The organism is Enterobacter cloacae complex sp. HYC080_NIDB, from assembly GCF_056673325.1.
This window is the reverse complement of the sequence record NZ_CP114212.1, coordinates 3,445,778-3,559,223: the sequence shown is the minus strand read 5'-3', so window position 1 is coordinate 3,559,223 and position 113,446 is coordinate 3,445,778. Positions and strand designations below refer to the sequence as shown.

Here is a 113,446-nt window from a genome sequence, read left to right as displayed (position 1 = left end):
TCGGACGTGAAACTTCTCCCGCCGGGAAGAAGATCAGTACGCCCGCATTTTGCAGATGTTGTTCCATCTGCACCAGGGAGGATTTCGCCGTCCTGCCCCCCATATTGTCCACCGGGATAAAGAGTGAACTGAGAGGCTCAAGGTGGGTCAGCATCCGGTTGGTCACGACTTTTACGTCACGGCGTACGCGGGAGACGGCGTACAACAGCGCCAGCCCGTCCAGTGTGCCTGTCGGGTGGTTGGCAATAATGACCAGCGGGCCATGTTCGGGGATTTGTTCGAGATCGCGGGCGGAAACGGTGCAGAGAATATCAAGGTGCTCCAGAACTTGCTCCACCATGTCCAGTCCTTTGAGGTGGCGGTGTGCGGCGGCAAACTGCTGGAATTCATCTTCGTAAAACAGTCTTTTTAACAGACTTTTTTGCCAGGGTGCAGGCCTCGCCTGAGGCCAAAGATCGTCGAGAACGCTATCGAGGCTAAACATGGTTACTCCTCCTGCCGTCTTGCGAAGACAGTAGAAGGAGCAGATGTCGGTTGTATTGCAGTTTGGTGAAGATTAGCGGAGGATTTTTTTCTCAGCCAGATCCAGCGCGAAGTAGCTGAAGATCAGGTCCGCGCCCGCACGTTTGATCGCACCCAGGCTTTCGAGGATCACTTTCTCTTCGTCAATCGCTCCCGCCTGCGCGGCGAATTTGATCATCGCGTACTCGCCGCTCACCTGGTAAGCGCCCAGCGGCAGTTCAGTGCGTTCGCGGATGTCGCGCAGAATATCAAGATACGCGCCAGCCGGTTTGACCATCAGGCAGTCTGCGCCCTGAGCTTCATCCAGCAGGGATTCGCGAATCGCTTCCCGGCGGTTCAGCGGGTTCATCTGATAGGTTTTACGGTCGCCCTTCAGCGCCGTGCCAGCCGCTTCACGGAACGGGCCGTAGAAGGAGGAGGCAAATTTGGTGGAGTAGGACATGATGGCGGTGTCGGTGAAGCCTGCCGCATCCAGCGCCTGACGAATCGCCTGAACCTGTCCATCCATCGCGGCAGAGGGGGCGATGAAATCTGCACCCGCAGCGGCCGCGACCACGGCCTGCTTGCCGAGATTCAGCAGGGTGGCATCGTTATCCACGCCATGATCGCACAGCACGCCGCAGTGGCCGTGAGAGGTGTATTCGCAGAAGCAGGTGTCGGACATGACGACCATTTCCGGCACGGTCTCTTTGCAGATGCGGGACATACGGGCGACAAGGCCATCTTCTTTCCACGCATCGCTGCCGGTGGCGTCGGTATGATGGGAGATGCCAAAGGTCATCACCGAGCGGATCCCCGCGTTGGCGATGCGCTCGATCTCGCGCGCCAGATATTTTTCCGGAATGCGCATCACGCCCGGCATGGCTTCGATGGCTTTGTAGTCATCGATCTCTTCTTCAACAAAAATCGGCAACACCAGATCGTTTAAGGTCAGGGTTGTCTCTTCAAACATAGCGCGCAGTGCAGGTGACTTGCGCAGACGGCGGGGACGTGCAATTAAATCGGTCATGGGATGCCTGATGTTTGTGGAACAAAGAAGGTTAGTGTAACCGAAAGCGACATGAGGTGTTTATTAAAGTGGGCGGTTTAGGGGAGATTGCTGCAGGGCAGCGACGATGCTCAGAACCGGGGGCAATCGGTTTAACATCAACCGCTTGCCCACGGAATATTAAGATCAGTTAGACGCGGTCAGCACCTGGGCTTTATTGGCACTCAGTTCAGCCACCAGGTTATTAATGCCATCACTCATATTAACGAAGCGCGTATGCGGGGAGCGGGTGACCACCACAAATGCGCCCACGTTGGACTGCGGGATCATCGCCATATAGGTAATGAACCCGCCACCGCCGCCGGTTTTCTGAATAATACCCGGACGGCCATTTTTGGGTGCCATATAGACCCAGCCCAGGCCGAGCGCATCGGCTTTACCCGGTACGTCCATTCCGACCACACGGTGCAGCTGAGTTCGCTGATAAATCAGGGTCTGCATACGGTCGGCCTGGCTGCTGCGCGAGTAGAAATCCGATGAGAGGAACTGCTGCATCCAGCGCATCATGTCGCCTGGGGTGGAATAGACCCCGCCGCTCCCCACTGCCGCCAGCGTGTTGTTACACGGGCTTGCACCTTTCTCCGCCACCATCAGGCGACGGCACTGGTCCGGAGAAGGGGTAAAGGTGGTGTCTTTCATCCCCAGCGGACGGGTTATCTGCTCTTCAAACAGCTGCGTGTAGGGTTTGCCCGCAGCCGCTGAGAGGGCATCCGCCAGCAGGTCGAACGCCAGATTGGAGTAAGAGGCCTGCGAACCCGGGGCCGCCTTCAGCGTGGCGGTGCTCAGGTAGTTCCAGCGCTGCTCGCGGGTGGGCCAGACAAACACGTCGCGGTGCGCCGCTCCGCCAGGCTGCTCACGCGGTAGCGAGCTGGTGTGCGTCGCGAGGTTCACAAGGCGAATGGGCGTTCCCTGATACGTTGGCACACGTGCTCCCGGTGGGGCGTATTTGCTGAGCGGATCGTCGAGCTTCACCACGCCCTGGTCGAGCAGTTTCACCAGCATTTCGCTGGTCATAAGCTTGGTTAAGGACGCGATGCGAACGACGGAATCCAGCTGCGGGTGAATGTTATTGCCTGGGCGCGTTTCACCGAAGCTGCGGAATACGCGCTGGTTGCCATCAATAACCACCATTGCCATCCCGGTTGCGCCGCTGCCGTAATAGATCAGGTTCGCGTAGCGATCGGCAATGTCTGAAGCCAAAACGGGCGCCGTCAGCGGTTGGGCCGCCTGGGCGGTGGAGAAGCTCACCGCACACAGCGCGGCAAAAGAGAGCAGACAACGTTTCAACGAAAAGCATCCATGAAGTGAATGAAGAAAGTAATGGGTATTTATACTACTAATCTCTACCGTGCAATGCCCGGAATAGCATAACGATAGCCAGAAAAACGTAACCATGGGTAAATATGAATAATTTACTTGCGAGCGCTCTCCCATTTTCTGGCATCAGGCTTATGATAGGCACCAGTATTACTCAATCTTACGGAGAACGGTATGTCTGAAAAGCGTGTGGTCATGGTGGTTGATATGCAAAACGGGGTATTTGAAACCCCTCGTCATCAGCGCGAAAAGTGTGTCTCTCTGATCAACCAGCTTACGCAGGCGGCCGACACCGTCATTTTTATTCAGCATACCGAGGCCGGGGGGCTGGAAGAAGGAAGTGAAGGGTTTGCGCTGCTGCCTGAACTCCATCAACCGGCTGATGCGCTTTACGTTACCAAGACCGCCTGTGATTCTTTTTACAACACATCGCTTGAAGCGCTGTTACGTGAACACGGAATTCGTGAGTTTGTCATCTGCGGCTGCGCCACGGATTACTGCGTGGACGCGACAATTAAAAACGGCGTCAGTCGGGGCTACCACATTACCGTGGCTGAGGATGCCCATACCACCGCGAATCGTCCGGCGGCTGAAGCACAGATTCTGATTAACCACCATAATGACGTCTGGCGTAACTTCATTGCACCGATGAACCCTCCCGCGGTGAAACGCACCGAAACAATTCTCGAAAACTGGAAAGCGAACTAATAATCAACCCTCGGGTCTGACCTTTTTGCCCGAGCCGGTCTTCCGGCCCGGGCAGGGTATTCGTTTGGTCATGTGTTGAGCACAGCAACAACCATAACAACAAGAAGGAAGCATCATGTTTAAGTCTTTTTTCCCAAAGCCGGGGCCATTTTTCCTGTCGGCATTTATTTGGGCACTGATCGCGGTCGTTTTCTGGCAGGCGGGCGGCGGTGCATGGCTGGCACGCATAGTTGGGGCGACAGGTGACGTGCCGATTAGCGCAGCGCGCTTCTGGTCACTGAGCTATCTGCTGTTTTACGCCTACTACATGCTGTGCGTAGGGCTGTTTGCGCTGTTCTGGTTTGTCTATTCTCCGCACCGCTGGCAGTACTGGTCGATTCTCGGTACCTCGCTGATCATCTTTGTGACGTGGTTCCTGGTGGAAGTGGGGGTGGCGGTAAACGCCTGGTATGCACCGTTCTACGATCTGATTCAGACCGCACTGAGTTCGCCGCACAAGGTCACCATTAACCAGTTCTACCATGAAGTCGGCGTCTTCCTCGGTATCGCGCTTATTGCGGTGATCATTGGTGTTATGAACAATTTCTTCGTCAGCCACTATGTTTTCCGCTGGCGTACCGCGATGAACGAACATTACATGGCGCACTGGCAGCATCTGCGTCATATCGAAGGTGCCGCGCAGCGTGTGCAGGAAGACACCATGCGTTTTGCCTCCACCCTTGAAGATATGGGCGTCAGTTTCATCAACGCCATCATGACGCTGATTGCTTTCCTGCCGGTACTGGTGACGCTCTCTGCGCATGTGCCGGATCTGCCGATTGTCGGCCATCTGCCGTATGGTCTGGTGATTGCCGCGATTGTCTGGTCGCTGATGGGCACGGGCCTGCTGGCGGTGGTGGGGATCAAGCTGCCGGGTCTGGAGTTTAAAAATCAGCGCGTCGAAGCGGCGTATCGTAAAGAGCTGGTTTACGGGGAAGATGATGCCAGCCGCGCGTCGCCGCCGACCGTGCGTGAGCTGTTTGGTGCCGTGCGTCGTAACTACTTCCGCCTTTACTTCCACTATATGTATTTCAACATTGCGCGCATTTTGTATCTGCAGGTGGATAACGTTTTCGGCTTGTTCCTGCTGTTTCCGTCGATCGTTGCGGGTACGATTACGCTCGGTCTGATGACGCAGATCACCAATGTTTTCGGTCAGGTGCGCGGGTCGTTCCAGTATCTGATCAGCTCCTGGACCACGCTGGTGGAGTTGATGTCCATCTACAAACGTCTGCGCAGCTTTGAGCGTGAGCTGGACGATCGTGACCTGCAGGAAGTGACCAATACCTTTAGCTAATACAGGGAGTTGCTATGTCTTTTGCCGTACCGCGCGCGTTATCGCTGTCCTTACTGGCCGCTCTGGTGCTGGCGGGCTGTGCCGAAAAAGGGGCAGCCCCGCTCAAAAAGGGTGAAAAGCCCGTGGATGTGGCAAGCGTTGTGCGGCAAAAAATGCCCGCCAGCGTGAAGGATCGCAATGCGTGGGCAGATGCGCTGGCTAAAACCTTTGAAAGCCAGAAGATTGCCCCGACCGAGGAAAATATCTGCTCGGTGCTGGCGGTGGCGCAGCAGGAGTCCATGTACCAGTCAGACCCGGTGGTGCCGGGTCTGAATAAAATTGCCTGGAAAGAGATCGACCGCCGCGCGGAATCGATGCATATCCCGGTGTTCCTCGTGCATACCGCACTGAAAATCACCTCGCCGAACGGTAAAAGCTACAGCGACCGGCTGGACACGGTGAAAACCGAAAAACAGCTCAGCGCCATTTTTGATGATTTCATCAACATGGTGCCAATGGGGCAGAAACTGTTTGGCTCGCTCAACCCGGTTCACACCGGCGGACCAATGCAGGTGAGCATCGCGTTTGCCGAGAAGCATACCGACGGCTATCCATGGAAAATTGACGGTACGGTGCGCCAGGAGGTCTTCTCACTGCGCGGCGGACTGTGGTTCGGTACTTATCATCTGCTGAACTATCCGGCGAATTACAACGCGCCGCTGTACCGCTTCGCAGACTTTAACGCGGGCTGGTATGCCAGCCGTAACGCGGCGTTTCAAAGTGCGCTTAGCCGCGCAAGCGGCGTCAAGCTGGCGCGGGACGGCGATCTCATCGCCTACGGCAGCAGCGAGGCGGGAGGCACCGAGCGCGCGGTACGGACATTATCGACAGCGCTTGATATGAGCAACAGCGATATCCGCCGTCAGCTTGAAAAAGGCGATAGCCTGGCATTCGAGAAAACGGATCTCTACAAGAAGGTGTTTGCCCTTGCGGAGCAGAAGAGTGGGAAAACGTTACCGAGGGCTATCCTGCCGGGTATTCAGCTGGAAAGCCCGAAGATCACACGTAACCTGACCACCGCCTGGTTTGCGAAGCGCGTGGACGATCGCCGGGCTCGCTGTATGGGGCTTTAATGGCGACGACGAAAGCGCAGGACTAACGCGACTACGCCTAAAATCATACACCCAGCGAGGAAAGGAACGAGACCGAACAGCGTGCTCACGCCAAATCCAATCTCCACTCGCGGACGCCCGTTATCCTGCACCTGCATCAGGTGTTCATAAACACCTGGCGCATGAACCAGCATATTGAGCAGCTGGGAGCCTGCCCAGAAGCAGAAAAGGACAAACAAGGCATACGCGATATTACCCGCCGTAGAGGTTTTTGGTTTGCCGCCAAAAATCGGTTTCGACAATGTAAAGTCAGCCATGTTGACCTCCCGAGGTATAACTCTGTTTTAATACGCGTCTTACGGGGTGAGTTTGACAGGTGATTGCATTTGTCAATATCAGAATCGTGTTAATTTACGCTCAGGAATTCTCCTGGATTATTGATTTCTGCAGCGCGTCACAATTTTTAAACTTAAGTGAAATTGCGTCGCGTTTCAGAATTTCCGCATCTGCCACAGACCTCGTGCTTAAACTGTGAGAGGATGTCTTTTTTTCCTGCCGGAGTTGTTATGAAGCTCACGTCCAAACTTCGCCGTGACTGGCACTACTATGCCTTTGCTATTGGGCTGATTTTTATTCTTAACGGCGTCGTGGGGCTGTTAGGATTTGAAGCAAAAGGGTGGCAAACCTATGCCGTCGGGCTGGTGACCTGGGTGATCAGTTTCTGGCTGGCGGGGTTGATTATCCGCCGTCGCCCGGAAGAGACGACGACGGAAGAGACGGCGAAGGGTGCCGATTAACCGTTAACGGAACTTTTCAGCGCGCTGTCGGCGGCGTGACGCTCCAGCGCCAGTTCGATCAGGCGGGTGATCAGCTCAGAGTAGCCAAGCCCGCTGGCCTGCCACAGTTTTGGATACATGCTGATGTTGGTGAAGCCCGGCAGCGTGTTGATTTCATTGATGACCACGTCGTTCTCCGGCGTCAGGAAGACATCCACGCGCGCCATGCCGCTGCAGCCGAGAGTCTGGTAGGCGCTGATGGCGATCGCCCGGATCTTGTCGTTGATCGCCGGATCGATATCCGCAGGGACAACGACCTGTGCGCCTTTATCATCAATGTATTTGGTGTCGTAGGAGTAGAAGTCGCTGTTTAAGACCACTTCACCGCAGGTGCTCGCCTGTGGAAAATCATTGCCCAGCACGGCGCACTCAATTTCGCGACCTTTGATCCCTTGCTCAATAACCACTTTATGGTCAAATTCAAACGCCAGACGGACGGCTTGCGTGAACTCTGCTTCGCTGGCGACTTTGCTAACGCCCACGGATGACCCCTGGTTGGCAGGCTTCACAAACAGCGGCAGCCCCAGTTGACCGCTAACCTGCGCGAAGCTGTACTTGTCTCGGTTGGCGCGGGTGAGCGTGACGAATGGCGCGATATTCAGTCCGGCATCGCGCAGCAGGCGTTTGGTGACGTCTTTGTCCATGCACGCGGCGGATCCCAGTACGTCTGATCCGACGAACGGCAGGTTGGCCATGCGCAACATCCCCTGCAGGGAACCATCTTCCCCGAGCGTGCCGTGTACGATAGGGAAGACCACGTCGATCTGAGTGAGAGCCTGCGCATTGCCGGCGTCGATGAGCTGTCCCTTCATGACGCCAGGAACGGTCGCGACGCTGATGTCCGAAGGATTGAGGGCGATGTGCGCCGGATCGTGGGCATTCAGCAAATACTGGCTGGCGTCGTTAACATGCCACTGGCCCTGTTTATCAATGCCCAGCAGGACCACGTCAAACCGGCTTTTATCGATCGCATCAACGATATTTTTGGCCGATTGCAATGACACCTCGTGTTCCGCTGATTTTCCCCCAAAGACAATACCTACGCGCTGCTTTGCCATCTCACTCTCTTCCAGTCTGACGAAAAGCCAATAACATACCACGATGCCCTGCGGGTTTCGCGGCCTTCTGCCATAATGTTTTGGGGAAGAGTGAGGGGGGAACGTGAAAGGAAAAACTCTGCTGACCGTTTTCATCCTGGGGGCAGTTGCAACGGCGGGCTATCGCTGGTTGCCGTCTTACTACAATCCATTTAAACCGCTGGCCCTGGACGATCCCCCTGGCCGTATTACCCAGTATAAACTGCGACGTTTAACCCCCGAAGCCTGCGCGAGCCTGTTAACGCAGGCCAATCAACGAAACCTTATCCGCACCCAACCGGTCGCTGACGGCGGCGGGACATGTCCGCTGCGCAACGTCGTGCGCGTGCGTGACTTCGGCCCGGTGAGTCTGAACGGCAGTTTTCTTGCCAGCTGTCCGCTGGCGCTCAGCTCTGCACTGTTTGTCAGCCAGCAGGCCCGGCCATTGACGCAGCGCTTCACGGGACATGAGCTGACGCGCATTGAGCACCTTGGCAGCTTTGCCTGTCGCAATATCTACCACCGGCCCGATGCGCGGCGCAGTGAGCATGCCACCGCAGACGCGCTGGATATCGCCGCTTTTCGGCTGGCGAACGGGGAGCGCGTCACGGTGCTGAACGGCTGGAAATCGGCAAAAACGCAGCCATGGCTGAAAGCCCTGCTGGCGGCCAGCTGCGGCTACTACGGTAACGGTTTGGGGCCGGAGTATAACGCGGCGCATGCCAACCATTTTCATCTGGGGATGCGCGGTTTCGGACTCTGTCGCTGAAGCATAATCTTCCGCCAGAAAGTGGATGATTTGTGACTTATTTCACAAATATGATGACTGGGAAGATAAAACACCAAAGTCAGCAAGGCCGCATCTCTGGTGCGACGCCGGCGTGCGTAACTTGCTAATCTGACGGCGAATTCGCCTAAAAATGAAGACTATTTCTTTATGGAATCCTGGAAAGTTAATCTCATCTCGGTCTGGTTCGGCTGCTTTTTTACCGGGCTGGCCATTAGCCAGATCCTGCCGTTCCTGCCGCTGTACGTGTCGCAGTTGGGGGTTACCTCCCACGAAGCGCTCTCCATGTGGTCCGGTCTGACGTTCAGCGTCACGTTTCTGGTCTCCGCCATTGTGTCTCCGATGTGGGGCAGCCTGGCGGATCGGAAAGGCCGTAAGCTGATGCTGCTGCGCGCCTCGCTCGGGATGGCGATTGCGATTCTGCTCCAGGCCTTCGCCACGAACGTCTGGCAGCTGTTTTTCCTGCGGGCGGTGATGGGGCTGACGTCCGGGTACATTCCGAATGCCATGGCGCTGGTGGCCTCTCAGGTGCCACGCGAACGAAGCGGCTGGGCGCTGAGCACCCTCTCAACGGCGCAGATAAGCGGCGTCATCGGTGGCCCGCTGCTGGGCGGCTTTCTGGCAGACCACGTTGGGCTGCGCGCGGTATTTATCATCACTGCGATCCTGCTGGTGGTTAGCTTTCTGGTCACGCTCTTTCTGATCAAAGAGGGAGGGCGCCCCGTTGTCAGCAAGTCTGAACGCCTGAGCGGTAAGGCCGTCTTCGCCTCGCTGCCTTACCCAGGGCTAATGATCAGCCTGTTTGTCACCACCATGGTGATCCAGCTCTGTAACGGCTCGGTGGGGCCCATTCTGGCGCTGTTTATTAAATCAATGGAGCCAGACAGCAATAATATTGCTTTTCTCAGCGGGATGATTGCCGCCGTGCCGGGCGTTTCCGCGCTGATCTCTGCGCCACGTCTGGGGAAGCTGGGGGACAGGATCGGCACGGCGCTTATCCTGATGGCGACGCTGATTTTTGCGGTGGTGCTCTTTTTCGCGATGTCGTTTGTTACCTCTCCGCTTCAGCTGGGCGTGCTGCGATTTTTACTCGGTTTCGCCGATGGGGCTATGTTGCCTGCCGTACAGACCTTGCTGGTCAAATATTCCAGCGACCAGGTCACCGGACGTATTTTTGGTTATAACCAGTCGTTTATGTATTTAGGCAACGTTGCCGGTCCGCTTATTGGCGCATCCGTTTCTGCGATGGCAGGTTTTCGTTGGGTATTTGCTGCTACGGCAATTGTCGTTTTAATCAATATTATCCAGCTGGCGATTGCCCTGCGCCGTCGAACACGAATGGCGGAGGCGAAATCAGCGAAATAGTCCTTTCGCGGGTGTATTATATATTCTTATGGTAGCCGTATTTTTATATAACTAAATGCGGCGTTTTTTTATAGAAAAACGTTTCGCTAATAAGGGTGGCACCCTAATTTGGCGGTAATGTCACTTTTACATAAGATAATACTTTTCTCCGCTTTGCATATTTCATTCCTGGTGTTAATTTCAGAGGAAACCCCATAAGGAAATAGCACGATGAAGAATCTCATTGCTGAGTTGCTGGTTAAGCTTGCACAAAAGGAAGAAGAGTCTAAAGAACTGGTTGCCCAGGTCGAAGCGCTGGAAATTGTCGTCACCGCGCTATTGCGGCGGATGGATACATCCGATCAGCAGGCGTTAATCAATAGCATCGAAGGGGCGCTGGATAAGGCTCGACCCGACACTCAGGTTCCACCAGAGGATGCCGAATTGCTGCAGCAATACGTAAAGAAGCTGTTGAGGCATCCGCGCAGTTAAGCCGTCACGAACGGTTCTGACGTTTCACAAAATTGTCATGCAGGATGCCTGGCGCTGCTCTGTATTTATTTTTTATCTGTTTGTACCGGGAGAAAATAAAAGTGAAACAGAGCACGCGTGTTATCGCGTTACTTCCCCTATCCTTTATGTCGATACCGCCAATACCGGTACGTTGGGTCTGAAATGAGAAATTCCCGGCAAATCACCGCTGCCGGGTGGTTTTTTCCTGTTACGAACCAGACTTACAGGGAATATTCACAAAAGGATGGTGCAATGAAAACAACATTACTGGTTACTCTGCTCTCCGGCCTGTTCCTGATCTCATCGGCGAATGCGGAAGAAAAAACGCTAACGCCTCAGCAGCAACGGATGACGACCTGTAATCAACAGGCGACGTCCCAGAGTCTGAAAGGCGATGCCCGTAAGACCTATATGAGCGACTGCCTTAAAAACGGTGCCGCGAAGCCTGGCGAAAAAAGTCTGACGCCGCAGCAGCAAAAAATGCGCGAGTGTAATGCGAAAGCGACCGAACAGTCCCTGAAGGGAGACGATCGCAGCAAGTTCATGAGTGCCTGTCTGAAGAAACAAGTGTAGTTCTAACGGGTGAGTGGCGTCGGCTGCTCACCCGAAATTTCATACTTTCCCCGCAGTCCCCCTCTCTATAATTTGGGAAAATGTTTCAGAATATTCCCAAAAATGATGAATGATGAAACGTGTTACAACAAAAAGCGCATTCGGGAAGAGTGGAGTTTAACCCTTTCTCAGGATGACCCTTACCACGCCGGCATCCAGTTTGCCCGGCGGGTTCGGCTGGCGCGCGCTGTTGGTTTGGCAGCCATGTTTTTCCCCGTGGCGGGAATGCTGGTCATCCATTTTTTACCCGGCGGCTGGTGGTTGATCCTGGTAGGGTGGTCGTTCGTCTGGCCCCATTTTGCCTGGCAGTTATCCTGCCGCGCCGCATCACCTCACCAGCAGGAGATTTTCAACCTTAAGATGGATGCCATTATCGCCGGGCTCTGGATTGGCGTGATGGGGCTGTATGCATTACCCACGGCAGCGCTGGTAATGATGGTGGGAATGAACATGATGGGCTCCGGTGGCTGCCGCCTGTTTCTTGTGGGGATAACGCTAACCCTCCTGACCGCGCTGGTGACGCTGCCCCTCGTCGGGAAAGTAACTGTCTTCAACCCCGACCCCTTGGAGTGGGGCTTAACGCTTCCGGTGCTCATGCTTTATCCCATGCTGTTTGCCTGGCTCAGCCACCGGACGGCCATCAGGCTTGCGGAACATAAGCGGCGGCTGGAAATGATGAGTACCCGCGACGGCATGACCGGGGTCTTTAACCGACGACACTGGGAAATGCTGCTGCGTAATGAGTTTGAGCACTGCCGTCGGAGCCACTGCAACGCCACCATTTTGCTGATTGATATCGACCATTTTAAAAACATCAATGATACCTGGGGGCATGACGTGGGCGATAAGGCGATTGTTGCTCTTACCCGTCAGCTTCAGATGTCAGTCAGGTCAGGCGATGCGATAGGCCGTTTTGGCGGAGATGAGTTTGCCGTGATTATGTCGCAGACAGCGGCTGAAAGCGCCATCGCCGTCATGTCTCGGGTGCACGAGCGTCTGGAAACGTTGTCCTTACCGTGCGCACCGAAAGAGCCTCTGCGCATCAGCGTAGGTGTTGCCCCCTGGGGGCCGCAGTTTCGACATTACCGGGAATGGCTGAAGGCGGCAGATGTGGCGCTGTATAAGGCGAAAAATGCCGGGCGCGGCCGCACCGAAGTGGCCGCCTGACGCCCGGTCAGAAATCAGGATTTACTCAGCTTCTCTGATTTTTCCATGCATTTTGCCATCGCCTCGATGACGGCAGAGCGGAATCCACGTTCTTCCAGCACTCGTACCGCTTCGATGGTCGTGCCGCCAGGCGAGCAGACCATGTCCTTCAGTTCGCCCGGATGTTTACCGGTCTCCAGCACCATTTTGGCGGAACCCATCACCGCCTGCGCGGCGAATTTATACGCCTGCGCACGCGGCATGCCGCCAAGCACGGCGGCGTCGGCCATGGCTTCTAAAAACATGAACACGTATGCAGGTGCAGAGCCGCTGACGCCGACAACAGGATGGATCATGGATTCCGCAATCACTTCCGCCTCACCGAAGCAGCGGAAAATGTTCAGCACATCAGCCACCTCTTCTGAGGTCACCAGCGCGTTAGGGGTGACGGAGGTCATACCGGCATTAACCAGTGAGGGAGTATTGGGCATCGCGCGGACGATTTTACGGTCATGACCGAGCGCGCGGGCCAGTTGATCGAGCGTCACGCCCGCGGCAATCGACACGACCAGCGTCTCTTTATTCAGACTGGAGGTGATGTCGCTCAACACTTTGATCATGATGTTCGGCTTAACGGCGCCAAAGACGATATCGGCGACCTGGGCGACTTCCTGCGCGCTTTCGGCGGCGTTGATCCCGTATTGATCGCGCAATGCGGCGACGTTGTCCGGTGACGGGGTATAGACCCAAATCTGACCGGGCAGAACCTGCCCGCTGGCGATCAGGCCGCCCAGGATGGCTTTGCCCATGTTACCGCAGCCGATAAACCCGATTTTCTTATCCATCACGATTCTCCGTCATTATGCGTTGTTTTCTCTGATTGATAGCTTAACAACGAAATGCAGGCGACAATAGTCGGCAGAGACATTATGGGGAGACAATATGGCGATTTGGGTTGATGCGGACGCGTGTCCGAATGTGATTAAAGAGATTTTATTCCGCGCCGCCGAGCGCGTTCAGATGCCACTGACGCTGGTGGCGAACCAGAATATCCGCGTTCCGCCTTCGCGCTTTATCCGTTCCTTGCGCGTCCCGGCCGGGTTCGACGTGGCGGATAATGAAATTGTTCGTCTGTGCAGCCCGGAGGATCTGGTCATTACCGCTGATATTCCACTGGCGGCGGAAGTGCTGGAGAAAGGCGCAGCGGCGCTCAACCCGCGCGGTGAACGTTATTCGCCTTCAACCATCCGGGAAAAACTCACTATGCGTGATTTTATGGATACCATGCGGGCCAGCGGCGTGCAGACCGGAGGGCCGGACAGTCTGTCCCAGCGCGATCGCCAGCAGTTTGCTGCCGAACTGGATAAATGGCTGCTGGAAGTGAAGCGTCGCACAGCGTAATGATAATTATTGTCACTTTGTGGTACAGTGTGGCTTCCGCAGGGTTGTCATCCCGTACCGCTTTGCAGTAAAGTATTCTACACATCTTCTGCAATGATTTCTTTACACTCTTCAGCCATCCGGCATCAAGGGGAACACCTGGCTATGACCCAACCCATCTTTTTAGTTGGCCCCCGCGGCTGTGGGAAAACCACCGTTGGCCTGGAACTGGCACGCGCATGTCATCGTCAGTTTGTTGATACCGACCACTGGCTGCAAACCGAGGCCGGCAGAACCATCGCGGACATTGTTGAGCAAGAGGGATGGGAGAGCTTTCGCGCACGCGAAACGGCCGCGCTGAAAGCGGTCACCACGCCGTCAGCCGTGATTGCGACAGGAGGGGGGATTGTTCTCGCCGAGTGTAACCGGCATTTTATGCGTGAAAAGGGCATTGTGATCTATCTCTGCGCGCCGGTTTCGGCTCTCGTGGGGCGCCTTGAGGCCTTTCCGGAGGAGGGACAACGTCCGGCGCTGACCTCCAGACCGCTCAGCGAAGAGGTGAGCGAAGTCCTGGCCGAGCGTGATGCCCTGTACCGTGAAGCGGCGCACCACGTTGTGGATGCTTCTGCGGCACCGGAAGAGGTGGTGATTCAGATTATTACCGCCCTGCGTTTGGCTTGTGCCAGCTAACCGCCGTCTATACTGATAGCTCAGACATAAAAAAAGGATGAGCTATGCCAACCAGACCTCCCTATCCGCGCGAAGCACGTATCGTTACCGTTGAAAAAGGCACAGGCGATCAAACCGTGACCTGGTATCAGCTGCGTGCCGATCACCCCAAACCGGACTCGCTGATCAGTGAACATGAGACTGAACAGGAAGCCCTGGATGCCAAACGGCGCTACGAAGATCCCGAAAAGTCATAGATGTTTTCCTAAACGCTCCAATACCGTGCCTGAATCACACTTTTTACTCATCGCCAATGTTAAGCAGGAGTTAATATTTAGTTATTACAGGTGACTCCGTTACCCGCAGGTGATCTTTACATTTCGCGATGCAGATCACCTGCTACGCTTGGTGCTGTTTTGTTGAAAAAACGAACTGTGCAGCGTAGTGAGCCTGTACCTGTGTAATAAGATTTTGTAGTAATGGAAGGCGAAGACGATGAAGGCAACGTTGGCGATCCTCACTATTGGTGTGGTCCCTGTAAGCGAAGTGTTACCGCTTTTAACCGAGCATGTCTCTGAACAGCAGATCACGCATCTCAGCCTGCTTGGTAAGATGAGCCGGGAAGAGGTCATGGAGGACTACGCTGTTGAGGCGGGGGAGGAGCCCCTGGCGACGTTATTAAGCGACGGTAAACTGGCGCATGTTTCACGACAGAAAATTGAGCGTTCGCTGCAGGCAGTGATAGAAGTGCTCGATAATCAAGATTATGACGTTATTTTGCTGATGAGTACCGCCCCCATTAAGGGACTGGTGGCGCGCAATGCGATTTTGCTTGAGCCAATGCGCATCATTCCGCCGCTGGTGGCCTCTATTGTTGACGGGCATCAGGTGGGGGTGATTGTGCCGATGGAAGAGCTCATGAACAACCAGGAAGCAAAATGGCACGTGCTTGAAAAAACGCCTCTGTATGCCCTGGCAAATCCCTTCTGGGACAGCGAGGCCAAACTGATCGCTGCCGGGAAGGCACTACTGGAGAAAGGGGCGGATGTGTTGATACTGGACTGCCTCGGTTTCCATCAGCATCACCGTGATTTATTGCAAAAGGCGCTGGACGTGCCGGTGCTGTTATCAAATGTTCTGATGGCGCGCCTGGCTTCCGAACTCCTGATGTAATGATTTTGCGTGACAGGCAATGAGCATGGCCCCTATAGTGAATTTTTATCTCTGAATATAAGGGCCAGTTCATGCTTCAAAGTAACGAATACTTTTCCGGTAAAGTGAAATCCATTGGTTTTACCAGCAGCAGCACGGGCCGCGCCAGTGTGGGCGTCATGGCTGAAGGGGAATACACCTTTGGCACGGCCGAAGCGGAAGAGATGACGGTAGTCAGCGGCGCGCTGAACGTCTTACTGCCGGGTGAAACGGAATGGAAAGTTTACGCTGCCGGGGAAGCCTTCAACGTTCCTGGCCACAGCGAATTTCATTTGCAGGTTGCTGAACCGACCTCTTATCTGTGCCGCTATTTGAAATAAAAAAAAGCCGGGTGACGCTAACGCTTACCCGGCCTGTGTTTTGCCTGTTATCTCTGCGCTTCGCCGCCGAGACCTTCCACCAGATTCTGAATTAACGCCGCCAGCTCACCGGTCATCAGGATAAAGTCCGCATCAAAACGCTGGGCGTAATCTTCCCGGTCAATATCTTCGTTTTGATCGCGCAGCTCATCGCAGAACTTCAGACGCTTCACGGAGCCGTCATCACACATCACGAACTGAATGCGCTGCTGCCAGTCGAGCGCCAGTTTGGTAACGACTTTCCCGGCTTCGATGTGTACCGCGATTTCGTCACTCACCAGATCCTGCTTTTTGGCGCGGATCACGCCGCCATCTTCCAGCAGGGCTTTCAGCTCGGCTTCATCCAGAATTTGGAAACCTTGCGCCGCAGTACCACTGCGAACCCATTCTGTCAGGGTCAGCTCAATCGGCGTTTCCAGTGCCAGCGGAACGACCGGTAAAGAACCGATACTTTTACGCAGCAGGGCCAGGGTATCTTCTGCTTTTTTGGCGCTGGCGCAGTCGACCATGATCAGCCCGTTAACGGTATCGATCCACATCATCGTCTGGCTAAAGCGGCTAAAAGCGCGCGGCAGCAGAGAGTGCAGGACTTCATCTTTCAGCGAATCTTTTTCGGTTTTTTTCAGCTTGCGGCCCTGCTCGGCTTCCAGCTTGAAGATTTTTGCTTCAAGCGCTTGCTTCACCACCGGCGTGGGCAGAATTTTCTCTTCTTTGCGAGCGCAAACGATGATTTGTCCCGTGCTGCTGGCGTGGGTCAGGGCATCGCTTTGTGAACCCATTGGCGGAACCCAACCGGTTTTTGCCATATCCTGGCTACCGCAAGGGGAAAAGCTATAAGCGGCTAACTGTTTTTCCATCTCTTCTGCACGCAGCGAAACGTCGCGGCTGAGACGGTAAACCATCAAATTTTTGAACCACAGCATGATAATTTCCACGGCCTTGTCGTTAAATCAGCGGGCATGATAACGAATTGTCGCATCGCTTGCATTGCTAATCGGGAAGCGTGCTTCTACTCTGTTGATAATCAAAAGAATGAGGAGAGTCTTGTGCGTATTGGGATTGATTTGGGCGGCACCAAAACAGAAGTCATTGCACTGAGCGAGCAGGGGGAACAGCTGTTCCGCCACCGTCTGCCTACGCCGCGCGATGATTACCACCAGACCATCGAGACGATTGCCCGGCTGGTCGATATGGCCGAGCAGGCGACAGGGCAAAGCGGTACCGTCGGGATGGGTATCCCGGGGTCAATCTCCCCTTATACCGGCGTGGTTAAAAATGCTAACTCCACCTGGCTGAACGGTCAGCCATTTGATAAAGATTTAAGCGCGCGTCTGAACCGGGAAGTGCGTCTGGCCAATGACGCCAACTGCCTGGCGGTCTCCGAAGCCGTTGATGGCGCCGCCGCAGGGGCGCAGACCGTTTTTGCGGTGATTATCGGGACCGGCTGCGGTGCGGGCGTGGCGTTTGGGGGGCGTTCGCACATCGGTGGCAACGGCACGGCGGGCGAGTGGGGGCACAATCCGCTGCCGTGGATGGATGAAGATGAACTCAAATACCGCGCCGACGTGCCGTGTTACTGCGGCAAGCAGGGCTGTATTGAGACGTTTATCTCCGGCACCGGTTTTGCGACCGATTACCACCGCCTGAGCGGTCGACCGCTCAAGGGTAATGAAATCATGCGTCTGGTTGAAGAACAGGATCCGGTGGCTGAACTGGCCCTGAGCCGTTACGAAATGCGTCTGGCAAAATCGCTGGCGCACGTCGTGAATATTCTCGATCCGGACGTGATTGTGCTGGGGGGCGGGATGAGCAACGTTGACCGCTTGTACGCCACGGTGCCAAATCTTGTGAAGCAGTGGGTTTTCGGCGGCGAGTGTGAAACCCCGATCCGTAAAGCTGTCCACGGCGACTCCAGCGGCGTGCGCGGCGCGGCGTGGCTGTGGCCGGAATAAAAGCAAAACAGCAACGCAAGTTGCTGTTTTTGATGTTTGTACCCTCTCCCTGTGGGAGAGGGCCAGGGTGAGGGCACCAGACCGCAGCGACCCTTTATTCACCCCACAGCAAACTCCCTGTCCAGCCTGCTATACCCCAGCCCATTAATCTTCTTCACCTTAATCTGCACCGGTATGCGCTCTTTCATCGCCTCGACGTGGCTAATGACGCCGATGGTTTTCCCGGTAGCGTTCAGCGCGTCGAGCGCATCCAGTGCGGTATCCAGCGTTTCACTGTCGAGGGTGCCGAATCCTTCATCCAGGAACAGCGAATCGATTCGCGTTTTGTGGCTCACCAGATCGGAAAGCGCCAGCGCCAGCGCCAGGCTGACCAGGAAGCTCTCGCCGCCAGAGAGCGTGCGTGTATCGCGTACGGCATCCGCCTGCCAGGTGTCGACTACTTCCAGCTCCAGCGCATCGCTGGCTTTGCGCTGGAGCAGATAACGCCCGTGCAGGCGATTTAGCTGCTGGTTAGCAAGCCAGACGAGATTATCCAGCGTCAGCCCCTGAGCGAACTTACGGAACTTATCGCCGGTACTGGAGCCGATCAGCGCGTTCAGATAGCCCCAGTCGTCGGCCTGACGCGCGGCCTCTTCAATTTGCTGCATCAACGTCAGCTGATGCTGACGGTTGTCGCTGTCCTGCTTGAGCTGCTGGCGGATCTCGCCCTGATGCGTGGTGTTCTCGCGAAGCTGTTGCGCCAGCTGCTGCAGCTGGATTTGCAAAGTGGATGCATCGGCCTCGAGACCTTCCGGGCGCAGCGCAACATGCGCCTGTAGCTGCTGGTTCGCCTGGCCGGATAGCGCCGTGGCCTGCTGTATCTGGTTTTCCAACGACTGCTTCAGCTGTTCGAGGCCACGGAGGGTGTCATCATCCAGCAGGGCGGCAATGAACGCCTCCCTGTCGGCAAAACAGCTGGCAGAGAGCGCCGCGGAGAATTGGGTCTGCGACTGTTGCAGGCGCTCTTGCTCCAGCGCCTCCTGTTGCTGCTGGGCGGTAAGCTGGCTTTGCAGCGATACGCATTCATCGTGAATGGCGCGCCAGCCATCAGGAATGGCCGGTTCGGTCTCTTCGGTGTGGGTTGCCGGAAGTGTGTCGAGCAACGGCTTCAGAGCGTTGCTGCGTTCCACAAGCACGCCGTGCTGCGTTTGTTTTTCCTGCCACTGCGCGAATTCTCCTTCGCGGGCGTGCAGCCAGGCGGCTTCGTTCCCCTCTTCGGGAACGCTAAGCGACAGCGTGAGCAGGGTATGTTCCAGCGTCTGGCGTGTCGCCGTCAGCTGCTGCTGATACTGGCGCGCCTGCGCTTCCTGTTCGTTCAGCTGGTTTTGCAGGGTAAGACGCTGGCTGAGCTGATAAAGCTGGCGCTCATAGTGTTCCTGCTCGTTTATCCATGGCGCGATATCTTCCTGAATATTCAATGTGATATTCAGGGACGCGCAGATCTCAAGCCACTCTTTAGTGAGTGCTTGCTCTTCCTCAGACAGGGTCTGCACGTCGCCCGTCTCGCGCTGAATCTGCTGAGCCAGGGCATTAACCTGCCCCAGCACCAGCAGGCCTTCTTCTTTTAGCGCGGCCACCTCTTTTTCCAGCGCATCACGGCGGCGCTGGTTATCCGTCAGCTCAAGCGATTGATATTGCTCAATGGCGGGATGCTCGCAGGAACCGCACAGGGGACAAGGTTTGCCTGCCTCAAGCTGTGAACGATAGCTTTCCAGATCTTTAATTGTCGCTTCACGCTCGCACAGGGCCTTCAGATCCAGATAGTGCTGGTGTTTCTCTTTGTACTGCTGGCGGCGCAGCGTCAACGTTTCATTAAGTTTGCTCTGCTCCGCCTGGGCTTTCTGTACGTTTTCATTGCTCTGGCGCAGGCGCTTTTGCAGCGGCTGATAGCGAGCGTGTAGCGACGTCAGCCGCTGGCGCTGCGTGCGTGACCGGGACTGCTGCTCCATTGCCACGTTGACCTCATCCGCCGTCAGCGTGAGCGTATTTTCCGGCATGTCAGTCAGCTTGTTACGTAACTCAGTCATCCGCGCAGCGTGCGTGGCCAACTGGTTTTTATCGCGGTTAAGCTGTGAGAAGAGCGCGCGCCATCCGGCAATCTCCTGACCCAGCAGGCGATAACGCTCGTGCTCCGCCAGCCACTGCGCCAGCGCCGTCAGTTCAGTATGAAGCTCGGCGTGGGTACGCAGGGCAGTATTACGGATCCGCGCGCGCAGCGCGGTTTTGGCTTGTAAGCGAGTATTTACTTCAATAATTCGCTGCTGGGTTTGCGTCAGACGCGCGGTTTGCTCCTGCTGGTGCGCCCAGAGCGGACGAAGCTGGGCGGCGGGCTGCGCAAGCTGGAGCTTTGCCAGCTCAGGCGCAGCGTCCGTCAGAGCCTGTTGTGCCTGCTGCTGCAATGCGGTGATGCGTTGTTGCTCGCGCACAAGCTCATCATGACGGGTAAGCCACTGAAAATGTTTCTGCTGGTTTTGCTGCTGTGCCAGCAACGTTTTCTCTTCGTCAGTAAGTGCCTGCAAACTTTGCTGTAATTGCTGCTGCTGTTCTTCACTCAGCAGCACGACGCCCGCTGCCTGCGCCTCGCACTTTTCCAGCAGGCTGCGGGCGGCTTTGTGTTTTTCAAACACCATGGCGGAAATCTGGCCGTAGATTTCGGTGCCTGTCAGCTCTTCCAGCAGCTCTGCGCGATCGCTCGGTTTGGCATTCAGGAAGGCGGCAAATTGCCCCTGTGAGAGCAACATTGAACGGGTAAAGCGGCCATAGTCCAGACCGGTGAGCGCGGCGGTTTGCTCCAGCTTGTCCGTGACTTTATCGGCGAGGATTTTGCCATCTTCGCAGCGGGCCAGCTCCACGCGCGGCGCCTGCAGGTTGCCGTCCGGCTGGTTGCGTGCCCGGTTCTGGCTCCAGAAGGCGCGGTAGGCGATGCCTTTTACCTCAAACTCCACTTCCGCCAGACACTCGGCGGTATCTCGCGTCATCAGGTCGTTTTGTGCCTGGGAAACCTTACTCAGGCGCGGCGTTTCGTGATAAAGCGCCAGACAGATGGCGTCGAGCAGGGTGGTTTTACCTGCGCCTGTGGCGCCGGTAATGGCAAACAGCCCGTTGCTGGCAAAGGGTTCAGCGGTAAAGTCAATTTTCCACTCGCCCTTGAGGGAGTTGAGATTTTTCAGACGCAGGCTCAAAATTTTCATGCGTTTTCTTCCTCGTCATTGAGGGCATGCAGGGTATGGGTGAACAGTTCGCTGAGTCTTTCGCGCTTCGCGTCGTCAATATCCTCCTGCAAGAGCCTGCGCTCAAACACCTCTTCTACCCGCAACTCGCTGAGCGTTTCCCGCTGGGCGCTTAACAGAATTTTCTCGCGCTGCTCGCGGCTGCGGCGCACCAGTAAGACCTCTACCGGCAAGTCTTCCGTCAGCGCCTGGATTTTTCGCTGCATATCATGCAGGTAGTCATCCGTAGTGATTTCGATATCCAGCCAGACGGGGGGATTAAGCGCGGTGCCGCGCCACTGTTCAAGCTGAGCGGTGATGGCCTCCAGATCGCCTTTCAGCACCGCCAGCGGCTGGGTGACCGGCACCTCCAGCGTCTCGACGGCACTGAGTTTGCCCTCGCTGAAGCTCACCAGATGCACGGATTTGGCTTTGCCGGTTTCATCGAAACTGAGCGAAATAGGGGATCCGCAGTAGCGAATATGTTCGCAGCCGCCGATAACCTGGGCGCGGTGAATATGCCCGAGCGCAATGTAGTCCGCAGGCGGGAAGTTCTGCGCCGGAAAGGCGTCCAGCGTGCCGATATAGATGTCACGCACGGCGTCACTTTTACTGGCCCCAACGGTGGTGAGATGCCCGGTCGCAATCACCGGTATCGGCTGTTCGCCACGCAGGTTGCAGGCATCCGCGTGCTGCTGGTGATAATAGTCGGTGATGGCCTGTAATAAATGTTGCTGCTTTTCCGTGCCCGACAGTCCCGCCTGACTTTGTACGATATCGCGCGGGCGTAAAAAGGGGATCGGGCACAGCACCGCCCCCGGCGTACCGTCGCGTTTTTTCAGGATCTGCGGGGCATGCCCGGCGCTGGCGACGACGGTAGTATTGAGAAACGCCAGAATGTCGCGGGATTCATTGAGCGTTGCCACGGAGTCATGGTTACCGGCGACTATCACCAGATGACAGCCGGTCTGCTGCAAATTCACCACGAAGCGGTTATACAGCTCGCGCGCATAGCTGGGGGGCGACCCCGTATCAAAGATGTCACCCGCGACAATAATCGCATCGACCTCGTGGGCCTGCGCCGTCTCCAGCAGCCAGTTCAGGAACGCTTCATGTTCAGCCGCACGGCTTTTGCTGTAAAAATTTTGACCGAGATGCCAGTCCGAGGTGTGAAGTATGCGCATAGCGGTTCCGTGGCAAAAATGAGAAAGCAGGATTATAAACGTTCAGAGAAGGGAAAATAACCGCTGTAATAAAACAACGGTTTGCCCGCTACCGTGGTAATGTTTTTCATAAATCTGTCATAAATCTGACGCATAATGGCGCCGAATTACAAACGTGTAACTTAATAAGATAAGACAGGGCAAAGTATGGCGAGACGTATTCTGGTCGTAGAAGATGAAGCTCCAATTCGTGAAATGGTGTGCTTCGTGCTCGAGCAAAATGGCTTCCAGCCGGTTGAAGCGGAAGATTATGACAGCGCAGTGAACCAGCTGAATGAACCCTGGCCCGATCTGATTCTGCTGGACTGGATGTTGCCTGGCGGCTCCGGACTGCAGTTTATCAAACACCTGAAGCGTGAGGCACTGACCCGCGACATCCCGGTTGTCATGCTCACGGCGCGCGGAGAGGAAGAGGATCGCGTGCGCGGACTAGAAACCGGCGCGGACGATTACATCACTAAACCGTTCTCCCCAAAAGAGCTGGTCGCCCGCATTAAAGCCGTGATGCGCCGTATTTCACCGATGGCGGTGGAAGAGGTGATAGAGATGCAGGGACTCAGCCTTGACCCTACCTCGCACCGCGTGATGACCGGCGAAAACCCCCTCGATATGGGCCCTACCGAATTTAAACTCCTGCACTTCTTTATGACTCACCCGGAACGCGTATACAGCCGCGAGCAGTTGCTGAATAACGTCTGGGGAACTAACGTGTATGTCGAAGACCGGACGGTTGACGTACATATTCGCCGCCTGCGAAAAGCGCTGGAACTGAGCGGCCACGATCGCATGGTACAGACGGTCCGCGGCACGGGTTATCGTTTTTCGACCCGTTTCTGAACAATGACAGGAGTGTGACGCGTGCTGGAACGTCTGTCATGGAAAAGGCTCGTCTTTGAACTGATCTTATGCTGTATTCCGGCCTTCCTTCTTGGGGCCTTTCTCGGACATCTGCCGTGGTTTCTGCTGGCGTCGGTCACCGGGCTGCTGATCTGGCATTTCTGGAACCTGCTGCGCCTCTCCTGGTGGCTGTGGGTTGACCGCAGTATGACCCCACCGCCGGGCAGCGGCAGCTGGGAGCCCCTGCTGTACGGCCTGCACCAGATGCAGATGCGTAATAAAAAGCGCCGTCGCGAGCTGGGAAGCCTGATTAAGCGTTTTCGCAGCGGGGCGGAGTCGTTGCCGGATGCGGTCATCCTGACCACTGAAGAAGGCACCATCTTCTGGTGTAACGGCCTGGCGCAACAGCTGCTGGGCCTTCGCTGGCCGGACGATAACGGTCAGAACATCCTTAACCTTTTACGCTATCCCGAATTCACGCTGTATCTGAAAAAGCGTGATTTTACCCGCCCGCACAATCTGAAGCTCAATAATGGTCGCCATCTGGAAATCCGCGTGATGCCTTACAGCGATAAGCAGTGGCTGATGGTGGCGCGCGATGTCACCCAAATGCACCAGCTTGAGGGCGCGCGCCGTAATTTCTTTGCGAACGTCAGCCACGAACTGCGTACTCCGTTGACCGTGCTTCAGGGCTATCTGGAGATGATGCAGGAGCAAACGCTGGAAGGTGCGCCGCGTGAAAAAGCGCTGCATACCATGCGCGAGCAAACGCATCGCATGGAAGGGCTGGTGAAGCAGCTGCTGACGCTCTCGAAGATTGAAGCGGCGCCTACGCTTGCGCTGAATGACACGATAGATGTGCCGATGATGCTGCGGGTCGTGGAGCGTGAAGCGCAGACGTTAAGCCACAAAAAGCATCACCTGACCTTCGAGGTCGACAGCACGCTAAAGGTGCTGGGCAGTGAGGATGAGCTTCGTAGCGCCATATCTAACCTGGTGTACAACGCAGTGAACCATACGCCGGAAGGAACGGATATTATGGTGCGCTGGAACCGTACCCCTACGGGCGCCGAGTTTAGCGTGGAAGATAACGGGCCGGGGATCGCACCGGAGCATATCCCGCGTCTGACCGAACGCTTCTACCGCGTGGATAAAGCGCGGTCGCGGCAAACAGGGGGGAGCGGCCTGGGGCTGGCGATTGTGAAGCACGCGGTAAATCACCACGAAAGCCGACTTGATATTCAGAGTACGCTGGGGAAAGGAACCCGCTTCAGTTTCGTTATTCCGGAACGATTAATTGCCAAAAAGACCGCCTGAGGGCAGGTGTGTCATTTTCCCTTTCCACGGGTCAGCATCTGCTGGCCCGTTTGCTTTGCAGTCAAGCGAAACGCGGATGAATAATATACGGCTGGGTGTTTTTTGTTCGCATGATTAGCCATGAGTTTTTCCTGTAAATAGCGTATTGTGCTGGCGTGTATTTTCATGCTGGCATATTGTTCTGGTTTTGAGATCCCACCTTGCCTTTAAACGTTATAAGCGTTTAAATTGCCCCCCAGATACTGTCAGACCGACTGTATTTGCGTGGTAAATCGAAAAACTATTCTTCTCCACGCCAGGACGGGAGCATTTCCCGCTGAAATTGAGCAATTTTTCGGCTGTATCGTCCCGTCAGGGAAAACGAAAATCTCAATGTTTTCAACACCACATCCACAGGCAGTAAGGTTTTATGACCCATCACTTAAAATCGCGTGACATCATCGCGCTGGGCTTTATGACATTTGCGCTGTTCGTTGGCGCAGGCAACATTATTTTCCCTCCAATGGTTGGCTTACAGGCGGGTGAACACGTCTGGACCGCTGCGTTTGGTTTCCTGATTACTGCCGTGGGTCTACCGGTACTGACCGTCGTCGCGCTGGCGAAAGTCGGTGGCGGCGTGGACAGCCTCAGCACGCCGATTGGCAAAGTCGCAGGTGTTCTGCTGGCCACCGTCTGCTATCTGGCCGTGGGCCCGCTGTTTGCCACCCCGCGCACGGCGACCGTTTCCTTTGAAGTGGGGATTGCTCCGCTGACCGGCGACGGCCCGATGCCGCTGTTTATCTACAGCCTGGTCTACTTCGCGATTGTCATTCTGGTCTCCCTCTATCCGGGCAAACTGCTGGATACCGTGGGTAACTTCCTGGCGCCGCTGAAAATCATCGCCCTGATCGTTCTCGCTGTGGCCGCTATCATCTGGCCAGCAGGCCCGATCAGCGACGCAATGGACGCCTATAAAAACGCCGCGTTCTCTAACGGTTTTGTGAACGGCTACCTGACGATGGATACGCTGGGCGCAATGGTGTTTGGTATTGTTATCGTTAACGCCGCGCGTTCCCGCGGTGTGACCGAAGCGCGTCTGCTGACCCGCTATACCATCTGGGCTGGCCTGATGGCTGGTGTGGGTCTGACGCTGCTGTATCTGGCGCTGTTCCGCCTGGGCTCTGATAGCGCCATGCTGGTTGATCAGAACGCGAACGGTGCGGCTATTCTGCACGCTTACGTCCAGCACACCTTCGGTGGTGCGGGCAGTATGCTGCTGGCGGCGCTGATTTTCCTGGCGTGTCTGGTGACCGCAGTGGGCCTGACCTGCGCCTGTGCTGAGTTCTTTGCGCAGTATCTGCCGCTCTCTTACCGCACCCTGGTGTTTATCCTCGGTATCTTCTCCATGGCGGTGTCCAACCTCGGTCTGAGCCACCTGATTCAGGTCTCTATTCCGGTGCTGACGGCCATCTATCCGCCGTGCATCGTGCTGGTGGTGCTGAGCTTCACCCGTCCGTGGTGGAATAACTCCTCACGAATTATTGCGCCAGCCATGTTTATCAGCCTGATTTTTGGTATCCTTGACGGGATTAAAGCATCAGCGTTCGCCGCGATTCTGCCCGCCTGGACACAGCGTCTGCCGCTGTCCGAGCAGGGCCTGGCCTGGCTGATGCCTACCGTTGTTGCACTGGTTCTGGCGATTATCTGGGACCGTGCTGCAGGGCGCCAGGTTGCATCTAACGCCCATTAATCAACGGCAACAAACTGTTTAACCACGGGGCTTAAGGCCCCGTGGTTTTTTGTTTTTTCGTGTTGAATGGCAAGATTTTAATGGAAAGCACTAACAAACTTAAACGTGGTCTCAGCACACGCCACATCCGCTTTATGGCGCTGGGCTCTGCGATTGGTACCGGTCTTTTTTATGGCTCGGCAGATGCCATCAAAATGGCCGGTCCAAGCGTTCTGCTGGCCTACATCATTGGCGGCGTGGCGGCGTATATCATCATGCGCGCCCTCGGAGAGATGTCGGTTCACAATCCTTCTGCCAGTTCGTTCTCGCGCTATGCGCAGGAAAACCTCGGACCGCTGGCCGGGTTTATCACTGGCTGGACCTACTGCTTTGAAATTTTGATTGTGGCCATTGCCGATGTGACGGCGTTTGGTATCTATATGGGCGTCTGGTTCCCGACGGTGCCGCACTGGATCTGGGTGCTGAGCGTGGTGCTGCTCATCTGCGCCGTCAACCTGATGAGCGTGAAGGTGTTCGGCGAACTTGAGTTCTGGTTCTCCTTCTTCAAGGTCGCCACCATTATCATCATGATTGTGGCCGGTTTTGGCATCATCCTCTGGGGGATTGGCAACGGCGGTCAGCCGACCGGGATCCATAACCTCTGGAGCAACGGGGGCTTCTTCAGCAACGGCTGGCTCGGGATGGTGATGTCGCTGCAGATGGTGATGTTCGCCTACGGCGGTATTGAAATTATTGGTATCACCGCCGGGGAAGCGAAAGACCCTGAGAAATCCATTCCACGTGCCATCAACTCCGTGCCGATGCGTATTCTGGTGTTCTATGTGGGCACGCTGTTCGTGATTATGTCCATCTACCCATGGAACCAGGTCGGTACCAACGGTAGCCCGTTTGTGCTGACCTTCCAGCATATGGGCATTGCGTTTGCTGCCAGCATTCTGAACTTCGTGGTGCTGACCGCGTCGCTTTCCGCGATCAACAGTGACGTCTTTGGCGTAGGCCGTATGCTACACGGCATGGCGGAGCAGGGCAGTGCGCCGAAGGTGTTCGCTAAAACCTCCCGCCGCGGCACGCCGTGGGTGACGGTGGTGGTCATGACCGTTGCGCTGCTGTTCTCGGTTTACCTGAACTACATCATGCCGGAGAACGTCTTCCTGGTGATTGCGTCGCTGGCGACCTTCGCGACCGTGTGGGTGTGGATCATGATCCTGCTGTCGCAGATTGCGTTCCGCCGTCGACTGTCGCCGGAAGAGGCGAAAGCGCTGAAGTTTAAAGTCCCGGGTGGCGTTGCAACAACCGTCGTCGGGCTGATCTTCCTGGTGTTTATCATTGGCCTGATTGGCTACCATCCGGATACCCGTATTTCCCTCTACGTGGGCTGTGCGTGGATCGTCCTGCTGCTGGTTGGCTGGGTGTTTAAATGCCGCCGCGATCGCCAACTGGCAGAAGCGCAGTAATTTTTTTATTCCCTCTCCCTGTGGGAGAGGGTTAGGGTGAGGGCATCAGGCCGCACTGATCCCTCCTCCCCCGTCCTCCTCCCCCAATAAATCACGTCATGGTGAGCTATCCTTAACCACCCTGTGGCAAGGTGACGTCAATTTCATCAAAGGGGATTCGTGATGTTAAATGCCTGGCACCTTCCGGTTGCCCCATTTGTTAAGCAAAACAAAGACAACCTTGTGATTACGCTCTGGCTGGCGGGGGAAAATCAGCCTGAACGCGTGACGCTCCGCGCCGAAATTGATAATGAAGAGACCGGGCTGAAAATGCACAAGCTGCGCAGCCAGCCGCAGCCGGGGATCACCGCCTGGCGGGCGAATATCGATTTGCGTAGCGGGCAGCCGCGCCGCCGTTATAGCTTCAAGCTGCTGTGGAACCATCGTCAGCTGTGGTTTACCCCGCAGGGGTTTAGCCGGTTCCCGCCCGCACGGCTGGAACAGTTTGCCGTTGATTATCCGGATAGCGGACCGCAGTGGGTTAACGATCAGGTCTTTTACCAGATTTTCCCGGACCGCTTTGCGCGTAGCGAAAAACGCACTGCCGACCAGGATAAGGTCTATCACCACCACGCGGCGGGCCACGACATTATCCTGAAAAAATGGGATGAGCCGGTGACGGCGCAGGCGGGCGGCTCGACGTTTTACGGCGGCGATCTCGACGGCATCAGCGAAAAGCTGCCGTACCTGAAAAAACTGGGCGTGACGGCGCTGTACCTCAACCCGGTGTTTAAAGCCCCGAGCGTACATAAATACGATACACAGGATTATCGCCACGTTGACGCGCAGTTTGGCGGGGACGAGGCACTGCTGCGCCTGCGAGAGAACACCCTTAAGGAAGGCATGCGCCTGATTCTGGACGGCGTGTTTAACCACAGCGGAGATTCGCACGCCTGGTTTGACCGTCATAACCAGTCGATGGGCGGAGCATGTCATAACCCGGACTCGCCGCAGCGTGACTGGTACATCTTTAATGAGGAGGGGCGTGCCCTGGACTGGCTGGGCTACCCCAGTCTGCCGAAGCTGGATTTCCAGTCATCAACGCTGGTTAATGAGATTTACGGCGGCGAAGACAGCATCGTCCGCCACTGGCTGAACGCCCCGTGGAATATGGACGGCTGGCGTCTGGACGTCGTACATATGCTGGGTGAAGCGGGTGGGGCGCGAAATAACCTGCAGCACGTCGGCGGGATCACGCGCTCGGCAAAAGCGGCCCGGCCTGAAGCGTTCGTGTTTGGCGAACACTTTGGCGACGCGCGCCAGTGGCTGCAAAACGATGCCGAAGATGCGGCGATGAACTATCGCGGTTTTACCTTCCCGCTATGGGGTTTCCTGGCGAATACCGATATCTCCTACGATCCAAACCACATTGACGCCGAAACCTGCGCAGCGTGGATGGATAACTACCGCGCCGGGCTGTCTCATCAGCAGCAGCTGAGGATGTTTAACCAGCTTGATAGTCACGATACCGCACGCTTTAAATCCCTGCTCGGCAAGGATGTGGCACGTCTCCCGCTGGCGGTCACCTGGCTCTTCACCTGGCCGGGCGTACCGTGTATCTACTACGGAGACGAAGTGGGACTGGACGGCAACAACGATCCGTTCTGTCGCAAAACCTTCCCGTGGGCGCCAGAAAAACAGGACAAGGTGCTGTTCAGCCTCTATCAGCGGCTGGCGAAGCTGCGTAAACAGAGTCTAGCCCTGCGCTACGGCGGCTGCCAGGTGGTGTACGCCCACGATAACGTGGTGGTCTTTGTCCGCGTCTATAACCAGCAGCGCGTGCTGGTGACTATCAACCGGGGCGAGGCTTGTGAAGTGGTGCTGGATGATTCCCCGCTGTTGAAGGTGGCTGCGTGGAAGAATAAAGAGGGCAAGGCGACGATTCAGGACGGCGTGCTGGCGCTGCCGGCGATATCCGCGACGATCTGGGTCGGCAGCTAACGCGACGGTAAATGTTTCCACCTTTAAGATGGCACAAATGCAACGATTTGTGTCAATCTTAACGAATAGTTTACGGTGAAGGTGGAAACATGGACGAGCTCTACATCCTTGGCTGTTTGTTACTGGTTTTTGCGCTGGTGGTTGCGCCCGTGCTTGCGGTTATTGGCTTTAATCGGAGCACGGCGGCGCGGCAGGAGATCGCCAGGCTTCGCCAGCGCATTGAAGCGCTTGAGCAGCGTGGTGCCGCTGAGATAGCGCCGGAGACGGCGCAGACCGCCGCGCCGGTGGTTGTGACCGCGCCAGTGGTGGAGCACACTCCCGCACCTGTCGACCCCTGGCGTCCGGACGCCAGCGTGCCCAGGGCTGAACCCGCTCCCGTTTCCGCTCCTGCCCCTGCGGCAAAACAGCCATCCGCCTTTGGCGGCATACTGACGTCGCTGGTGCGCTGGTTTATGCAGGGAAATCCGCTGGCGAAGCTGGGGATCCTGCTGCTTTTCCTCGGTCTCTCTTTCCTGCTGCGCTATACCGTCGAACATTCCCTGTTCCCGCTTGAGCTGCGCCTGGTGGCGACGGCGCTGTTTGCCATCATTCTGCTGGCGATTGGCTGGCGACTGCGGCATAAGCAGCCGGTTTATGCGCTTATCTTACAGGGTGGGGCGACGGGCATTCTTTACCTGACGGTCTTTGGTGCCTTCCGGCTCTGGCAAATGTTGCCGATGACGCTGGCTTTTGCGCTGCTGGTAGCGATTTGCGCCGCGAGCGTCGGGCTGGCCGTGCTGCAAAAGGCCTTGAGCCTGGCCATGCTGGCGAGCCTCGGCGGGTATCTGGCACCGCTGCTCCTGTCTACCGGAGGCGGCAACTTTGTGGCGTTGTTCTCTTTTTATCTCCTGCTTTCCATCGGTATTCTCGCCATCAGCATCTGGCAGCACTGGCGCGAGCTCAATCTGCTCGGTCTGCTTTTTACGTTTGGCGTGGGCGGCCTCTGGGGGCTGAACGACTATCAACCTGAACACTATTGGGTGTGCCAGCTGTTCCTGATTGCCAATACGCTGATATTCGGCGTGCTGTGCGTGGCGCTGTCGCTGCGGGCGCAGGAAAAAGGGAAACAGATTATTGACGGCGTACTGCTGTTTGCTCCGCCGCTGATTGGCTTCGGGATGCAGTACGGCATGACCCGGCACTGGGAATATGGCCCGGCGCTGAGCGCGCTCGGATATGGGGCATTTTATCTTTCCCTTGCGTTCCTCGCGCTGCGGCGCTATCCGTCCATCAGACGACGACTGGTCATGGCGGCGCTGGCCATCGGCGGCGGGTTCGCTACGCTCGCCATTCCGCTGGCACTCTCGGCGCGCTGGACGGCGATGGCCTGGGCGCTGGAGGGGCTGGGTATCCTCTGGCTGGGCATGCAGCAGAACCAGCGTCGTATGAGCTATAGCGGGACGGCGCTGCTGGTGCTGGCACTCGGCAGCGCGCTGTGGGCGCAAATGGACGGCGTGACGTCGCTGAGCCTTCTCCTTATCTTCGCCATCCTCAGCCTTTGCTGGCTGGCTGCGGCGTGGCTATGGCGCAAAAGTGTTCTGCCGGTCAGTTGGGCGTTGTCGGCAGGCGGCCTGTTGTTCTGGATCGTGGCGCTATTGGGGGCCTCGCAACGGGTACTGAAACAAGAATTACCTGTTCTGGCAGGCGTGCTGGCGCTCTCGGCCGTCTCGGTCTGGGGCTGGCGCCAGGCTGCCGCTCGTCTGGCGTGGCGGGAGCTGGATGCCAGCAAATGGCTTCTGTGGCCACTGATGCTGGTGATGGTGGTTTACCAGCTTTCACATCAGCAGATCGTTGCCGCTGGCTGGTCAAATCTGGCCTGGTGCATTGCACTTCCTGCCGCATTGATGCTGCTGCGACGTGACGGTGAAAGACTGCTGCCGCGCGTCGCGATGGGGCTGCACCTGACGCTTTGCTGGATGATTTTACTGGCGCTGGCGGCTGAGCTTTACTGGTTTGCTCGCGCGCTACCGTGGGGCATGGCGGCGTGGGGCAGTGGACTGGCGATGGCGGCTGGGGGCGGCGTGATTCTGGCGCTTTCCGCGGCGGTGCGTCGCCGCGCGTGGCCGTTCGGGGAGTGGCCTGCGCTCTATACCTGCCTGGCGCCGATCCCTGTCGTCGTGGCGCTGCTTGTGCTGCTGGTCGTGACCAATTTCCAGGACGGCGTCGTTTACCGGCAAACCTGGCTGCCGCTGGTGAACCCGCTTGAGGAAGGCGCGGCATTCGCGCTGCTGGGGCTGGTGGTCTTTTATCGGGCAGTGGATCGCTACTATCCCGCGTTGCTTGCTCAGGCCCGCCCGTGGCCTGCCGTTGCTATCATGGCGTTTGGCTTCTGGTGGCTTAACGGGGCGCTGATGCGCGCTCTGGCCTGGTATGGGGATGTGGCCTGGAATATGGCGTCGCTGTGGGATTCGCGGCTTATCCAGACCACGTTTGCCCTGTTCTGGATGCTGATCGCGCTGGTGGCCATGGTCCATGCTACCCGCCGGGCCTCCCGCCAGGAGTGGCTCTGCGGGGCCGCCTTGCTGGGGGTCGTGATGGTTAAACTGATGCTGGTGGACAGCGCAGGCGGAGGCGGCATGTCCCGTGCCGTGGCGTTTATCGGCGTGGCGATACTGGTCCTGATCGTGGGGTATTTCTCGCCACTACCGCCTAAAACTGGAGATGAAAAATGAAATGGATGAAAGCGGTAGTCTGTACCACGCTGCTGGCGCTATCGGGCATGGCGTTCTGCGACGAGATACAAACGGAATCGCCGCGGGATTATGCCTTTGGTCGTTCACTGGAAACGTCGGTTCCTTCCCAGTGGTATCGGGTGTTGCTGCCGCTCGCCGTCTATGAACAGAGCACCTCCCCGAATCTGGACGATGTCCGCGTCTTTAATCAGTCGGGTGAGCCGGTTCCCTTCAGCCTGGTCACCGCGACGCGCCCGCAGGTGGTGGCGCAATCCACGGTGCTGCGTCTTTTTCCTCTGGACGCCTCACCGCTTGCCGCGGCGCCAGATGCCGGTGATAGCAATAAGATCCTGCTCCGTTCCGGAAATGGCGTTGAGATTGTGCTCGAAGGGCAGAAAGCTGCCGTGGCCGGGCAACATTATCTGCTGACCTTGCCAGAGCAGGCGACGGGTGAGATGGCTATATCCCAGCTGCAGCTGCTCTGGAATCCCCCTCAGACGTCGTGGCAGGGAACGGCGTCGGTCTATTACAGCGAGGATTTGAAGCGCTGGTATACCCTACGCGAGGATATGCCCTTGCTGGACGTCGTCAGTGGCCAGGATCGCCTTAAGCTCGATCGGATCGATACCGATACGGTTTTATCTCCTGATGCGAATCGCTATCTCATGGTGGTGCTGAATACGCAGAGCCAGGGCATGACCTTGACCGGCGTAAACGCGATTAGCGCCCCTGCGCAGATGGCTCCGGAAGCGATCGACCTGGAGGGGGAAGGGGAACAGCTATCGACAAGCGAAGCGCAGTGGCACTGGGCGCACCCGCAGCCATTGAGCGCGGTCAGCTTCTTGCTGAATGGCGACGGCGTTCTGCCCGTGGAGATCGCGTGGCGAAGTACGGAAAAAGACACATGGCACCCCCTGAAAAAAGAGGTTCTTTACCGCCTGGAGGGCAAAACGTATGCGCCGGTTTCGCTTAACGGAGAGCGGGTCCAGGCGGTAAAAATCACGACGCTGAATGCGCGTCTGCCTGAATACCTTCCGAACGTCATAGGGCATCGCGACCGCGTTGATCTGGTGTTTAACGCGCAGGGGAAAGCACCGTACGTGCTCGCCTGGGGAAACGGGGCGGCAAAACCAGCAAACCTGGAGCCAGACATGCTGATCCCCGCCGACCTGCGCAAAACCTATGATATGGCGAATCTGCCGCAGGCCGATATTGTGGATGATGTCGCGTTGGGCGGTGAGGCGCGTTTAACCGCCACTTCTGCGGGCGAGCGGGAGAGCCGGATGAACGCGCTGCTGGTGTGGAGCGTGCTGATTGTGGGCGTGATCCTGCTGGCGCTCATGGCCTGGCGTATCTGGCGAGAGACGCAGCGTAAAGCATAAAAAAAGGCCCGCATGTGCGGGCCTTCTTCGTAAACCGTGCCGATTACAGGCTGGATACGTTCTCAGACAGGTATTTTGCTACGCCGTCTGGGGAAGCAGCCATACCTTCTTTACCTTTTTCCCACTGAGCCGGGCACACTTCGCCGTGCTCTTCGTGGAACTGCAGCGCGTCAACCATGCGCAGCATTTCGTCGATGTTACGACCCAGCGGCAGATCGTTCACTACCTGGTGACGAACGATGCCGTTTGCGTCGATCAGGAAAGAACCGCGCAGTGCAACGCCAGCGTCCGGATGTTCGATACCGTAAGCCTGCTGGATTTCGCGTTTGATGTCCGCAACCATTGCGTATTTCACCGCACCGATGCCGCCTTTGTCGACAGGGGTGTTACGCCATGCGTTGTGTACAAATTCAGAGTCGAAGGAGACGCCAACCACTTCCACGCCACGCTTCTGGAATTCTTCATAACGTTTGTCGAAGGCGATCAGCTCAGACGGGCAAACGAAGGTGAAGTCCATTGGCCAGAAGAACAGAACGGTCGCTTTACCGTTGGTGTGCTGTTTGAAGTTGAAGTTTTCAACGATTTCACCGTTGCCCAGAACTGCTGCAGCTGTAAAATCCGGAGCCGGACGAGTTACCAGAACCATATGATTCTCCTGTAGATACTAAGGTTATTTGGAACGCAACGCGAGCCAGTATAGAGAGTGTTCATGGATAAGACAAAGAGGTGGTGACAATCGTTCCGCCAGCTTTTACCTATCAATGTAAATCTGTCACAGCTGTTTGTTTTTCGCTTGCGCCATCATGCGCGGATAGAACTGCCAGAATTGCGTCTCCAGCGCGTCATAGTGTGCATCCAGGTCATACCAGGAGTCACGCAGCGCATCCAGACGCGGCCGGCGGCTGGCCATGCCATTCAGGACGTTCTGGATAAAAGCCATCTCACCATAGCGCTCCAGCCAGCGTTCTGACCACAAATAGTTGTTCAGATTGACAAAGCGCGGCGGTGAGTCGGGCAAAATGACCGACACCTGTGCATGGGCGTAGCGCACAAACTCTGGCAACGGTAGCGACGGGGAGAGCTGTTCCCAGTGGCGAGACAGGAAATGGTCCCACATCACATCCAGCGTGATCGGCGCAACGCGGCGCGTCTCAGGGCGGAACCACGCTTTGGCTTCCGTGACCTCGGGCAGGTTATCGGTGATGACATCAATGCGGCGGTGCATAAAGATGCCGTCGACAACCTCAGGGGAATAGTCTTCTGCAGGGTTGCCGCGCACGAAATCGGCCAGCAAATTGCCGGAAAGGGAGCTGTCAGCGAGGTGAGCGAGATGCAGGTGAGCGAGAAAATTCATGCGTTTTATTTGTCCGGGGGCGGCTAGTTGTTGCAGCAAAAGGGTGTGAGCACTAGACTATGCCGCCTGTTTTTAAGTCACGAGTATACGTCATGCGCGTCGCCGATTTCTCCTTTGAACTACCTGAATCCCTGATTGCTCACTATCCCATGCCTGAGCGCAGCAGCTGTCGCTTACTGTCGCTGGATGGGCCAACGGGCGAGCTGACGCACGGTACTTTCACCGATTTGCTCGACAAGCTCAACCCTGGCGATCTGCTGGTCTTTAACAACACCCGTGTGATCCCGGCGCGTCTGTTTGGCCGTAAGGCCAGCGGCGGCAAGATTGAAGTGCTGGTCGAACGTATGCTCGATGATAAACGTATTCTGGCACATATTCGCGCCTCTAAAGCGCCGAAGCCGGGCGCAGAACTGCTGCTGGGCGATGACGAGAGCATTAAAGCGACCATGACCGCGCGTCACGACGCGCTGTTTGAGGTGGAATTCCAGGACGAGCGCACGGTCCTCGATATCCTTAACGCCATCGGCCATATGCCGCTGCCGCCGTATATTGAACGCCCGGACGAAGAGGCCGATCGCGAGCTGTACCAGACCGTCTACAGCCAGAAACCTGGCGCGGTCGCGGCGCCGACGGCGGGCCTGCACTTTGATGAACCGCTGCTGGAAAAACTGCGCGCGAAGGGCGTTGAGATGGCGTTCGTGACGCTGCACGTCGGCGCGGGTACGTTCCAGCCGGTACGCGTAGACAGCATTGAAGACCACATCATGCACTCTGAGTATGCCGAAGTGCCTCAGGAGGTGGTGGACGCGGTGCTGGCGGCGAAAGCGCGCGGAAACCGCGTGGTTGCGGTAGGCACGACTTCAGTCCGTTCGCTGGAGAGCGCTGCACAGGCCGCGAAAACGGGTCTCATCGAGCCGTTCTTTGGCGATACGCAGATCTTTATCTACCCGGGCTACCAGTACAAAGTCATTGATGCGCTGGTGACCAACTTCCATCTGCCTGAATCGACGCTGATTATGCTGGTTTCCGCGTTTGCGGGTTATCAGCATACGATGAATGCTTACAAGTCTGCGGTAGAACAAAAATATCGCTTTTTTAGCTACGGGGACGCGATGTTTATCACGTACAATCCGCAGGCTTTGAATGAGCGTGTCGGGGAATAAGTCCGCGGCACCGTATGACAACGTTGGACTGTTTTTCTGACGTCGGAGAAAAAATGAAATTTGAACTCGATACCACCGATGGCCGCGCGCGTCGCGGTCGTCTGGTGTTTGATCGCGGCGTGGTGGAAACCCCCGCATTTATGCCTGTGGGTACGTACGGCACCGTAAAAGGGATGACGCCGGAAGAAGTTGAAGCCACTGGCGCACAGATTATCCTCGGTAACACCTTCCACCTGTGGCTGCGCCCGGGTCAGGAGATCATGAAGCTGCACGGTGACCTGCACGACTTCATGCAGTGGAAAGGCCCAATCCTGACCGATTCCGGCGGTTTCCAGGTCTTCAGCCTGGGGGATATCCGCAAGATCACCGAGCAGGGCGTTCACTTCCGTAACCCGATCAACGGCGATCCGATTTTCCTCGATCCAGAAAAGTCGATGGAGATTCAGTACGATCTCGGTTCTGACATCGTGATGATCTTCGACGAATGTACGCCATACCCGGCTGACTGGGACTACGCGAAACGCTCTATGGAGATGTCTCTGCGTTGGGCGAAGCGTAGCCGCGACCGTTTTGACTCCCTGCAGAACAAAAATGCGCTGTTCGGCATTATCCAGGGCAGCGTTTACGAAGATTTACGCGATATCTCCGTTAAAGGTCTGGTAGAGATAGGTTTTGATGGCTACGCTGTCGGCGGTTTGGCTGTGGGTGAGCCGAAGGAAGATATGCACCGCATTCTGGAGCATGTCTGCCCGCAAATCCCGGCGGATAAACCACGATACCTGATGGGTGTGGGTAAACCAGAAGATCTGGTGGAAGGCGTACGTCGCGGCATCGATATGTTCGACTGCGTCATGCCAACCCGTAACGCACGTAACGGTCATCTGTTCGTGACTGACGGCGTGGTGAAAATCCGTAACGCGAAGCATAAGAGTGACACCAGCCCGCTCGATTCCGAGTGCGATTGCTATACCTGTCGCAATTATTCCCGCGCGTATCTGCATCATCTCGATCGTTGCAACGAGATTTTGGGCGCGCGTCTCAATACCATTCATAATCTTCGTTATTATCAGCGCTTAATGGCTGGTTTACGTAAGGCTATCGAAGAGGGTAAATTAGAGAGCTTCGTGACCGATTTCTACCAACGTCAGGGGCGGGATGTTCCACCGTTGAACGTTGATTAATTTTAATAATGAGGGAATTTGAATGAGCTTTTTTATTTCTGATGCGGTAGCGGCAACAGGTGCTCCGGCGCAGGGCAGCCCTATGTCTCTGATCCTGATGCTGGTTGTGTTCGGTCTGATCTTCTACTTCATGATCCTCCGCCCACAGCAGAAGCGTACCAAAGAGCACAAAAAGCTGATGGACTCCATCGCGAAAGGCGATGAAGTGCTGACCAACGGTGGTCTGGTCGGTCGCGTAACCAAAGTGGCTGAAAGTGGCTACATTGCAATCGCCCTGAACGACACCACTGAAGTGGTTATCAAACGTGACTTCGTAGCTGCCGTTCTGCCGAAAGGCACCATGAAGGCGCTGTAATCCCAACTTTTCCCAAAGGGAACTGCCGTGTTAAACCGTTATCCTTTGTGGAAGTACATCATGCTGGTCGTCGTGATTCTCGTCGGCCTGCTGTACGCGCTTCCCAACCTGTATGGTGAGGATCCGGCCGTTCAAATCACTGGCGCGCGCGGTGTCGCCGCCAGTGAGCAAACGCTGATCCAGGTCCAGAAAACGTTACAAGAAGAAAAAATTACCGCTAAGTCTGTGGCTCTGGAAGAGGGTGCAATTCTTGCTCGCTTCGACACCACCGACACGCAGCTCCGCGCTCGCGAAGCGCTGATGGGCGTGCTGGGTGACAAATATGTCGTGGCGCTTAACCTTGCTCCTGCAACCCCGCGTTGGCTGGCTGCTCTGAACGCAGAGCCGATGAAACTGGGTCTTGACCTGCGTGGTGGTGTTCACTTCCTGATGGAAGTGGACATGGATACCGCGCTCGGCAAGCTGCAGGAACAGAATATCGACAGCCTGCGCAGCGATCTGCGCGACAAAGGCATCCCTTACACTACCGTGCGTAAAGAAGATAACTACGGCATGAGCATCACGTTCCGCGACAGTGCGGCGCGCGATCAGGCTGTAGATTACCTGACCCAACGTCACCGTGACCTGGTGATCACCTCTCAGGGCAGCAACCAGCTGCGCGCGGTGATGACCGATGCGCGTCTGAAAGAAGCGCGTGAATATGCCGTTCAGCAGAACATCAACATTCTGCGTAACCGTGTAAACCAACTGGGCGTGGCTGAGCCGCTGGTACAGCGTCAGGGTGCGGACCGTATCGTGGTTGAACTGCCGGGTATTCAGGACACTGCACGTGCGAAAGAGATTCTGGGTGCGACCGCAACGCTGGAATTCCGTCTGGTTAACTCTTACGTCGATCAGTCCGCTGCCGCAGCAGGCCGTATTCCGGGTGACTCCGAAGTGAAACAGACCCGCGAAGGTCAGCCCGTTGTGCTGTACAAACGCGTCATTCTGACCGGTGACCATATTACCGACTCCACTTCCAGCCAGGACGAATACAACCAGCCGCAGGTTAACATCTCGCTGGATAGCGCGGGTGGTAACATCATGTCTAACTTCACCAAGGATAACATCGGTAAACCGATGGCCACCCTGTTCGTGGAGTACAAAGACAGCGGTAAGAAAGATGCCAACGGTCGTGCAGTGCTGGTGAAAGAGGAAGAGGTGATTAACATCGCCAATATCCAGTCTCGTCTGGGTAACAGCTTCCGTATTACCGGTATTAGCAACCCGAACGAAGCGCGTCAGCTCTCTCTGCTGCTGCGTGCCGGTGCGCTGATTGCGCCAATTCAGATTGTTGAAGAACGTACCATTGGTCCAACGCTGGGGATGCAGAACATCCAACAGGGTCTGGAAGCGTGTCTGGCCGGTCTGGCGGTCTCTATCCTCTTCATGATCTTCTTCTATAAGAAGTTTGGTCTGATTGCGACGTCCGCGCTGATCGCGAACCTGGTGCTGATCATCGGCATTATGTCCCTGCTGCCAGGGGCGACGCTGACCATGCCGGGGATTGCGGGTATCGTTCTGACCCTTGCGGTGGCGGTCGACGCCAACGTACTGATTAACGAACGTATCAAAGAAGAGTTGAGCAACGGTCGCTCTGTTCAGCAGGCGATTGACGAAGGTTATAAAGGCGCGTTCAGCTCTATTTTCGATGCGAACGTAACAACACTGATCAAGGTTCTTATCCTGTATGCAGTGGGTACTGGCGCGATCAAAGGCTTTGCGATTACTACCGGTATCGGTGTCGCAACGTCAATGTTTACCGCTATTGTCGGCACCCGTGCCATCGTGAACCTGCTGTACGGCGGCAAGCGCGTCAAAAAGCTGTCTATCTGAGGAGTGCGTTGTGGCACAGGAATATACTGTTGAACAATTGAACCATGGCCGTAAAGTCTGGGACTTTATGCGCTGGGACTACTGGGCCTTCGGCATTTCAGGTTTACTGCTGATTCTGTCCATCGTCGTTATGGGCGTGAAAGGCTTTAACTGGGGTCTGGATTTCACCGGTGGTACGGTTATCGAGATCTCCCTGGAAAAACCGGTCGATATGGACCAGATGCGTCTGTCTCTGCAGAAAGCGGGCTTTGAAGAGCCGCTGCTGCAGAACTTCGGCAGCAGCCGTGACATCATGGTGCGTATGCCGCCGGTACACGATGCTAACGGCAGCCAGGAGCTGGGCAGTAAGGTTGTTAACGTGATTAACGAAACAACCAGCCAGAACGCGGCGGTCAAGCGTATTGAGTTTGTCGGCCCGAGCGTGGGTGCGGACCTGGCTCAGACCGGTGCAATGGCGCTGCTGGTGGCGCTGATCTCCATCCTGGTGTACGTCGGTTTCCGCTTCGAGTGGCGACTGGCGGCCGGGGTGGTTATCGCCCTGGCGCACGACGTGGTGATCACCATGGGGGTTCTGTCGCTGTTCCACATTGAGGTTGACCTGACCATCGTGGCATCTCTGATGTCCGTTATCGGTTACTCACTGAACGACAGTATCGTGGTATCTGACCGTATCCGTGAAAACTTCCGTAAGATCCGTCGCGGTACGCCGTACGAAATCTTTAACGTGTCGTTGACCCAGACGCTGCACCGTACCCTGATCACCTCCGGTACCACTTTGATGGTGATCCTGATGCTGTTCCTGTTCGGTGGCCCGGTACTGGAAGGCTTCTCGCTGACCATGCTGATTGGTGTCTCCATCGGTACGGCGTCGTCTATCTACGTCGCATCCGCACTGGCACTGAAACTCGGCATGAAGCGCGAGCACCTGCTCCAGCAGAAGGTTGAGAAAGAAGGGGCGGATCAGCCGTCCATTCTGCCGTAAGGCGTCGAATAGCGTGTTATCGAAATCCCGGTCGGTTGACCGGGATTTTTTTTATCTGCTCCTGACAAACACTCCTGACAGTATGCTGTCAGGAGCCCTGTCGTAGACTCTTTTCGAACCCAAACAACAGTCAGGAGGATGTATGAAAAGTGTGATTAACTGGTTTGAAATTCCCGTGGTAGATATGGATCGCGCCATCAAATTTTATGAGCCAGTCATGCAGGTCCAGCTGAGACGTGAGAAAATGGACATGGCAGAGCTCGCGGTATTCCCGCATGACGATCCGGCCACCGGCGGCGCGCTGGCAAAATTTGAGGGCGTTTCGCCGTCGCAGCAGGGCGCTATTATCTATCTGCATACGGATAACCTGACGGCTACGCTCGATCGCATTGCCTCCGCGGGCGGCGAGTGTGTGTTTGGCCCGCTGGAACTGCCGGATGGTATTGGCACCATTGCTTTGTTTATCGACAGCGAAGGTAACCGCGTCGGCCTCCATCAACCTGCCTGAGAGCGTAATAAGATATGACCCGACGTGCTGACCGTTTGTTTCAGATTGTGCAGATCCTGCGGGGCAGGCGTCTGACGACGGCAGCGCATCTGGCGGACAGGCTTGGCGTCTCCGAGCGCACGGTCTACCGCGATATCCGCGATCTGTCGCTCTCCGGCGTGCCGGTGGAAGGCGAAGCGGGAAGCGGATACCGGCTGATGTCGGGTTTTGATCTGCCGCCTCTGATGCTGACAAATAAGGAGTCTGAGGCGCTGATCGTCGCAATTCGCCTGCTCAAGACCTGGGGAGGAGAATCGCTGTCGCGCGAGCTGGAGTCGGCCCAGGAGAAAGTGCTGGCGATCCTGCCTGAGGAGAGTCGTCGAAAGGCGGAGCAGACGCGGATTTATGCCCCGGATTTCTGCATGCAAAGCCACTCCCGCAGCGATTTTGACATGATTCATCAGGCAATTTCCGCCCAGCACGTGCTGGCGTTGCATTACCGTGATGAAGCCGGGCAGCTTTCAAAGCGTGAGGTTCAGCCGCTGGGCTTGTTCTTCTGGGGAGAGCGCTGGCTGCTGGCGGCGTGGTGTGAACGGCGCGATGACTATCGCTGTTTCCGGCTCGACAGATGTCTCAATATCGTGCAGACGGAGAGACGGTTTAGCGAAAGTGCGGACAGGTCTCTGGCGGATTTTTTGCGCAAGGTTAAGCAATAAAAAGCCAGCTCTTGAGCTGGCTTTTTTGCCCGGCGGCGAGGTAAAAGCAAAACGGCAACGTATGTTGCCGTTTTTAGTATTTGTTCCCTCTCCCTGTGGGAGAGGGGCAGGGTGAGGGCATCAGCCCGCACAGTCCCGCACGGGTTAGAAGTTGTAACCCACGACCAGGTAACCACCCCAACCGGTAGAACGAACGCTGAAATCGCCGTTGCCGAAGTTCAGGCTGGCATCGTCGTTCCACTGACCACCGTTGTGCCAGTAACGCGCAACCACGGAATAGTGCCAGTGATCGTAGTTCAGCGCCAGGATGTGGCTGGACGCGATAGAATCATTGGTACGTGCTTTCTTACCGTTCAGATCGCGGAAGTCGTTATCGCCCAGGTCTGAGCCCCAGTCAAAGTTGGTGAAGCCGATATAGCTCAGGTTGCCGCCCCACAGCTGAGTGATTGGCACAAAGTATTTCACTTTGAAACGGTAGCCGTCCCACTCGTTTTCGTTTGCCGCACCGTAGTTCTGCCACTGGTACTTAGCATATACGTTCAGGGACAGGCTCATTGGCAGGCCAGTATCGATGTCCGTACCCAGACCCATGTACCAGGTGCTCTGACGACCGGACTTGTTGCGGCCCATATCGTAGATGTAGTTGTTTGCGAAGTACCACTCTTTGAACGGACCAAAGCTCAGATCGGTACCGGTCAGCTTATCGATGGAGAAGCGTGGTTCGATTTCCATAAACAGCGGAGAACCGTGGTTCCAGATACCTTTTGCATCGGTGTTACCGCCGAAGAAGACCGGAGCATCCATGTAGCCGTAGAAATCAAACCAGTCTTTCTTGGCAAATGCTTCGTATTCCAGGTAGGTATCGTTGCGGATCTGTGGTCCGAAACGGGTGTGATAGCTACCAACCACGTTAACGCTCTGGTGCCACCAGTCGGAGAGATATTGTGGTTTGTCGTTTTCCGCTGCGTTAACAGTGAAAGAGGAGGACAGTGCCAGCACGGCGCCAGCTGCGAGTAATGTTTTTTTCATAATCATGCCACTGATTGAAATTCCCTTCCGGGAGTGAAAAATGCGCGAATTGCGTTTCTAAATATTTCGTGTTTCTGCGGAGCCTATTATAGGAATCCTTGCTCACAAAAATATGTGTTGTTTCACATATCTCTCACACGCGTAATCGATTGCGTTCACGTTTGCGTACTTTAAACGGCCGGGATTGTAGCGGCAATCATTTATGTTGCCAATCCATACGAAATGTAAATGTTAGCGGAGTGACATTTCACTCCGCTCAGAAGGAAGGGTTTACTGCGCGGCGGGTTGGATGTCGTGAATGCGGATAAAGCCTAACTGTTCTGGCGTAAGGCCGCTTAACTGCAGCGGAATATCCACATCACTGGGCGCTAAAACGCTGGCCGGGGCGGTGAAGAGCTGGTTCTTCACGTTCACTTCCTGGTAATTCTCCGTCGTGCCCTGGATCTGTCCCCACTCAACGGTGCTGCTAAAAGCGGGCAGCGGATCGTTGGATTCTCCCTGAATGCGCAATGTTGCGCGCGTACCATCTGCATTCGCTGCCACATTGACCAGCGACATTTTCAGCGTGCCAATCTGGCTATTCAGCCGCGCAGGTGTGTTCGCGCCAGGCAGCAGGTATACCCCGCTGCTGGATTTGGCGTTCAGCGCGTTTTGCTGGGTGATCTTCACCGTTTCTTTGTTCAGTTTGTCCATCGCCGTATTAAGTGTATTCACACTCTGTTTCATCTGACGGACTTCGGTTTGCTGTGCACAGGCACTGAGGGTGAAGAGGCTCCCCACCAGTAAAATTCTCAGGTAACGTCTTGTCATAGCGTTTATTTCCTTGAAATAACGGATCTCCCTAATGGTAGCCAGCAACGTGCCGTCAGACATAGATCCTTTGTCTCAAAAAGCTCTTCCTTTGTTGTCAGGCCAGATCAGGGTAAAATGAAACTCAGTTAACCGGATAACAGGGATACCGTATGCATTGCCCATTCTGCTCCGCTGTGGATACCAAAGTCATCGACTCGCGTCTTGTAGGCGAAGGGTCATCCGTACGCCGTCGTCGGCAGTGTCTGGTGTGCAACGAGCGTTTTACGACCTTTGAGGTTGCTGAGCTGGTAATGCCGCGCGTGGTAAAAAGTAACGATGTGCGCGAGCCGTTTAACGAAGAGAAGCTGCGTAGCGGGATGCTGAAGGCCCTGGAAAAACGTCCCGTCAGCGCGGATGACGTCGAAATGGCGTTAAACCACATAAAATCTTATCTTCGTGGTCTGGGCGAGCGCGAGGTGCCAAGCAAGATGATCGGTAACCTGGTGATGGAGCAGCTGAAAAAGCTCGATAAGGTCGCCTATATCCGCTTCGCCTCTGTCTACCGCAGTTTCGAAGATATCAAAGAGTTTGGCGAAGAGATCGCCCGCTTACAGGATTAAGCTCATGCAGGATGAGATTTACATGGCGCGAGCCATGAAGCTGGCGCAGCGCGGGCGTTTTACTACCCATCCCAATCCGAACGTCGGGTGCGTGATCGTTAAAGATGGCGAGATCGTGGGGGAGGGGTTCCACTATCGTGCCGGCGAGCCGCACGCCGAGGTCCATGCGTTGCGGATGGCAGGCGAGAAGGCACGCGGTGCCACCGCCTACGTGACGCTGGAGCCCTGCAGCCACCACGGGCGTACCCCACCGTGCTGCGACGCGCTGATTGCTGCGGGGGTTTCCCGCGTGGTGGCATCGATGCAGGATCCGAATCCGCAGGTTGCCGGACGCGGTCTGTATCGCCTGCAGCAGGAAGGCATTGACGTCAGTCATGGGCTGATGATGCAGGACGCCGAAGCGATCAACAAAGGCTTTCTGAAGCGCATGCGCACCGGGTTCCCGTATATCCAGCTTAAGCTGGGCGCTTCGCTGGACGGTCGTACGGCGATGGCAAACGGTGAAAGCCAGTGGATCACCTCGCCCCAGGCAAGGCGCGATGTGCAACGTCTTCGCGCGCAAAGCCATGCTATCCTCACCAGCAGTGAAACCGTTCTGGCTGACGATCCGGCTATGACCGTGCGCTGGGACGAACTGAATGCCGATACTCAGGCGCTTTACCCGCAGGAGAACCTGCGTCAGCCGCTGCGTATTGTCATTGATAGCCAGAACCGCATAACGGCGGAACATCGCATCGTGCAGCAGCCGGGTGAAACCTGGATTGCCCGTACCAAAGAAGATACGCGCGAATGGCCAGAGGGCGTGCGTAGCATTATGGTACCTGAGCACAACGGTCGCCTCGACTTAGTGGTGCTGATGATGCTGCTCGGCAAGCAGCAGGTGAACAGCATCTGGGTAGAAGCGGGACCCACGCTCGCGGGTGCGCTGTTGCAGGCCGGGCTGGTGGATGAACTGATTGTATACGTTGCGCCTAAACTGTTAGGCCACGACGCGCGCGGCCTGTTTGTGCTGCCTGGCCTTGAAAAACTGGCCGACGCACCGCAACTCACATTCAGCGAGATTCGTTCGGTAGGCCCGGATGTCTGCCTCCATTTAACGACAGCGTAATTGCTCCTGAAATAGGGAAGCAGTGCGCAAAGTATTATGATAAAATCCGCCCCCCTGCGGGGCCAAATGAACCCGTAAAGGAAGAGTATGAACATTATTGAAGCTGCTGTAGCTACCCCGGACGCTCGCGTCGCCATCACCATTGCGCGTTTCAACAACTTCATCAACGACAGCCTGCTGGAAGGTGCGATTGACGCCCTGAAACGTATCGGTCAGGTGAAAGATGAGAACATTACCGTTGTTTGGGTTCCAGGCGCTTACGAGCTGCCACTGGCAGCGGGCGCGCTGGCGAAAACCGGTAAATACGACGCGGTGATCGCGCTGGGTACTGTTATTCGTGGCGGCACTGCGCACTTCGAATACGTTGCGGGCGGTGCAAGCAATGGTCTGGCACACGTTGCGCAGGATGCTGAAATTCCTGTCGCGTTCGGCGTGCTGACCACCGAAAGTATTGAACAAGCCATCGAACGTGCTGGCACCAAAGCCGGTAACAAAGGTGCAGAAGCTGCACTGACCGCGCTTGAAATGATCAATGTATTGAAAGCCATCAAGGCCTGATTTTTTTGTAAGGGGAATTCCGTGAAACCTGCTGCTCGTCGCCGCGCCCGTGAATGTGCCGTTCAGGCACTTTACTCCTGGCAGTTGTCCCACAACGACATCGCCGATGTTGAGTACCAGTTCCTGTCAGAACAGGACGTGAAAGACGTCGATGTTCTGTACTTCCGTGAACTGCTGTCGGGAGTGGCGACTAATAGCGCGTATCTCGATGGTCTGATGAAGCCATACCTGTCCCGTCTGCTCGAAGAGCTGGGTCAGGTGGAAAAAGCAGTGTTGCGTATCGCGCTGTTTGAGCTGTCTAAACGTGATGATGTGCCGTACAAAGTGGCCATCAACGAAGCGATCGAACTGGCAAAAACCTTCGGCGCTGAAGACAGCCACAAATTTGTTAACGGCGTTCTTGATAAAGCTGCACCTGCGATCCGTCCCCACAAAAAGTGATCCGCAAACCGGAGTCCTGCATTGCCTGACGGGCAGTGCGGCTCCGGTTTTTTCTTTTATTTGCTGAGGCATAACGTATGGCATGCGGCGAATTCTCCCTGATTGCCCGTTATTTCGACCGTGTCAGAACCTCTCGTCTTGATGTTGAAACCGGCATTGGCGATGACTGTGCACTTCTCAATATTCCCGAAAAACAGACGCTGGCAATCAGCACCGACACCTTAGTGTGCGGACGTCATTTTTTACCCGATATCGATCCTGCCGATCTGGCGTATAAAGCGCTGGCGGTCAACGTCAGCGATCTGGCCGCGATGGGTGCCGATCCGGCATGGCTAACGCTGGCCCTGACGCTGCCCGAGGTCGATGAAACCTGGCTTGAAGCCTTTAGCGATGCGCTGTTTGAACAGCTGAACTACTACGATATGCAGCTGATTGGCGGTGATACCACTGCCGGGCCGCTGTCGATGACGCTGGCGATCCATGGCTATGTGCCCCTCGGTCGGGCGCTCAAACGCTCGGGCGCAAAACCAGGTGACTGGATCTACGTGACCGGTACACCGGGAGACAGCGCTGCGGGGCTGGCTATTCTTCAGGATCGCTTGACCGTGAAGGATGCTGACGACGCGGCGTATCTGGTGAAACGCCATCTGCGACCCACCCCGCGTATTCTGCATGGGCAGGCGCTACGGGAACGGGCAAGCTCGGCTATCGATCTCTCCGACGGGCTGATCTCCGATCTTGGCCATATTCTGAAGGCCAGCGGCGTGGGCGCGCGCATCGACCTGGATCTGTTCCCGCTATCAGAGCAACTGCTTCGCCACGTGGAGCCTGAGCAGGCCCTGCGCTGGGCGCTTTCCGGTGGTGAGGATTACGAACTGTGCTTCACGGTACCTGAGCTGAACCGTGGCACGCTGGATGTGGCGTTAGCGCATCTCGGCGCGAAATTTACCTGCATCGGGCAGATCATGCCGGAGAGCGAAGGGCTGAAGTTTGTGCAGGACGGTGCCCCGGTCACGCTCGACTGGAAAGGGTACGATCACTTCGGTTAATTTTGTGCGCTCTGTATTGCCGGGTGGCGGCTCCGCCTTACCCGGCCTACAAAAGAGGGTGCTTATTTAAACCCCACCACCGGATGCTGCTGATACGGCGTTTCGAGCTCGGCAATCTGCTCCGGCGTCAGGGATAAATCCACTGCACTCAGCAGTTCATCCAGCTGTTCTTCCCTGGACGTCCCAATAATTGGTGCCGCGACCCCGCGCTTACTCAGCAGCCACGCCAGCGCCACCTGTGCGCGGGTGGCTCCCGTATCGTCGGCAATCCCGGCTAAGCGTTCGGCAATTAACGCATCGCTGGCTTCTGTACCGTAATAGAGATTTTTTCCGACTTCATCTGAGACCAGACGAGCCGTGGTTTCTCCCCATGGACGGGTTAAACGTCCGCGCGCCAGCGGGCTCCACGGGATCACCGCCACGCCCTCCTGATAGCACAGTGGCAGCATTTCGCGCTCTTCTTCACGGTAGATCAGGTTGTAGTGATCCTGCATGGTGACAAAACGCGCCCAGCCGTGCTGTGCCTGGAGATCCAGCGCCTGTGCAAACTGCGACGCATGCATAGACGACGCGCCGATATAGCGCGCTTTACCGGCTTTCACCACCTCGTTGAGCGCTTCAAGCGTCTCCTCGATCGGCGTGTTGTAATCCCAGCGGTGAATTTGCAGCAGGTCGACGTAATCCATGTTCAGGCGTCTAAGGCTGTCATCAATAGAGCGCAGGATCTGCGCGCGAGAAAGGCCCTGAGTCAGGTCACCTGACGGGTAGTACACCTTGGTGGCGACCACAATGTCATCCCGACGCGCAAAGTCACGCAGGGCACGACCGACAATCTCCTCGCTGCTGCCGTCGGAGTAGCTGTTGGCGGTGTCGAAGAAGTTAATGCCGCCCTCGATAGCGCGTTTAATAATCGGACGGCTACTCTCTTCCGGCAACGTCCAGGCGTGGTTCCCTCGTTCGGGCTCGCCAAAAGTCATACAGCCCAGGCAAAGCCGGGAAACCTTAAGGTCGGTTTTTCCTAATGTGGTGTATTGCATGGTTCCGCTCCTGCTGTTTAAACAATACGTTTAAGCATAGCAGGAGCGAAAAAGGGGAGGGATTAGTCCAGCCAGGCGCGGATTTTGGCTTCAATACCGGCGGCGTCCAGACCAATAGCCGCACGGGCTTCATCCTGGGTACCCTGAGGAATGAAATGATCCGGCAGGCCGAGGTTCAACACCGGCACGACGTTGCGGTTTGCCATCAGCACCTCGTTCACGCCGCTTCCCGCACCGCCCATGATGGCGTTTTCTTCCAGAGTGACCAGCACGTCATGCGTCTCGGCCAAATTCAAAATCAGAGATTCGTCGAGCGGCTTCACGAAGCGCATATCCACCAGGGTAGCGTTTAGCGTTTCAGCGACCTTCGCAGCTTCTGGCATCAGCGTACCGAAGTTCAGGATCGCCACTTTCTCACCGCGACGTTTCACCAGACCTTTACCGATCGCCAGTTTTTCCAGGGGTTGCAGCTCAACGCCCACCGCATTGCCGCGTGGGTAGCGCACCGCACTAGGGCCATCCTGATAGTGATAGCCGGTAAACAGCATCTGACGACATTCGTTTTCGTCGCTTGGCGTCATGATGACCATATCCGGAATACAGCGCAGGAACGACAGATCGAATGCGCCCTGGTGCGTCTGACCGTCAGCGCCGACGATGCCCGCACGGTCTATCGCAAACAGTACCGGCAGCTTCTGGATGGCCACGTCATGGATCACCTGATCGTAGGCGCGCTGCAGGAAGGTAGAATAGATAGCGACCACCGGCTTGTAGCCGCCAATGGCCAGGCCCGCTGCGAACGTCACCGCATGCTGCTCGGCAATCGCCACGTCAAAATACTGGTCAGGGTATTTTCTGGAGAACTCCACCATGCCGGAGCCTTCACGCATGGCCGGGGTGATCGCCATCAGCTTGTTGTCTTTCGCGGCGGTTTCACACAGCCAGTCGCCGAAGATTTTGGAATAGCTAGGCATACCGCCGCTGCTTTTTGGCAGACAGCCGCTGGACGGGTCGAATTTTGGTACCGCGTGGAAGGTGATCGGATCTTTTTCCGCCGGTTCGTAGCCACGCCCTTTTTTGGTCATGATGTGCAGGAACTGCGGGCCTTTCAGGTCACGCATGTTCTTGAGGGTGGTGACCAGGCCCAGCACGTCATGGCCGTCAACCGGGCCAATATAGTTAAAGCCCAGCTCTTCAAACAGCGTACCCGGCACGACCATGCCTTTGATGTGTTCTTCGGTGCGCTTGAGCAGCTCTTTAATCGGCGGTACGCCGGAAAAGACTTTTTTACCGCCTTCACGCAGCGAGGAGTAAAGCTTGCCGGAAAGCAGCTGCGCCAGATGGTTGTTCAGCGCACCGACGTTCTCGGAAATCGACATTTCGTTATCGTTGAGGATAACCAGCATGTCCGGTTTGATATCACCCGCATGGTTCATGGCCTCAAAGGCCATCCCGGCGGTGATAGCACCGTCACCAATCACGCAGACGGTGCGGCGCTGTTTATTCTCTTTTTCGGCGGCAACGGCAATACCGATGCCCGCAGAAATGGAGGTGGAGGAGTGGCCGACGCTCAGCACGTCATACTCGCTCTCACCGCGCCACGGGAACGGATGCAGGCCACCTTTCTGACGAATGGTGCCAATTTTATCGCGACGTCCGGTCAGAATTTTGTGCGGATAGGCCTGGTGGCCCACGTCCCAGATAAGCTGATCGAACGGCGTGTTATAGACATAGTGCAGCGCCACGGTCAGTTCTACCGTGCCAAGCCCGGAGGCGAAATGGCCGCTTGAGCGGCTTACGCTGTCGAGCAGGTAGCGACGCAGCTCGTCGCACAGCTTCGGCAGGCTCTCTTTCGGCAACAGACGCAACTCCTGGGTGGAGTCAACTAACGCCAGTGTCGGGTATTTGGCAATATCAAAACTCATCAAAGGCTCATCGAGATATATAGTTTATTTATCACGCTGGATTATATAGTCCGCTAGCGCTTCCAGTGCCGAGGTATCCAGCGATTGTGCGGCCAGTACATTTAGCGACTGGCGGGCATCGTCAATCAGATCCCGGGCTTTACGTTGGGCTTGCTCAAGACCCAGCAGGGCGGGGTAGGTACTTTTGCCAAGCTGCTGGTCCGCACCCTGACGTTTACCCAATGTTGCAGTATCGCCCACCACATCCAGAATGTCATCCTGAACCTGGAATGCCAGACCGATACTTTCTGCGTATCTGTCCAGCGTCGGCAAGGCTTTGCGCCCTTGTTCACCCGCGCTCAGCGCGCCCAGGCGAACGGCAGAACGAATCAATGCCCCGGTTTTGTGGCGATGAATACGCTCCAGCTGTTCCAGATTAACCTGACGTCCTTCCGCTTCAAGATCCAGCGCTTGTCCGCCGCACATGCCGGCCACGCCGCTGGCCATCGCCAGTTCGGAAATCATTGCCAGGCGGTCACGGTCAGCCACTTCCGCCATCGGCGCATCGCTCAAAATAGAGAACGCCAGCGTTTGCAGGGCATCGCCCGCCAGAATGGCATTCGCTTCGCCAAACTTGATATGGCAGGTAGGTTGACCGCGACGCAGGTCGTCGTCGTCCATCGCCGGTAAATCATCGTGGATCAGCGAATAGGCATGGATGCACTCAACGGCGGCAGCCGGGGCGTCCAGCGTGTTATCGCTGATACCAAACATATTGCCTGTGGCGTACACCAGGAACGGGCGCAGGCGCTTTCCACCCAAGAGTGCGCCATAGTGCATGGCCTCAACCAGAGGAGTGTTCTGAAAAGGCTGTGGTGCAATAAAACGGCGCAGGGCGTCGTTGGCGCGAACTACACGCGCCTGAAGCTCGTTGGCAAAATCCATTTACTCGGCGTCCGGTGTGAAAGGCGTAGTTTTCGCGTCTTCGCTGTCGGAAAGCAGGATCTGCACGCGCTGCTCGGCCTGCTGCAGTTTGACCTGCCCCTGTCGCGCCAGCTGCACGCCACGTTCGAATTCGTTGAGCGCCTCTTCCAGCGGGAGATCGCCGCTCTCAAGACGGGTAACGATTTGCTCCAGTTCACTCAGCGCAGTTTCGAAACTGGCCGGTGCGTCGTTCTTCTTCGGCATAGTGAATTGACTCTTATATTCTTCGCCCCGACATGGTAACGGACTCGGGCGGATAAGCAAATAACGCGCAATGTGCACAGGAGCGGCGCGATGGTGGTATACTTGCGCGCCTGGATGCAGCCACGGGTGTGGGCTGCTGTACTCTTTTCCATTACAAGCCTTAATACGCTTGCCTAAGAAACATTGCCGCCATGAAGTTTATCATTAAATTGTTCCCTGAAATCACCATCAAAAGCCAATCTGTGCGTTTGCGCTTTATTAAAATTCTCACCGGGAACATTCGTAACGTATTAAAGCACTACGACGAAACGCTCGCCGTGGTGCGCCACTGGGACCACGTTGAAGTCCGTGCGAAAGACGAAAACAAACGTCAGGATATTCGCGACGCGCTGACCCGTATTCCGGGGATCCACCATATTCTGGAGGTGGAAGACGTCCCGTTCAGCGATATGCACGATATCTTCGAGAAAGCGCTGGTTCAGTACCGCGATCAGATCGAAGGCAAAACCTTCTGCGTACGCGTGAAACGTCGCGGCAAGCACGAATTCAGCTCCATTGAAGTGGAACGTTACGTTGGCGGCGGTTTGAACCAGCACGTCGAGTCTGCGCGCGTGCGTCTGACGCACCCGGACGTGACGGTTAACCTGGAGATCGAAAACGATCGCCTGCTGCTGGTGAAAGGGCGTTATGAAGGTATCGGCGGTTTCCCGATCGGCACCCAGGAAGATGTCTTGTCTCTGATCTCCGGCGGCTTCGACTCCGGCGTTTCCAGCTATATGCTGATGCGCCGCGGCTGTCGCGTCCATTACTGCTTCTTTAACCTGGGCGGTGCGGCGCATGAAATCGGCGTTCGCCAGGTCGCGCATTACCTGTGGAACCGCTTCGGCAGCTCCCACCGCGTGCGTTTTGTGGCGATCAACTTCGAGCCGGTAGTGGGCGAAATTCTTGAGAAAGTGGACGACGGCCAGATGGGCGTTATCCTGAAGCGCATGATGGTGCGTGCGGCATCCAAAGTGGCTGAGCGCTACGGCGTGCAGGCGCTGGTCACCGGCGAAGCGCTGGGGCAGGTCTCCAGCCAGACGCTGACCAACCTGCGTCTGATCGACAAAGTCTCTGATACGCTGATCCTGCGTCCGCTGATCTCCCACGATAAAGAGCACATCATCGATCTGGCACGTGAAATCGGCACCGAAGATTTTGCCCGTACCATGCCGGAATACTGCGGTGTGATCTCCAAAAGCCCGACCGTCAAAGCGGTGAAGGCGAAGATCGAGGCCGAAGAAGAGCACTTCGATTTCAGCATCCTGGATAAAGTGGTGGCGGAAGCGTCCAATATTGATATCCGCGAAATCGCCCAGCAGACCGAGCAGGACGTCGTCGAAGTGGAAACCGTGAGCGGTTTCGGCGCTAACGATGCGATTCTGGATATCCGCTCTATTGATGAGCAGGACGACAAGCCGCTGCAGGTGGAAGGCGTTGAAGTGGTGTCGCTGCCGTTCTACAAGCTGAGCACCAAATTTGGCGATCTCGACCAGAGCAAAACGTATCTGCTATGGTGTGAGCGTGGGGTGATGAGCCGCCTGCAGGCACTGTATCTGCGCGAGCAGGGCTTTGCGAATGTGAAGGTGTATCGCCCGTAGTTTTTTGCCCGGGAATGCGGCCTGATGCCCTCACCCCGGCCCTCTCCCACGGGGAGAGGGAGAAAACATAAAAAACGGCAACCTTTGGTTGCCGTTTTGCTTTAACCTGGCGCCACCCGGCTTTTTTACGCACTACTCTTCATAGTAGTTATAAATTCCCGCCGGCATCACCAGCGATGACGCCACCTCGTACGCTTTTTCGCGCCCGACCAGCAGGTCAATAATCTTCAAACCAAAATCAATCGCGGTGCCGGGGCCCTGGCTTGTCAGCAGGTTGACGCGTGGATCCCACACGACGCGTTTGTCCACCCACTGGTCTTCCGGGATGGTCTGCTTCAGACCGGGGTAGCCGGTCATATTGCCGATAGGGAAAATATCGTGCGGAACCAGCACTGTTCCGGCGGCGGCACAGATGGCGGCGACGATACGACCCGATAAATGGAACTGACGCACGGTCTCGACCAGCAGCGGGCTGTCGCGAAAATATTCCGCACCCTTCAGGCCACCGGGCAGGACGATGATGTCGTAATCCCCGTCGGCCACCTGCACAAGCGGCGCATCCGCAAGCAGTTTCACGCCGCGCGAGCAGGTCACCGCCAGACTGCCATCGCTGGCAACGCTGGCGACCGTCACCTCAATACCGCCGCGCACCATCAAATCAATGGTGGTGACCGCTTCTGTCTCTTCGCTACCAGGGGCGAGGCAGATCAGTGCCGACGCGCTCATATTCACTCTCCTTACGTTTAACCAGGTCATACAAACGGGCGTTTTCCGGCACGGCGATGCCATGTGCTCGGGCACGTTTTAGCAGATAGCCGGTAATGTAGTCGATTTCTGTGTGGCGCAATGCCCGGACATCCTGCAACATTGAGGAGATATTTTCTGCCGTACTCTCAATAACCTGCTCGACATAACCGCGCAAATCCTCTGCCGAGGTATGCAGGCCTTCCCGCTCAATGACCGACGCGACTTCAGCACACAGTGATGCAACCTCCTGCGGATGGTTTTTCAGCTCCCCATTCGGGCAGTTCCACAGTGCCGTCAGCGGATTGATCACGCAGTTCACGGCCAGCTTGCGCCAGAGTTGAGGGCGAATAGTGTTATGCCAGGCGACGTCCGGCAACACCTTCTGCAGCACATCGGCAAGATAACTGTAGTCTCCATCCTGTGTTCTGGCCGGTCCCATATGGGTCACGCCGCTGGCGACGTGCACGATGATGTTGCCGTCGCGACGGGCTGCGTGCGTGGTTGTCGCCATCAGCAGGGGCTGCGGGATGCCTTTCAGCTCATCAATGGTCCCCATGCCGTTATGCAGCAGCAGTATAGGGGAAGTGGAGGGGAGTTGCGCAGCCAGCGTCTTCACCGCGTCTGAGACCTGCCACGCTTTAAGCGTCACCAGTAACAGGTCACTTTGCGCCAGGAAATCGGGATCGTTCGCGGTGAGGGATTCGTTAAAGATGCTTCCGTCTTCACCAATCAGGTTTACACTGCAATAGGGCTGGGGCACGCGCAGCCAGCCCTGAACCTCATGTCCGTGCTTGCACAGCGCGGTCAGCCATAGCTGACCAAGCGCTCCGCATCCGAGCACTGTAATTTTCATTGTTCCTCCTCACCTGCAACTGCGCCAGGTGTTACAGCTTAATTATACAGCTAAGCTTCTGTTGAGTTATGCCTCGTAGCGGGTATTATGCAACGCAACAAAAGTGAAGGGAGAAGAAAAGATGCCATCTTTCGATATTGTTTCCGAAGTTGATATCCAGGAAGTTCGCAACGGCGTTGAGAACGCAACCCGCGAAGTTGAGTCACGTTTCGATTTTCGTGGCGTTGAGGCGTCGTTTGAGCTGAACGACGCAAATAAGACCATTAAGGTGCTGAGCGAGTCTGATTTCCAGGTGAATCAGCTGCTCGACATTTTGCGCGCCAAGCTGTTAAAACGCGGCATTGAAGGGACCTCTCTGGATGTGCCGGAAGAGTTTGTGCACAGCGGTAAAACCTGGTTCGTTGAAGCTAAACTGAAGCAGGGCATTGAGGGCGCGGTGCAGAAGAAGATCGTGAAGCTCATTAAAGACAGCAAGCTGAAGGTGCAGGCGCAGATCCAGGGTGAAGAGATTCGCGTCACCGGCAAGTCCCGCGATGACCTGCAGTCCGTGATGGCGCTGGTGCGAGGCGGCGATCTGGGACAACCGTTCCAGTTTAAAAACTTCCGCGATTAATAGCAAAAAGCCCGGTTCAACCGGGCTTTTTCATGCTTTCAGGGCCTGCTCCACTTCGAAGCGGTTGGTCATTTTGCTGTCTATCTTGACGTAAGCGCTGCGCTCTTCCGGGACAATCAGGACCTCCGTCACACCCTCTTTTGCTTCCAGACGCTGTTTCAGCGCGTCGCTAATCTGAACATCATCCGGGATTTCTACCCGCAGGCTGCTCACGTAGCGCGGCTCTTTCATGGTACTGGCGACCAGCAGCCAGACTGTCGCCAGCAGTGCGCCCGCGAGAAACACGGTTTGAGAGTCAAACAGACCGTCCACCCAGCCGCCAAGCGAGCCGCCAATGGCCACGCCGAGGAACTGGCTGGTGGAGTAGATGCCCATCGCCGTGCCTTTGTAACCGGCAGGGGACTCTTTGCTGATCAGCGACGGCAGCAGGGCTTCCATCAGGTTAAACGCCAGGAAGAACAGCTGCACGCCGGCAATCAGCTCCCAGAAGTGCGGGCCGGCACCCCAGAGCACAATCTCAGCTATCAGCAACAGTGCTACGCAGCCAATAAAGACGCGCTTCATCTTGCGCTTCACTTCAGCGTAGATAATGAATGGCACGACGGAGACAAAGGAAATCAGCATCGTGACCAGATAGATTTTCCAGTGCTCGGCTGCCGGGAAGCCCGCAGCGGCCAGCTGGCCGGGAAGGGCGACAAAGGTCGACATCAGGAGGATGTGCAGACACATAATGCCGAAGTTAAGCTTCAGCAGGCGTGGCTCAACCAGCACTTTGCTGAAGCAGCCCTTTACCATTCCCGATTCACGGTTGAGGACGTGGTTTTTGCTGTCCGGGACGACCCACAGGGTTAAGCCAATACCGAGGGTTGCCAGCACGGCAATCATCCAGAACAGCGCGTGCAGGCCAAGCGCATGGGTGATTATCGGGCCCAATACCATCGCAATGGCGAAGGTGACGCCAAAGCTAACGCCGATGAACGCCATCGCTTTAGTCCGGTTCTGTTCGCGGGTGAGATCGGACAACAGCGCCATCACGGCGGCGGCAATCGCGCCGGAGCCCTGAAGGGCGCGGCCAAGAATAATCCCCCAGATGGAGTGGGAGAGGGCGGCAATCACACTGCCCAGAACAAAAATAAGCAGGCCACCGACAATCAGTGGCTTTCGGCCAACCCGGTCAGAGAGCAGGCCAAACGGGATCTGGAAGACCGCCTGGGCCAGACCGTAAATGCCAATGGCCAGGCCAATCAATGCCTCGCTCGCCCCCTGCAGCGCCATGCCGTAGGTGGTCAGAACAGGCAGGACCATAAACATGCCGAGCATCCGTAGCGAGAAGACAGTCCCTAAGCCCCAGGTCGCGCGTAGCTCGCCTGGCGTCATTTTATAATCGTTCATTACCACCTCAGTTCAAAAGCAGGCCATAGTGTAGTGCGGGGAAGGGGCGGGGTAAATAAGGGCTTATTTAACAAATATTACATGCGTTATTAATTGATTTTGTGAATAAAAAAGGGTGCCGAAGCACCCTTTTATTGACCTGTTGTCGCTTACCAGACGTAAGTCAGCAGGTTGTGCGAATCTGGCACCATGAAATCCACGGACATCATCACGGACAGAGAAGTGATGGCGACAATGGAGAACACAAACAGCTTACGTGCCCAGACTTTGTCATCTTCCACTTTGTATCCGCGCAGCGCCATGCCAAGCCACCAGACGCTCACTGCAGCCGCTACCGCCAGATATTTATACCCGGCGTAACCACCCAGAGAGAGCATCAGCGTTGCTACGGCAAAGGCGATGATGTAAAGCGTGATGTGGTTCTTGGCAACCGAAATGCCCTTCACGACCGGCAGAACCGGGATGTTCGCTGCCTGATAATCCTTAAAGCGGAAAATCGCGATGGCATAGGAGTGCGGCATCTGCCACAGGCTAAAGATAGCCAGCAGGATCAGCGCACCGCTGTCGAACTCGTTCGTGACGGCGCAGTAGCCAATCACCGGCGGCGCAGCGCCGGAGAGAGAACCAATCAGCGTGCCGTAGACGGAGTGACGTTTCATATACAGGCTGTAGACGCCCACATAGACCACGAACCCCATCACCCCCAGCCAGCAGGCAAGTGGGTTAGCACCAAACCACAGCAGCATAAAGCCAGCAATACCCAGCAAGGTGGCGTACACCAGCGAGACGGAAGGGGCGATCAGGCCTTTCACCAGCACCCGATTTTTGGTCCTTTCCATCTTCTTGTCGATATCCATGTCGATGTAGTTGTTAAATACACAACCGGACGCAACAACCAGTGACACACCGACCAGCGTGTAAATAAAGAGGGCGTAATCAATGCTGCCTTTAGAGGCCAGCAGGAACCCTCCGATCACGGAGATCAGGTTGCCAAAGATGATGCCTGGTTTCGTTACTTGCAGGTATTGCTTAAACATACTCGCCGCTCTTAGTGAACCATCATGTTGTAGTTGAGGTTCCACATAATCCAGATGGAACCGACTACCAGGATAGCGATGATAATCACGGTAAAGATAAAGGCCGTCATGTTCCAGCCTTCATCGGACTTGGTGTTCATGTGCAGGAAGCAAACCAGATGCACCAGAATCTGAATCACCGCGGTCACCAGGATTGCTCCCAGGATAACCGGTTTAGACGCAGAACCGCTCATCACCATCCAGAACGGGATCACCGTCAGGATGATCGACAGGATGAAACCTGTCATGTAGGTTTTTACGCTGCCATGGGAAGCGCCATGATCGTTAGAATGACTCATTACATCGCCCCCATCAGATAGACAACAGAGAACACACAGATCCACACCACGTCCAGGAAGTGCCAGAACAGGCTCAGGCACAGGATACGGGTACGGTTAGTGCTGGTCAGGCCGCGACGGGAGATCTGGAACATCAGTACTGCCATCCAGATCAGACCCGAGGTCACGTGCAGACCGTGGGTACCGACCAGCGCGAAGAACGCGGACAGGAAGCCACTGCGATCCGGACCAAAGCCTTCCATAATCAGGTGATGGAATTCATAGATTTCCATCCCGATAAATCCAGCACCAAACAGCCAGGTCAACGCCAGCCAGGAGACAACCTGGCTCTTGTTGTTTTTGTACATGGCGATAGCCGCCATGCCGTAGGTGATAGAGCTGAATAACAGCAGTGCGGTTTCAACCAGAACGAACGGCAGTTCAAAGATGTCCTTGCCGGTCGGGCCGCCCGCTGTGCCGTTCACCAGAACGGCATAGGTCGCGAACAGACAGCAGAACAGAATGCAGTCGCTCATCAGGTAGATCCAGAAACCGAAGACTTTGGTCGGTCCTGTATCGTGGTGCGCATGTTCATGCGCGTGGGCAGTTGAGTGCGCCAGAGTATCAGTTGCCATTTTTCAGCCCCGCTTTAGAAATCTCGTCGAAATGCTGATTTTCCAGCTTTTCAACTTCACGGACTGGTACGTAGTAGTCCACGTCCTCGTCAAAGCTCTTCACAATCCAGCTGATTACGATGCCAGCGAAGCCAACAATCGCCATCCACCAGATGTGCCAGATCATTGCGAAACCAAATACCGTAGCGAAGGCGGCAATGACAATGCCCGCACCGCTGTTTTTCGGCATATGGATCTCTTCGTAATGAGCAGGTTGCTTGTACGCTTCACCTTTTTCTTTCATTTCCCAGAATGCGTCGCGTTCATGAACCTGCGGCACGATGGCAAAGTTATAGAAAGGCGGTGGAGAAGAGGTCGCCCACTCCAGCGTACGGCCACCCCATGGGTCACCGGTCAGGTCACGGTTCTGATCGCGGTCGCGAATAGACACGTAGAACTGAATCAGCTGAGACGCGATACCGCAGGCAATCAGCACCGCACCGCCCGCTGCAACCATCAGCATTGGGTGGAACTGCGGATCGATCTGCTGGCTCAGACGACGGGTCATACCCATGAAGCCCAGCACGTACAGCGGCATAAATGCCACGAAGAAGCCGATGATCCAGAACCAGAACGCGCGTTTACCCCATTTCTCGTTCAGCGTGAAGCCGAACGCTTTTGGCCACCAGTAGGTTACGCCCGCGAAGCAGCCGAAGACCACGCCACCGATGATAACGTTATGGAAGTGCGCAATCAGGAACAGACTGTTGTGCAGAACGAAGTCAGCACCTGGTACCGCCAGCAGTACACCGGTCATCCCACCTACGGAGAAGGTCACGATGAAGCCGATGGTCCACAGCATCGCTGAGTGGAACACGATACGGCCCTGGTACATGGTGAACAGCCAGTTGAAGATCTTCACCCCGGTCGGGATGGCGATAATCATAGTAGTGATACCGAAGAAGGCGTTTACGTTCGCGCCCGCACCCATGGTGAAGAAGTGGTGCAGCCAAACGATGAACGACAGAACGGTAATACACACGGTTGCCCACACCAGAGAGGTGTAACCAAACAGACGTTTACGCGAGAAGGTTGCCGCGATTTCGGAGAACACACCGAAGACAGGCAGAACCAGGATGTACACTTCCGGGTGACCCCAGGCCCAAATCAGGTTGATGTACATCATCATGTTGCCACCCATATCATTCGTGAAGAAATGGGTGCCCAGGTAGCGGTCCAGGGTCAGCAGCGCGATGGTGACGGTCAGAATTGGGAAAGAGGCAATAATCAGGATGTTGGCGCACAGAGATGCCCAGGTAAATACCGGCATCTTGAACATGGTCATGCCAGGGGCACGCATCTTGATAATGGTCACGAAGAAGTTGATACCGGTCAGGGTGGTACCGACACCGGAGAGCTGAAGCGCCCAGATCCAGTAGTCAACGCCAACGCCCGGACTGTACTCAATTCCTGATAGCGGCGGGTATGCCAGCCAGCCGGTCTGCGCGAATTCGCCCACACCCAGTGACAGGTTAACCAGGATAACGCCGACAACCGTGAACCAGAAGCTCAGGTTGTTCAGGAACGGGAACGCCACGTCGCGCGCGCCGATTTGCAGCGGAACGACCACGTTCATCAGACCGATAACCAGCGGCATCGCTACGAAGAAGATCATGATAACGCCGTGAGCGGTAAAGATCTGATCGTAGTGGTGCGGCGGCAGGAAGCCGGCTTCACCCGCAGAAGCGAGTGCTTGCTGGCTACGCATCATGATCGCATCCGCAAAGCCACGAATTAACATGACGATACCGACGATGCAGTACATGATACCGAGTTTTTTGTGGTCAACCGAAGTCAGCCACTCGTTCCACAGGTAGCTCCACTTACCGAAGTAAGTGATCAGGGCCAGTAAGGCCGCGCCACCAATGATAATTGCAGCCACCGTAACCACGATAATCGGTTCATGGTAGGGCACTGCATCCAGTGTCAATTTTCCGAACATTTTCTTCCTCGGCCCCTTAGTGAGCGGTTTCCGCGTGGCTCATGTCCATGCCTTCCATACCTTCATGCGCGCTGTGCTCGCCTTCAGGCTGGGTCATGTCCATGCTCTTGCCGTGATCCATAAATTTGCCAATGACATCTTTGAACAAATCAGGTTTCACATTAGAGAAGTACTCCACCTTGTTGTATTCGCTAGGTGCAGCCACTTTTTCGAACGCCGCCATGTCAGACATGGTGTTTGGAGACTGCTTCGCTTTTTCAACCCACTGGTCGAAAGCGGCACGGTCTGGCGTTGCAATAGCTTTGAACTTCATACCTGAGAAGCCCGGGCCGCTATAGCTGGCGGAGATACCATCATAGGTGCCTGCTTCATTCGCGATCAGATGCAGGTTAGTCTGCATACCGGCCATCGCGTAGATCTGGCTACCCAGACGTGGGATGAAGAAGGAGTTCATTACGGAGTTGGAGGTCACTTTGAACTGAACCGGAGTGTTCGCCGGGAAGGCGATTTCATTCACGGTAGCAATACCCTGCTCTGGATAGATGAAGAACCATTTCCAGTCCATGGAGACCACTTCAATGGTAATAGGTTTCTCATCGTGAACCAGTGGTTTGCTTGGCTCAAGTGCGTGAGTGGTTTTCCAGGTCAGTACGGCAAGGAACAGGATGATCAGAATAGGTACCGTCCAGACCACAGCTTCCACTTTATTGGAGTGTGACCAGTTAGGGCTATACTTCGCATCTTTATTGCTCGCACGATACTTCCAGGCGAAACCAACAGCCATCAAAATGGCAGGAATAACCACAATCAACATCAGGCCAAAAGCCGTCAGTATCAGTGAACGTTGTTCCAGTCCAATCTGTCCTTTGGGGTCTAGTAGTGCAGAATCGCAGCCACTGAGTAATACAGTGCCCGCGAATAATGACAACCATCCCAAACTTTTATTGTATTTCCCGAGTCTCATTTAACGACCTCAATTCCACGGAGTCTGGTGGCGTTTAAAGTGTGCGGGCATTTTACGGGAAGGTTACATTACTGTAAACATCATTAGGCCTGTGTCAGGAAGGTGTTACCGGGTTCTGCCGCACGTGTCACAAGTGTTGCAAATTATGTCGGTTTTTATGACAGAAGCCGCATGGCGTGGGCTTTATAACGAAAGGACCCCCAAGCATACCCTAAAAGGGGCAATTGGTATAACCATTGTTAAAAATAAACAAAAAATTAACAATTAATTATCAATAAAAAGACATCTAAAAAACGAAAAATCAAACTATCGGATGCTGAATCGTTTAATGAAAAATAGCGTTTTGGAACTGGAGCCAATAATTTCCAAATCCTATCCCGCACAAAACAACAAATATTTTTTTGGGGGGGCTGGCTATTTCGCCGTTATAATTTCAGTTAGTGATTACAACGGGAAATAACCTTTCGCATTTTTCTTCAGGTCATCTGCGTTTTACGCAACGCCATGAAATCGAGCAGACCCCCGGTCAGGATCCCGGCAATAGCCAGCAGGGCGCCCGCGTCCAGAAGAAGCGCTTCGAACGGGAGTGCCAGTGACGTGCTGGCGTTAATAATCAGCACCACAAGCCAGAGTGCCAGAGCAACGCAGCCCACCATTAACAGACGTAACGCAAAACGGTAGGCGGTATGATATTCGGTGCGCGGCATAAAGTGTTCGGTCCGCTGCGTATATTCCAGCGTCTGACGGCAGACCAGCAGCAATAAAATTCCCGGCACGGCAGCCACGACAGAGAAGAGATAAAACGTTGGCCAGCCGTGGGCTTCCACGAACCAGCCCGCAATCGGTCCAACGTACACGCGACCCACGGCAGAGAGCGCCGAGAGCAACGCAAACTGCGTAGCGGAAAATGATTTATTGCAAAGCGTCATCAACAGGGCAACAAATGCCGCGGTGCCCATGCCGCCGCAGAGGTTCTCGAAGAACACCGCCGCGGCCATGCTGATCATATGTTTATCGGTAATCGACAGCAGCCAGTAGCCCGCGTTAGAGGCTCCCTGAAGGATGCCGAAAATCAGCAGTGCGCGAAACAGGGTTAGGCGCTGCATCAGCACGCCGCCATACAGCGCGCCCACAATCGTCGCAAACAGTCCCAGCGTTTTGTTTACCACACCCACTTCACCGGCATCAAAACCGACACCGCGTATCAGGAAGGTGGTGGTCAGGCTCATGGCGAACGCATCCCCCAGCTTATAAAGGACGATGAGCAGCAGGATCAGCCAGGCATTGTTGCGACCAAAAAAGTCGCGCAGCGGTTCGGCCACGGCCTGCTCCAGCGAGCGGGGGACCGGAATGACATCGCTCGGTTCGGGAGCAAAGATCGTCGCGATAATGCACGGGATAAGCAGGGCGGCCATCAGCCAGTACATACCCTGCCAGCCGAGGTAACGGTCAGCCAGCCACAGTGCCAGTCCCCCGGAGACCAGCATCCCGAGGCGATAGCCCAGCACGCTGATCGCGGCACCGGCGCCGCGCTCTTCCGCAGGCAAAACGTCCGTCTTCCAGGCGTCAAAGACAATATCCTGGGAGGCGGAACAGAAGGCAATCACGACCGCAAGTGCGGCCATCCAGCGAAGCTGTGTGGTCGGCTCAAGAAAACCCATCGCCGCAATGGCCAGCAGCAGCAAGACTTGCGTCATCACTAACCAGCCGCGACGACGTCCCAGGAAAGGTGGCGTGTAGCGATCCATGACCGGAGACCACAGGAACTTAAAGACATAGGCCTGACCGACAAGGGAGAAGAAACCGATGGTTTTGAGATCGATATTTTCGACCGTCATCCACGCCTGAAGCGTGCCGGAGGTGAGCGCGAGAGGTAAACCCGAGGCAAAGCCGAGGATCAGCAGAATCGCTGATTTCGGTTGCTGGAAAATGCGTAAGTAATGGCTGGACATGTTCTTATGAACTGACCCGGTGAAGCACCGGGTCAGTCGGCAGGATTAACGTGCGTTCTGCTTGATGAAGTCGTGGATGCTGGTGTCCTGCGCCATGTCGGAAATGGTATCCGTCAGCACGCTGTTAACCGCATCAGCAATATTTTTATTCGATGCCTGGAACGCGCCTTCGACAGAGTAGCTCGCACGGTAGTTTTTGGTCATCTTATTACCGTTTTTCGCGGTAGCAATGATGGCGATATCTGCTTTGGTCGCGATGTTGTAACGCACGTTGCCCTGAGACACGTCTGCGTACAGGTTGTTAACGATGATCTGCAGATCAACCGCACCGCTTGGGCCAATCATATAGCCGCGAGCGGTCATTTGCTTCTCAAGCACTTCCTGCAGCAGGAAACGCAGGTCGCGGGACGCGGTCAGGGTTACCTGCTGGTTATCGCGGGTCACTTTTGCCAGAGCCTGGTCCTGACGCTGATCGGCACCGTTAATGCTCACGGTGACGCCCATCAGGCTTGGATCCTGTTGAGGCAGCGTAATTTTTGGTGAGACATCAATGGTGGTAGGCGGGGTTGCACAGCCTGCCAGCATAAAAAGGGCTACCAACGGAAAGAAGAGTTTTTTTAACATTTTCAGGTTCTCAACGAATCGTAAGCATAATAGAGAGGAAAATTGCCGCCATCATAACATCGCTAACGGCCAGGGGAAGTGGTCAACGCATGTAAATTCATCGCCTTGTCCGAAAACTGACCAACTCACCCATTTTCTCCTCTCGCGAATGACGAAAGGTATGAGTCTCGCAATGAACTTCATTCGTTTGAATGAGAAAATCAGACGAAAGCTAAATATTTGTTGTCAAGGTGTAATGGAAACGGTAAAAGCGGCTAACATTTAAAGGGATGGGTGACATCCTGGCGTTGTCGGAGGAGTAATTTCATGATGATACGTGAGCAGATAGAAGATAAATTAAGGGCAGCGTTCAACCCTGTGTTCCTCGAAGTCGTCGACGAGAGCTATCGTCATAACGTGCCGGCAGGTTCTGAAAGCCACTTTAAAGTGGTTCTGGTTAGCGATCGCTTCACGGGAGAACGTTTCCTGAACCGACACCGCTTGATCTACAGCACCTTGACGGAAGAACTCTCCACCACCGTGCATGCGCTGGCACTGCATACCTACACCATTAAGGAATGGGAAGGCTTGCAGGATACGGTTTTCGCATCACCGCCGTGTCGCGGTGCAGGCACCATCGCCTGATAAATCGGATTTGCAACGGCTGGAGCTTTTCCAGTATGTTGCTTACAGATTTCCTCAAAACGGCCTCCGGGCCGTTTTGTTTTGTCTGAGTTTTGAGCGGATGGAGCGATTTTAAGGCTAAAAATAGCCTTAAAGTGTGAAAAAAGCCGCAGCAACATGCCCCAACCGTTCTCGACTCACCTAAGTGATGCCGCTATAATGCCGCGTCTTATTGAATGTCTTCGGGATGATTCTGGCGACAGGGAATGTGAATCTGCACTAAGAGAGCATCCCGGTATAACAGACAGATTCAGAGTTGACCGAGCACTGTGATTTTTTTGAGGTAACAAGATGCAAGTTTCAGTTGAAACCACTCAAGGCCTTGGCCGCCGTGTAACGATTACTATCGCTGCTGACAGCATCGAAACTGCTGTGAAAAGCGAGCTGGTCAACGTAGCAAAAAAAGTACGTATTGACGGCTTCCGTAAGGGCAAAGTTCCAATGAATGTTGTTGCTCAGCGTTATGGCGCCTCTGTGCGTCAGGATGTGCTGGGTGAACTGATGAGCCGCAACTTTATTGATGCGATCATCAAAGAAAAAATCAATCCGGCCGGCGCGCCAAACTACGTTCCAGGCGAATACAAACTGGGCGAAGACTTCACTTACTCCGTAGAGTTCGAAGTGTACCCGGAAGTTGAGCTGAAAGGTCTGGAATCTATCGAAGTTGAAAAACCGATTGTCTCCGTGACTGACGAAGATGTTGACGGCATGCTGGACACCCTGCGCAAGCAGCAGGCGAACTGGAAAGAGAAAGAAGGCGCTGTTGACGCGGAAGACCGTGTGACCATCGACTTCACCGGTTCTGTAGACGGCGAAGAGTTCGAAGGCGGCAAAGCGTCTGACTTCGTACTGGCAATGGGCCAGGGTCGTATGATCCCAGGCTTCGAAGACGGTATCAAAGGCCACAAGGCTGGCGAAGAGTTCACTATCGACGTGACCTTCCCTGAAGAATACCACGCTGAAAACCTGAAAGGTAAAGCAGCGAAGTTCGTGATCAACCTGAAGAAAGTGGAAGAGCGCGAACTGCCAGAACTGACTGAAGAATTCATCAAGCGTTTCGGCGTGGAAGATGGTTCAGTTGCTGGCCTGCGTACCGAAGTGCGTAAGAACATGGAGCGCGAGCTGAACGGTGCTGTGCGTAACCGTGTGAAATCTCAGGCGATTGAAGGTCTGGTGAAAGCGAACGACATCGACGTTCCTGCAGCCCTGATCGACAGCGAAATCGACGTGCTGCGCCGTCAGGCTGCACAGCGTTTCGGTGGCAACCAGCAGCAAGCGATGGAACTGCCACGCGAGCTGTTTGAAGAGCAAGCGAAACGTCGCGTTGTTGTTGGCCTGCTGCTGGGCGAAGTGATTCGTACCCACGAGCTGAAAGCTGACGAAGAGCGCGTGAAAGGCCTGATCGAAGAGATGGCTTCCGCATACGAAGATCCATCAGAAGTGATCGAGTTCTACGGTAAGAACAAAGAGCTGATGGACAACATGCGCAACGTCGCACTGGAAGAGCAGGCTGTTGAAGCGGTTCTGGCGAAAGCGAAAGTGACCGAAAAAGCGACCTCTTTCAACGAACTGATGAACCAGCAGGCGTAATAACGCCCTAACGGTTTAAAGTTTGACCAAAAAACCCGTTGCCCTCCGGCGACGGGTTTTTTTTATCGCAGCTTTAGTCCTGGAAGGGTGCTAAAACGCCCTTTCAGTGTTAGCGTTACAACAAAAGGTTGTTATGCTTGAAATAGGGCGTGGCGAACCCCATAAGTATGTAATCACGATGATTGAGACTGGCTGATAATCCGTCCATAAGGTTACAATCAGTACAGCAGGTGTTTTCAATTTTGAACCAGGAGACGGAAATGTCATACAGTGGCGAACGAGATAACTTTGCACCCCATATGGCGCTGGTGCCAATGGTTGTTGAACAGACCTCACGTGGTGAGCGTTCTTTCGATATCTATTCCCGTCTGCTCAAGGAACGCGTTATCTTTCTGACCGGCCAGGTAGAAGACCATATGGCTAACCTGATCGTAGCGCAGATGCTGTTCCTGGAAGCGGAAAACCCGGAAAAAGACATTTACCTGTACATCAACTCGCCAGGCGGTGTGATTACGGCGGGTATGTCCATTTATGACACCATGCAATTCATCAAGCCAGATGTCAGCACGATCTGTATGGGTCAGGCTGCATCCATGGGTGCCTTCCTGTTAACCGCAGGGGCGAAAGGTAAGCGTTTCTGCCTGCCTAACTCCCGTGTGATGATTCACCAGCCGCTGGGTGGTTACCAGGGGCAGGCGACGGATATCGAAATCCACGCCCGCGAAATTCTGAAAGTAAAAGCGCGCATGAATGAACTTATGGCGCAGCATACAGGTCAATCTCTCGAGCAGATCGAGCGCGATACCGAGCGCGATCGCTTCCTCTCTGCTCCAGAGGCAGTTGAGTACGGCTTAGTCGACTCCGTATTGACCCATCGTAATTGATGCCCGCGACGCGAGTGTGCCGCTATACTAAGGTAGGGCGGCACGCTGCTTTAAGCAGTACGCGTCTTAGAATGGCATTTGCGTCGTCATGTGCGGCACAAAGAACTTAAAAAGAGGTTTGGACTCATGACAGATAAACGCAAAGATGGTTCGGGCAAACTGCTGTACTGCTCTTTTTGCGGCAAAAGCCAGCATGAAGTGCGTAAACTGATTGCCGGGCCGTCCGTGTATATCTGCGACGAATGTGTTGATTTATGTAACGACATCATTCGCGAAGAGATTAAAGAAGTTGCGCCGCACCGTGAGCGTAGCGCATTGCCAACGCCGCATGAAATTCGTCATCACCTTGACGACTATGTCATCGGACAAGAGCAGGCGAAGAAAGTGCTGGCGGTAGCGGTATATAACCACTACAAACGTCTGCGTAACGGCGACACCAGTAATGGCGTAGAACTGGGTAAAAGTAACATCCTGCTCATCGGACCGACGGGTTCCGGTAAAACGTTGCTGGCGGAAACCCTGGCGCGCCTGCTGGATGTTCCGTTTACCATGGCCGATGCCACAACCCTGACCGAAGCCGGTTATGTGGGTGAAGACGTTGAGAACATCATTCAGAAACTGCTGCAGAAGTGCGATTACGACGTACAGAAAGCACAGCGCGGCATTGTTTATATTGATGAGATCGACAAGATCTCCCGTAAATCAGACAACCCGTCCATCACCCGCGACGTGTCGGGTGAAGGCGTGCAGCAGGCGCTGCTGAAGCTGATCGAAGGTACGGTTGCCGCCGTTCCACCGCAGGGGGGGCGTAAGCATCCTCAGCAGGAGTTCCTGCAGGTTGATACTTCCAAGATCCTGTTCATCTGTGGCGGTGCGTTTGCCGGTCTGGATAAAGTCATTTCCCACCGTGTTGAAACCGGCTCCGGCATTGGTTTCGGCGCGACGGTAAAAGCCTCGTCCGAAAAACCGAACGAAGGTGAACTGCTTTCGCAGGTTGAACCTGAAGATCTGATCAAATTCGGTCTGATTCCTGAGTTCATTGGCCGTCTGCCCGTTGTGGCAACGCTGAATGAGCTGAGTGAAGAGGCGCTGATTCAGATCCTGAAAGAGCCGAAAAATGCGCTGACCAAGCAGTACCAGGCGCTGTTCAATCTGGAAGGGGTTGACCTGGAATTCCGTGACGAAGCGCTTGATGCGATTGCTAAGAAAGCGATGATCCGTAAAACCGGTGCGCGTGGTCTGCGTTCAATCGTTGAAGCGGCGCTGCTCGACACCATGTACGATCTGCCGTCGATGGAAGATGTTGAGAAAGTGGTTATCGACGAGTCCGTAATCAGCGGCCAAACCAAGCCGCTGCTGATTTACGGTAAACCGGAAGCCCAGCAGGCATCTGGCGAATAATTCACCAAATCATACAAGCAGTTAATTAAAAAGGGGGGATTTTATCTCCCCTTTACTTTTTCCGTATTCATAGCGTTGAATGTGTGGGAAACATCCCCATATACTGGATACATGTTAATGGTTATGTGAAGTACAGTGACATGACCAGCTTACCTGGCGGACACTAAACTAAGAGAGAGCTCTATGAATCCTGAGCGTTCTGAACGCATTGAAATCCCCGTATTGCCGTTGCGCGATGTGGTGGTTTATCCGCACATGGTCATACCCTTGTTTGTAGGGCGGGAAAAATCTATCCGTTGCCTCGAAGCCGCCATGGATCATGATAAAAAAATCATGCTGGTGGCACAGAAAGAAGCATCGACGGATGAGCCGGGTGTAAACGATCTTTTCACCGTCGGGACCGTGGCCTCTATTTTGCAGATGCTGAAGCTGCCTGACGGCACCGTGAAGGTGCTGGTCGAAGGGCTGCAGCGTGCGCGTATTACCACTCTGTCAGATGACGGCGAACACTTCTCTGCCAAGGCAGAGTACCTTGATTCGCCTGAGCTTGATGAGCGCGAGCAGGAAGTGCTGGTGCGCACCGCAATTAGCCAGTTTGAAGGCTATATCAAGCTGAATAAAAAAATCCCACCAGAAGTGCTGACGTCGCTGAACAGCATCGACGATCCTGCGCGTCTGGCGGACACCATCGCAGCACACATGCCGCTGAAGCTGGCTGACAAACAGTCCGTGCTGGAAATGTCCGACGTTAACGAACGTCTGGAATACCTGATGGCGATGATGGAGTCTGAAATCGATCTGCTGCAGGTTGAGAAACGTATTCGCAACCGCGTCAAAAAGCAGATGGAGAAATCTCAGCGTGAGTACTATCTGAATGAGCAAATGAAAGCGATTCAGAAAGAGCTCGGCGAGATGGACGACGCGCCGGATGAAAACGAAGCGCTGAAGCGCAAAATCGACGCGGCGAAGATGCCGAAAGAGGCGAAAGAGAAAGCCGAAGCAGAACTGCAGAAGCTGAAAATGATGTCTCCAATGTCGGCTGAAGCAACCGTCGTACGCGGCTACATTGAGTGGATGGTGCAGGTTCCGTGGAACGCCCGCAGCAAGGTCAAAAAAGACCTGCGTCAGGCGCAGGAGATCCTGGATACCGACCACTACGGCCTGGAACGCGTGAAAGACCGCATTCTTGAGTACCTCGCGGTACAAAGCCGTGTAAACAAAATCAAAGGCCCAATTCTGTGTCTGGTAGGACCGCCGGGGGTGGGTAAAACCTCTCTGGGACAGTCCATCGCCAAAGCGACCGGACGTAAGTATATCCGTATGGCGCTGGGTGGCGTACGCGATGAAGCGGAAATCCGCGGTCACCGTCGTACCTACATCGGTTCTATGCCGGGTAAACTGATCCAGAAGATGGCGAAAGTGGGCGTTAAAAACCCGCTGTTCCTGCTTGATGAGATCGACAAAATGTCTTCGGACATGCGTGGCGATCCGGCCTCTGCACTGCTGGAAGTGCTTGATCCTGAACAGAACGTGGCGTTCAGCGATCACTACCTGGAAGTGGACTACGACCTGAGCGATGTGATGTTCGTGGCAACCTCCAACTCCATGAACATACCGGCCCCGCTGCTGGACCGTATGGAAGTGATCCGCCTCTCCGGTTACACCGAAGACGAGAAGCTGAATATCGCGAAACAGCACCTGCTGCCGAAACAGATTGAGCGTAACGCACTGAAGGCCAACGAGCTGACCGTCGAGGACAGCGCGATTATCGGCATCATTCGCTATTACACCCGTGAAGCGGGCGTGCGTAGCCTTGAGCGTGAAATCTCTAAATTGTGCCGCAAGGCGGTGAAACAGCTGCTGCTGGATAAGAGCCTGAAACACATTGTGATCAACGGCGACAATCTGCATGCCTACCTGGGCGTTCAGCGCTTTGACTATGGCCGTGCGGATAACGAAAACCGCGTAGGCCAGGTGACCGGTCTGGCATGGACGGAAGTGGGCGGCGATCTGCTGACCATCGAAACCGCCTGCGTGCCGGGTAAAGGCAAGCTGACCTACACCGGCTCGCTGGGTGAAGTGATGCAGGAGTCCATTCAGGCGGCGCTGACCGTGGTGCGCGCGCGCGCGGAAAAACTGGGTATTAACCCGGATTTCTACGAAAAACGCGACATCCACGTTCACGTCCCGGAAGGGGCGACGCCGAAAGATGGTCCAAGCGCGGGTATTGCCATGTGTACGGCGCTGGTCTCCTGTCTGACAGGCAACCCGGTACGCGCTGATGTGGCAATGACCGGTGAAATCACCCTGCGTGGTCAGGTTCTGCCTATCGGCGGGTTAAAAGAAAAACTGCTGGCGGCACACCGTGGTGGGATCAAAACCGTATTGATTCCTTACGAGAATAAACGCGATCTGGAAGAGATTCCGGACAACGTAATTGCCGATCTGCAGATTCATCCTGTTAAGCGAATTGAGGAAGTTCTTACTCTCGCATTGCAGAATGAACCGTCCGGAATGCAGGTTGTAACCGCAAAATAGTGACCTCGCGCAAAGAGCGTCAATAAAAACAAGGCTGGTAAGGCATTTCGCACTTGCCAGCCTTTTTTTGTATAGCTAATTTAGATTGCTGATTAGGTCAGCCATCAACAACGGGTGTTGTAAGGTCATGGCAGGCCTGATATAACTGCTGCGCGGTCGCGTTGTGAAGGACTCAGACGCGATATAAATTATAAAGAGAGGAAGAGAACAGTGAATAAATCTCAACTGATTGACAAAATTGCTGCTGGTGCTGATATTTCTAAAGCTGCAGCTGGACGTGCGTTAGATGCATTAATTGCTTCTGTTACTGAATCTCTGCAGGCTGGAGACGACGTTGCACTGGTAGGCTTCGGTACTTTTGCTGTTAAAGAGCGTGCTGCCCGTACTGGCCGCAACCCTCAGACCGGTAAAGAGATCACCATTGCTGCTGCTAAAGTGCCGGGTTTCCGTGCAGGTAAAGCGCTGAAAGACGCAGTAAATTGATTGCTTTCCCGTTTCAGGGAAGCCGGAAAGTACAAGGGCGCATCATTTGATGTGCCTTTTTTGTTTGTCCAGACCTGATTTGTGCGAGTTTATGCGAGTTGTGGGCTGACAATCGCCCCGTTTTCTTGTCACAATACGCCTTTACGCGCGACGGGCAGGATTTTCCGTCAGCGTCAGGTAACCAGTCACCTACAGCGGAGTGTTGTTACACCATGATGGACAGCTTACGCACGGCTGCTAACAGTCTCGTGCTCAAGATTATTTTCGGTATCATTATCGTGTCGTTCATATTGACCGGCGTGAGCAGTTACCTTATTGGCGGTGGCGCGAACTATGCCGCAAAAGTGAATGGCCAGGAGATCAGCCGTGGTCAGTTCGAGAATGCTTTTGCCGGTGAACGTAACCGTATGCAGCAACAGCTGGGCGACCAATTCTCTGAACTGGCGGCGAATGAAGGGTATATGAAGACCCTGCGCCAACAGACGCTGAACCGTCTTATCGACGAAGCGTTACTGGATCAGTATGCCAAAAAGCTGGGTCTTGGCATCAGCGATGAGCAGGTGAAAAAAGCGATCTTCGCCACTCAGGCATTCCAGTCAAACGGTAAATTCGACAACGCACGTTACAATAGCATCGTCAACCAGATGGGCATGACGGCAGACCAATACGCTCAGGCGCTGCGTAACCAGCTGACCACTCAGCAGCTTATCAATGCCGTTGTGGGCACCGATTTCATGCTCAAAGGTGAGACGGAAGAGCTGGCCGCGCTGGTGGCGCAGCAGCGCGTTGTCCGTGAAGCGACCATTGATGTTAACGCCCTGGCGGCCAAACAGCAGGTCAGCGACGCGGAACTGAACGCCTGGTACGAGCAGAACAAAAATACCTTCGTTTCTCCAGAGCAGTTCCGCGTGAGCTACATCAAGCTGGATGCTGCCGGGCTGCAGGAAACGGCGTCTGATACAGAAATTCAGTCTTACTACGATCAGCATCAGGATCAGTTCACTCAGCCGCAGCGTAACCGCTACAGCGTGATTCAGACTAAAACCGAGGCTGACGCCAAAGCGGTACTGGATGAGCTGAATAAAGGGGCTGATTTCGCCACCCTCGCGAAAGCAAAATCCACCGATATTATCTCTGCCAAAAACGGCGGTGATATGGGCTGGCTGGAAGACGCAACCACGCCGGACGAACTAAAAAATGCGGGTCTGAAAGAGAAAGGCCAGCTTTCTGGTGTCATTAAGTCTTCCGTTGGTTTCCTGGTCGCGCGTCTGGACGACATCACCGCGGCGAAAACCAAGCCGCTGGCTGACGTTCGTGATGATATCGCGGCGAAAGTGAAACAGGAAAAAGCGCTGGATGCCTACTACGCACTTCAACAGAAGGTGAGCGATGCCGCCAGCAACGACAACGAATCGCTGGCGGGTGCTGAGCAGGCTGCTGGGGTGAAAGCGGTTGAGACGGGCTGGTTTGGTCGTGACAACCTGCCGGAAGAGCTGAACTTTAAACCGGTTTCAGACGCCATCTTTAACGGTGGTCTGGTGGGCGAGAACGGCACGCCAGGCAGCAACTCTGACATCATTACCGTCGACGGTGACCGTGCGTTCGTGCTGCGCGTCAGCGAGCACAAGCCGGAAGCGGTCAAACCGCTGGCAGAAGTGAAGGATCAGGTTGCCGCTCAGGTTAAGCACAACAAAGCGGAACAGCAGGCGAAACTGGATGCTGAGAAGATTCTGGCTGATCTGAAAGCGGGCAAAGACGATGCGCTGAAAGCGGCAGGCCTGAGCTTCGGTGAAGCGAAAACGCTGAGCCGTACCGGTCAGGACCCCATCAGCCAGGCTGCGTTTGGCCTGACTCTGCCTGCGAAGGACAAACCAAGCTTCGGCACCACCACCGATATGCAGGGTAACGTTGTTCTGCTGGCGCTGGACGAAGTAAAAGCCGGTACCCTGCCAGCAGCGCAGAAGAAGGCGATGGTTCAGGGCATTACCCAGAACAATGCTCAGATTGCTTTCGAAGCCATGATGAGCAACCTGCGTAAAGATGCCAAAATCAAGCTGGGCGATGTGATGACTCAGCAGCAATAATTACGTCTCTGCTCGCAGATTTTCGTAACGCTCTGCAAAAACTAAAGGCCGCTTTCGCGGCCTTTTCCATTTCTGCAATCTGCTGTTTGTAGCTGTTTTTCCGGGCGGCTATCGTGACGTGGCTGTCAACAAACAAGGAGAAAACAGCATGAAATGTGGAATCAAATCACTGTTAATTGCGCTGGCTATTGCCACCACCGGGATGACCACGAGCGCGCTGGCCGCGACGCCCGCAGCCAAAGCACAGACGGTGCAGAGCAAGTCTGACGCCTCAGCGTCAGTGCAAGGGCAATCCAAAGCGGCTGATGCCGGTAAAACGGCGGATGATGACGGTACGCGGGTCAGTATCAATTCGGCCTCTGCGGAAGATCTCGCCCGCGCATTGAACGGTGTCGGCCTGAAAAAAGCACAGGCCATCGTCAGCTACCGCGAAGAGTATGGTCCTTTCAAAACTGTCGACGACCTCAAACAGGTGCCGGGCATGGGCAGCGCGCTGGTGGAGCGTAACCTCTCACACCTGACGTTGTAATCTCACAATTACTTGCACTGCGGCGATAATTTGCCAGGATAAAGAGGTCATACCAGTTATGACCTCTGATCCTATAACAACAGTAAAGGCTATTGCGCTATGCAGACAAAAATCAAAGTACGCGGTTACCACCTTGATGTTTACCAGCACGTTAACAATGCCCGCTATCTTGAGTTCCTTGAAGAAGCGCGCTGGGACGGGCTGGAAAACAGCGAAAGCTTTCAGTGGTTGAGCGCGCATAACATCGCGTTCGTGGTCGTCAATATCAACATCAACTACCGCCGCCCGGCCGTGCTGGGCGATGTGCTCACGGTGACCAGTCAGGTGCAACAGCTCAACGGCAAGAGTGGTGTATTAAGCCAGGTGGTGACGCTCGATCCTGAAGGGCAGGTGGTGGCTGATGCACTGATCACCTTTGTCTGTATCGATCTGAAAACCCAGAAGGCTCTGCCGCTGGAAGGGGCATTGCGGGAGAAGCTGGAGTTGATGATCGTTTAGAAATTTTGTCTTTTATAAAAGACAAAACGTTTTTCCAGGGATAGAATCATGGACAGGGACTACGTTGTTGAACGCTACCGTACCCGTGACGGAAAAGTGCCATTTGAGGAGTGGGTAGCGAAGATGAAGCGAAAGGATCCGGAATTAGTGTTTCGGATTCTTTTGCGAATTGACCGTGCAGAGAAAGGGAACTTCGGCGATTACCGGTATCTCAGAGATGGTATCTGGGAATTGAAAATTGATTGTGGTCCCGGATATCGAATCTATTTTGCAGTACAACATCGGGAGATCCTATTGTTGCTGATTGGGGGTGACAAAAAGAGTCAAAGGACCGATGTGAAACTGGCAATTGATTACTGGAATGACCATCAAAAGGAGAAATCCGATGAGCAAAAGCGAACGAAAATTCTCTAGCTCCGTCAGTCACGATGAAGCCGTCGTAAAAATGCTTCGCGAAAACCCTTCCTACGCTCAGCTATATCTGCAGGTTGCGTTGGATGAGATTTATGAAGACCAGGGAATCCCTGCATACTTAATCGCGCTAAGACGTGTTATCGAATCCCGCGGTGGCATAGGTGAAATTGCTGCCAAATCCGGTCTGTCCCGCCAACAGTTATACCGAACCTTATCTGACAACGGCAACCCAACGCTGACGACGCTAATGAAAGTGACTCGTGCTGCCGGCGTAAAACTGTTCGACAGCACGGTTAAGTAGCGTTATTTAAGCCCGGTCTTTTGCTTCATTGCGGCCATCACGCCGGCTTTATCGGCCAGATAGTGGTTCAGCCCGTTAGCGCGAAGATTACAGGCCGCGCACTGGCCGCAACCGTCGCCTTTGATGCCGTTATAGCAGGTGAGGGTTTCACTGCGAACCAGATCCAGCTTGCCCCAGTAGTCCGCCAGGGCCCAGGTTTCGGCTTTATCCAGCCACATCAACGGCGTCTCAAAGCGCGTCTCTTTCGCCATGCCCAGATTGACGGCATGGTTTAATGCTTTCACGAATTCGTCACGGCAGTCCGGGTAGCCGGAGAAGTCTGTTTCGCATACGCCGGTGATTACCGCTTCGGCTTTCACCTGGTAGGCGTAGATCGCCGTCAGGGTCAGAAACAGAATATTGCGGCCCGGTACGAAGGTATTCGGAATGCCGCTGGCATCGGGTTCATAATCCGGTACAGGAATGCTGTCGCGGGTGAGGCTACTGACAGCCAGTTCATTTAACAGCGTAACGTCCAGCACCTTGTGCGCGCGTGCCCCCAGTTTGAGGGCCAGTTCACGGGCAACGTCGATTTCAGCGCGGTGGCGCTGACCATAATCGAAGGTCACACAGTGAACTTCATCATACTGATGAAGGGCCTGAACCAGGCAAGTAGTAGAGTCTTGTCCTCCGCTGAACACGACGACGGCACGTTTCATAAATCATCTCAACAGTTACGGTAAAAACGTTATGTTACCGCCTGGCTACGGCGGCGACCAGCTTCTTCACGATTTGGGGGCAGGCAGCCAGGCTTCGGTAAAATCAAACCAGCCGCGGGTGTTAAGGCGTATCCCGTTTACGCCTGGCGGCGCGCTGATTTGATACTGATAATTAAAGAGCGGCGTCAACACCGCGTTCTCCATTAAGCGGCTGAAAATGGCTTGCAGCCCCGCGTGTCGGTCCCGGGACTCGGCTTGGGCCTGCACCGCATCCAGCGTGGCTTGCAAATGGGCGTAAGCCGGTGCGCTTAACACATGCGGCCAAAGCGCATCACAGCGGAGCCACTGCTCAAGCGTATACGCTGGCGCTTCGCCAATCAGCTTATCTCCCATCATGATGTCTGCATCGGCAAGCTGCTGGCATCCATCCCACGTCTTCGCGTCGTGAAAGATGACGGTCAATTCACAACCCTGCAGGGCGAGGTACTCCTTCAGCTGGCTGGCCATGGTGTGAAGCTCAACGGGCAGATGATAAACCAGCGTCAACGCCTCAGGGAGGGCAATGTCCGTCAAATCAGGCCATTCCGGGATTGTCCAGCCGGGAAGCAGTTCATGAGTTGGCGTGATGAGCCCTTCGTTGAGCGGAAGCGTGTGCAGAAGCCTGGAGAGATGAATGATATTAATCAGCCGCTTTGCCTGGATCTCACTCAGCCGCGCGCTCTGTTTCAGCGTGAGATAACAGAAGCCCAGGCTGGTGCTGCTGCTCACCAGCCGCAGGCTTTCGAGCTCATCGGCCTCGCCAATGGCGATTTGCACCGGGTGGCGACAGCTGGTACCCAGCCTGTAATCAAAAAGCTGGGGAGTGATCCAGTACTCGATGGCCTTAAGCAGCGGATGACTCAGGTGGTACTGCTCATGGCTTTCCAGGCGTACCAGGTCGGGCTCAAAGAGGGTCAGCCGGAAGGGACCACTGCCGACGACCGGGCGATCGGGATGCGCCAGACGGCTACAGTAGGTTGCCAGCCTGTGCGCCAGCCAGTAGTCCGGTTGATGTAAAACAAACGTCAGACATTGCGGATGTGTGGTTTCGACAGACAAGACGCTCTGAAAAAGCGTTCGCATGATGGGCTGCGCTAACAACGCCGTCAGGCTTCGCTGGAGTTGCGCCGTTTCTATTTTATCGCCGTCATGCCAGTGCAGCGTGGAGCGAATATAGAAATGCCAGCGCAGCCCGTCAGCAGAGACCTCCCAGTGATGCGCCAGATCGCCGGTGGGTTCACTGCTGTTACCGTTAAATCGCGTCAAGCCTGAGAACACCTGTCCTGCCAGATGTTGCTCGGCCCGGCCCGGTAAAAAACCCGGCTGAAGGGGTTCCAGCGAGCGATAGTAGGGGATGCGCAGCGTCGGCGTGTCGTTTTGCCATTGCCCACCCAAAAACGGATGCAGTAACGAACGCAGCTCGTCAGGCGCAAGCTGGGCCAGCTCCAGCGCGTTATGCTGCTGTCCGCTCTTCAGCGCTTCTTCCATCATCATATTGCGCAGCGACTCAGGGGTGGCATGGAACGTCAGTTCGCCGCGCTTGCCGCGACCAGACTGCGCGCGCCAGCTCAGCCAGCCCGCCTCCTGAGCCTGACGCAGCAGCGTTCGGACATGCCGCTCGCTACAAAAACAGCGGGCTGCCAGCTCGCTGATAGTGACCTGCTGCGTCGCACCTTCGGACGGCTGCCATAAACGGTGATACTGGTTAAGACGGTTAAGCTGACGCATAGAAACCCGGAACAATAATTATCATCTATTCACTATTACTTCCGTATATCTCACCTGATACTGATGCACAAGTTAATCGCATCAAATTTCAGGAGTCATCATGGCCCGCCTCGCTGCATTTGATATGGACGGCACGCTGTTAATGCCGGATCACCGTCTGGGAGAGAAAACGCTGAGTGCCCTGAAGCGCCTGCGCGAGCGAGATGTCACTCTGACATTTGCCACCGGCCGACATGTTCTGGAGATGCGCCATTTACTGGGCGCGTTTTCTCTTGATGCTTTTCTGATCACCGGAAACGGAACGCGCATTCACACCGTCGAAGGGGAGGTACTGCACCGCCAGGATCTTAACCCGGAAGTGGCGGATATCGTCCTGCACAGCACCTGGGACACACAGGCCAGTGTCCACGTTTTTAACGATCAAGGCTGGTTTACCGGAAGCGAAATCCCCGAGTTACTGCATGCGCATGTCTATAGCGGTTTTAAATATCAGCTTATCGATCTGCGCCGGATCCCCGCCCACGCGGTGACCAAGATCTGCTTCTGTGGCGATCACGACGATCTGCGACGCCTGCGCATCCAGTTAAATGAGGCTCTCGGCAACCGGGCGCATCTGACCTTCTCGGCGGTAGATTGTCTGGAAGTATTACCCGTGGGCTGTAACAAAGGTTCCGCCCTGGCGGTACTGAGCGACCATCTGGGCTTAACGCTGCAGGATTGTATGGCATTTGGCGACGCCATGAATGACCGAGAGATGCTGGGCAGCGTGGGGCGCGGCTTGATTATGGGGAATGCGATGCCGCAGCTGATTGCCGAGCTTCCTCATCTGCCCGTTATCGGACACTGCGGTAACGAAGCGGTGTCCCATTTTTTGACTCATTGGCTGGACAACAACAACCTCCCTTATTCCCCCGAATAGCGAGCGCCTTCCAGCAAGCCAGACGTCGGTCTGGCTTTTTTTTATTTCAGCAGCTGTGCAATCTGCACTTTCCACGGCGTGATGTCGCCGATGTTAGCCTGTACCCATTCTGCATTGTAGTAGGTCTCAAGGTAGCGCTCGCCGCTGTCGCACAGCAGCGTGACGATGGAGCCGGTACGCCCTTCCTCACGCATGCGTGCCGCCAGATGCAGTGCGCCCCACATATTGGTGCCTGTCGATGCCCCGACTTTGCGGCCAAGCTGGGTTTCCAGCCAGTGTGCGGTTGCCACGCTGGCGGCATCCGGCACGCGAAGCATTTCATCCACTACATCCGGAATGAATGACGGTTCTACGCGCGGGCGGCCAATTCCTTCAATTTTACTGCCTGACGGGCTGCGAAGATCGGCATCGCGGCTCTGCCAGTAGTCGAGGAACACCGAGTTTTGCGGGTCAACCACCATCAGTTGGGTATCGTAGCCCTGACAGCGAATGTAGCGTCCTATGGTGGCTGAGGTGCCACCGGTACCGGCGCTCATCACAATGTACGACGGCACGGGGTGCGGCTCGTGGGTCATCTGGCGGAAAATACTGTCAGCGATGTTGTTATTGCCGCGCCAGTCCGTTGCGCGTTCGGCGAAGGTAAACTGGTCCATATAGTGGCCGTTGAGCTCACGGGCCAGCATTTCAGAGGCGGCGTAGATTTCGCAGGCACTCTCAACGAAGTGGCAGCGACCGCCGTAAAATTCGATCTGCTCGATTTTGCGTTTTGCAGTGCAGGAGGGCATCACCGCGATAAACGGCAGGCCCAGCAGGCGGGCAAAATAGGCTTCGGACACGGCGGTTGAACCGGACGAGGATTCAATAATGGTAGTGCCTTCTTTGATCCAGCCGTTACATAAACCGTATAAAAACAGTGAACGCGCCAGGCGATGCTTCAGGCTGCCGGTCGGATGGGTGCTTTCATCCTTCAGATAGAGCTGAATACCGTCAAATCCCGGCAGGGAAAGGCGGATCAGGTGGGTATCCGCCGAGCGCTGGTAGTCGGCATTGATTTCGCTGATGGCATGTTTAACCCAGGTGCTATTCATCGTAATTATCCGTTTGTCATTTTGTGCCCAGCATAGCGAAAAGCACAGAAAAAATTGTTGCTATCTGGCCTTTAAAATAGAATGAAGGGAGAAAAATTTTCTCTGTGAGGTGGGTATGCTAGATAAAATTGACCGTAAGCTCCTTTCCTTGCTGCAAAGTGACTGTACCCTCTCTTTGCAGGCGCTGGCAGATGCCGTTAATCTGACCACCACACCGTGCTGGAAGCGCCTTAAGAAGCTCGAAGATGATGGCATTTTGCTGGGGCGCGTCGCGCTGCTCGATCCCGAAAAACTGGGGCTTGGGTTGACGGCATTTGTGCTGATTAAAACCCAGCACCACAGCAGCGAGTGGTATTGCCGCTTTGTTACTCAGGTCTCTGAGATGCCCGAGGTGCTCGGTTTCTGGCGAATGGCCGGCGAGTACGATTACCTGATGCGCGTCCAGGTGGCAGACATGAAGCGCTATGATGACTTCTACAAGCGGCTGGTTAACAGCGTCCCGGGCTTATCAGACGTCACCTCAAGCTTCGCCATGGAACAGATTAAGTACACCACAGCCTTACCCATTGAATAACTTCGTAAAAAACCTTCAGGAACAAACCGCGTGCGATTATTTGCCCAATTAAGCTGGTACTTTCGTCGGGAGTGGCAACGCTACCTCGGTGCAGTGGCCCTGCTTATTATCATTGCCATTCTGCAGCTGATCCCGCCGAAAGTGGTTGGGTACGTCGTGGATGGCGTCACCGAACAGCATTACACCACCGCACGGGTGTTGATGTGGGTCGGCACGCTGGTGCTGACGGCCGTCATTGTTTATCTCCTGCGCTACGTCTGGCGCGTGCTGCTGTTTGGTGCGTCCTATCAGTTGGCCGTTGAGCTGCGTGAAGATTTTTACCGCCAGCTGAGCCGACAGCATCCCGAATTTTATCTGCGCCATCGCACCGGGGACCTCATCGCCCGTGCCACGAACGATGTCGATCGCGTGGTCTTCGCCGCCGGAGAAGGGGTATTAACGCTGGTGGATTCGCTGGTGATGGGCTGTGCGGTATTGATTGTCATGTCCACGCAGATCAGCTGGCAGTTGACCCTTCTGGCGCTGCTGCCGATGCCGCTGATGGCATTGGCGATCAATCGCTACGGCGAACAGCTGCACGAGCGCTTCAAACTGGCGCAGGCGGCATTTTCGTCTCTGAACGATCGCACTCAGGAGAGCATGACCAGCATTCGCATGATCAAAGCCTTTGGTCTGGAGGACCGGCAGTCCGCGCTGTTTGCCGCCGATGCGGCAGACACGGGGGCGAAGAACATGCGCGTCGCGCGCATTGACGCCCGTTTTGACCCGACAATCTATGTTGCGATTGGCATGGCCAACCTGCTGGCTATCGGAGGCGGTAGCTGGATGGTGGTACAGGGGACGTTAACCCTGGGACAATTGACCAGTTTTGCGATGTATCTCGGGCTGATGATCTGGCCGATGCTGGCTTTAGCCTGGATGTTCAACATTGTGGAGCGGGGCAGCGCCGCCTACAGCCGCATTCGCGCCATGCTGGCCGAAGCGCCGGTGGTGACTGACGGCAGCGAAGCGGTCCCGGAAGGGCGCGGCGTGACGAAGGTCGACGTCCGTCAATTTGTCTATCCGCAGACGGCGCATCCGGTACTGGAGAACGTCAGCTTTACGCTTCAGCCCGGCCAGATGTTGGGTATTTGTGGTCCGACGGGGGCCGGAAAAAGTACCGTCCTCTCTCTGCTCCAGCGCCACTTTGACGTCACCGAAGGGGATATTCGTTTCCATGATATCCCCCTGAAGAACCTGCTGCTGGATGAGTGGCGTGGCCGCCTGGCGGTGGTCAGCCAGACGCCGTTTTTATTTTCGGACACCGTGGCGAATAACATCGCCCTCGGATGCCCTGCGGCGACGCAGGAGGAGATCGAGCATGTGGCGCGTTTAGCCAGCGTGCATGATGATATTTTGCGTCTGCCGCAGGGGTACGAAACGGAAGTCGGGGAGCGTGGCGTCATGCTGTCCGGCGGGCAGAAACAGCGTATTTCGATTGCCCGTGCGCTGCTGCTGAATGCCGAAATCCTGATCCTGGATGATGCGCTCTCCGCTGTGGATGGCCGTACCGAGCACCAGATCCTGCATAACCTGCGTCAGTGGGGTGACGGTCGCACGGTGATTATCAGCGCTCACCGTTTGTCGGCGCTGACCGAAGCCAGCGAAATTCTGGTGTTGCAGCACGGGCACATTGCCCAGCGCGGGCAGCATGAAAATCTTGTTGAGCAACCGGGCTGGTATCGCGATATGTATCGCTATCAACAGCTTGAAGCGGCGCTGGACGATGCCCCCGAACAGAATGAGGAGGCCGCTAATGCGTAAGCTCGGAACGATGTGGCCGACGCTCAAACGTCTGCTGGCCTACGGCTCGCCGTGGCGTAAACCGCTGTCCGTGGCCGTGCTTTTACTCTGGATAGCGGCGATTGCAGAAGTGAGCGGGCCACTGCTCATCAGTTACTTTATCGACAATATGGTCGCCAAAAGCTACCTGCCCCTGGGGCTGGTGGCGGGTTTAGGCGTCGCTTACGTTGGGTTACAGCTGACGGCGGCAGGGCTGCACTATGCGCAGTCGCTGCTGTTTAATCGCGCAGCCGTCGGTGTCGTTCAGCAGCTGCGTACGGATGTGATGGACGCCGCGCTTCGCCAGCCGCTCAGCGAGTTTGATATTCAGCCGGTCGGGCAGGTTATTTCCCGGGTAACCAACGATACCGAGGTGATCCGCGATCTGTACGTCACCGTGGTGGCGACGGTCCTCCGCAGCGCGGCGCTGATTGGTGCGATGCTGGTGGCAATGTTCAGTCTCGACTGGCGCATGGCGCTGGTGGCGATCACGATCTTCCCGGCGGTGCTGATCGTCATGGTCATCTACCAGCGCTACAGCACGCCAATCGTGCGTCGTGTACGAGCCTATCTGGCCGACATCAACGATGGCTTCAACGAAGTCATCAACGGCATGAGCGTTATCCAGCAGTTCCGCCAGCAGGCGCGCTTTGGTGAACGGATGGGCGAAGCCAGCCGCTCGCACTATATGGCACGCATGCAGACGCTGCGGCTTGACGGTTTTTTGCTGCGTCCGCTGCTGAGCCTTTTCTCTGCGCTGGTGCTTTGCGGTCTCCTGATGCTGTTTGGGCTGAGCGCTAACGGTACGATTGAAGTAGGTGTGCTGTACGCCTTTATTAGCTATCTGGGGCGCCTTAACGAACCGCTGATCGAGCTCACCACCCAGCAGTCTATGCTGCAACAGGCGGTGGTCGCCGGTGAGCGTGTGTTCGAGCTGATGGACAGGCCGCGACAGGCCTACGGCAACGATGAGCGACCTTTGCAAAGCGGTGCCATTGATTTTGATAATGTCTCGTTTGCCTATCGCGAAGACCGGCTGGTGTTGCAGGATATCTCACTTGATGTTCCGTCGCGTGGTTTCGTGGCGCTGGTGGGCCATACGGGAAGCGGTAAGAGTACCCTCGCCAGCCTGTTAATGGGTTACTACCCGGTTACGCACGGTGAAATCCGGATCGACGGACGTCCGCTCGCGTCTCTTAGCCACAACGTGTTGCGTAAAGGCGTCGCGATGGTGCAGCAGGATCCGGTCGTCCTGGCCGATACCTTCTATGCGAACGTGACCCTGGGGCGGGACTACACGCAGGAGCAGGTCTGGGAGGTACTGGAAAAAGTGCAGCTGGCGGATCTGGCGCGCGGGTTTAGTGAGGGGATCAATACGAAGCTGGGCGAGCAGGGGAACAATCTCTCCGTCGGGCAAAAACAGCTCCTCGCCCTGGCGCGGGTGTTGATTGAAACGCCGCAGGTTCTGATTCTGGATGAAGCGACAGCCAGTATTGACTCCGGTACCGAGCAGGCCATCCAGCAGGCGCTGTCGGCCGTGCGTGACCATACGACGCTGGTGGTGATTGCCCACCGTCTTTCCACCATCGTTGATGCCGATACCATTCTGGTGCTACATCGCGGCCAGGCCGTTGAACGGGGTACGCACCGTGAACTGCTGGAAGCCAAGGGACGTTACTGGCAGATGTATCAGCTTCAGCTGGCAGGCGAAGAGCTGGCGGCCAGCGTGCGTGAGGAAGAATCGCTGAGCGCCTGATGCACCAAAATGAGGCGACGCGCTAACAGTCATTCCTGTTGGTGCAAAACGGAAACGCACCCTGCACCGGCATGGTGCGTTTTTTTTCACCGGTTCGTTTATCAAGGCCGTGTAGCGCTCTTTGCACCGCAGTTCCTTCTGGTTTTCATTTCTGGCACACCCCTTGCAATACCTTCTGCGTAAGCTGCGGCCATTACCGAATTCTGACTGGAGGGGATCTATGAAGCTGGTTACGGTTGTAATCAAACCATTCAAACTCGAAGACGTGCGTGAAGCGTTGTCTTCCATGGGTATTCAGGGACTGACTGTCACCGAAGTGAAAGGCTTTGGTCGTCAGAAGGGTCATGCCGAGCTTTACCGCGGGGCGGAATACAGCGTTAACTTTCTGCCAAAAGTAAAAATTGATGTCGCGATTGCTGACGATCAGCTTGATGAAGTCATTGATGTCATTAGCAAAGCGGCCTACACAGGCAAAATTGGCGACGGCAAAATTTTCGTTGCCGAACTGCAGCGCGTCATTCGCATTCGTACCGGCGAATCTGACGAAGCGGCACTGTAAGTAACTCCTGGCACACAGTGATAGGGATCGAGAAAATGAAGATAGCAACACTTAAAACGGGTCTGGGTTCGCTGGCACTGCTGCCGGGCCTCGCGCTGGCTGCCCCTGCGGTGGCAGATAAAGCCGATAACGCCTTTATGATGATCAGCACCGCGCTGGTGCTGTTCATGTCAATTCCGGGGATTGCCCTGTTCTACGGCGGTCTGATCCGTGGCAAAAACGTTCTCTCCATGCTGACCCAGGTAGCCGTGACCTTCGCACTGGTCTGCGTGCTGTGGGTGGTTTACGGTTACTCGCTGGCCTTTGGCACCGGCAACGCCTTCTTCGGTAACTTTGACTGGGTGATGCTGAAAAATATTGAGCTGACCGCGCTGATGGGCAGTTTCTACCAGTATATTCACGTTGCGTTCCAGGGCTCGTTCGCCTGCATCACCGTCGGGCTGATTGTAGGCGCGCTGGCCGAGCGTATTCGTTTCTCTGCCGTTCTGATCTTTGTGGTGGTCTGGCTGACGCTCTCCTATGTGCCGATTGCGCACATGGTCTGGGGCGGCGGTCTGCTGGCAACGCACGGCGCGCTGGACTTCGCGGGCGGTACCGTCGTACATATCAACGCCGCGGTAGCGGGTCTGGTTGGCGCATACCTGATTGGCAAACGCGTGGGCTTCGGTAAAGAAGCGTTCAAACCGCACAACCTGCCGATGGTCTTTACCGGTACCGCGATCCTCTACTTTGGCTGGTTTGGCTTCAACGCCGGGTCTGCAAGCGCAGCAAACGAAATCGCCGCGCTGGCCTTCGTGAACACCGTCGTGGCCACAGCCGGTGCGATCCTCTCCTGGGTCTTCGGTGAGTGGGCGGTGCGCGGTAAACCTTCCCTGCTGGGTGCATGTTCTGGCGCAATCGCGGGCCTGGTCGGTATCACGCCTGCCTGTGGTTATGTGGGTGTCGGTGGTGCGCTGCTGGTAGGTTTGGTTGCAGGTCTTGCAGGTCTGTGGGGCGTTACGGCACTGAAACGCGTGCTGCGCGTTGATGACCCTTGCGATGTATTTGGGGTGCACGGTGTGTGCGGCATCGTCGGCTGTATCATGACCGGTATCTTCGCCGCGAAATCGCTGGGTGGCGTGGGCTATGCAGAAGGTGTCACTATGGTTCATCAGGTACTGGTGCAGCTGGAAAGTATTGCTATCACCGTGGTGTGGTCTGCCGTTGTCGCTTTTATTGGCTACAAGCTGGCGGACATGACTGTGGGTCTGCGCGTACCGGAAGAGCAGGAGCGCGAAGGTCTGGATGTGAACAGCCACGGCGAGAATGCGTATAACGCATAACCAACAGCAAAACGGCAATCTCGATTGCCGTTTTTAATGTTTATTCCCTCTCCCTGTGGGAGAGGGCCAGGGTGAGGGCATCAGGCCGCACGTTATTAACCGCGATTACGCATTACCCCTTCCTGCACCGTTGAAGCGACCAGCACGCCGTCCTGCGTATAAAACTCTCCACGCACAAACCCGCGAGCGCTCGATGCCGACGTACTCTCCACGCTGTAAAGCAGCCACTCATTCATGTTGAAGGGACGGTGGAACCACATGGAGTGGTCGATGGTCGCGACCTGCATCCCTTTTTCGAGGAACCCGACGCCGTGCGGCTGCAGTGCCACCGGCAGAAAGTTAAAATCTGACGCATACCCGAGCAGATACTGATGCACGCGGAAATCTTCCGGCACGGTACCGTTGGCGCGGATCCAGACCTGACGTTTCGGCTCGGCGGTGTGACCCTTCATCGGGTTATGGAACTCGACGGGGCGGATCTCCAGCGGTTTATCGCACAGAAATTTCTCTTTGACCTGTGGCGGAAGCAGATGCGCCAGCGCACGGGCGATATCGGTCTCTGATTTGAGCGTGTCTGGCGACGGTGCCGGCGGCATCGTTTTCTGATGCTCGTATCCCGGTTCCGGTGCCTGGAACGAGGCGGTCATATAGAAGATGGGCTTACCGTTCTGAATGGCCGCCACGCGGCGGGCACTGAAACTATTACCGTCACGCAGAACTTCAACATCATACACAATCGGTTTTGCGCTATCGCCAGGGCGTAAGAAATAGCTGTGGAACGAATGCACCAGACGGTCTGCCGGGACGGTCTCCTTTGCCGCGTACAGCGCTTGTCCAACGACTTGCCCACCGAAGACCTGGCGCAAGCCTAAATCTTCACTCTGTCCGCGAAAGAGTCCTTCCTCAATTTTTTCCAGATTCAGTAATGTCAGCAGATTGTTCAGTGCCTGACTCATAGTTGTCCTCAATAAACGCCGTAGCGAAAGATAGGCAGAGTATAACGCAGAAATGTAAGTGGTCCGATGGGTAGAATAATCTTAATATCGGCACGTTTTCAGGCATTAATCGGTGATCTGTGCCACACTTGAACACGTTATGTGATTGAAACGACATCGGATGGGATCGATCCCGCTGGTGCATTGATGATAAGGAGACTTCAATGAAACTCGTGCCTATGCTAAGTGGTGTAGCTATTGCGGTGGCGTTGTCCGCCTGTGCCGGTAAGAGCGCCCAGGTGCCGGTACCTGCAGCCGATCCGAACGGGATTAATACCCTTTCACAGCAATCCATTCAGCAGCCTAATGTTTCCGGTACCATCTGGATCAAACAGAGAGTCGCTTTGCCGCCGGATGCGGTATTAACGGTCACGCTGTCTGATGCTTCTCTGGCCGACGCGCCGTCGAAAGTCCTGGCTCAGCGTGCGGTTCGTACTGAAGGTAAGCAGGCGCCATTTAGCTTCGTGCTGCCATATAACCCGTCAGACGTACAGCCGAATGCCCGTATCCTGCTGAGTGCCGCGGTAACGATCAACGATAAGCTGGTCTTTATTACCGATACGGTTCAGGAAGCCATTAACCACGGTGGGACTAAAGTCGACCTGAATCTGGTTCCCGTACAGCAAACCGAAGTGCCGGTTGCTCCACAGACCAATCAGCCGTCCCTGCCAACCCCACCGACCCAGATGTAATTGTTGCTATCACCCTCTCCTTCGGGGGAGGGGTTAGTACACCCAGCGGTACTTTTGCAAATCAATCTGTCCCGATCCCGATACCTGCACACCCTCTGACAGTAATGCCTGGCGCTGACGCTGGAGATCCGGTCCGGTCAGCGAGATGGCACCATGACGATTCACCACGCGATGCCAGGGCAGCGTGCTTCCTTCCGGCAGCCGTTTAAGAACGCCGCCTACCTGTCGCGCCGCGCGCGGTGAACCGGCCAGCTGTGCGACATCACCATAGGTTGTGACGTAGCCTTCCGGGATTGAGGCCACAATTTGCCATACGCGCTGGGGAAAGGAGTCGTGTTCGTCCATACCTGCACCTGCGGGGATCATCTGAACAGCCATGGTAAACGAAGATTGCCCTGATTGCTGCGTCTGTTTGCGCAATAAACCAGCATCCGGTTCCGGGTCGCTTGCAATTGGGTCTTCGCACAGGGATAATGCGCCAGCGCGTTGGTTATCAACGCTCTCAATGGGGGCTCTGTTGGTTCTCCCGCAACGCTACTCTGTTCACCAGGTCAGGTCCGGAAGGAAGCAGCCAGGGCAGACGACGTGGGTGCCGGGATGTAGCTGGCAGGGCCCCCACCCATTTACGGCCTCGTACAAACCTTCCTGCGTTACCTCTCTCTGTAGTCATTATTCCACAATACTATAACGCCTATACGCTGTAATATATATTTCATCGTGCTGAAATATTATTGTCATAAACCTGTAATAATAGACTGGCATTTTATAATTGGACGTCTATTTAACACCAAAATTCAAAAAAATATAAATCTGGATAACAGTGTTAACTTCGTGTATTACATAAAGTACTTATTCCGAAGGGAAGTGACAAACATGGCTACTGCGGTTTTAAATGTTAAAATTGACGACGCGCTAAAAGAAAGGCTTCGCCACTATGCGGAAGCGAATAACGAGAATTTAAGCGTGACCACAGAGAAACTGCTGTTGCTGGCGTTTGAAGCAGTAGAAGAGGCGGGAGTATCGGAAGAAGATATTGATAATCAGCATACGGAAGAAGAGAGTGTTTCTCCTTTTACTCCTAAAGAAATCAAAGCACTACGTAAACTTCTGAAGAAGAGAAAATGAAACAACAACTGTCAACTGCCAGTGACTACAACGAGGCCTGCGATCTCTTGCGCTCAGGCTATGTGAAGCATGTACGTCTTGGCTGGAATGTTGGAAGCGATGAGTTCTTTCGTATTGCGTCTGACTGGTGTGATACCGGTGCAAAAATAAAGAAAGACGGTGATAACTTCGTTATTTCGTTGAAAGGTTTCCCTATTCCTCCGCAACATTAATTGTTGTCCAGTGAAAACTGCTGACTGCATATATTACAGTCAGCAGTTTTTATTTTATGATCCCCTTCAAACTTTTTATTCTTAAACCAGACTGCGTTTGATGGCCGGCTCATTTGAATGTAATGCACGCCATAAGGGTTTAATCCGCAGTAACGCCGCTTCCATTTCCGCTGGCTCCAGCGAGAAGGGCATGCGCAAAAAGCGGTCAAACGCCCCCGATAAGCCAAACCGTGTGCCCGTTCCCAGGTTAATCCCGATGATTTCTGCCCGCGCGGCAAGCTGTGTCGCCAGCATGCCGGGAAGTTCGATCCAGTAAGACAGTCCGCCTTCCGCCTCATGGAATCGCCACTCGGGAAAATGTTCACGCAGCAGTTCACTGCATCGATCGCGCCGTTCCGCAAGCATCTTGCGGCGAGCGGGCAGAAAACGTTCGCTATTGTTGATAAGCCACAGCGTCGCCAGTTGCTCCAGCAGCGGCGAGCCCAGATCAAGCGTATCCCGCGTCTGGGCGAGGGTGGCGATGGTACGTGAAGAGGCGCGGATCCAGCCGAGACGCAGCCCGCCCCAGAAGCTTTTTCCGGCGGAGCCTAATGTCATGACGGTTGCCTCCCGGTTAAATGATGCCAGCGGTGGCGGTGGGGGCGAGTCAAACCAGAGATCGACCATCGTTTCATCTACAACCAGCGTCGTGCGGGTTTGTGCGGCAATATCGGCGATCGCCTGACGGGTGGCGATATCCATACAACGCCCGGTTGGGTTGTGAAAATCAGGCATCAGGTAAGCCAGGCGCGGTGCAGTCTGGGCAAGCGTGGCGGCAAAACCATCCGTGTCCCAGCCTGTATCCGGCAGCGACACCCCAACGGGCCGGCACTGCGCCCCCTGAATGGCGGCAATCGCCAGCGGATAGGTAGGGTGATCGACCACGACGCGATCTCCCGGCCCGGTTAACATCCGCAATATCAGCGCAAAACCGCTGACGGCACCGTTGACCACCATGACTTCGTCTGCGCGGGTGGGAAGACCCCGTTCGGTATAGCGTGCCGCTATAGCTTCCCGAAGCGCAGGCAGCCCAAGCTGGTCGTAGCCCGTCAGCGAGAGGTGCTGGGTAATAGCCGTCAGCGCGTGGGTATAAGCCTGGTGGATCTCTGGCCCGGCATTGAGGGCGGCAGTGGAGAGATCCAGTGCGGCACTCGCCGCTGAAAGGGTAGGAACGGCGCGCGTATCCGGGAGGATCACGCGCGACCCGCTGCCGTGGCGGCTTTCAAGATATCCCTCCTCGCGCAGATGGGCGAGGGCACTGCTGACGGTGGTCCGGCTCACGTCCAGCGCCGTAGCCAGCTCACGCTCACCCGGCAGTCGCGTATTTAATGCCAGTCGGCCATCAAGGATTAACAGACGCAACGCGTCAGCCAGCTGGCGCCAGAGCGGGGTGCGGGATGAAGCTTGCTGCCAGTGGCCTAAAAGGCGTACCAGAGACTGACTTCCAAAGCGGCGTGATGACATATGCAGTCCACTATTTGAAAACTGGACATTAATCATAGTGCCATTTTAGGTCAGGATGAAAGCCTGGTTATCGGGAGAAGATAAAAAATGGTACGTCGTCTGCTACAACTTTATGTCGGTTTGGGTCTGTATGGCCTCTCTACCACGATGTTTATTCGCTCGGATCTGGGGGTTGATCCGTGGGATGTATTTCACCTTGGCGTCGGGCTACAGCTGGGGATGAGTATCGGGACGGTGATCATTTTGACCGGCGCTGCGGTGCTGCTGCTGTGGATCCCCCTGCGCCAGATGCCCGGACTCGGCACGATCAGTAACGTGATTTGTATCGGTCTGGCGGCAGACGCCAGCATGGCGCTCATCCCCGAGCTGAGTTCGTTACCTGTGCGAATCGCTTTCCTGGTATCGGGCATTGTGATGAACGCGATTGCCACCAGTATGTACATTGGTGCCGGTTTCGGGCCCGGCCCGCGCGATGGTCTGATGACAGGCATTCACGCCCGGCTGGGCTGGTCCATTCGCAGCGTGCGAACCACAATCGAAGTGTCCGTCCTGCTGATTGGGTGCGTGCTTGGCGGTACGTTTGGCGTAGGAACCGTACTGTATGCCCTGACCATTGGTCCGCTTATTCAGCTCTGTATGCCCTGGTTCCGCCAGAAGTCGCGCAATGAGAACGTTCCTCAGCCGGAACGGGTTGTTTAATTTGCGAAGCGCTCACATGTTTTAACGGCATCACTGTGGCAGAATAGTCGCTTCGACTATCGCGATGCCAGAATGCATGAAAGCAATCACTCTCTATGATGTCGCCTCCCTTGCGGGGGTTTCTTATCAGACCGTTTCCCGCGTGATTAACGACGCGGAGCATGTCTCTGCCCGCACGCGGGAAAAGGTGCAGCAGGCAATGGCGGAACTGCACTATGTGCCTAACCTGCGGGCACAACAGCTGGCGGGTAAACGCACCCGTACGCTGGGTCTTATTACGACCGATCTGGCGCTGCACGCGCCTTCACAAATCGTCTCGGCGGTAAAATCCCGGGCAGCGGAACAGGGGGCGAGTGTCCTCATTTCCATGGTAGAGCAACCGCACCAGTGTCAGGCCGCGCTTCAGGCGTTGCTGGCGCAGCGGGTGGAAGCACTGCTGGTCAATGTGCCGCTTGACGATCCTCACGCCGAACAGCTCAGGGCGCTGGCATCGCCCGTTCCGGTGCTGTTTCTGGATGTATCGCCCTCAGCGCAGGTAAACAGCCTCGTGTTTAACGCAGAGGAGGGGGCGCGTCTGGGCGTTGAGCATCTGCTTTCGCTGGGGCATCAGCATATTGCTTTGTTGAGCGGACCGGAAAGCTCGGTCTCTGCGCGTGCGCGTCTGGCCGGATGGCAAGCGACGCTGGCACAGGCCGGCCTTGACGCGGTTGCCGTGGAATACGGTGACTGGAGCGCGGCCAGCGGTTATGAGAAAGGGCATATGCTGCTGTCGGGTACGGTATTGCCGGAGGCGATTCTGGTGGCGAACGATCAAATGGCGCTTGGGGTGATGCGCGCCTGCGCCGAAAAAGGGGTAGCGATCCCTGGCCAGCTATCGGTAGTCGGGTTTGACGATACGGCCGACAGTGCCTGGTTTTCGCCGCCGCTGACGACCGTTCGCCAGGCGTTTCGCCAGGCGGGCGAACGCAGCGTGACGTGGCTGCTGGATCCCCTCCAGGGCGATGCGTGCTGGCAGGTTCAGCTGCCGGTTACGCTGGTGATCCGTCACTCCACCGCGCGCCGCCATCCGCAGCAGGCCGAACAAGAGGATCTGGCGGAGCAGCTCAGACGCCTGGCTCTCCTGGCAGAGCAGCTTGCGCGTAAATAAAACTTTGTGATCTGACTCGCTGCTCCGCGATGGAATGCTTTACCCTCGCTCAGTGCCAGGGCATGTTAACCAAAATTGTGAGCGCTTCGCAAAGAGGTTAGTATGCCCAACACTTTATCACCGACATCACCGACGCTCGGTGCCATTCTGGTCCGACGGGACTGGGAAAACCCCGGCGTTACCCAGTGGAACCGGCTGGCGGCTCATGCGCCGTTACACAGCTGGCGCCATGAATCCTCGGCCCTGGACGACGAGGAGTCAGTCAGCAGACGTTCTCTTAACGGGGCGTGGCGGTTTAATTATTTTCCTGCACCCGAGCAAGTCCCGGAGGCATGGGTAACGGAAGATTGCGCGGACGCCGTTGCGATGCCCGTGCCGTCTAACTGGCAAATGCAGGGGTTTGACACGCCCATCTACACCAACGTCACCTATCCCATTCCCGTCACGCCGCCTTTTGTTCCGCAAGAGAACCCAACCGGATGTTACTCGCTCACATTTGAGGTGGATGACGCCTGGCTCCACGGCGGGCAAACCCGCATTATCTTTGACGGCGTGAACTCGGCGTTTCATCTTTGGTGCAACGGACAGTGGATAGGCTATTCCCAGGACAGCCGCTTGCCCGCCGAATTCGATCTCTCGGCGGCGCAGCGCGCCGGGGAGAACCGCTTGGCGGTCATGGTACTGCGCTGGTGCGACGGCAGTTATCTTGAAGACCAGGACATGTGGCGGATGAGCGGCATTTTCCGCGACGTCACTTTGCTGCATAAACCCGAAACGCAGATCGCCGATTACCATGTGTTGACGGACCTGAACGCTGAGCTTGACCGCGCGGTGCTGAAAGTGGCGGTCGCACTGACAGGCGCTCGCTACGCGGAGTGCGATGTCACGATAACGCTGTGGCGCAACGGTGAACGCTGTGCCAGCGCGACCCAGCGGCCAGGCTCTGCCATTGTGGACGAGCGCGGCGGCTGGGCTGAGCGGTTAACGGTGGCGATCCCCGTCGAGCACCCTGCGCTGTGGAGTGCTGAAACGCCGGAACTGTATCGCCTGACGATTGCGCTTCTCAACTCGCAGGGTGAGGTGGTCGAGGTCGAGGCATGCGACGTTGGCTTCCGCCGCGTTGACGTCAGCAATGGCCTGCTCAAGCTCAACGGTAAACCGCTGCTGATCCGCGGCGTTAACCGACATGAGCACCACCCTGAAAACGGCCAGGTGATGGATGAAGCAACCATGCGTCGCGATATCGAAATCATGAAGCAGCACAACTTCAACGCCGTGCGCTGCTCGCACTATCCTAATCATCCGCTGTGGTACCGGCTTTGCGATCGTTATGGGCTGTACGTCGTTGACGAAGCGAATATCGAAACGCACGGTATGGTGCCGATGAGCCGCCTGGCTGACGATCCGCGCTGGCTACCTGCCATGAGCGAGCGCGTGACCCGCATGGTGCAGCGCGACCGAAATCATCCTTCGATTATTATCTGGTCGCTGGGCAATGAAACCGGTCACGGTGCGAACCACGATGCGCTGTACCGCTGGCTGAAAACCACCGACCCGATGCGCCCGGTGCAGTATGAAGGCGGCGGGGCGAATACGGCAGCGACCGATATTGTCTGCCCGATGTACGCCCGGGTCGATCAGGATCAGCCTTTCCCGGCAGTCCCTAAATGGTCAATCAAGAAATGGATCGGCATGCCGGATGAAACGCGTCCGCTGATCCTCTGCGAATACGCCCACGCGATGGGCAACAGCTTTGGTGGGTTTGCGAAATACTGGCAGGCGTTTCGCAATCATCCTCGCCTGCAGGGCGGGTTTGTCTGGGACTGGGTCGATCAGGCCCTGACGAAGCAAGACGAAAAGGGTAACGCGTTCTGGGCGTACGGCGGAGACTTTGGTGATAAGCCGAACGATCGGCAGTTCTGCCTCAATGGTCTGGTATTCCCCGACCGTACCCCGCATCCGGCGCTGTACGAAGCGCAGCGCGCCCAGCAGTTCTTTACCTTTACGCTGGTGAGCACTGCTCCGCTGGTGATTGAGGTGCAAAGCGGCTACCTGTTCCGCCACACCGATAACGAGGTGCTGTGTTGGACGATTGCACGTGATGGAGAGGTGCTGGCCGCGGGCGAGGTCACGCTCGCGATGGCTCCCGAGGGCACCCAGCGTCTGGAGCTCGATCTGCCTGCGCCGAAGGCCGGGCCGGGAGAGGTTTGGCTGAATGTTGAGGTTCGCCAGCCGCGGGCAACGCCGTGGTCACCGGCTGGCCATCGCTGCGCGTGGGAGCAGTGGCCGCTCCCGGTTCCTCTCTTTATTGCGCCGACAGTGTCTGCGGGCGAACCTCCCGTGTTGACGCAACATGACCTCATGCTGGAGATAACGCATCAGCAGCAGCGCTGGCAGTTCGATTGCACTTCCGGAAACCTGACCCAATGGTGGCGAGATGGCGTGGCACTGTTGATTTCACCCGTGACGGATAGCTTCAGCCGCGCGCCGTTGGATAATGACATTGGCGTGAGCGAAGCGACGAAAATCGATCCGAACGCGTGGGTTGAACGCTGGAAAGCAGCGGGTATGTACGATCTCACCTCCCGCGTACTGTCCTGTGATGCAGAGCAGCATGCTCGCGAGGTGGTGGTCAATACCCTGCATGTCTGGGAGTACCAGGGCAAAGCGCTGTTCCTGAGCCGTAAAACCTGGCGGGTGGACGAGCAGGGCGTTCTGCATGGTGATATTCAGGTCGATATGGCGTCTGATATCCCGGAACCCGCGCGGATTGGCCTGAGCGTTCATCTCGCCGAAGCGCCGGAAAACGTTCACTGGCTGGGGCTGGGGCCGCACGAAAATTACCCGGACAGAAAGCTGGCGGCACAGCAGGGGCGCTGGACATTGCCCCTGGAGGCGATGCACACGCCGTATATCTTCCCGACGGAAAATGGTTTGCGCTGCGATACCCGCGAACTTGTGGCAGGAACGCATCTGCTGAATGGTCAGTTCCACTTCTCAATAAGCCGCTACAGCCAGCAGCAGTTGCGCGAGACAACCCATCACCACCTGTTACGTGAAGAGCCGGGGTGTTGGCTCAACCTCGACGCGTTCCACATGGGCGTGGGCGGCGATGACTCCTGGAGCCCCAGCGTCTCGCCGGAATTTCTCCTGCAGACGCGCCAGCTTCGTTATCGCTTCAGCTGGCGTCAGAAGGCGGTCTGACGGGCAGTCCCGCGGCCATATTTTGTGTCCGCGGGGCTTAGTCAGAATACTTCCCGAGGTTATTTTCTGCCCACAGAATAAATTCCGTCTTTGGTAGCGCCTTACTGTAAAACCATCCCTGTCCATACTGCACCCCATGACGGTGCAGCCACGCGAGCTGCCCTTCAGTCTCGACACCCTCCGCCACCATCGCCAGCTTCAGCGATTTCGCCATTTCAATAATGTGCGGCGTGACGTTTTTGTACTCCAGCGCATCCACGAACGATTTATCAATTTTGAGCGTATCTACGTCGAGATCCTGCAGATAGCTCAGGCTGGAGTAGCCCGTGCCAAAGTCATCAATATAGACAGGGTGACCGGAATGACGTAGCGCGGCGATAGCCGGGGCGCTGATTTTAGGGTCGGCAAAACCGCGTTCGGTGAGCTCAAGGGCGATCTGTCGGGGATGAATTTGCCATTTATTCATTAACTGACTCAGCAACGGTGGCAGTTTTCCGGAGGTCAAATCGGCGGGGGCGAGATTAATGGAGATATGCTGATCGGGGTGGTGTTGCAACCAGTGGCCCATATCTTCAAACACTTTTTCAATGACTAACTGCGTGAGCTGCGAGATGAGCCCGGTTTGTTCAGCAAGGGGAACAAAAATATCCGGCGAGAGGCTGCTGCCATCCGGCTGAGGCCAGCGCGCCAGCGCCTCTGCCCCCACCACTTTCCCGCTACAGAGCGCCACGATGGGCTGATAGTGAACCACAAAATCCCGGCTGTTAATGGCGTCAAGCAGGCGATTGCGGGGCGACTGGATGCGACGCAGTATCCGCAAGACAAACAGTGCGGCGAGCAAGCTTATCAACATGCCAAACGGTAACCAGAAAAGGAGTTGCCTGTGCCAGGTATCAGCCAAAGGTTTGAGCGGAGCCCAGGTCACGACGTTAAAGCCCAACTCAGGGACAGGCTTCATCACGTACATTGAACCGTTGTACTGGACGCGGTCTCCCTCTCGTTCCTGAATCATCTCGCGGATATGCGGCGCGAGTGGATTAGTGCTGGCAAAAATGCGGTGTGTTGCGGTTCCGACCAGGGCTGCGTCGATGGCTATTTCCCCGAAGGGGATCACATCCACCAGCGAGTCAGGATCGATCATGACAAGGTAGCGGCCTTTGCCCAGCACAACCATGTAGCGGTGAAATCCCAGATCGTTTTGCGCCGTCAGCCATGCGCTGTAACCATCCCGGGTAATGCGCGTTGGTGGGGGGAAGGGGGAGGCATGGCTGGATTGCTCCAGCGAGGAGCAGCGTGGTTTCAGGTTGTCGGTATAGATCGCTTCCTGGACATATCGCCAGGAAAACGCGGCCCGGCGCATCTCTTTTAAATGCGAAGGGCTGCACGGCACGCCGTCATACGTTTGCAGATGATTAAGCGCATCTTTTGCCTGAGCCAAGACCCTGTCGGTTCGTATCAGCACACGAGAAGCATAGTTATCCAGCGCATCGACAAATTTCTCTTCCGCCTGGCGATGCGCCAGCCAGATGCTCAGGCAAATGGGAACCAGCACAGAAAAGATAAGTATGCCAGTCACCAGACTGACCAGATGTCGGGTATTCATGCTGTCGTTTCCTTTCTCATATGTCGAAATCCGGACGCTGAGTTCCCTGCCTGAAGAGAAAGATTTTACCGCGAAATGATACAGTTATAGCACGTGGGCGGCCTGGTTTTTATTTTATCTCAGGTAAACCTGTAAAATATCAGTGGCAAAAGGGGGGTTGTTTTTTCAACAAGGGCTGGATATTATTTTGTTATGTTATAACAAAACATGAGAGATTGATGATGAAACCCGATATCCATCCAGCGTATCGCACTGTGGTATTCCACGACACCAGTGCCAATGAATACTTTAAAGTCGGCTCAACCATTAAAACTGACCGCGAAATTGAACTCGACGGTGAAACGTATCCATACATCACCATCGAGGTTTCTTCGAAATCGCACCCGTTTTATACCGGTAAGCAAAAAACGTTCTCCACAGATGGCAGCGCGGCGCGCTTCCGTAAGCGTTTTGGCGGTTTTCTTAATGCGAAGCGGGGGTAATGATGCAGGTGCTTAACTCATTGCGCAGTGCGAAACAGCGTCACCCGGATTGCCAGATAGTCAAACGCAAGGGACGCTTATACGTGATTTGCAAATCCAATCCGCGCTTTAAGGCGGTTCAGGGGCGTAAGAAAAGACGCTAGGCGCGTATTTCTCGCCAGCTTTCCAGGGATCTTTTCTGTTTGCCATCGGCGGTAAAATTGTCGGTGGCAAGCCAGCCTTCAAAGGCGCTCGCCAGCGCCGGCCACTCTTTGTCGAGAATCGAAAACCAGTCGGTATCCCGGTTACGGCCTTTTATGACCAGCGCCTGGCGAAACCGCCCTTCAAACTGAAAACCCAGGCGCAGTGCGGCTTTGCGTGAAGGTGCGTTAAGGCTGTTGCACTTCCATTCGTATCGCCGATAGCCCAGGGTATCAAACACGTACCGCATCAGCAGGTATTGCGCTTCTGTCGACATTGGCGTGCGGCTCAACAGGGGCGAGAAATGAACGTGCCCCACCTCCACGACGCCGTTTTTCGGATCGATCCGCATCAGGGCCAGCGTTCCCACCGGAGACTGGGTCTGATTATCAATGACGGCAAAGTGCATCGGGTCAGATAAGTCACTCACGCTCGCCACCCATTTGGCATATTCAGCGGCCGTGGCATCAGGTTCGCGCAGCAGCCACGTCCAGCTACGGGTGTCTTCGGCCAGGGAATAGGCGGAGAAGAGCGCCTCGGCATGCGCCACACGCAGCGGTTCAAGCCGACAAAAACGCCCCTGCAGTACCACCCGGGACGGATGGGGTCGAGGCTGCCAGTCGATAAGGGCGTCGCCCACGGGTTGTCCAAACTCATTGAATGTCTTCATCTTCATTTCCGTGACGTTGAAAAGAGCTTCAGACTAGTGAATTGCTGGTTCCTTAAAAAGCACCACTCGGCTATGTTTTGTTGGTACCACAAGGAGATGAGATGAATATACCGGGTGATGAATTTTATACTTTGCTCCATGCTGCACTGAAAAAGCGTGGGGACGAGACACTCCAGCGGGCGCTCTATCTGGCTTTGCGAGAGGCCATCCTCAGCGGGAAACTTCAGTCCGGTAGCCAGCTATCCGGCTCGCGCACGCTGGCGCAGCAGCTCGCGGTTTCCCGGAACACCGTTAACGCGGCGCTGGATCAGCTCACGCTTGAAGGCTATTTGCTGCGTAACCGGCAGGGGACAAAGGTGGCACACTTTGCGCATCGCGCACGCATCCGGACATTGCCGGCGCCTGAGGTTGTGCTGGCAAAACGGGTCACTCATCTGCCTGCGCCGGTGCAGCGTGATACTCCGGTCATGGCATTTACGCCGGGAACGCCCGCCATCAACTATTTCCCGTTGCCGCTGTGGCGGCGATTGTACGATCGCGTCTTGCGCGAGGAGGGGAACGCTCTGCTTGGGTATGGCGATCCGGCCGGAGAGCCGTCGCTTCGTGCGGCGATTGCTCGCCACCTCGCGCTCTCCCGGGGCATTGACTGCGACGCCAGCCAGATAGTGATAACCGAAGGGGCGCTTGAAGGGGTTAATCTGTGCACGATACTGTTGAGCGAACCAGGCGATGTTGCCTGGGTAGAAAACCCCGGCTATGCCGGAGCCAAAAGTGCCTTTGTCAAAACCGGCCTGACAATGACGGGAATGCCGGTGGATGATGAGGGAATGTGCTGGGAAGGGCGGAATGCGCCTTCCCCCACGCTGATTTTCACTTCGCCCTCGCATCAGTTCCCTTACGGAAGCGTGCTCAGCGCTCGGCGGAGGCTGGCGTTGCTGGAGCTGGCCCGACAGCACAACGCATGGATCATTGAAGATGATTACGACAGCGAGTTCCGTTATGCCGGTGAGCCCGTACCGGCCATGCTGGGAATGGTGAATAACGCCCCTGTTGTGTATCTCGGAACCTTCAGCAAAACGTTGTTTCCGTCACTCAGAATGGGGTTTATGGTGCTACCGCCCGCACTGGCGAAGGCGGCACGCCCTGCCATTGGCTCGCTGCTGCGCGGCGGGCATCGTGCGGAGCAGCGCACCCTCGCGCTGTTCATTGAAGAAGGTCACTATGCCCGTCATCTTGCTGCCATGCGTCGGCTTTATCGTAAACGTTACCGCCAGCTGCGCGAGGCGCTGAGCACAGCGCTTCACACCCCACACCGTATTCTTGCCGGAGAGGGCGGGATGCACCTGACGGTGACGATTGACGGTATTGATGACCAGAGGCTTGCGGAGAAGGCGAGGGCATTTCAGCTGGCACCCGCTGCGCTGAGCGGGTACTACCTGGAGGCGAAGCAGGGGCAAACCGGTCTGGTTTTAGGCTATGGCAATACCTCTGCTTCGCAGTTTGTGCCGGGTATCCGACGCCTGCAGGCGTTAATTACGCAGCAGCAGGGCGAGAAAGAGTAAAGACATCATAGAAAGAGAGCTGACCTTTGGTGGAAACCATTTTTTGCAGCTTCTCTTTTTGCACGGTTTCAACGGCCGGAGAGTGCATGATGCTCTCAATAAGCTCCGCAGGCACGAAACGCGTGTTGTACCATTCACCGTTGTAGCAGACCCGGAAATCGAGCACGTCGATATCTTCGTAACGGTAGCGGGGATTCACGTCGAAAAAGAAAAAAGCGTTAAAGACGACAAATAACACAACCAGTAGCCAGACGGAGTCCACCAGCGTTTCGGACTTCAGCATCACAATAAGCGTTGCCAGCCAGGCGGCATACATTGCGACAAACAGTCCGGGATGTTTGCGGATAAAGCTGATGCTAAAGCGCGGGCGATTATCGCGCTTTTCGCGGAGGTTAAGATCGTCGATGGTGGCGGTAAGCAGGCGCTGTATCTCGGTCATTTTTTGCCTTTATGCGTGTAGACAATACAGGGTGTCTGCCAATTTTAGGGGAGCCATCCCGCTGAAAAAAGTAACAGTCAGGCGCTAAAAGACCATAACAGTTGACTCCCCCGGGATCTTACAGCGTTTTGATGATCTTCGCCGGGTTACCCCCAACGACGACATTAGACGGGACGTCTTTCGTCACGACGGCACCGGAAGCGACGACCACGTTGTCACCCAGGGTAACGCCTGGGTTAATGACCGCCCGTCCGCCAATCCAGACATTATTGCCAATAGTGACGGGCTTACCAAACTCGACGCCGCTATTACGTTCCTCCGCATCCAGGGGATGGGTTGCTGTATAAATATGAACACCCGGCGCGAGCATACAGTTATCGCCGATATGAACAGGACACACATCCAGCATCACGCAATCGAAGTTCGCGTAAAAGTTTTTGCCCAGATAAATGTTATATCCATAGTCACAGCGGAAACTCGGCTCAATATAAGCCCCTTCACTTTGCCCCAGCAGTTCCGCCAGAATGGTCTGGCGTTCTGTTTTTTCATCAGGCGCAGTGTGGTTATAGCGATGGATGAGATGGCGTGCCCGCAGTCTGTCGGCGCGTAGTGTCTCATCACCCGGGCGGTAATGTTCACCTGAAATCATCTTCTGTTTTTCAATGCTCATCGTAAACCTCTCTGGATGTGATTCCTGAAGGGTAATCGCAACTGGCCAGGAGGGGAACGTTCCCGAAAAGCCGATGTGAGCAGAGTCACAACATTGTTGCTGATGAGCGCGTTTAACACGGAGACCTGGCTTTCGCACAGGGAGCATAACGGGACAGGTGAATACAGCTTAGAACGTGGCGTAGAACCTCTACAGACACACTTCAAAGATCAACGTACAAATTTCCACACGGATGTGGGAATTTTGTCATATAACTTATTCATCGTTAGCTCAGCGAGGCGATGGTCAGCAGCTGAATAAAATACCGCCAGTTCATTATCAGAAAGCTCGTATTTATTCTTTTCAATGACGCGTTCGAGGGTGTCAATTGACTGACAACGGCGTAAGCGCATCAAATAATCGACCTTTGTGAGTGGTTTTTCAGACATAAATTCACCTTAGTAATTGTAATAATTTTAACAGGAAAGGCTAACGGGGTTAGCTCTGCTCACGTTGACGAAACAGCGGAATAGTCGGTTTCCCGATTTGCGCCATTTTTGCAAATCTTGCGCGTTAATGCCGTAACTACTGAACAACATAAAGGTGTCGTCCAGGTATTCATCAATTTGCTCAATGAGCTTATTATCTTCATTGTACTTAATTTTATAATTAAGTGCGAAGGTAGCGATATGCTCTATAAGCTCGTTCAACTGTAAATTGATGGCAGACGTTGGATCGTTTACCCAGCCATGGTTACTTTCATCAAGATTGGCAAGGCAGTCATGGTACAAGGATTCGCAGAGAAATTTCAACTGCGCGATATCATGCCGTTTTGGCGAGTACTCGTCCATAGCGCATCCCCTTCTGAGTGATTTATTACTCACCGAACATCATTGTCGGGATGGATACAACTGACTTAGCTACATGAGTGCTGTGTTCCTGATAACCTAACTATAAGCCACTCCTGTCTGGATTTCACCGCGCTATTACGAAAAATTACAAATAAAACCGCAGGCTGCGAGACTCTACGCAAATGTTCATCCGGAACGGAACATTTTTATCCAGATTAACGCTTGTTTTGTTAGCTTCCTTACGTTTCATTAGCTTAGGTTTGCGCCTGAAGAAAAAGTTCAAATCCGGAGTTCTGTTTTTCCGAACTTTTAATTAGGAATATTCCTAACCCTCTGACCGAAGAAATGAATTTAAAAAAATCCTGTATTCTCGGATTACGTTATCCGTTATTTATGATATGTCCTGTTACGCTGGCAGAAAATAAATAAAACCACAATAAGCGTATTTTATGATTTTTTCTTAAAATGAAAAAGGCCGCTAATGCGGCCTTTTTATGATGTGAGACCGGTATCAGTGCGGTTCTACCGAATGACTGTGCTCAACATCTTCATTTTTGCGGCTGAAGCGGCGGCGAACCACCACGAAGAACACCGGAACGAAGAAGATAGCCAGCACGGTCGCGGTGATCATACCGCCCATCACGCCAGTACCGACCGCGTTCTGCGCACCGGAGCCCGCGCCAGAGCTGATAACCAGCGGCAGTACGCCGAGGATAAACGCCAGTGACGTCATCAGAATAGGACGCAGACGCATACGTACCGCTTCAAGCGTCGCCTCGATAAGCCCTTTACCTTCTTTCTCCATCAGGTCTTTGGCGAATTCAACGATAAGTATCGCGTTCTTCGCCGACAAGCCAATGGTTGTCAGCAGGCCTACCTGGAAGTACACGTCGTTGGTCAATCCACGGAACGTCGCCGCCAGCAGTGCACCGATAACCCCGAGTGGAACCACCAGCATAACGGAGAACGGAATCGACCAGCTCTCATACAGTGCCGCCAGACACAGGAATACCACAATCAAAGAAATGGCATACAGGGCAGGGGCCTGGTTACCGGACAGACGTTCCTGATAGGACATACCGGTCCAGTCATAGCCGATACCCGAAGGCAATTTGCTCGCCAGCTCTTCCATCAGGTTCATGGCTTCACCGGTGCTTCGGCCTGGTGCGGCCTGACCCAGGATCTCCATTGATGGCAGACCGTTGTAACGTTCCAGACGTGGTGAACCATATTCCCAGCGTGACGTTGAGAACGCCGCGAACGGAACCATCTGACCATTGCTGCCGCGAACGTACCAGTTGTTAATATCGTTCGGCAACATACGGTACTGCGCCTCTGACATCACGTACACTTTCTTCACACGACCACGGTCGATGAAGTCGTTCACGTAGCTACCGCCCCAGGCCGCGCCCAGTGTGGTATTGATGTCGCTGATGGACACGCCCAGCGCCTGTGCTTTCTCCTGGTCGATATCGATCTTGTACTGCGGCGTATCTTCCAGACCGTTTGGACGCACGCCAACCAGCAGGTCAGGGTGTTTCGCCACCTCGCCGAACAGTTGGTTACGTGCCTGCGTCAGTTTTTCGTGACCCAGACCGCCCTGGTCGATCAGCTGGAAGTCGAAACCGGTCGCGGTACCCAGTTCAACAATCGCTGGCAGGTTAAAGGCGAAGACCATCGCATCCTTAATCTGCGAGAAGGTCCCCATTGCACGGCCAGTGATGGCCTCAACTTTGTTCTCTTCGCCCGGACGATCCGCCCAGTCTTTCAGAGAGACGAAGGCGATACCGGTGTTCTGACCACGACCCGCAAAGCCAAAGCCGTTAACCGCAAACACGGACTCAACGTTCGCTTTCTCTTTGGTGAGGTAGTAGTCCGTCACTTCATCCAGCACTTTTTGGGTACGCTCCTGCGATGCACCCGCCGGAAGCTGCGCCATCGTCAGGAACACGCCCTGGTCTTCATCAGGCAGGAATGAGCTTGGCAGACGAACGAACAGATAGGCCATGCCGACGACAATGATGATATAGAGCAGCAGATAACGACCGGTGCTACGCAGGATGTTGCCCACGCTGTCGGTGTAGTGGTGCGTGCTCTTGTCAAACATGCGGTTAAACCAGCCGAAGAACCCTTTATGCTCGCCATGACCGCCTTTCTGAATGGGCTTCAGCATGGTGGCACACAGCGCAGGCGTCAGGATCAATGCGACCAGCACCGACAGCGCCATCGCGGAAACGATGGTAATCGAGAACTGGCGGTAAATCGCACCGGTAGAGCCGCCGAAGAAGGCCATCGGGATAAATACCGCCGACAGTACCATCGCGATACCGACCAGCGCGCCCTGGATCTGGCCCATGGACTTACGGGTTGCTTCCTTCGGCGGTAAACCCTCTTCCGCCATGACACGCTCGACGTTCTCTACCACCACGATGGCGTCATCCACCAACAGGCCGATGGCAAGCACCATCCCGAACATCGTCAGGGTATTTATCGAGAATCCAAAGGCCGCAAGGATGGCAAAGGTCCCCAGCAGAACGACCGGCACGGCGATGGTTGGGATCAGCGTCGCGCGGAAGTTTTGCAGGAACAGATACATCACCAGGAAGACCAGGATAATCGCTTCTACCAGCGTTTTAACCACTTCATGAATCGAAATTTTTACGAACGGCGTCGTGTCGTACGGGTAGACGATTTTCAGACCTGACGGGAAGAACGGTTCCATCTTCTTCAACTCTGCGCGGATCGCCGTGGCGGTGTCCAGGGCGTTAGCGCCGGTCGCCAGTTTAATACCCAGACCGGAAGCCGGTTTACCGTTAAACTTCGCAATGATGTCGTAGTTTTCGCCACCCAGCTCCACTTTCGCTACGTCGCGCAGGCGAACCTGCGAACCGTCCTGATTCACTTTCAGCAGGATTTTGCTGAACTCATCGGCGGAGGTCAGACGGGTTTGCGCGATAATGGACGCGTTAAGCTGCTGGCCTTTCACAGGTGGTGTACCGCCTAACTGACCGGCTGCCACCTGGGCGTTCTGCGCTTTAATCGCGTTAATCACGTCAACCGGCGTCAGCTGGAAGTTGTTCAGTTTGTTCGGATCCATCCAGATACGCATCGCGTACTGAGAACCGAACAGCTGAACGTCACCCACACCGGAAGTACGGCTGATGGCATCCTTCATGTTGGCGCCCACGTAGTCGGAAATATCCTCCTGCGTCATGGTGCCGTTGGTGTTGATAACGCCAACAACCATCAGGAAGCTACTGGACGATTTCTCGACGCTCACGCCCTGCTGTTGTACTTCCTGCGGCAGCAACGGCATTGCCAGCTGCAGTTTGTTCTGCACCTGAACCTGCGCGATGTCAGCATCGGTACCTGACTCGAAGGTCAGGGTGATCTGTACTGTACCGGTTGAGTCACTGTTTGATGACATGTACATCAGGTTATCGATACCGTTCATGTTCTGTTCGATAACCTGGGTGACGGTGTCCTGCACCGTTTTCGCATCAGCGCCCGGGTAGGTTGCGGAAATTGTCACCGCCGGTGGCGCAATCGTTGGATATTGCGCGACAGGCAGCTTCAGGATCGCAAGTCCCCCGGCCAACATGATGATAATGGCGATCACCCACGCAAATATGGGGCGATCGATAAAGAAATTAGGCATGTCTTAACGGCTCCTGTTTAAGTTAAGACTTGGTTTGTTCTGACTGGTCAGCGGCCGAAGCAGATTGTTTATCGTCAGATTTCACTTCCTGTGCTTTGACCTGCGCACCAGGACGAACTTTTTGCAAACCAGTAACAATCACGCGATCGCCATCTTTCAGACCTTCCGTCACCAGCCATTTATCGCCAATCGCCTGAGTGGCGGTAATGTTGCGCATTTCGACTTTGTCATCCGCCCCGACAACCAGCGCGCTCGCATCGCCACGTGGCGTACGGGTCACACCCTGCTGTGGAACCAGAAGTGCGGTTGGATTGGTGCCTTCTTCCAGACGCGCGCGAACGAACATACCTGGCAGCAGATTTTTGTCAGGGTTCGGGAAAATCGCCCGTAAGGTGATGGAACCGGTAGTCTGGTCGACCGTCACATCGGAGAACTCCAGAGTCCCTTCCTGCGGGAACTTGATACCGTCGTTGGTCACTAGCTCCACTTTGGCTTTGCCGTTTTCCTGTTTCAGGGTGCCGTTAGCCAGCTCCTGTTTCAGGCGCAGGAAATCATTGCTGGACTGGGTCACGTCAACGTAGATCGGATCAAGCTGCTGCACGGTAGCCAGCGCAGTGGTTTGTCCGTTCTGTACCAGCGCCCCTTCCGTGACGGAAGATTTACCAATACGACCGCTGATAGGGGAGGTCACTTTGGTATAGGCCAGATTAATACGTGCGGTTTCGACGGCCGCTTTGGCGGCCACCACGGCGGCGTTAGCCTGCTGGGCATCGGCCAGAGCGGTATCATAATCCTGTTGACTGATGTACTTCGTACCGAGCAGTTTTTGATAACGGTTCAGCGTCAGCTGGGCGATTTTGGCGGCGGCTTGCGCTTTTGCCAGGTCGCCTTTGGCGCTTTCATAAGAGGCCTGATAGGTCGCGGGATCAATCTGATACAGAGACTCACCGGCTTTCACATCACCGCCTTCGGTAAAGTTACGTTTCAGGATAATGCCACTCACCTGAGGGCGAACTTCCGCAATGCGATAGGCATTGGTACGGCCAGGTAATTCGGTGGTGATCTGCAGAGGTTCAGATTTGAGTGTCACTACGCCGACTTCTGGCGCCTGCTGAGCTCCTTGTTGAGCTGGTTTGTCGTCACATCCTGTTAGCGCTAAGCTGCCTGAGAGCATCAGAACGACCGCCAGAGGCGTTAACCCTCTGTTTTTGTTCATATGTAAACCTCGAGTGTCCGATTTCAAATTGATCAATGGTCCTGAGTCCAAAAACCCATTGCTGCGTTTATATTATCGTCATGCTATGGTACATACATTCACAAATGTATGTAAATCTGACTCCTGTAAATTCACTCACCTATGGCACGAAAAACTAAACAACAAGCGCTGGAAACCCGACAACATATCCTTGATGTGGCAATACGTTTGTTCTCTCAGCAGGGTGTTTCATCAACCTCGTTGGCACAAATTGCTCAGGCTGCTGGCGTGACTCGGGGTGCGATTTACTGGCATTTTAAAGATAAGTCAGATCTGTTCAGTGAAATCTGGGAGCTTTCAGAGTCCAGCATTAGCGATCTTGAGAGTGAGTATCGGGCAAAATTCCCTGACGATCCACTCTCAGTATTAAGAGAGATATTAGTATATATCCTTGAAGCTACGGTAGTTGAAGAACGTCGCAGATTAATGATGGAAATTATTTTTCATAAATGCGAGTTCGTGGGCGAGATGGCGGTGGTGCAGCAGGCGCAGCGTAGTTTGTGCCTGGAGAGTTATGACCGCATTGAACAAACGCTCACCCAGTGTATGCAGGCGAAGCTGTTACCGGCTAATTTACTGACTCGTCGGGCGGCTATCCTGATGCGCAGCTATATTTCGGGCCTGATGGAAAACTGGCTTTTTGCGCCGGACTCCTTTGACCTCAAGCAGGAAGCACGCAGCTATGTCGCGATTTTACTGGAAATGTGTCAGTTCTGCCCGACGCTGCGCAGCGATGCCCCTTCGTTACCCGCCTGAGCCATTCCAGGATTTATCTTAGAGGATAACGTTCACGCTATTCTGCTTCAGACGAGCGTGATATTCTTCACGCCGGACTATTATCGGTCATCTGCTGACATCATTCACAACTATGCTGCCCATCAATCGCTCGCAACATCCTGTTTTTGCATTGCTCTTTGCTATGCTGTTTTTCTTCTCCACCGGACCGCTTTCGTGGGCCCGCGCAGATAACAGTACGGATATCCCCTCACGCAGTGATGTTCAGTCGCAACTCGACACCCTGAACAAACAAAAAGAGCTCTCTCCGCAGGAGAAACTCACCCAGCAGGATCTGACAGAGACGCTGGAAAATATTGATAAAATTGAGCGCGTTAAAGCAGAAACCACCCAGCTTCGTCAGAAGGTGGCGCAGGCGCCTGAGAACATGCGCAAGGCCACGGAAGCGCTGAATGCGCTGAGTGACGTCGATAACGACGACGAAACGCGTAAGACGCTCGCCACGCTTTCTTTGCGTCAGCTGGAGTCGCGCGTTGCCCAATTGCTCGACGATCTGCAAACCGCGCAGTCCGACCTCGCGACCTACAACAGTCAGCTCGTCTCTCTGCAAACCCAGCCCGAGCGCGTGCAAAATGCGATGTATACCGCGTCTCAGCAGCTGCAGCAGATCCGCAACCGCCTGAACGGTACGACGGTGGGGGAAGGGACGCTTCGCCCAACGCAGCAAACTCTGCTACTGGTTCAGCAGTCATTACTCAATGCGCAAATTGAACAGCAGCGTAAAAGCCTGGAAGGGAATACGGTGCTGCAGGACACGCTCCAGAAACAGCGTGATTACGTCACGGCGAATATTAATCGTCTGGAACACCAGCTTCAGCTGCTGCAGGAAGCGGTAAATAGTAAGCGTCTGACCCTGACGGAAAAAACGGCCCAGGAAGCGGTATCGCCGGATGAAACGGCCCGTATTCAGGCCAACCCGCTGGTGAAACAGGAGCTTGAGGCTAACCATCAGCTGAGTCAGCGTCTGATTCTGGCGACGGAAAACGGCAACTCGCTGGTTCAGCAAAACATTAAAGTGAAAAACTGGCTGGATCGGGCGCTGCAGGCGGAACGCAACATCAAAGAACAGATCGCGGTCCTGAAAGGTAGCCTCCTGCTGTCGCGTATTCTCTACCAGCAGCAGCAGACGCTGCCGTCCGCCGACGAGCTGGAAGACATGACTAACCGCATTGCGGATTTGCGTCTGGAACAATTTGACGTGAATCAGCAGCGTGATGCCCTTTTCCAGAGCGATAACTTCGTCGCCAAAATTGAAGAGGGTCATTCCAGCGACGTGAACCCGGAAGTGCATGACGCGCTGCTCCAGGTCGTCGATATGCGCCGTGAGCTATTGGATCAGCTCAACAAACAGCTGGGCAACCAGCTGATGATGGCCATCAACCTGCAGATCAACCAGCAGCAGCTGGTCAGCGTTTCCAAAAGCCTGCAGGAGATTTTGACGCAGCAAATTTTCTGGGTGAACAGCAACAAGCCGATGGACTGGGACTGGGTGAAGTCCTTCCCTGAGCAGCTGAAAACGCAGATCAAGAGCATGAAAATCACCGTGAACTGGGAGAAAGCCTGGCCTGCGGTAATGATTGCTTTCCTGGCGGGATTACCCCTGCTGCTGATTGCCGGTCTGATTCGCTGGCGTTTGAAATGGCTTAAACAGTACCAGGCGAAGCTGGCCTCGGAAGTGGGGCAACTGCGCAACGACAGCCAGCTCCATACGCCAAAAGCGATTCTGATCGACCTTATTCGCGCCCTGCCGGTGTGCCTGATTATTCTGGCGGTAGGCCTGATTCTGCTCACCATGCAGCTTAACGTCAGCGATCTGCTGTGGGCATTCAGCAAAAAACTGGCGCTGTTCTGGCTGGTGTTTGGCCTGTGCTGGAAGGTCCTGGAAAAAGACGGCGTTGCGGTCCGTCATTTCAACATGCCTGCCCAACTGACCAGCCACTGGCGTCGTCAGATTGTGCGTGTCAGCCTGGCGCTTCTGCCGCTTCACTTCTGGTCAGTTGTTTCTGAACTGTCTCCGCTGCATCTGATGGATGATGTGCTGGGTCAGCTGGTCATTATGCTGAACCTGCTGCTGATTGCCATCCTCATGTGGCCGATGTGCCGCGATAGCTGGCGTGATAAAGAGTCCCACAATATTCGTCTGGCCACAGTGACGGTACTGGCGATCATTCCGCTGGCGCTGATGGTGCTCACGGCGACGGGCTACTTCTATACCACGCTGCGTCTGTCCGGGCGCTGGATCGAAACGGTCTATCTGGTGATCGTCTGGAATCTGCTCTATCAAACCGTACTGCGCGGGTTAAGCGTCGCGGCTCGCCGTATTGCTTACCGTCGTGCCATCGCGCGTCGTCAGCATCAGGTGAAAGAGGGCGCCGAAGGGGCGGAGCCACAGGAAGAACCGACCATCGCGCTGGAGCAGGTCAACCAGCAGACGCTGCGTATCACTATGCTGGTGATGATCGCGCTGTTTGCGGTGATGTTCTGGGCTATCTGGTCTGATTTAATTACCGTTTTCGCCTACCTCGACAGCATCACCCTCTGGCAGTACAACGGCACCGAAGCTGGCGCTGCGGTGATGAAAAGCGTCACCATGGGCAGCCTGCTGTTTGCGCTGGTGTCGTCGGTGGTAGCCTGGGCGCTGATTCGCAACCTGCCGGGTCTGCTGGAAGTGCTGGTCCTCTCGCGGCTGAACCTGCGTCAGGGGGCGTCGTACGCTATCACTACGATCCTGAACTACGTCATCATTATTGTCGGGGCGATGACGGTATTCGGCTCGCTGGGCGTCTCGTGGGATAAACTCCAGTGGCTGGCGGCCGCCCTCTCGGTAGGTCTGGGTTTTGGCCTGCAGGAGATCTTCGGTAACTTTGTCTCCGGTCTGATCATCCTGTTCGAACGTCCGGTGCGAATTGGCGATACCGTCACCATCGGGACGTTCTCCGGTACGGTCAGCAAGATCCGCATTCGTGCCACCACGATTACCGATTTCGATCGCAAAGAGGTGATCATCCCGAACAAGGCGTTCGTGACCGAGCGTCTGATCAACTGGTCGCTCTCTGATACGGTGACGCGCGTGGTGATCCGCCTGGGCGTAGCCTATGGATCGGATCTGGAGAAGGTGAAAGAGGTGCTGCTGAAGGCAGCCTCAGAACATCCGAAAGTGATGCACGATCCGGCTCCGGCGGTGTTCTTCACCACCTTCGGGCCAAGCACGCTGGATCATGAACTGCGTTTATACGTGCGTGAACTGCGTGACCGTAGCTACACGGTAGATGAGCTTAACCGGTCTATCGATCGTCTGTGCCGTGAAAACGATATTAATATCGCCTTCAACCAGCTTGAAGTTCACCTGCGTAACGAAAAAGGTGATGAGCATACGGAAGTGAAGCGCGAAATTAAAGGTGACGATCCCACTCCGGCTTAATCTATTTTCCCTCTCCCTGTGGGAGAGGGTTAGGGGGAGGGCTACTGGCCTTCACCTTTCCTTCGAAATCCCGCTGCACAATCTCCAGCGCTTTCAGCACCGTTTCGGCGGGAATATCATGATTCTCCAGCAGCATAATTAAATCGACGGCCAGCTTGACCTCATCGGGTGCATTTTCCAGTGACATGGGGGTGGCTCCTGTTAACGGGTCAAACGTTCAATGACGCGTTCAATCTCATCCAGCGCCTGACGGCAGCGCACAATGCGGCCTTCCAGGGCGCTAATCTCGCGCATCAATAATTGTTGTTCTTCCAGCGTTTCGCTGTTATTCAGCCGCACTTCGCGCTCACGTTTCATCTCAAACAGTCGGCGTTCAAACTCCTGATTCTCCAGCCGCTTGCGCTGCCATTTGCCGAGTCCGGGCGAGCCGCTGTCCCAGGCGCGTAGCGGCCAGGCGGCAATTTCGCGATGCAGGGCGGTGATTTGCTCAGTGAGATGCTCTGCAAGCCACGCCACCTGTTCCTGCTGTTCACTTTCAACCGCATGGCAAAGCTCGTCAAGGTGGGTCTGCGCCTCAGCCAGGTAATCCTGAATGACCGTACTGCGGGTACGAAAAAGCTGCCGATCAAAGCGCGGCTTCAGCGTGGCGTGCCCCAGCAGAGGGGTGGCCTCTGCTCGCAGGGTGGTCAACTGTTTTTGCAGCGTCTCCAGAAGCAAGGCTGTTTTCAAAACGCTCTCCAGTGGTAAAGTAGCCGTTCAGTTTGATAACGATTCGCATTATGCAGCGTACTATTTTAATCATCATTGGCTGGCTCGCGGTAGTGCTGGGTACACTGGGTGTGGTTTTACCCTTACTGCCCACCACGCCGTTTATCCTGCTGGCAGCCTGGTGCTTCGCCCGCTCGTCGCCGCGTTTTCACCACTGGCTGCTTTATCGCTCATGGTTTGGTGGCTACCTGCGCCACTGGCAAAAACACCGTGCCATGCCGCCCGGCGCGAAGCCGCGCGCGATCGCGGTGATCCTCATGACCTTTGCTATTTCATTATGGCTGGTGAAAATGATGTGGGTGCGGATCCTGCTGCTGATCATTCTGACCTGCCTGCTTATCTTCATGTGGCGGATCCCCGTGGTTGATGAAAAGCAACAAAAGCACTGAAGCCTCATAATGGCTGTTGCAATTATTGCGTACAGCCAGTAAATTCGACCGTTTTCGAGCACAGGCGCGCCTGGTTAAAGGTTAAACGATTGTTACCTTTACCCACTCCGTTGCGCGTCGTGAGTAACACTGTTTCATTTAGGCACAAACCGATGACCGCAACTGCACAGCAGCTTGAATATCTGAAAAACAGCATCAAAAGCATCCAGGACTATCCAAAACCTGGCATTCTTTTCCGTGATGTCACCAGCTTGCTGGAAGACCCGAAAGCGTACGCGCTCAGCATTGAACTGCTGGTCGAGCGTTATAAAAACGCCGGGATCACCAAAGTAGTAGGTACCGAAGCCCGTGGCTTCCTGTTTGGCGCACCGGTTGCGCTGGCAATGGGCGTGGGTTTTGTGCCGGTGCGTAAACCGCGCAAACTGCCGCGTGAAACCATCGCAGAGAGCTACGAGCTGGAGTACGGCACCGATCAGCTGGAAATCCACGTTGATGCGATCAAGCCTGGCGACAAAGTGCTGGTGGTGGACGATCTGCTGGCGACCGGCGGCACCATCGAAGCGACCGTGAAGCTGATCCGTCGTCTGGGTGGTGAAGTGACCGACGCGGCGTTCATCATTAACCTGTTCGATCTCGGCGGCGAACAGCGCCTGGAAAAACAGGGCATTACCAGCTACAGCCTGGTGCCATTCCCGGGTCATTAATCCCGGTTTTCACAACCTCGCTCAATGGGTGAGGTTGTGATAGCATTCCCCTCCATAAATTCACCTTCCAGCGTTGCAGAGCCTGCCCATGAGTTATCAGGTGTTAGCCCGTAAATGGCGACCACAAACCTTTGCTGACGTTGTCGGTCAGGAGCATGTGCTGACGGCCCT

At 55.3% G+C, this 113,446-nt stretch carries 110 protein-coding genes and 1 other RNA gene (2 of these 111 cut by a window edge); 68 read left to right on the top strand and 43 right to left on the bottom strand.

Features of this window, described 5'->3' with window-relative positions:
• From olsF to ampH, 3 genes are all read right to left on the bottom strand, one after another.
• On the bottom strand, positions 1 to 484 hold the 5' end (the start) of the coding sequence (gene olsF, locus O1723_RS16985) for a bifunctional ornithine lipid synthase OlsF (RefSeq protein WP_023336810.1). The gene continues 1,220 nt to the left of window position 1, outside the view; only the first 484 of its 1,704 coding nucleotides appear in the window; the start codon lies at positions 482 to 484; its stop codon lies off the left edge, out of view.
• Positions 485 to 556: 72 nt separating this feature from the next.
• Positions 557 to 1,531, bottom strand: a complete 975-nt coding sequence (gene hemB / locus O1723_RS16980; protein WP_008503294.1) for a porphobilinogen synthase — start codon at positions 1,529 to 1,531, stop codon at positions 557 to 559.
• Positions 1,532 to 1,696: 165 nt separating this feature from the next.
• Entirely contained in the window at positions 1,697 to 2,857 is a 1,161-nt protein-coding gene (ampH, locus tag O1723_RS16975; protein WP_014882721.1) for a D-alanyl-D-alanine-carboxypeptidase/endopeptidase AmpH, read from the bottom strand.
• Between the two features lie 204 nt (positions 2,858 to 3,061).
• Between ampH and O1723_RS16970 the strand changes: the two genes are divergently transcribed.
• The 3 genes from O1723_RS16970 (at position 3,062) to O1723_RS16960 (ending at position 6,043) form a co-directional block, all read left to right on the top strand.
• Complete coding sequence (locus tag O1723_RS16970) at positions 3,062 to 3,595, top strand: isochorismatase family protein (protein WP_014882722.1); 534 nt, start codon at positions 3,062 to 3,064, stop codon at positions 3,593 to 3,595.
• A 115-nt stretch (positions 3,596 to 3,710) separates the two neighbouring features.
• Positions 3,711 to 4,931 carry a peptide antibiotic transporter SbmA gene (gene sbmA / locus O1723_RS16965; RefSeq protein ID WP_014882723.1) on the top strand — a complete coding sequence of 407 codons (1,221 nt, stop codon included), beginning with the start codon at positions 3,711 to 3,713 and terminating at the stop codon, positions 4,929 to 4,931.
• A gap of 14 nt (positions 4,932 to 4,945) precedes the next feature.
• Complete coding sequence (locus tag O1723_RS16960) at positions 4,946 to 6,043, top strand: DUF1615 domain-containing protein (protein WP_479983842.1); 1,098 nt, start codon at positions 4,946 to 4,948, stop codon at positions 6,041 to 6,043.
• Here O1723_RS16960 and O1723_RS16955 read toward each other — a convergent pair.
• Positions 6,040 to 6,339, bottom strand: coding sequence for a DUF2755 family protein (locus O1723_RS16955; protein ID WP_014882725.1), 300 nt, complete (start codon positions 6,337 to 6,339; stop codon positions 6,040 to 6,042). The genes O1723_RS16960 and O1723_RS16955 overlap by 4 nt on opposite strands.
• Positions 6,340 to 6,588: 249 nt before the next feature.
• On the opposite strand from O1723_RS16955, the gene O1723_RS16950 reads away from it, so the two are divergent.
• Positions 6,589 to 6,819: a DUF2754 family protein gene (locus O1723_RS16950; protein ID WP_014882726.1), complete on the top strand. Its 231-nt coding sequence runs from the start codon at positions 6,589 to 6,591 to the stop codon at positions 6,817 to 6,819.
• On the opposite strand, the gene ddlA is transcribed toward O1723_RS16950, so the two are convergent.
• Entirely contained in the window at positions 6,816 to 7,916 is a 1,101-nt protein-coding gene (gene ddlA, locus O1723_RS16945; RefSeq protein WP_014882727.1) for a D-alanine--D-alanine ligase, read from the bottom strand. The genes O1723_RS16950 and ddlA overlap by 4 nt on opposite strands.
• Before the next feature lie 103 nt (positions 7,917 to 8,019).
• Between ddlA and O1723_RS16940 the strand changes: the two genes are divergently transcribed.
• The 5 genes from O1723_RS16940 (at position 8,020) to adrA (ending at position 12,357) form a co-directional block, all read left to right on the top strand.
• On the top strand, positions 8,020 to 8,703 hold the full coding sequence (locus O1723_RS16940) for an extensin-like domain-containing protein (protein ID WP_014882728.1): 684 nt from the start codon (positions 8,020 to 8,022) through the stop codon (positions 8,701 to 8,703).
• Positions 8,704 to 8,871: 168 nt separating this feature from the next.
• Positions 8,872 to 10,086 carry a multidrug efflux MFS transporter gene (locus O1723_RS16935; RefSeq protein ID WP_014882729.1) on the top strand — a complete coding sequence of 405 codons (1,215 nt, stop codon included), beginning with the start codon at positions 8,872 to 8,874 and terminating at the stop codon, positions 10,084 to 10,086.
• A 210-nt stretch (positions 10,087 to 10,296) separates the two neighbouring features.
• The gene (gene iraP, locus O1723_RS16930; protein WP_014882730.1) at positions 10,297 to 10,557 is read left to right on the top strand and encodes an anti-adapter protein IraP; all 261 of its coding nucleotides are present in this window, start codon (positions 10,297 to 10,299) and stop codon (positions 10,555 to 10,557) included.
• A 273-nt stretch (positions 10,558 to 10,830) separates the two neighbouring features.
• Positions 10,831 to 11,151, top strand: a complete 321-nt coding sequence (psiF, locus tag O1723_RS16925) for a phosphate starvation-inducible protein PsiF (protein ID WP_014882731.1) — start codon at positions 10,831 to 10,833, stop codon at positions 11,149 to 11,151.
• 102 nt (positions 11,152 to 11,253) lie between these two features.
• Positions 11,254 to 12,357 carry a diguanylate cyclase AdrA gene (gene adrA, locus O1723_RS16920; RefSeq protein WP_248190930.1) on the top strand — a complete coding sequence of 368 codons (1,104 nt, stop codon included), beginning with the start codon at positions 11,254 to 11,256 and terminating at the stop codon, positions 12,355 to 12,357.
• Between the two features lie 14 nt (positions 12,358 to 12,371).
• Here adrA and proC read toward each other — a convergent pair whose 3' ends face one another.
• The gene (gene proC / locus O1723_RS16915; protein ID WP_014882733.1) at positions 12,372 to 13,181 is read right to left on the bottom strand and encodes a pyrroline-5-carboxylate reductase; all 810 of its coding nucleotides are present in this window, start codon (positions 13,179 to 13,181) and stop codon (positions 12,372 to 12,374) included.
• A gap of 97 nt (positions 13,182 to 13,278) precedes the next feature.
• Here proC and O1723_RS16910 point away from each other — a divergent pair, with 97 nt between their 5' ends.
• From O1723_RS16910 to ppnP, 5 genes are all read left to right on the top strand, one after another.
• On the top strand, positions 13,279 to 13,737 hold the full coding sequence (locus tag O1723_RS16910) for a YaiI/YqxD family protein (protein ID WP_014882734.1): 459 nt from the start codon (positions 13,279 to 13,281) through the stop codon (positions 13,735 to 13,737).
• Between the two features lie 144 nt (positions 13,738 to 13,881).
• Positions 13,882 to 14,406 (top strand): shikimate kinase AroL, encoded by a 525-nt coding sequence (gene aroL, locus O1723_RS16905; RefSeq protein ID WP_014882735.1) that lies wholly within the window; start codon positions 13,882 to 13,884, stop codon positions 14,404 to 14,406.
• 44 nt (positions 14,407 to 14,450) lie between these two features.
• The gene (yaiA, locus tag O1723_RS16900; protein WP_014882736.1) at positions 14,451 to 14,642 is read left to right on the top strand and encodes a protein YaiA; all 192 of its coding nucleotides are present in this window, start codon (positions 14,451 to 14,453) and stop codon (positions 14,640 to 14,642) included.
• Between the two features lie 238 nt (positions 14,643 to 14,880).
• On the top strand, positions 14,881 to 15,558 hold the full coding sequence (locus O1723_RS16895; protein ID WP_014882737.1) for an AroM family protein: 678 nt from the start codon (positions 14,881 to 14,883) through the stop codon (positions 15,556 to 15,558).
• Positions 15,559 to 15,629: 71 nt separating this feature from the next.
• Positions 15,630 to 15,917 carry a pyrimidine/purine nucleoside phosphorylase gene (gene ppnP, locus O1723_RS16890; RefSeq protein ID WP_014882738.1) on the top strand — a complete coding sequence of 96 codons (288 nt, stop codon included), beginning with the start codon at positions 15,630 to 15,632 and terminating at the stop codon, positions 15,915 to 15,917.
• Between the two features lie 47 nt (positions 15,918 to 15,964).
• Here the strand turns inward: ppnP and rdgC are convergent, their stop codons facing one another.
• Positions 15,965 to 16,879 (bottom strand): recombination-associated protein RdgC, encoded by a 915-nt coding sequence (gene rdgC, locus O1723_RS16885; RefSeq protein WP_014882739.1) that lies wholly within the window; start codon positions 16,877 to 16,879, stop codon positions 15,965 to 15,967.
• A 123-nt stretch (positions 16,880 to 17,002) separates the two neighbouring features.
• Here rdgC and mak point away from each other — a divergent pair, with 123 nt between their 5' ends.
• On the top strand, positions 17,003 to 17,908 hold the full coding sequence (mak, locus tag O1723_RS16880; protein ID WP_014882740.1) for a fructokinase: 906 nt from the start codon (positions 17,003 to 17,005) through the stop codon (positions 17,906 to 17,908).
• 98 nt (positions 17,909 to 18,006) lie between these two features.
• Here mak and sbcC read toward each other — a convergent pair whose 3' ends face one another.
• Positions 18,007 to 21,138: an exonuclease subunit SbcC gene (gene sbcC / locus O1723_RS16875; protein WP_014882741.1), complete on the bottom strand. Its 3,132-nt coding sequence runs from the start codon at positions 21,136 to 21,138 to the stop codon at positions 18,007 to 18,009.
• Positions 21,135 to 22,340, bottom strand: coding sequence for an exonuclease subunit SbcD (gene sbcD / locus O1723_RS16870; protein WP_014882742.1), 1,206 nt, complete (start codon positions 22,338 to 22,340; stop codon positions 21,135 to 21,137). Before sbcD ends, sbcC begins: the two co-directional genes overlap by 4 nt.
• 186 nt (positions 22,341 to 22,526) lie before the next feature.
• Here sbcD and phoB point away from each other — a divergent pair, with 186 nt between their 5' ends.
• The 7 genes from phoB to O1723_RS16835 all read left to right on the top strand — a co-directional run bounded on the left by phoB (position 22,527) and on the right by O1723_RS16835 (position 33,789).
• Positions 22,527 to 23,216, top strand: coding sequence for a phosphate response regulator transcription factor PhoB (gene phoB / locus O1723_RS16865; protein ID WP_008503265.1), 690 nt, complete (start codon positions 22,527 to 22,529; stop codon positions 23,214 to 23,216).
• Between the two features lie 21 nt (positions 23,217 to 23,237).
• Entirely contained in the window at positions 23,238 to 24,533 is a 1,296-nt protein-coding gene (gene phoR, locus O1723_RS16860) for a phosphate regulon sensor histidine kinase PhoR (RefSeq protein ID WP_014882743.1), read from the top strand.
• Positions 24,534 to 24,942: 409 nt separating this feature from the next.
• Positions 24,943 to 26,262 (top strand): branched-chain amino acid transporter carrier protein BrnQ, encoded by a 1,320-nt coding sequence (gene brnQ / locus O1723_RS16855; protein ID WP_014882744.1) that lies wholly within the window; start codon positions 24,943 to 24,945, stop codon positions 26,260 to 26,262.
• Between the two features lie 80 nt (positions 26,263 to 26,342).
• On the top strand, positions 26,343 to 27,716 hold the full coding sequence (proY, locus tag O1723_RS16850; protein ID WP_014882745.1) for a proline-specific permease ProY: 1,374 nt from the start codon (positions 26,343 to 26,345) through the stop codon (positions 27,714 to 27,716).
• Between the two features lie 162 nt (positions 27,717 to 27,878).
• On the top strand, positions 27,879 to 29,696 hold the full coding sequence (gene malZ / locus O1723_RS16845; RefSeq protein ID WP_248190928.1) for a maltodextrin glucosidase: 1,818 nt from the start codon (positions 27,879 to 27,881) through the stop codon (positions 29,694 to 29,696).
• 89 nt (positions 29,697 to 29,785) lie between these two features.
• A complete protein-coding gene (locus tag O1723_RS16840) occupies positions 29,786 to 32,407 on the top strand; it encodes a DUF2339 domain-containing protein (RefSeq protein ID WP_248190926.1) in 2,622 nt (873 codons plus the stop codon).
• Positions 32,404 to 33,789, top strand: coding sequence for a DUF3999 family protein (locus O1723_RS16835; RefSeq protein WP_248190924.1), 1,386 nt, complete (start codon positions 32,404 to 32,406; stop codon positions 33,787 to 33,789). Before O1723_RS16840 ends, O1723_RS16835 begins: the two co-directional genes overlap by 4 nt.
• Before the next feature lie 43 nt (positions 33,790 to 33,832).
• On the opposite strand, the gene O1723_RS16830 is transcribed toward O1723_RS16835, so the two are convergent.
• On the bottom strand, positions 33,833 to 34,435 hold the full coding sequence (locus O1723_RS16830) for a peroxiredoxin (protein ID WP_008503347.1): 603 nt from the start codon (positions 34,433 to 34,435) through the stop codon (positions 33,833 to 33,835).
• A 126-nt stretch (positions 34,436 to 34,561) separates the two neighbouring features.
• Positions 34,562 to 35,143: an ACP phosphodiesterase gene (gene acpH / locus O1723_RS16825; protein WP_014882749.1), complete on the bottom strand. Its 582-nt coding sequence runs from the start codon at positions 35,141 to 35,143 to the stop codon at positions 34,562 to 34,564.
• Positions 35,144 to 35,235: 92 nt separating this feature from the next.
• Between acpH and queA the strand changes: the two genes are divergently transcribed.
• The 7 genes from queA to O1723_RS16790 all read left to right on the top strand — a co-directional run bounded on the left by queA (position 35,236) and on the right by O1723_RS16790 (position 41,902).
• Complete coding sequence (gene queA / locus O1723_RS16820) at positions 35,236 to 36,306, top strand: tRNA preQ1(34) S-adenosylmethionine ribosyltransferase-isomerase QueA (protein WP_014882750.1); 1,071 nt, start codon at positions 35,236 to 35,238, stop codon at positions 36,304 to 36,306.
• Positions 36,307 to 36,359: 53 nt separating this feature from the next.
• Positions 36,360 to 37,487, top strand: a complete 1,128-nt coding sequence (gene tgt, locus O1723_RS16815) for a tRNA guanosine(34) transglycosylase Tgt (RefSeq protein WP_003859110.1) — start codon at positions 36,360 to 36,362, stop codon at positions 37,485 to 37,487.
• 22 nt (positions 37,488 to 37,509) lie between these two features.
• The gene (gene yajC, locus O1723_RS16810; protein WP_000007630.1) at positions 37,510 to 37,842 is read left to right on the top strand and encodes a preprotein translocase subunit YajC; all 333 of its coding nucleotides are present in this window, start codon (positions 37,510 to 37,512) and stop codon (positions 37,840 to 37,842) included.
• Positions 37,843 to 37,869: 27 nt separating this feature from the next.
• Entirely contained in the window at positions 37,870 to 39,717 is a 1,848-nt protein-coding gene (gene secD, locus O1723_RS16805; RefSeq protein WP_248190922.1) for a protein translocase subunit SecD, read from the top strand.
• Positions 39,718 to 39,727: 10 nt separating this feature from the next.
• A complete protein-coding gene (gene secF / locus O1723_RS16800) occupies positions 39,728 to 40,699 on the top strand; it encodes a protein translocase subunit SecF (protein ID WP_014882752.1) in 972 nt (323 codons plus the stop codon).
• Positions 40,700 to 40,841: 142 nt separating this feature from the next.
• Positions 40,842 to 41,207 carry a VOC family protein gene (locus O1723_RS16795; protein WP_014882753.1) on the top strand — a complete coding sequence of 122 codons (366 nt, stop codon included), beginning with the start codon at positions 40,842 to 40,844 and terminating at the stop codon, positions 41,205 to 41,207.
• A gap of 14 nt (positions 41,208 to 41,221) precedes the next feature.
• The gene (locus O1723_RS16790) at positions 41,222 to 41,902 is read left to right on the top strand and encodes a helix-turn-helix transcriptional regulator (protein ID WP_014882754.1); all 681 of its coding nucleotides are present in this window, start codon (positions 41,222 to 41,224) and stop codon (positions 41,900 to 41,902) included.
• A 144-nt stretch (positions 41,903 to 42,046) separates the two neighbouring features.
• Here O1723_RS16790 and O1723_RS16785 read toward each other — a convergent pair whose 3' ends face one another.
• Entirely contained in the window at positions 42,047 to 42,931 is an 885-nt protein-coding gene (locus tag O1723_RS16785; RefSeq protein ID WP_014882755.1) for a nucleoside-specific channel-forming protein Tsx, read from the bottom strand.
• Positions 42,932 to 43,201: 270 nt separating this feature from the next.
• Positions 43,202 to 43,741 (bottom strand): SadB/YajI family lipoprotein, encoded by a 540-nt coding sequence (locus tag O1723_RS16780; protein ID WP_248190921.1) that lies wholly within the window; start codon positions 43,739 to 43,741, stop codon positions 43,202 to 43,204.
• A 152-nt stretch (positions 43,742 to 43,893) separates the two neighbouring features.
• Here O1723_RS16780 and nrdR point away from each other — a divergent pair, with 152 nt between their 5' ends.
• The 5 genes from nrdR (at position 43,894) to thiL (ending at position 47,499) form a co-directional block, all read left to right on the top strand.
• Positions 43,894 to 44,343 (top strand): transcriptional regulator NrdR, encoded by a 450-nt coding sequence (gene nrdR, locus O1723_RS16775; protein ID WP_008503337.1) that lies wholly within the window; start codon positions 43,894 to 43,896, stop codon positions 44,341 to 44,343.
• A 4-nt stretch (positions 44,344 to 44,347) separates the two neighbouring features.
• Entirely contained in the window at positions 44,348 to 45,451 is a 1,104-nt protein-coding gene (gene ribD / locus O1723_RS16770) for a bifunctional diaminohydroxyphosphoribosylaminopyrimidine deaminase/5-amino-6-(5-phosphoribosylamino)uracil reductase RibD (RefSeq protein WP_014882757.1), read from the top strand.
• 87 nt (positions 45,452 to 45,538) lie between these two features.
• Positions 45,539 to 46,009, top strand: coding sequence for a 6,7-dimethyl-8-ribityllumazine synthase (ribH, locus tag O1723_RS16765; protein ID WP_014882758.1), 471 nt, complete (start codon positions 45,539 to 45,541; stop codon positions 46,007 to 46,009).
• A gap of 21 nt (positions 46,010 to 46,030) precedes the next feature.
• Complete coding sequence (gene nusB / locus O1723_RS16760) at positions 46,031 to 46,450, top strand: transcription antitermination factor NusB (protein WP_014882759.1); 420 nt, start codon at positions 46,031 to 46,033, stop codon at positions 46,448 to 46,450.
• A gap of 77 nt (positions 46,451 to 46,527) precedes the next feature.
• A complete protein-coding gene (thiL, locus tag O1723_RS16755; RefSeq protein ID WP_014882760.1) occupies positions 46,528 to 47,499 on the top strand; it encodes a thiamine-phosphate kinase in 972 nt (323 codons plus the stop codon).
• 62 nt (positions 47,500 to 47,561) lie between these two features.
• Here the strand turns inward: thiL and O1723_RS16750 are convergent, their stop codons facing one another.
• The 4 genes from O1723_RS16750 to xseB form a co-directional block, all read right to left on the bottom strand.
• Positions 47,562 to 48,536 (bottom strand): aldo/keto reductase, encoded by a 975-nt coding sequence (locus O1723_RS16750; RefSeq protein ID WP_248190919.1) that lies wholly within the window; start codon positions 48,534 to 48,536, stop codon positions 47,562 to 47,564.
• A 62-nt stretch (positions 48,537 to 48,598) separates the two neighbouring features.
• Positions 48,599 to 50,461 carry a 1-deoxy-D-xylulose-5-phosphate synthase gene (gene dxs / locus O1723_RS16745; RefSeq protein WP_014882762.1) on the bottom strand — a complete coding sequence of 621 codons (1,863 nt, stop codon included), beginning with the start codon at positions 50,459 to 50,461 and terminating at the stop codon, positions 48,599 to 48,601.
• A gap of 24 nt (positions 50,462 to 50,485) precedes the next feature.
• Positions 50,486 to 51,385 carry a (2E,6E)-farnesyl diphosphate synthase gene (gene ispA / locus O1723_RS16740; protein WP_014882763.1) on the bottom strand — a complete coding sequence of 300 codons (900 nt, stop codon included), beginning with the start codon at positions 51,383 to 51,385 and terminating at the stop codon, positions 50,486 to 50,488.
• Positions 51,386 to 51,628, bottom strand: a complete 243-nt coding sequence (xseB, locus tag O1723_RS16735) for an exodeoxyribonuclease VII small subunit (RefSeq protein ID WP_008503331.1) — start codon at positions 51,626 to 51,628, stop codon at positions 51,386 to 51,388.
• Between the two features lie 191 nt (positions 51,629 to 51,819).
• Between xseB and thiI the strand changes: the two genes are divergently transcribed.
• A complete protein-coding gene (thiI, locus tag O1723_RS16730) occupies positions 51,820 to 53,268 on the top strand; it encodes a tRNA uracil 4-sulfurtransferase ThiI (protein ID WP_023336815.1) in 1,449 nt (482 codons plus the stop codon).
• A 132-nt stretch (positions 53,269 to 53,400) separates the two neighbouring features.
• Here thiI and yajL read toward each other — a convergent pair whose 3' ends face one another.
• Positions 53,401 to 53,994, bottom strand: a complete 594-nt coding sequence (gene yajL / locus O1723_RS16725; protein WP_014882765.1) for a protein deglycase YajL — start codon at positions 53,992 to 53,994, stop codon at positions 53,401 to 53,403.
• Positions 53,957 to 54,868 carry a 2-dehydropantoate 2-reductase gene (panE, locus tag O1723_RS16720; RefSeq protein WP_014882766.1) on the bottom strand — a complete coding sequence of 304 codons (912 nt, stop codon included), beginning with the start codon at positions 54,866 to 54,868 and terminating at the stop codon, positions 53,957 to 53,959. Before panE ends, yajL begins: the two co-directional genes overlap by 38 nt.
• Positions 54,869 to 54,989: 121 nt before the next feature.
• Here panE and O1723_RS16715 point away from each other — a divergent pair, with 121 nt between their 5' ends.
• The gene (locus O1723_RS16715; protein ID WP_014882767.1) at positions 54,990 to 55,481 is read left to right on the top strand and encodes a YajQ family cyclic di-GMP-binding protein; all 492 of its coding nucleotides are present in this window, start codon (positions 54,990 to 54,992) and stop codon (positions 55,479 to 55,481) included.
• 30 nt (positions 55,482 to 55,511) lie between these two features.
• On the opposite strand, the gene O1723_RS16710 is transcribed toward O1723_RS16715, so the two are convergent.
• From O1723_RS16710 to O1723_RS16675, 8 genes are all read right to left on the bottom strand, one after another.
• Positions 55,512 to 56,873, bottom strand: coding sequence for an MFS transporter (locus O1723_RS16710; protein ID WP_014882768.1), 1,362 nt, complete (start codon positions 56,871 to 56,873; stop codon positions 55,512 to 55,514).
• A 149-nt stretch (positions 56,874 to 57,022) separates the two neighbouring features.
• Positions 57,023 to 57,910, bottom strand: coding sequence for a heme o synthase (gene cyoE, locus O1723_RS16705; protein WP_014882769.1), 888 nt, complete (start codon positions 57,908 to 57,910; stop codon positions 57,023 to 57,025).
• 11 nt (positions 57,911 to 57,921) lie between these two features.
• The gene (locus O1723_RS16700) at positions 57,922 to 58,248 is read right to left on the bottom strand and encodes a cytochrome o ubiquinol oxidase subunit IV (protein ID WP_006176899.1); all 327 of its coding nucleotides are present in this window, start codon (positions 58,246 to 58,248) and stop codon (positions 57,922 to 57,924) included.
• Positions 58,248 to 58,862 (bottom strand): cytochrome o ubiquinol oxidase subunit III, encoded by a 615-nt coding sequence (locus O1723_RS16695; RefSeq protein WP_008503324.1) that lies wholly within the window; start codon positions 58,860 to 58,862, stop codon positions 58,248 to 58,250. Before O1723_RS16695 ends, O1723_RS16700 begins: the two co-directional genes overlap by 1 nt.
• Positions 58,852 to 60,843 (bottom strand): cytochrome o ubiquinol oxidase subunit I, encoded by a 1,992-nt coding sequence (gene cyoB, locus O1723_RS16690; protein ID WP_014168864.1) that lies wholly within the window; start codon positions 60,841 to 60,843, stop codon positions 58,852 to 58,854. The genes O1723_RS16695 and cyoB overlap by 11 nt, the downstream gene beginning before the upstream one ends.
• 16 nt (positions 60,844 to 60,859) lie before the next feature.
• Positions 60,860 to 61,807, bottom strand: a complete 948-nt coding sequence (cyoA, locus tag O1723_RS16685) for a cytochrome o ubiquinol oxidase subunit II (protein WP_014882770.1) — start codon at positions 61,805 to 61,807, stop codon at positions 60,860 to 60,862.
• A gap of 476 nt (positions 61,808 to 62,283) precedes the next feature.
• Positions 62,284 to 63,759, bottom strand: a complete 1,476-nt coding sequence (ampG, locus tag O1723_RS16680) for a muropeptide MFS transporter AmpG (protein WP_023332233.1) — start codon at positions 63,757 to 63,759, stop codon at positions 62,284 to 62,286.
• A 45-nt stretch (positions 63,760 to 63,804) separates the two neighbouring features.
• A complete protein-coding gene (locus O1723_RS16675) occupies positions 63,805 to 64,383 on the bottom strand; it encodes a lipoprotein (protein WP_014882772.1) in 579 nt (192 codons plus the stop codon).
• A gap of 306 nt (positions 64,384 to 64,689) precedes the next feature.
• Between O1723_RS16675 and bolA the strand changes: the two genes are divergently transcribed.
• From bolA to O1723_RS16620, 11 genes are all read left to right on the top strand, one after another.
• Positions 64,690 to 65,007, top strand: coding sequence for a transcriptional regulator BolA (gene bolA / locus O1723_RS16670; RefSeq protein ID WP_013095855.1), 318 nt, complete (start codon positions 64,690 to 64,692; stop codon positions 65,005 to 65,007).
• A gap of 330 nt (positions 65,008 to 65,337) precedes the next feature.
• Entirely contained in the window at positions 65,338 to 66,636 is a 1,299-nt protein-coding gene (gene tig / locus O1723_RS16665; protein WP_014882773.1) for a trigger factor, read from the top strand.
• A gap of 260 nt (positions 66,637 to 66,896) precedes the next feature.
• Positions 66,897 to 67,520 carry an ATP-dependent Clp endopeptidase proteolytic subunit ClpP gene (clpP, locus tag O1723_RS16660; RefSeq protein WP_248190916.1) on the top strand — a complete coding sequence of 208 codons (624 nt, stop codon included), beginning with the start codon at positions 66,897 to 66,899 and terminating at the stop codon, positions 67,518 to 67,520.
• 126 nt (positions 67,521 to 67,646) lie between these two features.
• Positions 67,647 to 68,921 carry an ATP-dependent protease ATP-binding subunit ClpX gene (gene clpX, locus O1723_RS16655; protein WP_014882774.1) on the top strand — a complete coding sequence of 425 codons (1,275 nt, stop codon included), beginning with the start codon at positions 67,647 to 67,649 and terminating at the stop codon, positions 68,919 to 68,921.
• Positions 68,922 to 69,104: 183 nt separating this feature from the next.
• Complete coding sequence (lon, locus tag O1723_RS16650; protein WP_014882775.1) at positions 69,105 to 71,459, top strand: endopeptidase La; 2,355 nt, start codon at positions 69,105 to 69,107, stop codon at positions 71,457 to 71,459.
• Between the two features lie 210 nt (positions 71,460 to 71,669).
• Positions 71,670 to 71,942, top strand: a complete 273-nt coding sequence (gene hupB / locus O1723_RS16645; RefSeq protein WP_002444653.1) for a nucleoid-associated protein HU-beta — start codon at positions 71,670 to 71,672, stop codon at positions 71,940 to 71,942.
• 212 nt (positions 71,943 to 72,154) lie between these two features.
• Positions 72,155 to 74,026: a peptidylprolyl isomerase gene (ppiD, locus tag O1723_RS16640; protein WP_023336817.1), complete on the top strand. Its 1,872-nt coding sequence runs from the start codon at positions 72,155 to 72,157 to the stop codon at positions 74,024 to 74,026.
• Between the two features lie 148 nt (positions 74,027 to 74,174).
• Positions 74,175 to 74,555, top strand: coding sequence for a helix-hairpin-helix domain-containing protein (locus O1723_RS16635; protein ID WP_023336818.1), 381 nt, complete (start codon positions 74,175 to 74,177; stop codon positions 74,553 to 74,555).
• A 99-nt stretch (positions 74,556 to 74,654) separates the two neighbouring features.
• Entirely contained in the window at positions 74,655 to 75,053 is a 399-nt protein-coding gene (locus tag O1723_RS16630; protein WP_023336819.1) for a YbgC/FadM family acyl-CoA thioesterase, read from the top strand.
• A 48-nt stretch (positions 75,054 to 75,101) separates the two neighbouring features.
• The gene (locus O1723_RS16625; protein ID WP_023336820.1) at positions 75,102 to 75,467 is read left to right on the top strand and encodes a type II toxin-antitoxin system RelE/ParE family toxin; all 366 of its coding nucleotides are present in this window, start codon (positions 75,102 to 75,104) and stop codon (positions 75,465 to 75,467) included.
• The gene (locus O1723_RS16620) at positions 75,439 to 75,768 is read left to right on the top strand and encodes an addiction module antidote protein (RefSeq protein WP_014882780.1); all 330 of its coding nucleotides are present in this window, start codon (positions 75,439 to 75,441) and stop codon (positions 75,766 to 75,768) included. Before O1723_RS16625 ends, O1723_RS16620 begins: the two co-directional genes overlap by 29 nt.
• A gap of 2 nt (positions 75,769 to 75,770) precedes the next feature.
• On the opposite strand, the gene queC is transcribed toward O1723_RS16620, so the two are convergent.
• A complete protein-coding gene (queC, locus tag O1723_RS16615; RefSeq protein WP_014882781.1) occupies positions 75,771 to 76,466 on the bottom strand; it encodes a 7-cyano-7-deazaguanine synthase QueC in 696 nt (231 codons plus the stop codon).
• A 66-nt stretch (positions 76,467 to 76,532) separates the two neighbouring features.
• Positions 76,533 to 78,233: an SgrR family transcriptional regulator gene (locus O1723_RS16610; RefSeq protein ID WP_014882782.1), complete on the bottom strand. Its 1,701-nt coding sequence runs from the start codon at positions 78,231 to 78,233 to the stop codon at positions 76,533 to 76,535.
• A 100-nt stretch (positions 78,234 to 78,333) separates the two neighbouring features.
• Between O1723_RS16610 and cof the strand changes: the two genes are divergently transcribed.
• A complete protein-coding gene (cof, locus tag O1723_RS16605) occupies positions 78,334 to 79,152 on the top strand; it encodes an HMP-PP phosphatase (protein WP_014882783.1) in 819 nt (272 codons plus the stop codon).
• 41 nt (positions 79,153 to 79,193) lie between these two features.
• On the opposite strand, the gene O1723_RS16600 is transcribed toward cof, so the two are convergent.
• Positions 79,194 to 80,240: a PLP-dependent cysteine synthase family protein gene (locus O1723_RS16600; RefSeq protein ID WP_014882784.1), complete on the bottom strand. Its 1,047-nt coding sequence runs from the start codon at positions 80,238 to 80,240 to the stop codon at positions 79,194 to 79,196.
• Positions 80,241 to 80,355: 115 nt separating this feature from the next.
• Here O1723_RS16600 and O1723_RS16595 point away from each other — a divergent pair, with 115 nt between their 5' ends.
• From O1723_RS16595 to amtB, 5 genes are all read left to right on the top strand, one after another.
• Positions 80,356 to 80,814 carry an Lrp/AsnC family transcriptional regulator gene (locus O1723_RS16595; protein WP_008503307.1) on the top strand — a complete coding sequence of 153 codons (459 nt, stop codon included), beginning with the start codon at positions 80,356 to 80,358 and terminating at the stop codon, positions 80,812 to 80,814.
• A gap of 30 nt (positions 80,815 to 80,844) precedes the next feature.
• Positions 80,845 to 82,617 (top strand): SmdA family multidrug ABC transporter permease/ATP-binding protein, encoded by a 1,773-nt coding sequence (locus tag O1723_RS16590; protein ID WP_014882785.1) that lies wholly within the window; start codon positions 80,845 to 80,847, stop codon positions 82,615 to 82,617.
• The gene (locus O1723_RS16585) at positions 82,610 to 84,391 is read left to right on the top strand and encodes a SmdB family multidrug efflux ABC transporter permease/ATP-binding protein (protein WP_014882786.1); all 1,782 of its coding nucleotides are present in this window, start codon (positions 82,610 to 82,612) and stop codon (positions 84,389 to 84,391) included. The genes O1723_RS16590 and O1723_RS16585 overlap by 8 nt, the downstream gene beginning before the upstream one ends.
• A 220-nt stretch (positions 84,392 to 84,611) precedes the next feature.
• Positions 84,612 to 84,950 carry a P-II family nitrogen regulator gene (gene glnK / locus O1723_RS16580; RefSeq protein WP_008503304.1) on the top strand — a complete coding sequence of 113 codons (339 nt, stop codon included), beginning with the start codon at positions 84,612 to 84,614 and terminating at the stop codon, positions 84,948 to 84,950.
• A gap of 35 nt (positions 84,951 to 84,985) precedes the next feature.
• Positions 84,986 to 86,272, top strand: coding sequence for an ammonium transporter AmtB (amtB, locus tag O1723_RS16575; protein WP_014882787.1), 1,287 nt, complete (start codon positions 84,986 to 84,988; stop codon positions 86,270 to 86,272).
• A gap of 95 nt (positions 86,273 to 86,367) precedes the next feature.
• Here the strand turns inward: amtB and tesB are convergent, their stop codons facing one another.
• Positions 86,368 to 87,228, bottom strand: a complete 861-nt coding sequence (gene tesB / locus O1723_RS16570; RefSeq protein ID WP_014882788.1) for an acyl-CoA thioesterase II — start codon at positions 87,226 to 87,228, stop codon at positions 86,368 to 86,370.
• 203 nt (positions 87,229 to 87,431) lie between these two features.
• Here tesB and O1723_RS16565 point away from each other — a divergent pair, with 203 nt between their 5' ends.
• The gene (locus O1723_RS16565) at positions 87,432 to 87,959 is read left to right on the top strand and encodes a YbaY family lipoprotein (protein ID WP_014882789.1); all 528 of its coding nucleotides are present in this window, start codon (positions 87,432 to 87,434) and stop codon (positions 87,957 to 87,959) included.
• 33 nt (positions 87,960 to 87,992) lie between these two features.
• Here the strand turns inward: O1723_RS16565 and O1723_RS16560 are convergent, their stop codons facing one another.
• Positions 87,993 to 88,304, bottom strand: coding sequence for an MGMT family protein (locus O1723_RS16560; RefSeq protein WP_014882790.1), 312 nt, complete (start codon positions 88,302 to 88,304; stop codon positions 87,993 to 87,995).
• Positions 88,305 to 88,474: 170 nt separating this feature from the next.
• On the opposite strand from O1723_RS16560, the gene ffs reads away from it, so the two are divergent.
• From ffs to O1723_RS16545, 3 genes are all read left to right on the top strand, one after another.
• An RNA gene (gene ffs / locus O1723_RS16555) (signal recognition particle sRNA small type) lies at positions 88,475 to 88,571 on the top strand.
• Between the two features lie 261 nt (positions 88,572 to 88,832).
• Positions 88,833 to 89,084 (top strand): hypothetical protein, encoded by a 252-nt coding sequence (locus O1723_RS16550; RefSeq protein ID WP_014882791.1) that lies wholly within the window; start codon positions 88,833 to 88,835, stop codon positions 89,082 to 89,084.
• Entirely contained in the window at positions 89,081 to 89,296 is a 216-nt protein-coding gene (locus O1723_RS16545) for a hypothetical protein (RefSeq protein WP_023310588.1), read from the top strand. The genes O1723_RS16550 and O1723_RS16545 overlap by 4 nt, the downstream gene beginning before the upstream one ends.
• 81 nt (positions 89,297 to 89,377) lie before the next feature.
• Here the strand turns inward: O1723_RS16545 and yczR are convergent, their stop codons facing one another.
• Complete coding sequence (gene yczR / locus O1723_RS16540; protein ID WP_014882792.1) at positions 89,378 to 90,799, bottom strand: MocR-like transcription factor YczR; 1,422 nt, start codon at positions 90,797 to 90,799, stop codon at positions 89,378 to 89,380.
• 87 nt (positions 90,800 to 90,886) lie between these two features.
• On the opposite strand from yczR, the gene yczE reads away from it, so the two are divergent.
• From yczE to O1723_RS16525, 3 genes are all read left to right on the top strand, one after another.
• The gene (gene yczE, locus O1723_RS16535; protein WP_014882793.1) at positions 90,887 to 91,498 is read left to right on the top strand and encodes a membrane protein YczE; all 612 of its coding nucleotides are present in this window, start codon (positions 90,887 to 90,889) and stop codon (positions 91,496 to 91,498) included.
• 76 nt (positions 91,499 to 91,574) lie between these two features.
• On the top strand, positions 91,575 to 92,645 hold the full coding sequence (locus O1723_RS16530; protein ID WP_014882794.1) for a LacI family DNA-binding transcriptional regulator: 1,071 nt from the start codon (positions 91,575 to 91,577) through the stop codon (positions 92,643 to 92,645).
• A gap of 102 nt (positions 92,646 to 92,747) precedes the next feature.
• Positions 92,748 to 95,849, top strand: coding sequence for a beta-galactosidase (locus O1723_RS16525; RefSeq protein WP_248190914.1), 3,102 nt, complete (start codon positions 92,748 to 92,750; stop codon positions 95,847 to 95,849).
• Between the two features lie 37 nt (positions 95,850 to 95,886).
• Here the strand turns inward: O1723_RS16525 and O1723_RS16520 are convergent, their stop codons facing one another.
• Entirely contained in the window at positions 95,887 to 97,452 is a 1,566-nt protein-coding gene (locus O1723_RS16520; RefSeq protein ID WP_023336824.1) for an EAL domain-containing protein, read from the bottom strand.
• Between the two features lie 221 nt (positions 97,453 to 97,673).
• Here O1723_RS16520 and O1723_RS16515 point away from each other — a divergent pair, with 221 nt between their 5' ends.
• Together O1723_RS16515 and ykgO are read left to right on the top strand one after the other, a co-directional pair.
• Positions 97,674 to 97,934 carry a type B 50S ribosomal protein L31 gene (locus O1723_RS16515; protein WP_010428154.1) on the top strand — a complete coding sequence of 87 codons (261 nt, stop codon included), beginning with the start codon at positions 97,674 to 97,676 and terminating at the stop codon, positions 97,932 to 97,934.
• 2 nt (positions 97,935 to 97,936) lie between these two features.
• Positions 97,937 to 98,077 (top strand): type B 50S ribosomal protein L36, encoded by a 141-nt coding sequence (gene ykgO / locus O1723_RS16510; RefSeq protein WP_003859006.1) that lies wholly within the window; start codon positions 97,937 to 97,939, stop codon positions 98,075 to 98,077.
• On the opposite strand, the gene O1723_RS16505 is transcribed toward ykgO, so the two are convergent.
• On the bottom strand, positions 98,074 to 98,784 hold the full coding sequence (locus O1723_RS16505; protein WP_014882798.1) for a GNAT family N-acetyltransferase: 711 nt from the start codon (positions 98,782 to 98,784) through the stop codon (positions 98,074 to 98,076). The two genes, ykgO and O1723_RS16505, sit on opposite strands and share 4 nt — an antisense overlap.
• A gap of 101 nt (positions 98,785 to 98,885) precedes the next feature.
• On the opposite strand from O1723_RS16505, the gene pdxR reads away from it, so the two are divergent.
• Complete coding sequence (gene pdxR, locus O1723_RS16500; protein ID WP_014882799.1) at positions 98,886 to 100,346, top strand: MocR-like pyridoxine biosynthesis transcription factor PdxR; 1,461 nt, start codon at positions 98,886 to 98,888, stop codon at positions 100,344 to 100,346.
• On the opposite strand, the gene O1723_RS16495 is transcribed toward pdxR, so the two are convergent.
• The 6 genes from O1723_RS16495 to acrA form a co-directional block, all read right to left on the bottom strand.
• Positions 100,318 to 100,785, bottom strand: coding sequence for a YlaC family protein (locus tag O1723_RS16495; RefSeq protein ID WP_014882800.1), 468 nt, complete (start codon positions 100,783 to 100,785; stop codon positions 100,318 to 100,320). The two genes, pdxR and O1723_RS16495, sit on opposite strands and share 29 nt — an antisense overlap.
• Before the next feature lie 118 nt (positions 100,786 to 100,903).
• Positions 100,904 to 101,455: a maltose O-acetyltransferase gene (gene maa / locus O1723_RS16490; protein ID WP_014882801.1), complete on the bottom strand. Its 552-nt coding sequence runs from the start codon at positions 101,453 to 101,455 to the stop codon at positions 100,904 to 100,906.
• Positions 101,456 to 101,664: 209 nt separating this feature from the next.
• The gene (locus O1723_RS16485) at positions 101,665 to 101,883 is read right to left on the bottom strand and encodes an HHA domain-containing protein (protein WP_014882802.1); all 219 of its coding nucleotides are present in this window, start codon (positions 101,881 to 101,883) and stop codon (positions 101,665 to 101,667) included.
• A gap of 27 nt (positions 101,884 to 101,910) precedes the next feature.
• On the bottom strand, positions 101,911 to 102,285 hold the full coding sequence (gene tomB / locus O1723_RS16480) for an Hha toxicity modulator TomB (RefSeq protein ID WP_008499288.1): 375 nt from the start codon (positions 102,283 to 102,285) through the stop codon (positions 101,911 to 101,913).
• A gap of 511 nt (positions 102,286 to 102,796) precedes the next feature.
• Positions 102,797 to 105,943, bottom strand: a complete 3,147-nt coding sequence (gene acrB, locus O1723_RS16475; protein ID WP_014882803.1) for a multidrug efflux RND transporter permease subunit AcrB — start codon at positions 105,941 to 105,943, stop codon at positions 102,797 to 102,799.
• A 22-nt stretch (positions 105,944 to 105,965) separates the two neighbouring features.
• The gene (gene acrA / locus O1723_RS16470; protein WP_014882804.1) at positions 105,966 to 107,159 is read right to left on the bottom strand and encodes a multidrug efflux RND transporter periplasmic adaptor subunit AcrA; all 1,194 of its coding nucleotides are present in this window, start codon (positions 107,157 to 107,159) and stop codon (positions 105,966 to 105,968) included.
• A gap of 141 nt (positions 107,160 to 107,300) precedes the next feature.
• On the opposite strand from acrA, the gene acrR reads away from it, so the two are divergent.
• A complete protein-coding gene (acrR, locus tag O1723_RS16465; protein WP_014882805.1) occupies positions 107,301 to 107,954 on the top strand; it encodes a multidrug efflux transporter transcriptional repressor AcrR in 654 nt (217 codons plus the stop codon).
• A gap of 112 nt (positions 107,955 to 108,066) precedes the next feature.
• On the top strand, positions 108,067 to 111,414 hold the full coding sequence (gene mscK / locus O1723_RS16460) for a mechanosensitive channel MscK (RefSeq protein WP_032645216.1): 3,348 nt from the start codon (positions 108,067 to 108,069) through the stop codon (positions 111,412 to 111,414).
• A gap of 1 nt (position 111,415) precedes the next feature.
• Here the strand turns inward: mscK and rsmS are convergent, their stop codons facing one another.
• Both rsmS and priC read right to left on the bottom strand, forming a co-directional pair.
• Entirely contained in the window at positions 111,416 to 111,601 is a 186-nt protein-coding gene (rsmS, locus tag O1723_RS16455) for a pleiotropic regulatory protein RsmS (protein WP_248190912.1), read from the bottom strand.
• Between the two features lie 14 nt (positions 111,602 to 111,615).
• On the bottom strand, positions 111,616 to 112,143 hold the full coding sequence (gene priC, locus O1723_RS16450) for a primosomal replication protein N'' (RefSeq protein WP_014882808.1): 528 nt from the start codon (positions 112,141 to 112,143) through the stop codon (positions 111,616 to 111,618).
• A 50-nt stretch (positions 112,144 to 112,193) separates the two neighbouring features.
• Here priC and O1723_RS16445 point away from each other — a divergent pair, with 50 nt between their 5' ends.
• The 3 genes from O1723_RS16445 to dnaX form a co-directional block, all read left to right on the top strand.
• Positions 112,194 to 112,571 (top strand): DUF454 family protein, encoded by a 378-nt coding sequence (locus O1723_RS16445; RefSeq protein ID WP_014882809.1) that lies wholly within the window; start codon positions 112,194 to 112,196, stop codon positions 112,569 to 112,571.
• 152 nt (positions 112,572 to 112,723) lie between these two features.
• Positions 112,724 to 113,275: an adenine phosphoribosyltransferase gene (gene apt / locus O1723_RS16440; RefSeq protein ID WP_000127359.1), complete on the top strand. Its 552-nt coding sequence runs from the start codon at positions 112,724 to 112,726 to the stop codon at positions 113,273 to 113,275.
• An 88-nt stretch (positions 113,276 to 113,363) separates the two neighbouring features.
• Positions 113,364 to 113,446, top strand: the beginning of a protein-coding gene (dnaX, locus tag O1723_RS16435; RefSeq protein ID WP_023336828.1) for a DNA polymerase III subunit gamma/tau. 1,843 nt of this gene lie beyond the right edge of the window; the window shows 83 of its 1,926 coding nt (coding positions 1-83); its start codon is at positions 113,364 to 113,366; its stop codon lies off the right edge, out of view.

What these genes read in the sequence shown, in the direction of transcription:
- hemB (WP_008503294.1), bottom strand. Translation starts at nt 1,531, where the DNA reads ATGACCGATTTAATTGCACGTCCCCGCCGTCTGCGCAAGTCACCTGCA.
- O1723_RS16970 (WP_014882722.1), top strand. Translation starts at nt 3,062, where the DNA reads ATGTCTGAAAAGCGTGTGGTCATGGTGGTTGATATGCAAAACGGGGTA.
- sbmA (WP_014882723.1), top strand. Translation starts at nt 3,711, where the DNA reads ATGTTTAAGTCTTTTTTCCCAAAGCCGGGGCCATTTTTCCTGTCGGCA.
- O1723_RS16960 (WP_479983842.1), top strand. Translation starts at nt 4,946, where the DNA reads ATGTCTTTTGCCGTACCGCGCGCGTTATCGCTGTCCTTACTGGCCGCT.
- O1723_RS16955 (WP_014882725.1), bottom strand. Translation starts at nt 6,339, where the DNA reads ATGGCTGACTTTACATTGTCGAAACCGATTTTTGGCGGCAAACCAAAA.
- O1723_RS16950 (WP_014882726.1), top strand. Translation starts at nt 6,589, where the DNA reads ATGAAGCTCACGTCCAAACTTCGCCGTGACTGGCACTACTATGCCTTT.
- ddlA (WP_014882727.1), bottom strand. Translation starts at nt 7,916, where the DNA reads ATGGCAAAGCAGCGCGTAGGTATTGTCTTTGGGGGAAAATCAGCGGAA.
- O1723_RS16935 (WP_014882729.1), top strand. Translation starts at nt 8,872, where the DNA reads ATGGAATCCTGGAAAGTTAATCTCATCTCGGTCTGGTTCGGCTGCTTT.
- iraP (WP_014882730.1), top strand. Translation starts at nt 10,297, where the DNA reads ATGAAGAATCTCATTGCTGAGTTGCTGGTTAAGCTTGCACAAAAGGAA.
- psiF (WP_014882731.1), top strand. Translation starts at nt 10,831, where the DNA reads ATGAAAACAACATTACTGGTTACTCTGCTCTCCGGCCTGTTCCTGATC.
- adrA (WP_248190930.1), top strand. Translation starts at nt 11,254, where the DNA reads ATGATGAATGATGAAACGTGTTACAACAAAAAGCGCATTCGGGAAGAG.
- proC (WP_014882733.1), bottom strand. Translation starts at nt 13,181, where the DNA reads ATGGATAAGAAAATCGGGTTTATCGGCTGCGGTAACATGGGCAAAGCC.
- O1723_RS16910 (WP_014882734.1), top strand. Translation starts at nt 13,279, where the DNA reads ATGGCGATTTGGGTTGATGCGGACGCGTGTCCGAATGTGATTAAAGAG.
- aroL (WP_014882735.1), top strand. Translation starts at nt 13,882, where the DNA reads ATGACCCAACCCATCTTTTTAGTTGGCCCCCGCGGCTGTGGGAAAACC.
- yaiA (WP_014882736.1), top strand. Translation starts at nt 14,451, where the DNA reads ATGCCAACCAGACCTCCCTATCCGCGCGAAGCACGTATCGTTACCGTT.
- O1723_RS16895 (WP_014882737.1), top strand. Translation starts at nt 14,881, where the DNA reads ATGAAGGCAACGTTGGCGATCCTCACTATTGGTGTGGTCCCTGTAAGC.
- ppnP (WP_014882738.1), top strand. Translation starts at nt 15,630, where the DNA reads ATGCTTCAAAGTAACGAATACTTTTCCGGTAAAGTGAAATCCATTGGT.
- rdgC (WP_014882739.1), bottom strand. Translation starts at nt 16,879, where the DNA reads ATGCTGTGGTTCAAAAATTTGATGGTTTACCGTCTCAGCCGCGACGTT.
- sbcC (WP_014882741.1), bottom strand. Translation starts at nt 21,138, where the DNA reads ATGAAAATTTTGAGCCTGCGTCTGAAAAATCTCAACTCCCTCAAGGGC.
- sbcD (WP_014882742.1), bottom strand. Translation starts at nt 22,340, where the DNA reads ATGCGCATACTTCACACCTCGGACTGGCATCTCGGTCAAAATTTTTAC.
- phoB (WP_008503265.1), top strand. Translation starts at nt 22,527, where the DNA reads ATGGCGAGACGTATTCTGGTCGTAGAAGATGAAGCTCCAATTCGTGAA.
- brnQ (WP_014882744.1), top strand. Translation starts at nt 24,943, where the DNA reads ATGACCCATCACTTAAAATCGCGTGACATCATCGCGCTGGGCTTTATG.
- proY (WP_014882745.1), top strand. Translation starts at nt 26,343, where the DNA reads ATGGAAAGCACTAACAAACTTAAACGTGGTCTCAGCACACGCCACATC.
- malZ (WP_248190928.1), top strand. Translation starts at nt 27,879, where the DNA reads ATGTTAAATGCCTGGCACCTTCCGGTTGCCCCATTTGTTAAGCAAAAC.
- O1723_RS16840 (WP_248190926.1), top strand. Translation starts at nt 29,786, where the DNA reads ATGGACGAGCTCTACATCCTTGGCTGTTTGTTACTGGTTTTTGCGCTG.
- O1723_RS16835 (WP_248190924.1), top strand. Translation starts at nt 32,404, where the DNA reads ATGAAATGGATGAAAGCGGTAGTCTGTACCACGCTGCTGGCGCTATCG.
- O1723_RS16830 (WP_008503347.1), bottom strand. Translation starts at nt 34,435, where the DNA reads ATGGTTCTGGTAACTCGTCCGGCTCCGGATTTTACAGCTGCAGCAGTT.
- acpH (WP_014882749.1), bottom strand. Translation starts at nt 35,143, where the DNA reads ATGAATTTTCTCGCTCACCTGCATCTCGCTCACCTCGCTGACAGCTCC.
- queA (WP_014882750.1), top strand. Translation starts at nt 35,236, where the DNA reads ATGCGCGTCGCCGATTTCTCCTTTGAACTACCTGAATCCCTGATTGCT.
- tgt (WP_003859110.1), top strand. Translation starts at nt 36,360, where the DNA reads ATGAAATTTGAACTCGATACCACCGATGGCCGCGCGCGTCGCGGTCGT.
- yajC (WP_000007630.1), top strand. Translation starts at nt 37,510, where the DNA reads ATGAGCTTTTTTATTTCTGATGCGGTAGCGGCAACAGGTGCTCCGGCG.
- O1723_RS16795 (WP_014882753.1), top strand. Translation starts at nt 40,842, where the DNA reads ATGAAAAGTGTGATTAACTGGTTTGAAATTCCCGTGGTAGATATGGAT.
- O1723_RS16790 (WP_014882754.1), top strand. Translation starts at nt 41,222, where the DNA reads ATGACCCGACGTGCTGACCGTTTGTTTCAGATTGTGCAGATCCTGCGG.
- O1723_RS16785 (WP_014882755.1), bottom strand. Translation starts at nt 42,931, where the DNA reads ATGAAAAAAACATTACTCGCAGCTGGCGCCGTGCTGGCACTGTCCTCC.
- O1723_RS16780 (WP_248190921.1), bottom strand. Translation starts at nt 43,741, where the DNA reads ATGACAAGACGTTACCTGAGAATTTTACTGGTGGGGAGCCTCTTCACC.
- nrdR (WP_008503337.1), top strand. Translation starts at nt 43,894, where the DNA reads ATGCATTGCCCATTCTGCTCCGCTGTGGATACCAAAGTCATCGACTCG.
- ribD (WP_014882757.1), top strand. Translation starts at nt 44,348, where the DNA reads ATGCAGGATGAGATTTACATGGCGCGAGCCATGAAGCTGGCGCAGCGC.
- ribH (WP_014882758.1), top strand. Translation starts at nt 45,539, where the DNA reads ATGAACATTATTGAAGCTGCTGTAGCTACCCCGGACGCTCGCGTCGCC.
- thiL (WP_014882760.1), top strand. Translation starts at nt 46,528, where the DNA reads ATGGCATGCGGCGAATTCTCCCTGATTGCCCGTTATTTCGACCGTGTC.
- O1723_RS16750 (WP_248190919.1), bottom strand. Translation starts at nt 48,536, where the DNA reads ATGCAATACACCACATTAGGAAAAACCGACCTTAAGGTTTCCCGGCTT.
- dxs (WP_014882762.1), bottom strand. Translation starts at nt 50,461, where the DNA reads ATGAGTTTTGATATTGCCAAATACCCGACACTGGCGTTAGTTGACTCC.
- ispA (WP_014882763.1), bottom strand. Translation starts at nt 51,385, where the DNA reads ATGGATTTTGCCAACGAGCTTCAGGCGCGTGTAGTTCGCGCCAACGAC.
- xseB (WP_008503331.1), bottom strand. Translation starts at nt 51,628, where the DNA reads ATGCCGAAGAAGAACGACGCACCGGCCAGTTTCGAAACTGCGCTGAGT.
- thiI (WP_023336815.1), top strand. Translation starts at nt 51,820, where the DNA reads ATGAAGTTTATCATTAAATTGTTCCCTGAAATCACCATCAAAAGCCAA.
- yajL (WP_014882765.1), bottom strand. Translation starts at nt 53,994, where the DNA reads ATGAGCGCGTCGGCACTGATCTGCCTCGCCCCTGGTAGCGAAGAGACA.
- panE (WP_014882766.1), bottom strand. Translation starts at nt 54,868, where the DNA reads ATGAAAATTACAGTGCTCGGATGCGGAGCGCTTGGTCAGCTATGGCTG.
- O1723_RS16715 (WP_014882767.1), top strand. Translation starts at nt 54,990, where the DNA reads ATGCCATCTTTCGATATTGTTTCCGAAGTTGATATCCAGGAAGTTCGC.
- O1723_RS16710 (WP_014882768.1), bottom strand. Translation starts at nt 56,873, where the DNA reads ATGAACGATTATAAAATGACGCCAGGCGAGCTACGCGCGACCTGGGGC.
- cyoE (WP_014882769.1), bottom strand. Translation starts at nt 57,910, where the DNA reads ATGTTTAAGCAATACCTGCAAGTAACGAAACCAGGCATCATCTTTGGC.
- O1723_RS16700 (WP_006176899.1), bottom strand. Translation starts at nt 58,248, where the DNA reads ATGAGTCATTCTAACGATCATGGCGCTTCCCATGGCAGCGTAAAAACC.
- O1723_RS16695 (WP_008503324.1), bottom strand. Translation starts at nt 58,862, where the DNA reads ATGGCAACTGATACTCTGGCGCACTCAACTGCCCACGCGCATGAACAT.
- cyoB (WP_014168864.1), bottom strand. Translation starts at nt 60,843, where the DNA reads ATGTTCGGAAAATTGACACTGGATGCAGTGCCCTACCATGAACCGATT.
- cyoA (WP_014882770.1), bottom strand. Translation starts at nt 61,807, where the DNA reads ATGAGACTCGGGAAATACAATAAAAGTTTGGGATGGTTGTCATTATTC.
- ampG (WP_023332233.1), bottom strand. Translation starts at nt 63,759, where the DNA reads ATGTCCAGCCATTACTTACGCATTTTCCAGCAACCGAAATCAGCGATT.
- O1723_RS16675 (WP_014882772.1), bottom strand. Translation starts at nt 64,383, where the DNA reads ATGTTAAAAAAACTCTTCTTTCCGTTGGTAGCCCTTTTTATGCTGGCA.
- bolA (WP_013095855.1), top strand. Translation starts at nt 64,690, where the DNA reads ATGATGATACGTGAGCAGATAGAAGATAAATTAAGGGCAGCGTTCAAC.
- tig (WP_014882773.1), top strand. Translation starts at nt 65,338, where the DNA reads ATGCAAGTTTCAGTTGAAACCACTCAAGGCCTTGGCCGCCGTGTAACG.
- clpP (WP_248190916.1), top strand. Translation starts at nt 66,897, where the DNA reads ATGTCATACAGTGGCGAACGAGATAACTTTGCACCCCATATGGCGCTG.
- clpX (WP_014882774.1), top strand. Translation starts at nt 67,647, where the DNA reads ATGACAGATAAACGCAAAGATGGTTCGGGCAAACTGCTGTACTGCTCT.
- lon (WP_014882775.1), top strand. Translation starts at nt 69,105, where the DNA reads ATGAATCCTGAGCGTTCTGAACGCATTGAAATCCCCGTATTGCCGTTG.
- ppiD (WP_023336817.1), top strand. Translation starts at nt 72,155, where the DNA reads ATGATGGACAGCTTACGCACGGCTGCTAACAGTCTCGTGCTCAAGATT.
- O1723_RS16635 (WP_023336818.1), top strand. Translation starts at nt 74,175, where the DNA reads ATGAAATGTGGAATCAAATCACTGTTAATTGCGCTGGCTATTGCCACC.
- O1723_RS16630 (WP_023336819.1), top strand. Translation starts at nt 74,655, where the DNA reads ATGCAGACAAAAATCAAAGTACGCGGTTACCACCTTGATGTTTACCAG.
- O1723_RS16625 (WP_023336820.1), top strand. Translation starts at nt 75,102, where the DNA reads ATGGACAGGGACTACGTTGTTGAACGCTACCGTACCCGTGACGGAAAA.
- O1723_RS16620 (WP_014882780.1), top strand. Translation starts at nt 75,439, where the DNA reads ATGAGCAAAAGCGAACGAAAATTCTCTAGCTCCGTCAGTCACGATGAA.
- queC (WP_014882781.1), bottom strand. Translation starts at nt 76,466, where the DNA reads ATGAAACGTGCCGTCGTCGTGTTCAGCGGAGGACAAGACTCTACTACT.
- O1723_RS16610 (WP_014882782.1), bottom strand. Translation starts at nt 78,233, where the DNA reads ATGCGTCAGCTTAACCGTCTTAACCAGTATCACCGTTTATGGCAGCCG.
- cof (WP_014882783.1), top strand. Translation starts at nt 78,334, where the DNA reads ATGGCCCGCCTCGCTGCATTTGATATGGACGGCACGCTGTTAATGCCG.
- O1723_RS16600 (WP_014882784.1), bottom strand. Translation starts at nt 80,240, where the DNA reads ATGAATAGCACCTGGGTTAAACATGCCATCAGCGAAATCAATGCCGAC.
- O1723_RS16595 (WP_008503307.1), top strand. Translation starts at nt 80,356, where the DNA reads ATGCTAGATAAAATTGACCGTAAGCTCCTTTCCTTGCTGCAAAGTGAC.
- O1723_RS16585 (WP_014882786.1), top strand. Translation starts at nt 82,610, where the DNA reads ATGCGTAAGCTCGGAACGATGTGGCCGACGCTCAAACGTCTGCTGGCC.
- glnK (WP_008503304.1), top strand. Translation starts at nt 84,612, where the DNA reads ATGAAGCTGGTTACGGTTGTAATCAAACCATTCAAACTCGAAGACGTG.
- amtB (WP_014882787.1), top strand. Translation starts at nt 84,986, where the DNA reads ATGAAGATAGCAACACTTAAAACGGGTCTGGGTTCGCTGGCACTGCTG.
- tesB (WP_014882788.1), bottom strand. Translation starts at nt 87,228, where the DNA reads ATGAGTCAGGCACTGAACAATCTGCTGACATTACTGAATCTGGAAAAA.
- O1723_RS16565 (WP_014882789.1), top strand. Translation starts at nt 87,432, where the DNA reads ATGAAACTCGTGCCTATGCTAAGTGGTGTAGCTATTGCGGTGGCGTTG.
- O1723_RS16560 (WP_014882790.1), bottom strand. Translation starts at nt 88,304, where the DNA reads ATGGACGAACACGACTCCTTTCCCCAGCGCGTATGGCAAATTGTGGCC.
- O1723_RS16550 (WP_014882791.1), top strand. Translation starts at nt 88,833, where the DNA reads ATGGCTACTGCGGTTTTAAATGTTAAAATTGACGACGCGCTAAAAGAA.
- O1723_RS16545 (WP_023310588.1), top strand. Translation starts at nt 89,081, where the DNA reads ATGAAACAACAACTGTCAACTGCCAGTGACTACAACGAGGCCTGCGAT.
- yczR (WP_014882792.1), bottom strand. Translation starts at nt 90,799, where the DNA reads ATGTCATCACGCCGCTTTGGAAGTCAGTCTCTGGTACGCCTTTTAGGC.
- yczE (WP_014882793.1), top strand. Translation starts at nt 90,887, where the DNA reads ATGGTACGTCGTCTGCTACAACTTTATGTCGGTTTGGGTCTGTATGGC.
- O1723_RS16530 (WP_014882794.1), top strand. Translation starts at nt 91,575, where the DNA reads ATGAAAGCAATCACTCTCTATGATGTCGCCTCCCTTGCGGGGGTTTCT.
- O1723_RS16525 (WP_248190914.1), top strand. Translation starts at nt 92,748, where the DNA reads ATGCCCAACACTTTATCACCGACATCACCGACGCTCGGTGCCATTCTG.
- O1723_RS16520 (WP_023336824.1), bottom strand. Translation starts at nt 97,452, where the DNA reads ATGAATACCCGACATCTGGTCAGTCTGGTGACTGGCATACTTATCTTT.
- O1723_RS16515 (WP_010428154.1), top strand. Translation starts at nt 97,674, where the DNA reads ATGAAACCCGATATCCATCCAGCGTATCGCACTGTGGTATTCCACGAC.
- ykgO (WP_003859006.1), top strand. Translation starts at nt 97,937, where the DNA reads ATGCAGGTGCTTAACTCATTGCGCAGTGCGAAACAGCGTCACCCGGAT.
- O1723_RS16505 (WP_014882798.1), bottom strand. Translation starts at nt 98,784, where the DNA reads ATGAAGACATTCAATGAGTTTGGACAACCCGTGGGCGACGCCCTTATC.
- pdxR (WP_014882799.1), top strand. Translation starts at nt 98,886, where the DNA reads ATGAATATACCGGGTGATGAATTTTATACTTTGCTCCATGCTGCACTG.
- O1723_RS16495 (WP_014882800.1), bottom strand. Translation starts at nt 100,785, where the DNA reads ATGACCGAGATACAGCGCCTGCTTACCGCCACCATCGACGATCTTAAC.
- maa (WP_014882801.1), bottom strand. Translation starts at nt 101,455, where the DNA reads ATGAGCATTGAAAAACAGAAGATGATTTCAGGTGAACATTACCGCCCG.
- O1723_RS16485 (WP_014882802.1), bottom strand. Translation starts at nt 101,883, where the DNA reads ATGTCTGAAAAACCACTCACAAAGGTCGATTATTTGATGCGCTTACGC.
- tomB (WP_008499288.1), bottom strand. Translation starts at nt 102,285, where the DNA reads ATGGACGAGTACTCGCCAAAACGGCATGATATCGCGCAGTTGAAATTT.
- acrB (WP_014882803.1), bottom strand. Translation starts at nt 105,943, where the DNA reads ATGCCTAATTTCTTTATCGATCGCCCCATATTTGCGTGGGTGATCGCC.
- acrA (WP_014882804.1), bottom strand. Translation starts at nt 107,159, where the DNA reads ATGAACAAAAACAGAGGGTTAACGCCTCTGGCGGTCGTTCTGATGCTC.
- acrR (WP_014882805.1), top strand. Translation starts at nt 107,301, where the DNA reads ATGGCACGAAAAACTAAACAACAAGCGCTGGAAACCCGACAACATATC.
- mscK (WP_032645216.1), top strand. Translation starts at nt 108,067, where the DNA reads ATGCTGCCCATCAATCGCTCGCAACATCCTGTTTTTGCATTGCTCTTT.
- rsmS (WP_248190912.1), bottom strand. Translation starts at nt 111,601, where the DNA reads ATGTCACTGGAAAATGCACCCGATGAGGTCAAGCTGGCCGTCGATTTA.
- O1723_RS16445 (WP_014882809.1), top strand. Translation starts at nt 112,194, where the DNA reads ATGCAGCGTACTATTTTAATCATCATTGGCTGGCTCGCGGTAGTGCTG.
- apt (WP_000127359.1), top strand. Translation starts at nt 112,724, where the DNA reads ATGACCGCAACTGCACAGCAGCTTGAATATCTGAAAAACAGCATCAAA.